Here is a 114,872-nt window from a genome sequence, read left to right on the forward strand (position 1 = left end):
TTCTTCCGGATGAGGGGCGGTATCGATGCGGCCATCGCACGGGGACTGGCGTACGCGCCGTACGCGGACTTGGTCTGGTGTGAGACCTCCGAACCGAACATCGAAGAAGCGCGCAAGTTCGCGGAGGCGATTCACGCGGAGTTCCCAGACAAGTTGCTGGCCTACAACTGCTCGCCGTCGTTCAACTGGCGCAAGAAACTGGATGAAAAGACGATTGCGGAGTTCCAGACGATGCTCGGACAAATGGGATACAAGTTCCAGTTCGTCACGCTGGCTGGATTCCACACGTTAAACCACAGCATGTTCCAATTGGCGTGGGACTACAACCGACGCGGTATGGCAGCCTACTCCGACTTGCAGCAGGCGGAATTCGCAAGCGAACAGTACGGCTACACCGCAACTCGCCATCAGCGGGAAGTCGGTACGGGCTACTTCGACGAAGTGGCACAGGTGATTGCTGGTGGATTGGCGTCCACGACCGCACTGACCGGCTCCACGGAAGAGGAGCAGTTTGTCGAGGCTTGAACGAATGTTGCGCGCCTGAAGTCATTGGACTTTCGACGTACTCCTGTAGCACGAGCGAAGGTACGCGATACATCACACGGGGCCGCGCCAAAAGCAGCAGGCATGCTTTTGGCACGGCCCTACTGTCCATAAGCAGGGGTTGCGTTGCTCATTGAAGGCGGAACCTTTACAATGATTGAAGTATCATTTCGAGCGGAGAGGTGGAGAATCATGGCGAATCTCACAAAGCAGCGACGAGCCGTTCTGGAAGTCGTGAAGGCATCGCATGACCATCCGACCGCCGCTGACATCATGGATAGACTTCGTGAAAAGCAGTACAAATTCGCATACGCGACAGTATACAATTCCCTGAAGTACTTGGTTGAGCAGGGATTGATCAAGGAGCTACATATCACGGGTGGTGTCTCCAGGTACGACGGACGGATGGAGGAGCATCACCACGCGGTCTGTGACAAGTGCGGCAAGATGGTGGAAGTTCTCACCGAATTGCCTGGAGATTTCCTGGAAGAGGTGGCTCGGGAAACAGGTTTTTTGATTCAACGCCACCACCTGATTTTCCACGGTTTGTGTAAGGAATGTCAGGATGCAGCACGTTAAGGGTGTGCTGCCCAGGCAGGAAGCCGGGCCTCATTGACACATGCGATGGGGCTGTCTGACCAAAGGTGACAACGCTTACCTCACTGGGCAGCCCCATTGCTGTTCGACTTCTGGGAATCTGACGTTGAATCTGTCATCCAAATCCGCTCCTGATATACTTTCAGGGCATCATATCCTGCGAGCTTTAAACGCCAGTTCTTGCACGCGACCTCCACCAATGATGCGATGTCTCGACCGGGACGTACCGGAATGTCAATTTGGGGAATCGAGACACCCAGGTATTCCACGTCTTCCGCTTCTGACCCGAGCACCAGCAACTCCGTATCTACATGGTCATCCCAATGGATGAGCTGAATTTCCAGATCTACATGCGTTTCGTCTTGGAACGCACCGGATCCAAACAGTCGGGTCACATCGATGAATCCAATCCCGCGAAGGTGCAATAGTTCGCGGTTGTTTACGTTGTGTGTGCCGATTAACGTTTCGGGCCCGATTTGCTTGACGATGACAATGTCGTCTGAGATGAGGCGATGCCCACGCTCGATGAGCGTCAGTGCCAACTCGCTCTTACCAATCCCGCTGACCCCTCGCAAGATGACGCCGACACCAAAAATATTCATGCAGACGCCGTGGATGGAGGCCTCTTCTGCAAGTTCACGCTCCAGAAAGTTGCTGAGCAAGCTAATAAACCGCGTAGATTTACTCGTTGTGCGAAGAAGCGGTATGTGACGCTGGTCACAGTGCTTCGAGAAAAAGTCGAGCCCCTGCTGACCACGGGTGATGATGAAGCAAGGGGGTTCTCGTGCCACAACCTGACCAATGCGCAAGTCTCGTTCGGCGAGGGGCAGAGAATGGAGGTATGTAATTTCGGTTCTCCCCAAGATCTGAATTCGTTCCTGTGGGAAATATTCGAGATACCCCGTGAACTCCAATCCAGGCCGATGGATATCGTCACTCTCAATGTGTCGACGTAATCCTGTTCCCCCTGCAACCACTTCTAGATCGAACTTGTCCACGATTTGCTGAACCGCGATGTGTTTCACTGAGATCCTCCGTATACCGTTCCGATTCTATATCCTTCGTCGGTTAGTATCGAGTATCACAGTGATATCTATACCGGTAGCTCAGGAACTTGCCTGTTGGTAGATAACCGACGTCTCAAGAGCACGTTGGACTTGCGAAACAACCTCCCTGTACCGAGGCCTATCCCACGAATTGTAGGAAGGGTGCGGGACACCATCGATGACGGTCCAATTCGCTGACGATACTTGGGCCAGGCGAAAGAATTTTTGTGCAAACCGGCCACACGGAATCATGAAGGCTGGGCGGTCCTGCAAAAGCTGTAACTTGTGCCGCAGTGAAGCGACCAACGTGCTTTGAACTGCGTTTAATAGGTCGTCGCGGAGGTCGTCTTTGTGGTTTGCGGTTCGAACTTGCTCCATGGCTCGCAACCATTGCAGGTATTGTTGTCTATCCGCGGGTGCGTAGGCGCTGGATTGCATTGGGATGTTGCAGACGTTCACTAGGCCGATGCGGCTCAGTCGAGGCCGGTTCAGGTGGTCATCCGCGTTCTTTTTCACGAGCCGCCCCAGAGGGAACTTCGCGAATTCCTCGCCAAACAAGTGACGGGTCATCGTCTGTCCGGAAGTACCAGAAACCGGGGCGCCGAACTTCAATTCCTGGACGTGCGGTGACTCGAGGAGAAAGATGCAGTTGGATGTCGGGAGCAGAATATCTTTTACTTCATACTTTGTGGAAAGTCGTTCTATCACGTGTCGAAATTGATCTTCATATGTCATAAGCAGCCCTCCTCGCGGACATTGTAACACTGAGTTGTCTTGATTGTTCTAGGAAAGCCGCTATTATATAGATGTAGCTTGAAATCGTGGAATTGCATATGGGGTTCTTCGTTAGGTGAGGCTTCTGCATAGATCACACGCCACTGCCCGGAAACGTCGAGAGACGCCAACTGGGTTAACAGGCATTACCGGATTAAGGTTTTGCCTAATGTGGCTGAGCCAACAGGCTCTAGCTATGTACGTGCTAAAACTTCGACGAGTGGGGAAGGCAATAGAGGATGGCGCCTTCACTTCGGTGAAGGCTTTTTTTATGATGGCGATTGGGCCGCAAGAAAGGGGATGTGCGGTATGATCAAAACCTACTTTTATGACGACGAACTCAAGCAGACGTTTCACGATGTGGATCTGACCAAGCGTGACGAACTGCTGGCCAACGAGCGAAATCTCTTATGGATTGATCTGTTTAACTGGTCGCCTCAGGAGGTCAAGTTTGTCGGTGAAACGTTTGGCTTCCATCCCCTTACTATCGAAGACTGTATGCACGACTCACCGCGTGCCAAAGTGGACTCGTATGATGGGTATTACTTTTTTGAACTGCACGCCTTGAAGTACGATGAGGAAAGTGAGCGAGAGATCACCAGCGAAGAACTCAACGTGTTCCTCGGGCAGAACTACATCGTGACGGTGCACAAGCACCCCATTCAGTCAGTCGGGCGAATTGCGAGCCGTTCCATTCGCGAACCGCAATACATGAACAAGGGCGCTGACTTTTTGTTGTACTCGATTGTGGACGGCATCGTCGACACGTACTTTCCGATTATGGATAGGCTTGGCGTTCGTATTGATGAGCTCGAGGATGAGATGTACGAGCATCCTGCCATGGAAATCACCGAAGAGTTCCTCGCGCTCAAGCGGACCATCGTTACGATTCGGCGGGTGATTCAACCCAAGCGTAGAATTTTTGCGTCGGTCGGATCTCCCTATTCGTTTGAAGTGAAGGAAGAAAACATTCCGTACTACATGGACTTAACGGACCACCTGGAGCGGATTGCCGACACGCTCGAAGTGTACCGCGACCTCGTGTCTGGTGCACTGGACACGTACTCTTCCTTGGGAACCGCGAAAACAAACGAAACCATGCGGGTCCTGACCGTCATCACCACGCTGACGGCTACACTGACGCTGATTACAGGGATATTCGGTATGAACGTACCTCTTCCGTTGCAGCACTACTGGATCTCCTCCATTCTCGTCATGGTTCTGATGGGCGTTGTCACGTGGTGGATGGTATGGTTTTTCAAACGGAAAAAGTGGCTGTAAGGACGCGTTTTCGACACACTCGGCATGCGCAGCACCACGACGGACGAATCTGGTGAAAGTTTACAAATCGCGCGATGGAGAGCCCGCCGACCGGCGGGCTTTGCTTGGATTGCGCGATTCCGTCGCGTATACTACCATTTCAATGTTGACAAATCGCTCGGTTCTACGATGGAGGAAAGGAGGGCTGTGAATGTTGCAACAATTCTACCCGCAGGTGCAACATGACTTTCGCTACGAATTGAACAAGGACATGCATTTGTCCACTGCACACTATATCCCCGATGAAGGGGCGGGTGTCTGCCAGCGCGTCCACGGCCACACCTACTTTATCAACGTGACCGTCGCTGGTGACGAACTGGATAGTTCCGGATTTCTTATCAACTTCAAACTGCTCAAAGAGCTTGTGCATGAGCGCTGGGATCACCGACTGCTGAATGACGATCCGCTCTTTTCCGCCACCGATGGCAACCACTTTCCGACCACGGAAGTGGTCGCGCGCAAGGTTTGGGAAATCGTGCAGGAGGTCTTGGACAGCAAGCCCAATAAGCCGGTTTGCGTTCAGGTGGTCGTCCGGGAAACGCCCACGAGCTACGTGGTCTTTCGCCCGAAAAAGGGAGTCGACTACTAATGGCCAAGTTGCCAGTGATGGAGATTTTCGGCCCGACCATCCAAGGGGAAGGTATGGCGATTGGCCGCAAGACGATGTTTGTTCGAACCGCAGGGTGTGATTACCACTGTCGCTGGTGTGATTCGAAGTTTACGTGGGACGGTTCCTCCAAGGCGAAGCCCATGACGCCGCAAGAGGTCTGGCAGGAACTGAACCGCCTCGCTCGCGGGAACTTCGATTATGTGACTATCTCGGGCGGAAATCCAGCGCTGCTGAAGGATGCGATGGCGGAGTTTCTGGAACTGTTGCAGAACAACGGAATTCGGACCGGGTTGGAGACCCAGGGAAGTATCTGGAGGGACTGGTTTTCTGCGATTGACGACTTGACAATTAGCCCCAAGCCACCGAGTTCTGGCATGGAGACAGACTGGCATGTGCTGGCGGACCTTCTTCGTAGGGTGGAGGCGGACCACATTCACGCGTCTTTAAAAGTGGTTGTGTTTGACGACGTGGATTACGAATACGCAAAGGAAGTCCATCGGCGGTGGCCGGCCGTCCCGTTCTACCTCTCGGTGGGTAACGACGATACCACGTCAGAAGGAGATGTATCGGGACGTTTGCTGCAGAAGTTGGCGTGGCTGACGGACAAAATCATTGCGGATCCAGAGATGAACGATGTTCGCGTATTGCCACAACTGCACGTATTGTTGTGGGGGAACAAGCGAGGCGTGTAAACTGGCACTGATGGAAACAGCCGCCGATGTGGTGTGACTCGCCACGGGCGGCTGTTTTCAATCCAGCGGATGACTTGCACTTTCAGTCGATGGTGTTGCGTTCCATGAGATACGCTTGCAATCCGTTGTTGCGGAGCACGCAAGCTGGGCACTTTCCACATCCGTCTCCGATAATCCCTTCGTAGCAGGTCAGGGTCTCCTCGCGGACGAGGTCAAAACACCCGAGTTCATCGGCAAGGGCCCACGTCTGCTTCTTGTCCAGCCACATGAGCGGTGTGTGAATGACAAATTCCGCATTCATGGCCAAGTTGAGCGTCACGTTGAGCGATTTGATGAACACATCCCGGCAATCTGGATAACCGCTGAAGTCGGTCTGGCAGACGCCCGTCACGATGTGCTTTGCCCCGACCTGGCTGGCGAGGATACCGGCAAATGCAAGGAATACCAGGTTTCTGCCGGGAACAAAGGTAGACGGTAAAGCTCCGTCCTTCCCGGCTTCAACGGGGATGTCCGCGCGCGTCAGTGCGCTGGGGGCCAGCTGGTTCAGCAAGGCCATGTCCAACACGTGATGGCGGACACCGAACTTGTTGGCAATGTTTTTCGCACATTCAATTTCTTTTTCGTGGCGCTGGTTGTAATGAAATGTGACCGCCTCAACTTCCCGAAATGTACGAAGCGCCCACGCAAGACAGGTCGTGCTGTCCTGTCCGCCGCTGAATACAACCACCGCTTTTTCTTGACTCAGCATGTTCACTCCCCCGGTTTCATTGGACTTCTTTGTTTCCATGTTACCGCAACGCCTAGACACGGGCGCCAAGCCAGCCGCACGCGAGGACCGATGACGGAATCGGCCGGCTACTCCTGTGCCAGATTCGCCACTTGCTGCAGCGATTCCGCCGGTCCTACCAGGACGAGGATGTCCTCCGGCTGAATCACGTCGTTTGCGGTCACGGGGAACACTGTGGTCTTTCCACGGATAATCATCACCACTTGTACGCCGAAACGTTTCGGTAAGTTCAGCTTCACCAGAGATTTGTTCAGCAACTCCCCGGACGCTGCCAATTCCATCATGAACACTTCTTCGTAGAGTTCAATCATTTCCAAGACGGACGAGCGGGTTAACAAGCGGGCCAGGCGGACGCCGGAGTCGTGTTCTGGATACACAATTCTGTCCGCCCCCAGACGGTCGAGGATCTTCCCGTGCGTTGCATGCATGGCTTTGGCAACGACGTACAGCCCAAAATCTTTGCAGTTGATGGTGGCGTGGTTTGACGCCGTCTCGTCGTCGCCGATGGCGATGATGACGGCATCAACATCCTTGATGCCAACTTCCGCCAGGAATTCGATGTCTTCCGCGTTGCCGATGGCGGTGTGACACATCGGAGCCAAGGGTTCGAGACAGGCTGGGTCTCGGTCAATCAAGAGGACGTGGTGCCCGTGCCGAATTAGCTCCCGCGCAGCCCCTGTGCCGAACCGCCCAGCGCCGATAATGCCAAACGTCATTTTCTTTCTCGCCATTCAGCGTCCTCCTACCCAGATAAAAATGTTGCTCTGCGTCACGTCCATCTAGCCAATCAGAATTTTTTCTTCTACGTAACGCACCTTCGACTGACGCTTTTGCACGATGCTCATTAAGAATGTAAAGATGCCAATTCGCCCGAGGTACATTGTAAAGATAATGACCCATTTCATCGGGACCCCGACAATGCCTGTAATCCCAGTGGTCAAGCCGACAGTGCCAAACGCGGAGACTTCCTCAAACAAAATACGCAGCAACGAGATCCCAGGCTCAAGGACGGCGCCAATCAGCGTGCCGGTCACGACCACCCCCATACCGAGCAGAAAAATGACCAGCGACTTGTGCGCGATGTGCCACGGAATGGTTCGGCGCGATGCGGTGATGTCGGCACTGCCGCGGATGGTTGCCATCGCCGTTTTGATGAGCATGAAGAACGTGGTCGTCTTGATCCCGCCACCGGTTGAACTCGGAGACGCGCCGATGAACATGAGAATAATCAGCACCATCCAGGTCACCTCGTGCATGTTGCCAATCGGCACCGAATCAAATCCGGCGGTGCGCGTTGTGACGGAGGTGAACCAGGCGTTGAGTACTTTGCTCGGCCAACTCAGGTGCGCCATGGACCCATGCGCTTCAAAGACCAGTGTAAGCAACGTCCCTACCACAAGCAGGAGGCCCGTCATTTTCAAGACAATTTTTGTGTGCAATGACAGTTGATGATTGCGTCGATAGTTGTACAACTCCACAAGGACGAGAAAGCCGATACCACCGAGGATAATCAGCAGGCTGGTCAGAAGTAGGACGAACGCGTCGTTTTGGAATCCTTCCAAGTTATTACCCCAGACATCGAACCCTGCGTTATTGAATGCGGACACCGAGTGAAACGCGCTGATGGCCAACGCTTTCAGCCAAGAGTAGTGGTAGACGAAGTGGAAATACAGTGCAAACAGCACTGTCGCTGTGCCTTCAATGGCGAAACTGAAGTAGAGAATGCTCTTCATCAGCCGGACGATGCCGCGCAATTGAAAATTTTTGTCCTCTGCGATGAACATTCTATCGCCCAGAGTAATTTTACGGCCCGTGACGAGGTAAATCGATGTGGTGACCAGTGTGATACCCGCCCCCCCAATTTGAATCAGGAGTGCGATGACAAAGTCGCCCACAGGTGTCCACGTCGTCTTTGTCACGACAGAGGACAGTCCCGTTACGTACAATGCACTCGCTGACGTGAAGCAGGCGTCGGTAAAGCTGACTTCCGTCTGTCTACAGATAGGCAGCATGAGAAATAGCGCGCCGAGCAGCGCCACGACCAAGTAACTGAGGGCAATGCGTTGCGAAGGGCTCATGCGCGTCCAGGTCAAACCAAACGTCTCCTCATGGATGAAATATACTTGGGATTATACACGAATTTGGTAGACGTAGCAGTGTGCGCCTATTTAAATGAGCGATTTGCAAAATTCCTCTTGAGCGGTTCAGCACACATAGATGATGTGTTTCATTACTGCCTGAAATACTTCGTATTGTGCTGAACCAGGTGTTCGTCGTTATTTTGCAAATCGCTGACACGGATGTCCGAGGTGGAAATGGCTATCCTAACCTCAGAGGTTGACGTAGTGTGTGAATTTCTCACACATTTTTTACGTATTCTTTACACAATGAATACGATGTGTTTACAAACTGAAAGTATGTTTAATATTGGACACGGTCAGTCCCGAACTGGGAGACAAGACTGAAGGGAGATGCTTTTGTGTCAAAGCGGAACCGACAACTGTTTAACCTGCTGGTTCAAATTGCGATCAATCTGGAGGAGGCTAGCTTGTTCTTCATGCAGGGTCTGAAAGAAGATATCTCGAACCCTGCACAATTCGCGGCGTCCATCAAACAATATGAAACACGTGGCGACGAATTGACGGGCGAATTGGTGACATTGCTCAATGCTACATATATTACACCGCTCGAACGCGAAGACTTTTTGGAACTTGCCATCAAAATGGACGATATCGTGGATGGACTTGAAGCTTGCTCTGTGCGGTTTGACTTGTTCGGCATTCACGAAGCGACACCTGTGATGGTGGAGTTTGCGCGCAATATCGCTGAGAGTTCTCGAGAAGTGCTCACGGCCATGAAAAAGCTCGAAGCTCGTAAACTGCTCGACCTGCGCCAGCACACACAGCGCCTAAACGAATTGGAAAAGGGCGGAGACAGTTTGTTGCGGACAGCGTTACGGAACCTGTTTTCACAGGAGACGGATGTTTTGCATGTCATCAAGTTCAAGGAGATTTACGAAATCCTCGAAAGCGTTACGGACAAATGCGAGGATGTCGCAGACGTGCTAGACTCCGTCATAGTGAAAAACGCGTAAAGAAGGTGCCGTATGACCGTCCTGATTGTACTCGTTGTAACCTTGGCCCTGGCGTTTGATTTCACGAACGGATTTCATGACACCGCGAATGCCATCGCCACGACCGTGTCGACACGGGCGCTGTCACCGCGCAAGGCTGTGCTGATGGCGGGGGTACTGAACTTTCTCGGAGCACTGACGTTTACGGGTGTCGCCAAGACGATTGGCGGAAAAATCGCGGATCCGTCTAAAATTCAGCATGGTACGGTGATTGTACTAGCAGCCCTCGTGGCAGCTATTACATGGAACCTCATCACCTGGTACTTTGGTATTCCTTCTTCTTCATCACACGCCCTGATTGGTTCACTGGCCGGAGCCGTGGTCGGAGCGGCAGGGATCCATGGTGTCAATTACGCAGGTTTCACAAGCATTGTACAAGGACTTATTATGTCCCCGATTGCGGCACTCATTGTGGGGTATTTGCTGATGACGGTCCTGAAGCTCTTGTTTGCTGGGACGTCTCCACATAAAGCCAATCGGGTGTTCAGATTTCTGCAAATCTTAACTGCCGCCTATCAGTCGTTTATGCACGGTACCAATGACGCACAGAAGACGATGGGTATCATCACGTTCGCGCTCATCGCGGGAAACTATCAGAGTACGATGGACATTCCGTTCTGGGTCAAACTCATCTGCGCTACAGCCATGGGATTAGGTACTGCCTCCGGGGGATGGCGCATTATTAAAACGGTCGGATCGAAAATCATTAAGTTGGAGCCGATTAACGGGTTTGCATCCGATTTGACGTCGGCCACTGTCATTTTGACGGCAACGCTTATGAAACTTCCTGTCAGTTCCACCCATGTTATCTCGTCGGCCATCATGGGCACCGGTGCAGCCAAGCGGTTCCATCAAGTGAACTGGGGGGTTGCCGGCCGAATCGTGGCGGCCTGGATTATCACCATTCCCGTCAGTGGCCTGTTAGCAGCGCTGGTTGTAAACATCTTTCTGAGAATGTAGTCATACACGTTGTATCGAACCCCACCGAAGCCATTGGTGGGGTTTCGCATGGTACATACCTGCTCTTGTCCTCTGTTCACATCCCATCACTTTGGCACACTCCACGAGCCTCCTGTTGCTCATATCCTGTGGGTATACAGAAATCAGAAAATTTTCGACGTCGGCCGTATCTACTGAACCGCGTATTACGTTGTTCTCAGCAGAGTGGCCATACAGCGCGTCGTGAGGAGGAGAAGTGGTGCTTCATACTGTGCAACCTACCGAGCACGGCAGTGAGCACGTCGTTGACCAGGCATTTTGCCATGAGATCCAGTTGCAGTTATCGGCACTGTCCCGGTTTTGCAAGTCGCTCGCTCACCGAAAACACCGGGTCACCACAATGCCACTGGAAGACTTCGACGCAGAGGCACCTCAAAACGCAGATCCGATGGAATTACGCGACGCGGTGCAGACCCTAGTACGTCACCTCTCGTTACGGCAGCAGTGGATCTTCCTGTTGCGCGAAGTTTTCCAGTACACTTCCGCTGATATTGCAGAGTGCACGGGATAAAAGCTGCCCTGTACCGCGCTCGGCAGAAGCTGCAGTCCATTCGGAACGATGCTCCAGGGGATACTCCGGTGGGGCAGCGGGACGTTCAGCACGAAGAGAACACCGTCGCTGCGTACCTGGCGGCCATTGCCAACGACAATCCACAGCTGTTCCTGCAGTTGCTTGCACGAGTCCAGATGCAATCCGATGTGCACGCAGGCGACATCTGCAGGAATCACATGGAAATTTGCCAACGGCGGGACACACAGGATACGCCTGCGATTTCCCTCCACACGACACGAAGCAGCCTGGCCCTCGCCGCATAATGAATCCTGCGAGGAGGTTCTCGAATGAACCTGACGCCGTACGTGATTGAACAGACCAGCAAAGGCGAGCGCTCGTACGACATCTACTCACGCTTGCTTAAGGACCGGATTCTCTTTCTCGGAACGGAAATCAACGATGAGGTAGCCAACTCCGCTGTTGCGCAGTTGCTCTTCTTGGCTGCAGATGATGCAGACAAAGACATTCAAATCTACATCAACAGCCCGGGGGGGTCTGTTACGGCAGGCCTCGCCATTTACGACACCATGCAGCACATCAAACCGGACGTGTCCACGATGTGCGTGGGGCTCGCCGCAAGCATGACCGCGGTTTTGCTCGCAGGCGGTGCGAAAGGCAAGCGCTACGCTCTTTCAAACAGCGAAGTGATGATTCACCAGCCATGGGGCGGTGCGCGTGGGCAAGCCTCCGACATCCAGATTCAGGCGGAGAAAATATTGAAGGACAAACGCCGATTGACGAAAATGCTTGCGGATGCTTGCTGCAAGTCGTACGAGAAGCTGGAGCGGGACATGGACCGAGACTTCTTTATGGACGCCGCTGCCGCGAAGGAATACGGTTTGATTGACGATGTGATTTGAAGCGTTGTGGCAGTCAGTCCGTTCCTCGTTCGAGGTTGTCGGACTGGCTGTCTGTGTATTTCGAGACCACGCCAATCTTACTGCAAGTGTACGAGCGTCCCGTAGTGGATGTATGTCCACGCCACTTTGGCGTTGTTCACAGGTAATTCGACGCAGCCGAGGCTTTGTGGATATCCGTAGTGCGCGCGGACAAACCCGTGAATCGCCTCGCCTTTGTAGAAGTAGCTGACGTAGGGTACGCCTGGATCGTCATAGTGATGACCCCAGGGATCTGTCCCAGACATGCGTTGTGAACTGAACTGCAGGTAGACAGCGTAGGTTCCGGCCACAGTGGGTGACTGCGGAATGCCTGTATTGACCAGCGTCTGCAATACCTGTTTGCCGTTCCACCAGACGGTCAGCGTTTGCGGTTGCTTCAGGGTGACTTGAACGTAGGTCAGTCCGTACGGATTTTGGCTCTTTCCTGCGTTGGCAAGGAGGGAGGTCCAGACTTGTGGGCCTGCCACGCCGTCCACAGGCAGGTGGTGCGCCTGTTGATAGGTCATCACGGCACCTTGCACGAGGACCGTGTAACTGCCGGGCTTCCACTGAGGCCGCACCCAGGAAGGCACGTTGGAATACCGCCACGTCCACGTGCCGTCCGGCGGCAACTGGAGTGTGGACAAAGCGTCCGACGAGACGCGGCCTGTGTTTTTCGAGTGCCACACCAACGGCAGGTATCCTTCCATGGCCAACAGTTGTTGTAGCCGCAGCACGTTTGCTCCGCTGTTTCCCACGTTGAGAACCGGATACTTGGGAGGTACTGGCTTTGGCGCCGACGGAGACACATTCGCTGGGGGTGAGCTGGTGTTCTTACTTGTCTGGGATGGAGACCCACTCGCGTGGCCCGGTGCTCCAGGTTGGGGCGTCGCAGTTGTCGGCTGCACCGAATTTGCGTGCTCGCCTGAACCGTGCGAAAGTCCGGGAGCGCATCCCCATGCAAACGTGGCCGAAAGGAGTAAAGTGAGGACGATTCTTCGCAAGCGCCACATGTCAGCTCAGCACCTTCTCTTGTCGGAGTACATTTGCTAGAAACGTTCCTACAGTATTATGAGGGGCCTGAAGATATGACTGGGCGCATTCCGTCTACGCGCCAAAAATCAGTGGGGACAGGAGAAAAACGGCGCTCGGGTCTGCCTGCACTCGAGCGCCGTGGTGCGTCCAAATGAGACGAGGTGAAGGGTATCTAGCTTGAGCGATTTGCATCTAGAGCGGTTCTTCGTGATTTTGCAAATCGCTGAGCTTTAGTGGAATAAAGTGCCGTTGACGTCATTGGATGAAAGATTGCATAATTATGCAGTCGAAAGGAGATGTATTCAGTGGAACAACAGCGCCTGAAGAAAGGCATCGGGTTGTTTATTGCAACGGCCCTTGTGACTGGAAATATGATGGGTTCTGGAATATTTATGCTACCTGCAACTTTGGCACAGAAATCAGGTCCAGGAGCCATACTTCTCGCTTGGATTATGACAGGGATTGGTTCCATTTTCTTGGCCCTATCCTTTGCGAAACTCGGGGCGAAGTACCCACGGACCGGTGGACCTTATGAATTTTCAAGACGCGCTTTTGGGAACTTCACGGGTTTCCTCAACGCGTGGCTGTATTGGAATGGTTCATGGATAGGAAATGTTGCGGTCATTATCGCCATTGCCAGTTATGCAGGTGCGCTATTTCCCATCTTGACGAATAATCATTTGGTCGCTTTTCTCTTTACGAGCTGCATTCTCTGGATTTTTACTGCCATTAACATTTTAGGTGTTCGGTTAGCTGGCAAAGTCCAAACAACCATCACTGTCTTCGAAATCCTGCTGTTTTTAGGATTTATTGCGATTTCGGCGATGCATTTTAATGCTGGAAACATTACGCCTCTGTTCCCCGCTGACAAGGGAATGAGTACGATGTCTCTCGCTGCATCCTCTACGCTTTGGGCGTTTATTGGATTGGAAACGGCTACGGTTGCTGGTGGGGAGATTCGCAATCCTGAAAAGAACATTCCGCGTAGCACGATTCTCGGTATCTCCATTGCGACCGTGATGTATATTGCCATTGACTTCTTCGCGATGGGTGCGATGAGCCCCAGTCATTTAGCGAACAGTACCGCACCGATTTCGGATATCCTGAGCAGTTTTCTCGGAAGTGGCATTGGGAAGTTGATTACGATGGGTGCCGTCATTAGTATTCTGGGGACAACCGTGGGGTGGTTGCTATCTACTGCCCGCATTGCATTTGCTGCTGGTGAGGATGGTGTGTTTCCAAAAGCCTTTGCGAAGGTACATCCGAAGTATCAAACACCCTATATGGCGTTGATTATTGGATCCGTTCTTGCCAACATTCTTCTCTTGATGAATTACACGAAGAGCTTTAACGCAGCGTTTAACTTTGTGACACAACTTGCAACGCTATCGTACTTGCCCGTGTACGCGATGACTGCCGCATCTGAGATTCTGTTGATGAAGAAGATGGACAAAAAAATCAATGTGTTGCAGTTCATCAAGATGTCGTTTGTTCCACTCCTTGGCTTTCTCTACGCATGTTGGACGATTTACGGTTCAGGTGCGCAAACGGTGATGTACGGTTTCTTACTCATGCTTGCAGGTGTTCCGTTTTATCTGTACATGAATCACAAACAAAGCGATGTGAGGGACCAAATTCGCCCGGAATACAAGGTACGGGAAGTCTCGCAATGATGTCCGCATGTTGTTAGGGTTGACGACCACGACATGTTCCTGAGAGCCATCTGTACACCGAAGGGGGGTGGCCCACGGGTACCTTACGTACCCTGTTGGGACACCCCCCTTACATACATCATCACGCTGTGATTCTAGATGATTCAACTCGGGATGGTTTATTCTTACTCTTTTTACGAGAGCACAAGCAATGTCGCAACCACGCGGCGACGATGGGATCAGACATTGACCCACTCGTCTGCCCACGCTTGCAGCGCGTCCATCACTGGACCCAGCGCCCGTCCTTTCGGTGTTAATTCATACTCAATGCGGACTGGCGTTTCTGGGTACACGTGGCGGACGACAATACCGGCTGCTTCCAGTTCCCGAAAGCGTTCCGCAAGCATGCGGTCGCTCATGTTTGGAATCAGCTCGGAGATGTCTTTAAACCGCATCGGACCATGCATCAGACAGCGAATAATCAATCCGGTCCAACGCTTGCCTAGAATTTGAAAAGCCGTTTCAAACTTTGGACAAAGGTGCAATTCGTCCATGTTCATCACCACTCTGATAGTAACATAGTTGCTTCATTTTTGTAAGTTAGCGATTTGCAAAATTCCACTGTAGTCGTTTATCGCTATTTTAGTACGAGCGATTTGCAAAATTCCTTCAGAGCGGTTCAGCACGACTAGATGCAGTGTTTCCGTAATGCCGGAAACACTACATATTGTGCTGAACCAGGTGTTCGTCGTTATTTTGCAAATCGCTGAGTACAACTCCTTGCAACGGTTGGACGGCGCTTTCACATCATGGGTTACTGTTCGACGGGCCATCCGGATTGCGTTCGGGCTGGCGCTTGGGCAGTGTAAACGAGAAGGTCGATCCGCGTCCAACCTCACTCGTGACCTTGATGGTGCCACGATGGGCTTCCAGAATATGCTTGACAATCGCCAACCCCAGCCCTGTGCCGCCAGTATTGCGGCTCCTGTCCTTGTCGACTCGATAAAAGCGTTCGAAAATACGTGGTATGTCCGCTTTCGGGATACCGATGCCTGTATCCGCCACCTCTACGGTCACTTCCTCATCTGCATCCAGTACTGAGACGTCAATGCGCCCTGGAGCAGGGGTGTATGCAATGGCGTTGCCAATCAGATTGATCAAGACCTGCGTGATGCGCTCAGGGGCAACGTCGGCGAACACAGGAGACTCCGGTGTATGGACAAACAGATCAATGCCGCTTTGCGTCGCCTGATTTTGTAGGCGCGCTGCGGCCGTGTCGACCAGTTCCGAGATATTTACACGAGTAAAGCGGAACACGGAGTGGCCAGACTCCATTTTTGACAATTCCAGCAAATCCAAAACAAGGTGGCTGAGTCGTTCGGACTCGTCGTAAATAATTTGGACAAATTGTCGGCACAAATCCGGATTTTCTAAGGCACCGTCCAACAACGTTTCCGCGAATCCTTTCACAGCTGTAATCGGAGTGCGCAGCTCGTGGGACACGTTGGCGACGAATTCCGTGCGCATCCGCTCTACGCGGCGGAACTGTGTGACGTCGTGCAGGACGGCGACGGCGCCTACGACTTCCTCATTGGCCCCGAAGATGGGTGTGACAAACAACTCCACGTTGATGTCATTGTTCACAACCACCTCTTTACGCAGTGGATGGCCCTTCAGCAATACGGTGTCAATCAGTTCAGAAATGCGCAGCGATGTTGTCGCCACCCAGTGTGTCTGGCCGACCAACTGCGTTTGGGACCCGCCTAGCATGGCAGTGGCCGTTTCATTGGCGACCAGGATGACACCAGAGCGGTCGACCACCAACACGCCAGAACCCATGTGCTTAATGATGCCTTCCACCTTGCTTTTCTCTTGCGATAAGTCGTCCATCTGTTCCAGTAGTCTACCCGTCAACGAATTGATGGCCGAGCTGATTCTGCCGTATTCATCCTGGCCCCAGTAAGGCACCCGCTTGCGTACGTCGCCGGCGGCAATCTGCTCGGTTGTCGCTGCAATGTGTTCAAGCGGAGAAGCGATTCGCCGCGCCCAAAGGTAGCCGATGAGGATGAATAGGACACCGACACCTGCAAATTCCACCGCAAGCCAGCGCCAGTCCGTTAATAAACGGGCGTATTCAGGTTCCAGCGGCGTGGCGATAACCACCGTGTGTACTGCAGGGTTGCCCGACACCGGGGCGGCCGCGAGGACCATGTCTTGTCCGTGCAGAGCGGCCTGGAAATCGTGAGCTTGTCCCACAGTGGGCGCCGGATGGTCAAATGGCCATGGAATGTCTCGTTCCACGTGTCCTGTAGGGGTGGCGGAAACCAGCACGCGACTGTCGCGGGAGAGAAGGAAGACCGCGCGCCCTAACGTGACTGCCGACTGACGCGCCATTTGAGGTTGCGCCTCGGAGGCAGTCGTCGTCAGCTCCGTAGCTATCAGTCGAGCTTCCCCGAGCAGGCTGTCGCGGAGGTGCTGCATTTGGTTGTTTTCCATGAATTGTAATGCCAGTAGGGCAGCACAGAACAGCGCGGCAGTGATGACTACCACCACCGTGAGGGTGATGCGATTACGAATCCGCGCCACGGTTTGCCTCCCCCTTGACCAACTTGTACCCGACCCCACGTACCGTTTTAATGTACTCAGGGGCTTTTGGGTTTTTTTCGATTTTTTCTCTCAGGTGCGAGATGTGGACATCCACAATGCGGGTGTCCCCCGCAAATTCGTAGCCCCAAACGTTTTCCAAGAGTTGGTCTCGGGTGAGCACCCGGTTGGCGTTTTGACAGAGGTACGCGAGCAGTTCAAACTCCCTCGTTGTCAAATCTACCGGCGTGCCGTTGATGGTCAATTCATACTTGGTGACGTCGATGCGCATATTTCCAATCTGATACACATCGCCCCCTGCGGATTCGGACCCAGAGGTCGTTCGTCGCAACACAGCCCGAATACGGGCAATCAATTCACGAGGGGAAAACGGCTTTGTGATATAGTCGTCAGCCCCCATCTCCAGTCCGAGAATCCGATCAATCTCATCGTCTCGTGCGGTGAGCATAATGACGGGCGTCGTGATGCCTTCCCGCCGCAGTTGTTGGCATACTTCCATCCCTGACATTCCGGGAAGCATGAGGTCGAGAACGAGTATATCCGGGTGCTTGTCCCGAACCAGATGCAATACTTGGTTGCCAGATTCGCCGGTCACCACGTCGAACCCGGCTTGGGTTAGGTTGTACTGAACCAATTGACGGATGGACGGTTCATCGTCCACAACCAAAACGCGGTGCATAACGAGCCTCCTCGGCTACAGTCTACAATAAAGGACTTTTGTTCGTTATTTACATGAGTGTATACCACTCTGCAATAGTGTACCACTACGCAATACGTTCAGTGCACGCGACTACAACACTGACGCGATGCACGATACATGGTTTCCACGGCATTGGTTTGTCGTGATTTTGCAAATCGCTGAAGTTGAGGTAAGTTCCTGGAAATGGAGAGGATTTGCAGCCGCGCTGTCGAACAGCGATATGCAGGGGAGTAAGGAGCCGGCAGGTTCACGGCTGATTTGAATAGGTCACTATAGATGGTGAGGGCACGCGTCATGACGGACAGGAGATACATCGTCGAACGCACGTTGAACAACAACGTATTGATTGTTCGCACCGATGACGGACGAGAGCAGATTCTCGTCGGCAGGGGGCTTGGCTTTGGTGTGCGGCCTGGCGCGAGCATTCACTCGGATGACGAGCGGATTGAAAAGCGCTTTACGCTCGTAGCAGAGGAGAATCAGGAAAAATTTCGCAAACTGTACTTGCAGGTGAGCCCGGAAGTCATCGGCGTATCCGAGGAGATCATTGCTGCAGCGGTAAAGGGACTTGGAACATCTCTTCACGAACACATTCACGTGGCACTCGCCGACCACATCGGGTTCGCGTTGACCCGCCTTCAAGGTGGTCTGGAAATCGAGAATCCGTTTCTGGAGGAAATTCGCACGCTGTATCCGAAAGCCTGGGCGTTAGCCGAAGCGGGAGCCCAGTTAATTGAGAAGCGTTTCCAGGTTGTCATGCCTGAGTCGGAGATTGGATTCTTAACGCTGCACCTTCAAGCCGCCGCGCACCGAGATGGGTTGTCCGAGGCAGCTCGCGTTACGGATGCAATTCGGGTTGCGGTCGATGTGCTGGAGCGGGAGACGGGCCGTCCGATATCCAAGGATTCACTGGATTATGCGAGGTTGGTTACGCACCTGCGCTTTGCCATCCAGCGCGTGTTGAAAGAGGAGTGCATCGTCAATCCGTTGGCATCCGCGATTCGAGAACGTCTTCCGAAGAGTTATGCCTACGCCGCGGCCGTGACAGATGCGTTGGAAGAGCGATTGAAGACGACGTTTCCAAGAGATGAAGTTGCCGACTTGGCGCTGCACGTAGCGCGCTTCATTGGTGAGCGGGATTTGCATGACGACGTTGAGCTGTGACAGGGGAAATGATATCATTTACGCGATAAGCGTGTTACTACCGTGTTGACCGTATTGGCACCGGCAGGCATGAGCTTAATAGGGCTCGTGTCTGCCTTTTTCTGGTTTTCACTGTGGTGGCGCAAGCGCTTGCAACCTCATCACAAACCGCGAGTTGTGGTTCGGGACATAGAAACCGCTATGTTCAGGGTATTGTAGGGTTGCAAGCAAACGAGTTGCGTTGAAATGACGGAGGTTGGAGTATTCATGGTAGAAAAAAGCATTACCATCCAGAACAAGAGTGGACTTCACGCACGACCGGCGGCGTTGCTGGTGCAGGAAGCGGGTAAGCATCCTTGCAACATTTGGGTGCGTAAAGGAGACAAGGAAGTAGACGCGAAGAGTATCCTCGGTATCATGTCGCTGGCTGTGGCGTGTGGAGACACCATTACCGTCAAGACCGATGGACAAGGCGAGGCGGAAGCACTGGCTGCCATCGTCCAGTTGATTGAGAGCGGCCTTGGCGAAGCGTGAGTCAGGGAGGTTCACTGGAAGCGCGTGTCTGAAGAGGGGATTGTACAGGCAGCGTGCCTGAACCTTCTTCGGACAACCTCTTGAAGTGCACGAAGTAGAAGCGAGGGATATAGAATGGGTCAACACAACAACGCAGCTCCGGAAACGTTCCAAGGTATTGGCGTTTCCCCGGGGATAGCGGCTGGTGTACCAAAGTGGCTGCGCAAGGAGGCCGCAGCGGTCATCGAACGACGTGAGATTGACAGCAGCGAGGTTGCTGCTGAAGTAAATCGGTTCCAGGCGGCTGTCGCTGAAACGAAGCGGCAAATTGAGCAGGTGCGCGCATCGGTTGAACGCGACATCGGCGAAGAAGAGGCCAAGGTGTTTGACGCGCACCTATCGTTCCTGGCGGATCCCGCGTACGTGGGTGAGATTGAGCGAAAGATTCAATCCGAGCGCCTCAACGCGGAAGCGGCTTGTCAGGACGTCACCGACCAGACCCGAGAGATGTTGGCCTCACTGCCCAACGAGTACTTGCAAGCGAGGGCGGACGACATTCGCGACGTCGGCCAACGTCTGGTGCAATGCCTGATGGGAGGAACAGGTCAGACGGATGTCTCTGGATGGGACACGCACACCATTCTCGTCGCCGACGAGTTGATGCCTTCCGATTTGTCTGCGTTGCCGAAGAATGTGGTCGGCCTGATCACCGCCAAGGGCAGCAAAACGGCACACACTGCCATTATGGCGCGCACCCTCGGATTGCCTGCGGTGTACGGGCTGGGGGATGCCATCCATGAGATTTCCGAAGACGAGGCTGTCATCTTGAACGGCGACGCTGGAACCGTGGTCGTTCATCCCATGGAAGAGGATGTTCAGGCGGCCATGGAGGCAGCGGCCCGCAGAGGAGAAGAACTGAGGCGTGCCCGTGAGGCAGCGCAGCAACCTGCGGAAACGACCGACGGTGTGCGGATTGACGTATTTGCGAACATCGGCGGCCTACAGGACCTTGACGCGGCCCTCGCCAATGGGGCAGACGGCGTTGGGTTATTCCGCACCGAATTTCTCTACTTGGAGAATGACCACTGGCCGACGGAAGAGGAACAGTACGAGGTCTATCGCAAGGCGCTGGAGGCGTTCGGGACTCGACCAGTGGTGATTCGGACGCTCGACATTGGCGGCGACAAGGCATTGCCCTACGCCGCGCTACCAAGTGAAGAAAATCCGTTCCTTGGTCTGCGCGCCATCCGCTACTGCCTGCAGCAAGTGGACGTCTTTCGCACGCAACTGCGCGCGTTACTTCGCGCCAGTGCACACGGTACCCTGTGGATTATGTTCCCCATGGTTGAGACGTTGGATGAACTGCGCGCGGCGCGGAAGCACTTGGAAGAGTGCCGTCAGCAATTGGCCAATGAAGGATATGCTATGGCTGAGCATATTCCAGTCGGCATCATGGTGGAAACCCCAGCAGCTGCAGTTACGGCGGACATTCTGGCGAAAGAGGCAGATTTCTTCAGCATCGGCACCAACGACCTGACGCAGTATACGCTGGCTGCCGACCGAGGGAACGCTGACGTGGCCAATCTTTATCAGCCGTCCCATCCCGCGGTACTCCGCCTCATTCACCAAACTTGCAAAGCTGCCCAGGCCGCAGGTATTCCGGTAGGGATGTGTGGGGAGTTCGCTGGAGATCCGGAGTTCACCGAATTGCTTGTGGGACTAGGGCTTCAGGAACTGTCCATGTCCGCGTCCTTCATCCCGTCCGTGAAGGGGAAAGTCAAGGCCACCGAACGAGCCGCAGCAGCTCGACTTGCAGACGAAGTGGTGAAGTTGAGCAGTCCAGAAGAAGTGCGTGCGTATCTGCAACAGCGTTGAAAGTAGCCCGATTGCGAAACGCGCAATTTGACATCGTTGTGAGTTTGGTGGAGAAGGTGTATACATGGCATTTTGGAACCGCAGATCCGCAAAGCAAACGGAAGAGCAAGCGTGGCTCACTGTCCTTGCGCCAGTCAGCGGCGACGTCGTGCGGCTGAACGACGTACCGGATCCTGTGTTTGCGCAGCGAATGGTGGGTGACGGTGCGGCAGTCAATCCAACGTCCGATACGTTGGTTGCGCCGGTGGATGGAACGTTGACCAATCTGTTCCCGACGGGCCACGCTGCTGGCATCACGACAGACCAAGGGATGGAAGTTCTGATTCACATCGGCATGGACACCGTCGAACTCAAGGGCCAAGGGTTTGAAAAACTGACAGAGCAGGGTCAGCGCGTAACCACTGGGACTGCGCTGATTCGCATGGACCTGGAAACCCTGAGAACGACGGCGAAATCCGTGGTGACACCGGTGGTCGTGACCAACATGGCGCAAATTGAGGAGTTGGTCATCACCGACCAGCCGCATGTGGAAGCTGGAAAAGACTGGCTGTTCAAGGTGAAGATCAAGCGCGGGTAGAAAGTGCGGTGGAAAGAAGATGGGCGAGTTTTACCTCGGAAACGTCAGGCTTGTCAATGCCGACGGAATCCGTGAAGCGGTCTGGATTCGAGTTGTGGGTGGCGTAATCCAGGAAATCGGGCTGGGCGAAGTGCCGCCAGCGGTGCAAACACAGTCCACCGCTGTGGAGTATATTGACGGCCTCGGGCAGTGGCTATTGCCAGGCTTCATTGATATCCATATTCACGGCGGCGACGGCGCTGAAGTGATGGATGGCACCGTGCGCGCGCTGCAAACCATTGCTCAATTTCACGCTGCACACGGTACGACGGGCTGGCTGCCGACCACGTTGACGGCGCCCATCGACCGCATTGCCAAAGCCGTTCGGGCGGTCGACGCCTTCCGCAAGGACGCTTCCACGGGGGCCAAAGCGTTGGGCGTTCACCTGGAAGGACCGTTTCTCTCCATCAAACGCATCGGTGCGCAGAACCCAGCGTTTGTGGCTGAACCGTCTATCGCGTCGTTTCAGCAAATGACGGGTGGAGTTGAAGACATCATTCGTAAGATGACCATCGCGCCAGAGGTGCCTGGCGCGCTTGAGGTCATCGAGTGGATGCAGCGTCGTGGCATCATCCCCTCGCTCGGTCACACGGACGCCACATTGGCCGAGGCGAATGCCGCGATTGCACTCGGGCACTGCCACGCGACGCACCTGTTCAACGGGATGCGCGGACTTCACCATCGGGAAGCCGGCGTGCTCGGCGCTGCCTTGCTGTCAGACGACGTCACTGTGGAGTTGATTGTCGACCTGATTCACCTGGAGCCTGAAATTGTGCAGCTGGTGCTAAAAATGAAAGGTGCCGAACGGGTCTGCTTGATTACAGATGCCATGGCCGCCGCAGGGCGCCCAGACGGACACTACACGCTCGGCGATCTCGATGTCACTGTTGAAAACGGAAAGGCTTTTCTCACCGAGGGCCACAACATTGCCGGCAGTACGCTGACCATGGATGTGGCGGTGCGCAACATGATTCAGAAAGTGGGCGTAACGCTTCCGGACGCGGTTCGCATGGCGAGTACAAACCCAGCGCGGGAACTCGGATTGGCTGACAAAAAAGGTTCCATTGCCGTAGGCATGGACGCCGATTTGGTGCTGTTGGACGAATCTTTTTCCGTAGTCCGCACCTGGGTGGAAGGACGCCCCGTCTATCAGCGCTAGAAAGATGATGGGCTGTCCCACAAGTGTTCCAACGGACAACGGGGCAGCCACATATCGTTTGGCTCACATCTTCACTGGTCGTTCCACGCGTTCTCCAGAATGGTTCGATATTCGGATTTCCCGATGGGACGGACGTTGCTTGGATTAGATCCGTTGGCGAACGCCAACTCCACGAGCTGGTCGAAATCCTCCCGGCGAACGTCTTTGAGCGCACGCAGCGTGGGAATGCCAAGTTTCCTCGTCCAAGTCGCAACGCCATTCACCAGTTTCAACACCGCTTCTTCATCAGAATCCTCCTCGGTGGCGAATTTCATGAGACGCGCCAAGTGGGCGTGTAACCGTGGTTCTCCTTCAGCGTTATACCGCAATACATATGGCAAGAAGACCGCATTTGCGACACCGTGGGGGGTATCGTACAACCCGCCGAGTGCTTCCGCCAGGCAGTGGACTGCGGCGACGTCGGCATTTCCAAAACACAAGCCTGCGAGCAGGCTGCCCAGCAACATGTCTTCACGTGCAGCAAGGTTGTTTCCATCTGACACGGCTGTGGGAAGTGCGGCGACAATCTTCGGCATGGCAGCCTGCCCGAACGCCTTCGAGATAGGGGTGGATACCGTACAGGTATACCCTTCAATGGCGTGTACCAGGGCGTCGACGCCAGTGGCAGCTGTCACGGACGGGGGAACCGTGAGGGTCAGTTGGGGATCGAGAATCGCGAGTCGTGGACGAAGACGGGCGTGTTTAAGGGTCATTTTCCGGTGGGTGCTGGATTCTGTGATGACGGCGGAGCGGGTCACTTCTGAACCTGTACCTGCGGTGGTGGGAATGCACACTACGGGGTGGACAGCGGCATATGAGAGATGACCATCGGCGTATTGTGCGGGAGTTCCACCGGATGCCGCCAGCAGGGCAATCGTCTTGGCGGTGTCCATGGCGCTTCCGCCACCAATGGCCAAAATCGCGGCAGCCCCGGTTTCTGCGAACTGGCGCGCTCCGAGCATGCAGTCTTCATCTCGTGGATTGGGTTGTACATGAGTGAACAGCGTGCAGGTATAGCCTTCAGTGGATAGGTTATCGAGGATGGGCTGAACCAGGCCCGCGTGGACCACGCCTGAATCGGTCACCACCAGCAACCTTGGTGGAATGTCGTGGTGTCTCAAAATGTCGGCCAGTTCACGGACCTTTCCAGTCCCAAATTCGATGTGCGTATCCATGTGGTAGGTAAACAAGAAATGTCACCCTTTCCAAACATGTGCGGACTTTTGTAAATTGCTTGTTGTATTCAATTCCCTGCGTGATGGTCCATTCCTCCGTGCTTATGGCGTATTCACCATCCGCGGATGGATACGGCGGTGATATACTGCAGGGAACCTTCGGTCGTTTGAGGTGAACCGAGTACACAATGGTGAGGGAGGGTGAGCCCATGACGACACGGGAAGAGTACGTTCTCAACTTTATTCAAGAAGATGAAGTGCTACGAGAGGTACGGCGCAAGATAGTGGAGCGCGACATGCCTTCCATTTCGGTAGCGCCAGAGCTTGGCAAGTTGCTCACATTGTTGGTGAAAACCCAAGGTGCTACATCCATACTGGAGATTGGAGCGCTTGGGGGGTACAGTGGCATCTGTTTAGCTCGGGGGTTACAACGTGGTGGAAAACTGGTGTCCCTGGAATTAAACGAAACGTTTGCCGAATTTGCCCGCAGTAATCTCGTGGCCGCCGGATTGGGAGATAAAGTGGAGTACCGTGTGGGGCCGGCTGCGGAGAGCCTGGAGCAACTCGAAAGAGAAGGAGCGAAGTTTGATCTGTTCTTCATTGACGCGGACAAGCCAAACTATCCGACGTATCTGGATTACGCCCTTCGCTTGGCGAACCCGGGGGCGCTGATTGTGGCGGATAACGTGTTACTGGGGGATAGGGTGTTAGATCCAGACAATCCCCATCCAAGTCCGTCTGCCATGCGGGAATTTAATCGCCGCTTGCAGACAGACCCTCGCCTCGAGGCGACCTTGCTGCCGGTACACGATGGGTTTGCGATTGCCAGGGTCACGGCATAGGCCGATTGTGCCGTGCATTTTCACGCAGTGTCAGCTTTCGCAGCGTATGTATCTTTGCGTTTCAACATGAAATCCCGGCGACATGACCGTTCGCCGGGGTTTCTTCAGGGTACAGTCCATTAGGACAAGTCTGCCGATGGAGTTTCAGCAGTCACCGGTTGTGTGAGCGCAGGGTTGAGCACTTCACAAAACACTCCTCCGCTCAAAACTTCCATAACCCTTGGGGCCCCTGTCTGCATACGTTTCGATATATACCAAGAAAATCCTGCTGAGTTTCCACAATTGAACAACAGAATTTTCTGATAGACTACACCCGGTGGTATACTCGTCACTAGACGAAGGTGGACTACCATTCTATCGCTCAACCAAAGAAGAGGAGATGCTTCGGGTGCCGCGCATGTACGACGACGTATACCTTCCTTTTCCGTCTCGCAGAATGACCGTCTACGCCCGAAACGGCATGGTGGCCACGTCACAGCCACTGGCTGCGCAGGCAGGACTGGATAATTTGAAGCAAGGTGGCAACGCAGTGGATGCCGCGATTGCCACGGCAGCTGCGCTGACGGTGGTGGAGCCGACGTCCAACGGTATCGGTGGTGATGCCTTTGCGCTGGTCTGGACCGACGGTCGATTGCACGGTCTCAACGCGAGTGGGCCGGCGCCACAGGCACTGTCCATTGACGTGTTGCGACAAGCAGGCATCACCGAAATGCCTCGCTTCGGCTGGGCTCCGGTCACCGTCCCTGGCGCGCCAGCGGCTTGGGCTGAGCTGTCCAGGAAGTTCGGCAAGCTGCCACTCACCACTGTCCTAGAACCAGCCATCCAGTACGCGGAAGACGGGTATCCACTGTCTCCTGTGCTTGCGAAGAATTGGGCGAACGCCGTACGTATCTTCACCGAGCACTTGCACGGTCCCATGTACGCTCACTGGTTTGACACGTTTGCCCCTGGGGGAAAGGCACCTCTGGCAGGACAAATGTGGAGATCCAAAGGACACGCGGACACGCTTCGCGCCATTGCTGAAAGCCGAGCGGAGGCGTTCTACCGTGGGGAATTGGCAGACAAGATGGATGCGTTTTCCCGGAAACACGGTGGATATCTGCGCAAGGCTGACTTGGCCGCATTCACGCCGGAATGGGTGCAACCCGTGAGTGTGAACTATCGAGGCTACGATGTCTGGGAAATCCCACCCAATGGGCAGGGGATTGTCGCCCTCATGGCACTGAACATAGTCCAAGGGTTTACGTTTGCCGAGTACGACAGCGTCGACCGCTACCACAAGCAGATTGAGGCCGTCAAGTTAGCGTTTGCGGATGGCAAACAGTACATTACGGATTCGCAACACATGTCTGTGTCGGTTCAGGAGCTGCTGTCCGACGACTACGCGACGCAGCGCCGACGCAGCATTGGAGATACGGCCATCACACCGGAATCAGGAAAACCTCAGCGAGGCGGCACCGTGTATCTGGCGACCGCAGACAGAGAGGGAAACATGGTGTCCTTCATACAAAGCAACTACATGGGGTTCGGCTCCGGTCTCGTGGTACCGGGGACAGGGATTGCATTGCAAAACCGGGGTCATACGTTTTCTCTCAATCCAACCGATGCGAACTCGCTGCAGCCTGGAAAGCGCACGTATCACACCATCATCCCAGGGTTCCTGACCAAGGATGGTGAGGCAGTCGGGCCGTTCGGCGTGATGGGCGGATTCATGCAGCCACAAGGGCACGTTCAGGTCATTATGAATGCGGTTGATTTTCACCTGAATCCGCAGGCATGCTTGGACGCGCCGCGCTGGCGGTGGACAGAAGGGAAGACCGTAGAAGTTGAACCATCCGTTCCGGAACACGTCGTTTCCGCACTGGTGAAGAGGGGCCATGACATTCGCGTAGCGGTGGACAGCGGTGGTTTCGGTCGTGGCCAGATCATTTGGCGGAACCAAGAGGGCGTCCTCGCCGGTGGGACGGAACCGCGAACGGACGGTTCTATCGCCGCTTGGTAGCGTAATCGGAAAACACAGGGGGCACCGTTGTGATGACCGGCGCCCCCTCTGTGATTCTCCCTTTAGTGTCCAATCCAGGCGCGGAACACATTGGTTGTCGGGCCTGGCGGGAACACGACGTACAACATAAGGAATACGGCCAACCCCGTAGCGGCCGTGACGAACCAAGTCGACGCCGTCCACGGACCGATTTTCCTGTGTTTTCTAAAATTCGCTTTGAAGGCAAAAACAAGGGTAATGACTCCGAGGACAGCAGCGACGGTCGCGAGGATGGAATGTGCTTGCAGGAAGATTTGGTACGGAAGCTTGTACTGGGCCGGCCCTCCGAATGCGGTGTCGCCGTAAACGAACGTCTTCAACACATAACTGATAAAGAACAGCGCGGCGAGCACAGAGCCCGTGAGCATGAAGCGTTTGTGCGCTTCCACTCTGCGTTGGCGGATCAGGTACCAGCCAATGGCCATGGAAATTGCACTCAGAATAATGAATGCCTCATTGATATATGGCAAGGTTTGTGCCAAATTGACCCCCCCTTTCCCGGCCGAGACCAACTACTATTCTCTCGCATTCTACCAGCAGCCCACTGGAAACCGCAAACCAATGCGAACAAGCCGCCCGTGAAAAGTCGGTCGGCTTGACAAGGGTTCATCAACTTGTCACAGACACGTGTTTCTGTGTGTCTCTACATAGGGGAAGTGATTTGCAAATCACTTGTTCGTCGTGATTTTGCAAATCACATCACTGGGGGGACTCTGACAGCAACCGTTGGTGTTCGCGCATAAAACATTTGTTGGAAACCACAGTCAACCCCGCGGCCCTGGCCGTTTGCACTGCTTCCGGGCTGTCGACACCAGGCTGTAGCCACAACGCCTTGGCGCCGGCACGAACGGCCGCTTGAGCGATGGCAGGAGCCGACCGGCCATGTACAAACACGTTGACGACATCAATCGGTTCTTCAATCTGGCTGACGGTATCCACCGCCTTGTGTCCAAGGACAGAGTCCTCGTTTGGGTTGACAGGAATGACTTTGTACCCCTGGGACTGTTGGTATTTGGCGACTTCGTAGCTCGGTCGACTTGGGTCGTTAACGAGCCCCACCGATGCAATCAGTCGAGTGTGGGACAGAAGATCCGCCATGGCTTCGTCAGACATCATCGCCACAGTGCATTACCCCTTTATCGCTGCTCCATGAAGAGCGTAGTCGAGGGTAGTATGTTCGAAACCGTAGGGAACTACACGTGGCAGCTGCTACGGAAGCAGGCGCAGCACACTCAACTTTCCGTTTAATTGGTGCATTTCCTGGATGGAGGTGCTTGTCATGCCATTGAGATCCGCGACACCTGCCGTCTCCTGATTTGCTTGTGCTACGGATTGTCGACTCTGCGACAACAGTTGTGCGTTTACGTTTTGCATACCGGACAGCTGTGCATTGATCTGGCTTGTACTGGCGTTCAGCGAATCCAGCCTGTCTATGATGGATGATTCAATGTTTCCAATTTGGCGCAAGTGGTTGTTCATGGACATCAGGTGAGACGTTGTGTCTTTTTGGTTCTGTTCAATCGCCAGCAGAGCCTGCGTTGTCTTTGTGAGTGGTTGCAGTGCTTTGGAAGTCTGTCCGACCAATTGGCTGGTGGTACCCACCGAAGTCCGGATGGCCTCCATTGTCTGATCCATCTGCGCCTGGATGGCAGTCAGCTGGAGCAGGCTGTAGACAAACGCCGCAAGGCCCGCGACCGACAACAAAGTGACCGCGATGGTACTGATCTTCCATGGAATACGTATCGAGTTCACGTTGTAGCCTCCTTCATCGAGGGGTTGCTCGGGAGGGTTAATGGGGCAGCAGGTTTGTGACGGAACCGAGCAAATTTCCTGCAGCTCCAGTTACTGGATTGGAACCGAGCAATTGGGAAGGGGCGCCCGACAGGGTGGCTCCAGAAGATTTGGCTCCGCTGCCAGATACGGGCGCTTTCCCGAACAGGGTGCCCAGCAGTTGCTGCAACACGTTGCTCGGTAGAGATAACAGTTTTTTCACATGACCGAAGAACTTGAATTCGTCTTCCGACACGGACATTTCGTTGAGAAGGCTTCCCATTTGGTTGTGCAGTTGGAGGGACTGGTTCAGACTTCCTTGCATTGCCCCTTGGAGCTCGCCCAACGTTTCAGCACTTTGCTGCACAGTACCTTGCAGCTGAGTCGAATTGGAAGCCAGCGTTCTCGTCAACGACTCCGTTTGAATTTGTCGTTGCAAGATCTGTTGCATCAGAGAGACACCGTGATTCGTCAGCTGCACTTGCGTGTTCAGCTGACTTGTCAAGTCGTCGCTGGTTTGCAATTGCTGTTGCAGGATGTTGGACTGTGTATTCAGCTCTGCCAACTGGTTGGCGACGCCATTGACTTGTTTGTGCAGGGCAGAAGTATTGTTGAGCACTTGGCTGGTGGTTGTGTTCAGGTTTCCAATGAGTGAAAACAGATTGCCCCTTGGTACCGTCCATCCGCTCGCGTTTTGTACAGCAGCGTATCCACCGCCCACCAGGACCACCGCGAACGCCGCCAAGATAGCGATTCGCTTCCGCGACTCGAGTCCCAGATGCATAGGGTTCCCTCCCTTGTTTTTATGGAACCAATGCCATTTTCTGATTCATCGCATGCAAATCTGCGTTGATAGCCTGCTGGTCTGATTCCATCTGATTCAAGTTCGCGAGTACGCCGGTATTTGTGCTCTGAATGGATTGCAGAGTCGACAGCAGCGCTTGCGCAGCGCGCGACGCCTGCGTCAGGGAGGTGCTGCTCGCGGAAGTGCTCCCTCCAAGCGATTGAATTGCATTCGCGATACCTTGCACCGTCTGCTGCAGGATGGCCAAACCATGATCCATATCTGCCGTCTGGGAAGACAGTTGTTGGAGCGTCGAAGCCATGTTTTCGCTCTGATGTTCGACCACTGGCAGGCCCGACAGGCTATCGGTCATTTTGCCACTCAGCGATTGCGCTTGCCGTACCTGTGAGGCCAGAACGGTTGTCTTGTCTCGCATATCCCGTTGCAGCGTGACTTGAACCAATCCGTTGATTCCGAGCCCGACGAGGCCGGCAACAAAGATCCACTTGCGCCATGGAATCGACTTCAGGATGTTCACTGTGTCACCCCCGGGACTTTCGAGTTCATTTGGTCTGTTTGCGCTTTCATATCGTGCAGCGTGGAGGCGTCGAGTTGAATCGTTTCCTTGAGTTGGCCGAGCTGGCCGCCCACCTGACCGATGGAACTGTTCAATTGACCGAGTTGACTGGCGATGGACGCGAGATTGACCTGACTCTGCTTACCCAGTCCCACGAGGGTTTGGTTGACGTCGAGCGTCGACTGGTTCAGCGCATCAATCGCGTGGATGTTCTTGTTGATGGCCATGGTCACTTGCAATGTCAAACGCAGTTGGTCACTCATGGATTGGGTCGTTGACGCCATGCTTTGCAGTGCCTGGTTTTTTTCGATAATGGATGACTCGATGCTGGCCAATTGCTTGGTGGATTGAAGGCTCGAGTGAAGTCCATAGTCGATTTTGGCCAAATAGGTCGTCGTCATCACCTGCTGTACCAGTACGCCAACAACTACCACGTTGGCAATGTACAGTACCCACTTTTTCCACATCTACAAACCCTCCCCCGTTACGGCATTTCATCCGCAATGACCCTGGCTTTACTGTCTGCGGTCTGTAGTTGACCCGAGATTTGACGGTTGACGTTGGTCAGTTGCGAGAGTGTTGATGAAATGCTCTGTGCAGACGTGTTCATGGTTTTGGTGCTTTGGTTTTGCTTCCCAGATGACTCGCCTATGGAAGCCAGGTCAGTGTGCAACTTCTGCGCCAGTCCGTAGAACTGCTGGCTGAGGTCGACTTCCTGTCGACTCAGCTCTTGTAACTGAGACAGCATGGCTTTATCCGTACCGACGCCAGCGGACAGTGTCTGCAAATCCCCTGACATTGTTTTTGTAGAACCTGCCAACTGGTCGATGTGCTGCAGGCTCGACACAATTTGATTGTTTTCGTTGCTGATCTTGCTGTTCGTATTGTGGATGCCTTTCACCATGCTCAGGATGTCTAAGTTTTTAGGTAGATGAGGGGAATTGAGAACCGTCATGCTCGCTAGCACCACGACCGCCACGCCTCCAACGAGGAAATACAGACCGCGGCGCCGCGTTCGTCTCGGTGGTGAAGTTGTGGGTCCTTCCCTGGAGGGTATGGACGGTGACGACGGTGTATCCTCGTGTGTGGTGCTGTCGTCGCCATCGTGACCGGTGCTGAGCAACGGAATAAAGTCGGCACCTTCATACATGGCTTCAATTTGGCGTGCGTACTTTGCCATGACAATCTTGTTTCGAACTTTGAGACTCGGCGTCAAATCCCCAGACTCGACGGACAGTTCTTCTGCAATCAGAATCGCCCGCTTCGGCTGCTCAAACGGTGCAAAGCTGCGGATCCTCCGTTCTACTTCGCGTGCGTACAAATTGCGAATTTCTGGGTGAGTAACCCAGGATTCTGGATGGTCCGGGAGATCCAATTTGGCGGCCACCGGGCGCAGTTCTTGGATGTTGGGTGACAATAGACAGGTTACGTACTTGCGGCCATCTCCAATGAGAATGGCGGACGAGACGTAAGAACTCGTCATGATGGCAGCTTCAATGGGAGCGGGGGCGACATTTTTGCCAGTCGCAAGGACCAGGATGTGCTTTTTCCGATCCACAATCTTCACGTACTCGTCCTCAATCTCCGCAATGTCACCGGTGTGCAGCCATCCATCTTCCAACGCTTCCTGGGTTGCCTCTTCATTTCGGTAGTAGCCGACCATGACATTCGGGCCTTGGACGAGGAGCTCTCCGTCTTCAGCAAGTCGCACAGTGACGCCTTCCACCGGTTTCCCCACGGTGCCGGGGCGGATGTCGTGCGGTGGATTCACGCAAATGACCGGAGCAGATTCCGTCATTCCGTAGCCTTCGACCACAGGGATGCCGGCGCGGAGAAAAAAATGGGCTACTTCTGCAGACAGCGCGGCGCCTCCAGAGACCACCAGGCGCATTCTGCCACCGAGTCCACGGCGGATTTTCTGGTAGACCAACCTGTCGACCAGTCGGTAGGTCAAGCCCGAGGATTTACCTTCACGAATTCCAGACTGCAGCAAGGAACGGATGGGGGATGGCAAATGAGCCACCGTGTCCATGACTTTTCCGTAGACTTTCTCCAACAGTCGAGGTACGGTAACGAGAATGGTTGGGCGAACTTCCAGGATGTTTTTCGGGATGGACTCGATGTTTTCTGCATACGCAATGCAACTGCCTGCCGACAGTGCGGCGAATTGACCGACGGTCCGTTCAAAGATGTGCGACAGCGGGAGGTAGGACAGCCCAACGTCGGTGGGGTACACAGGCGTCACGTCGAGGCACGCTTTGACGTTGGAAACGAGGTTTCGATGGGTCAGCATGACGCCTTTCGGCTGGCCGGACGTCCCGGAGGTGTGAACGATGGTGGCGAGTGCACCTGCATCGATATCTGCCGGGGACTTCTTCGACCATGGGACTTCGTGACCGAGTGTGATCAGTTCATCGAATCGATGCCAAGGCAAGCCGGAGGTCTCCACATCATGCATGTTTTCGTGCCGGATGACCACGGCCAGCTCGAGGTTTGGAGGACGTCGGGAGTGAATTTTCGCGTACTGCTGTTCATCCTCCACAATACAGACGGACACTTCCGCGTTTGTCAGAATGTACTCTACCTGATCTGCGGGCAGCGTCGGATACACAGGAACCACCACGGCGCCTATAGCCAGGACGGCGTAGTCGGACACGGCCCATTGCGGGCAATTGTTTGCCATAATGCCAACCTTGTCACCCGCCTTGACGCCAATCTGACGAAGACCGCCAACACACGCCAGGATGGACTTCCAGAATTCGTCGTACGTCATGGAGACGTAAACGTCCCCCTGTTTGTAGCGGAGACACTCCTTCCCTCCGTGCGCACGGACACTGTGTTCCAAAAGGTCTATCAGGTTCACACGGATACCCCCCTCGAGTGACGACAACATCATCTATAAGCTTCGTGGGAATGTTCAGTTTTTTGTCACTCTTTTTATACTTTTTGGAACCTACATAGAACGAAAAGCATGGGCATTTCAGCGGTTTTCGTCGTGCTGAGCCATCCGCTTCGGATTTTGCAAATCACTTGTTATGAACCGTCCGGAAATAACCAGCGCAAGACATATCGATGGAGGGCAAATTCTAAGGGAGCCATGCAGAGCGCCAACACGATGGCTCTTGTGAGCGTCACGGTGGATCCAGGCCACAGCAGAGGTGTCACGTAGAGAATCAGCACAAATCCCTGGGCCCCAATCAGAAGGGATAGCACATTTCCGAGCAGGGGGAGGATGACAAGATCCGCGATGACCCCCACGCCGGTAAGAACCAGGACTGTCGCAAACAGTGGGACGAGGGATGAGTACAAGCCGGGCACCAGAACATCGGCAATCAACAGAACACTCGCATATCCCGCGAGCTTGTACAGCGCGTTGGTGACGATGACCATCTTGCCCTGTGGCGTGTTCTGAACGTGCATGACTTCACCTCGTATTGTCACTCTCGCATCTGTGGCGTTTGGTTAGTGTACGCACCAAGTTGCTTCGTCATGTCAGTGTTGGTGAAGTTCCCGTGTAGAAATGGTCTGGAAACGCCTTGCATGGCAAAAATCACTTGAATGGACTGGGGCGAAAATGGTGACGCTGACAACCGTCTCGCATCAACCTTTCGAAGGAGGCGTTGTGGATGCCGCTCTTAACCCATGAAGCCTGTGAACTGAATGAACTGCTCATGAGTTGTGTCAACAGCATCAATTCCATGGGGTTATTTCTCAGCCAAGTGAAGGACCCTGAGTTGAAGGGGATCATTCAGAAGCACATGGCTGCGCACATTCAAGACTACAACATGAAAGTGGAATGGGCGACGAAAGGCACCAGTACGCAGCAGCTTCAAGTACCGTCAATGCCTTCGCAAACGGCGGGCGGGACAAACAAATTACCACAGGCGGTGACACCGAATCCGGACATGACTGCGCTCGATGACCGGTCCGTCGCTACGTCGTATCTACTGACGTTGAAGCGTGCAGGTCGCGATTACGCATGGGCCACATTCGAATGTTCCGATCCGCAGCTGCGAACATTTCTCGAGGATGCCTTTACGATGTGTTCGCGGCACGCGTTCGAAGTCGCCGAGTACATGGTGAAGCACGGATGGTATCCTTCGGAGCCGGCTTCGAGTACTTTGCTGCAGAAGATGCACCAAACGTACCAATCGGTTCCAGAACCCGTAGCTGTGCACTAGTCAGCGGACAAGTCGTTGCCATACGGCAGAGGCTTCCACGCCCCCGCACCATGCGGGGGTTTTTTGTATCTTGCGCTTGACAAAATGAGCAATATAATCGTTGAAAATCAAGTATATTTATCAGATGATACGCTAGATCCATGAGGAGGACTGTTTTCGATGATAGTGGTCACGACGGAATCCATTCCTGGATACAAAGTGGAAAAGGTGCTCGGCAGTGCGTTCGGTGTGGTGGTGCGCAGTCGCGGCATTGGTGGCAATATCACAGCTGCGCTTCGCAGTATCAAGGGCGGAGAAGTTGTGGAGTACACGGAAATGCTGGAAGACGCCCGGAAATCCGCGATTGACCGCTTGGTACAGAACGCGCACGCGATGGGGGCAAATGCTGTCATCATGATGCGGTTTGACTCCAGTGAAATCGGGCAGTCGATGTCCGAAATTGTCGCGTACGGTACAGCTGTCGTCGTTTGTGAGGATGAACGTGCCTAAGTTTATCGCCTCCTATGTTGCTTTTGAAGTCTTGATTGTGGTTCTTGCGGTTATCGCAACGCTATGGGTTCGTTATCACCGCCGAACGCGACAAAGTGGGAAGCCGCCGATTGGATTTGTCAGGACAGATGAAGTGTTTGTTGATCCCACAACCGGTGTCACACAGCGCGTCTGGTTCAACCCACAAACAGGAGAGCGGTTCTACGAAACTGTAGGCAAAAGATAGCCCCCAAGGTGAGAGGAATTCAATCCCATGCATTGACTTTCGCCATGTATGGGTGTACTTTGTTCGTGACCACATGGTCACAGGAGCGTGGTAAACCGTCAGTACACTGGCTGAGGAGGCGTCCATATGCCATCGGAGCAGTTTTGGAACTTGCCGCCTGAGAAGCGAAGCGAAATCATTCAAGCTTGTCTGGCGGAATTCGCTGAGTATGGGTATGACGCGGCGTCGACAAACCGCATGGTGGAACGGGCCGGCATATCGAAAGGTGTACTGTTCAAATACTTCAAAGACAAAGAAAACCTGTTCCACTACGTCTGTCATGAAACCATCCAGTTTTGGCTGGATGAGCTGCGTATACCCGATACCGAGTCCTATTCAGATTTATTTGCGTTACTCAAGAAGGTGGCCATCCGAAAGATTGAAATGAGCAAAAGGTATCCCGCGGCGTATCGGCTGCTTCTCCGAATAACGCAAAATCCAGAGCATCCGGTCTACGCAAAAATCGTGCACACGTTTGACGACATTACGCAGAAGTACATGGCTGATGTGACGAGGTTGCTGCCGCAAGACAAACTTCGGCCTGGCGTGGACTGGTCGCAAGCGATTACGCTGGTCCTCTGGATCTCCGAGGGGATTCAGGACAAGTACCTTGGGACAGCGCCTGAAACCACCGATGGCGAGTCGTTTGACGCCTTTTGTGCGCAGCTACTCGAAGAGATGGACCAATATTTCGCCATCCTCAAGCACGGCATTTACCGGGAGGAGCAGGAGCCATGATTCGGATTGAGGGATTGACAAAGGTTTTTCGCAATGGAAGAGGCATTTTTGACTTGTCGTTTACGGTGGGAGAAGGTGAGGTGTTTGGCTACCTCGGGCCAAACGGCGCCGGAAAATCCACCACCATCCGCCACTTGATGGGGTTCCTTCGGCCAGACAAGGGTGTAGCGGAAATCGCCGGGTTATCATCAAGGATGGGCGACTTATCGCGGTGGAGGACATGTCCACACTTCGCGCAAACCAACGCAAGGTGTTTTCCGTACAAGTCTCTGACGAGGACGATGTACAGCGCATACTCTCCTCGGGATGTACCGTCATCCGCCGAGAGGGGCTTCGTGTGGACGTCGAAGTGCACGGAGACTACAACCGATTTATTCGAGCGTTGTCCGAATGTCAGGTGACCAGTCTTGACACGCACGCGCTCAGTCTCGAAGAAATTTTTATGCATTACTACGACCGAACGGAGGTAGCCGAATGATGAATGCCGCATTGTTGCGATGCATGCTGAAGACCAATGCACAAACCATCTTCAGTTACGCCATCGGAATGGTGTTCTACTTGTGGATGTTGCTCTGGGTGTATCCGTCCATCGCGTCTTCTTCCGCATTGAACACTGTGCTGAAGGCAATGCCTCAAAGTATGCTGAGGTTGTTTGGAATGCAGGCGGGGATGCAGCAACTCGGTGACTACCTGGCGGGGGAATTTTACGGACTCATCTTCATCATCATTATGGCTGTATACACGCTGCCGACTGCAAGTAAATGATGGCGCGTTTGGTGGACCGCGGGCCGATGGCGTATTTGCTGGCGAGTCCTGTGTCTCGCGTGCGAATCGCCTGTACACAAGCCACCGTACTGTTCGTAGGGTTGTTCACCATCGGCGCATTCACGACCATTGGAGGTTTGATTGGCGCGGCTTGGATTGTAAAGAACGCGCACTTAGATACAGGTCGCTTTGTACAGCTAAATCTCATCGGATGTCTCCTGTTTGCGGTCATTGCGGGGTATTCCTTCCTCTGCTCGTGTGCGGTCAATGATGAGAAGAAGGCGCTCAGTTCGTCATGATTCTAGCCGTCGGCACAATCAAATCAACAAACAAGTGCACAAAACACGACATCAAATGCATCACAGGGTTCCGGAACACTGATAAAATTTGTCCCAACGGCTTCGAAGGATCAGAAAGTGCAATCATTTCAATTCACGGATCAGGACGGAAAACCGTTTGGATCTGCCGACCTGAAGGGGAAGGTCTGGATAGCGAATTTCATGTTTACCCATTGCAAACACGTCCGTCCACTGACCACCCCCAATATCATAAAGCTGGAACAGATGTTTAAGCAGCAGGGGTTGGATGTACAGTTCGTTTACTGTCAATCCCCAGCGTGACACACCGTCGGTATTAACAAAGTACGGCCAAAAATACCATGATGATTTTCGTGTTCACCATTATTTGACCGGCTATGATTTTAGTGAAATCCAGAATTTTGCCTCCAAAAACTTCAACCTTCATTTAATGCAGATGGGCAACAATGATATCATGCATGGACGCAGTTTCTACCTAATAAACCGCGAAGGACAGATTCAAAACGAATACGATTGCGTTACGCCGAACTTTGATCAAATCATCCGTGACGTCAAGGCTTTGCAATAACCTGTAGCCGCTCACACTGCGAGTGCAGCACTTTGTTCGCGTCGGTGGACAAATCTTCCGCCGGCGCGAATTTCCTTTGAAGAAGATGCTCAAGCAACGTGCAGCAATCGCCACCAACAAAAAACCACTTGCCTTCCGTACTTTACGTACGAGATGCAAGTGGTTTTTCGTGTCAACGTTGGTCGGAATGACAGGACTCGAACCTGCGGCCTCACGGTCCCGAACCGTGCGCTCTACCACCTGAGCTACATTCCGTCAGGCGAAGTCGACAGGAGGTAATATACCACGTCCCTAAACCCTTCGTCAACCGCTCTATACCTGGAAATGTTTGCTTGTCTCATTTTGTGAAGTTCACTCATTTTCGACTCAGGAAAGCGAACGTATGTACTATAATGAAGTGGACGTTTGAGAAAGGTGGAATGGACGTGTTTTCTGTAACGCCCGAGATGGAGCGCATAGTGTCTGGTCTGAACCCAGAACAGCGCACGGCGGTGGAGACAACGGAGGGCCCGTTGCTGATCATCGCTGGGGCAGGGAGCGGCAAGACCAGTGTGCTGACGCGGCGCATCGCCTGGTTGATGGCCACACGGCGTGTGCCGCCATGGAGTATCTTGGCCATCACGTTTACCAATAAGGCGGCGCGGGAGATGCGGGAGCGGATTGAGCAACTGGTCGGTCCGGCGGCCAACGACATTTGGGCGATGACGTTCCACTCGATGTGTGTACGGATTTTGCGCAGGGATATCGAGCAACTCGGTTATCAGCGCGGGTTTACCATCCTTGACGACGGAGATCAACTGGCGACCATCAAGCGGATTCTGTCCGACTTAAATATTGATTCCAAACGCTTTGAACCGCGGGCGATTCAGTCTGCCATCAGTTCGGCGAAAAACGAATTGAAGACGGCAGGGAAAGTTCGCGACATGGCCGGGAATCCATGGCAAGTGACGGTTGGCGACGTGTATTTGGAGTACGAGCGGCGCCTGAAGACCAACAACGCGCTGGACTTCGACGACCTGATTATGAAGACGGTGCAGTTGTTTGAAAAACATCCGGATGTGCTGCAGTTTTATCACAACAAGTTCCACTACATTCACGTGGACGAGTATCAGGATACCAACCACGCGCAGTACCGACTTGTGAAGCTGTTGGCAGAGAAACGGAAGAACGTGTGCGTAGTTGGGGATTCGGATCAGTCCATTTATAGTTGGCGCGGAGCGGACATCCGAAACTTTCTCGAGTTTGAGCGAGATTATCCGGATGCGAAAGTCATCCGCTTGGAACAGAATTACCGGTCCACCAAGACCATTCTCAACATTGCCAACCACGTCATCAAGAACAATGTACAGCGCAAAGAAAAGACGCTGTGGACGGAAAATCCAGAAGGGGACAAAGCGGTCCTGTTTCAGGCGATGGATGAGAAAGTGGAGGCGCGGTATATTGTCGAGCGGATTCAGGAGCATGTGAAAAACGGAGGCCGCTACGATGATTGCGCAGTGTTGTATCGCGTCAACGCGCAGTCTCGTGTGATTGAAGAAGTGTTTCTGCAGGCAGGTATCCCATATCGCATCTTTGGTGGACTGAAGTTCTATGACCGTAAGGAAATCAAAGATATCCTGGCGTACTTACGGCTCATGGTGAATCCGCACGACGACATCAGCCTGGAACGCATCATCAATGTGCCGAAGCGCGGGATTGGTGCTGGTACGGTTGAGAAGTTGCAGACTTTGGCTAACCAATATGGATTATCTTTGTACCAGGCGTTGGAGCGCGCGAGTCAAGCCGGCATCAGCGGTCGGGCGCTCGGCGCCCTCAGCGGCTTTCTTCAGATGATGGACAACCTGCTGAACATGAAGGAATTCCTCAGTGTCACGGAATTGACTGAGGAAATTTTGAAGCATACCGGGTATATTGAATCGTTGAGATTGGAGCGTTCGCTTGAAGCGGATGCCCGCATTGAAAACTTGCAGGAGTTCCTGTCGGTGACACGGGAGTACGATGCCCGTTGGCAAACCAGTGACGACGAGGATGAACTGACCGCGTTCCTCACGGAAGTGGCTTTGGTCGCAGATACGGATATGAACGGTGGGAAGCCGGAAGAAATTGCGCCATCCGGAGAGGAGAACCAGGTTGTCCTGATGACGTTGCACAGCGCCAAGGGTCTGGAGTTTCCAATCGTGTTTCTTCCCGGTTTTGAAGAAGGTTTGTTTCCACACAGCCGGTCACTGGATTCGGATTCGGAAATGGAAGAAGAGCGCAGGTTATGCTATGTCGGGATCACCCGTGCAAAGCAGAAATTGTATGTGACCACGTGCACCGCGAGGACCATCTTCGGGCAATTTCGGCATTCCATGCCGTCGCGTTTCTTGGCTGAAATGCCTCCGGAGTACTTGAAACGCGATGACGGGATGAGTCGCCCGCGGACAGCGTGGGCGCCTCGCATCGATTCTGCGGGACGCGCGCCCATTTCCAACATTCCGCCGTCTTTCGGCGCGGATCTCAGTGTGGAGTACGGCGTCGGTGACAAGGTGGAACACCGTAAATGGGGTATTGGCACGATTGTTGAAAAGAAGGGCGACGGCGAGGATATGGAACTCACCATCGCGTTTCCTGCGCCGATAGGTGTGAAGAAATTGCTGGCGAAATTTGCGCCGATAAAAAAAGTCAGTGCGTAAGTGGGGGCTGGATGGCCACTCACGGAGAGATGCTTGTCCGAAGGGATGTTGTGTATCCGGATGATGTCTTTGTCAGATGCCGCAAAACGCATAGAGGAATTGAAGGAGCAAATTGCGTACCACAACCGGCGCTATTACGTTCTCGATGACCCGGAAATCACAGATGCCGAGTACGATCTGTTGATGCGGGAGTTGATTCACCTCGAGCAGACGTATCCCGAACTGCTGACGCCAGACTCGCCGTCGCAGAGGGTGAACGGCGCGCCGGCGGAGGGATTTGCCAAGGTGGTCCACGAAATCCCAATGCTTTCTTTGTCCAACGCGTACGGTCCGGATGACATGCGCGAGTTCGACCGCCGCGTGCGAGACGTGATTCAGGGCCCGGTTCGGTATGTATGCGAACTGAAGATTGACGGTTTGGCCGTGAGCTTACGATACGAAAACGGCGTTCTTGTCCAAGGGGCCACACGTGGTGATGGAGAGACTGGGGAAGATATCACGTCTAACATCCGAACCATTCGCACGGTGCCCTTGCGGTTGAAGGAACCGTTGAGTATCGAAGTGCGCGGGGAAGCCTATATGCCCAAACCCGCGTTTGTGCGCTTGAACGAACAGCGGGAGGCGGCAGGTGAGCCCCTGTTCGCGAATCCACGGAATGCCGCAGCCGGTTCTCTTCGGCAATTGGATCCGAAGGTCGCGGCGAGCCGGGGCCTGTCCGTGTTTGTGTACTCGCTGGCTGACGCAGGCGGCGTCTCTTTGGATTCCCACTCGCAGTGCTTGGAATGGATGGATGCACTCGGTTTTCCGGTCAATCCGAATCGCGGCGTGTTTGACAATATTGAAGATGTGATAGCGTTCATCGAGTCGTGGGCGGACAAACGCCATGATTTGCCGTACGCAACGGACGGAATGGTGGTCAAGGTGGACAGCCTGGAGGCGCAACGAAAGTTGGGGTTCACAGCCAAGAGTCCGCGCTGGGCTATCGCGTACAAGTACGCGGCAGAACAGGCGGAGACCGTGCTGCGCCACATCATTCTCAGTGTGGGGCGGACAGGCGCGGTGACGCCGACGGCTGTCTTCGATCCAGTGCAGCTCGCAGGCACCACCGTCACCAGAGCGTCATTGCATAACGAGGACCTCATTCGTCAGAAGGACATTCGCGTGGGGGATACCATTGTGGTGCAAAAGGCTGGGGATATTATCCCGGAAGTGGTGAGGTCTCTCCCTGAGCACCGCACTGGTGCGGAAGTTCCTTTCACCATGCCGGAACATTGTCCACAGTGCGGTCAGCCCTTGGTACGCCTGCCGGAGGAAGTGGCATGGCGCTGTGTGAATCCCTCCTGCCCTGCACTCATTCGCGAGAGCCTCATTCACTTTGTTTCTCGCGACGCCATGAACATCGAGGGCTTGGGTGAACAGTGGATCACGCTGTTGTTGGAGAAGGGCTTTGTGCGCAACGTGGCAGACTTGTATCGACTGACCAAGGAAAAGCTCATGACGATGGAACGGATGGGTGACAAACTCGCCAGCAACATCCTCCAAGCCATTGAAGCGAGCAAACAAAATTCGCTGGAGCGCCTGTTGTTTGGCCTTGGAATCCGTCTGGTGGGAGAAAAGGCAGCGAAGACGCTGGCGAAGGAATTTGGTGACATCCATCGGCTCATGTCTTGTACGGTTGAAGATTTGACCGCTGTCCGCGAAATTGGACCGAAAATGGCGGAGAGCATTGTGACGTACTTCTCCAGTCCAGGCGCCCAACAACTCATCGCAGATCTGGAAGCCCTCGGTGTCAATACGAAGTATCTGGGTCCTCGGCCCGGCTCAGATAGTGCGGAGAACCAGCCGTTTGCCGGTTTGACGTTCGTGTTGACCGGTACGTTGGCAAACATGGATCGGAAAGTTGCATCTGAGTGGGTGGAACGATTGGGCGGTAAGGTGACGGGCAGCGTGAGCAAGCAGACGGACGTGGTGGTTGCCGGTGAAAAGGCAGGCTCAAAGCTCAACAAAGCGCAAGCGCTGATCTCGTCCGGTCAGAAACCGGATCTTCAAATTTGGGATGAAGCAGCATTTCTCGATGCGTTGAAACGACATGGCGTGGAATACTAAACGACAGGGTGAGAGCTTGGCGATGCGCCAAGCTCTCGCGAAGGCTATTGGCGGCCGCGAATGAATTCCTGAACCGTGTACTTTTCTTCTGATTTCGCGTGAAACCAAGCGACGCGTGTGGATAGCCTACCCAGTGCAAAGATGGCGGGAACCGCAACAATACAAGCGAGTATGATTTCGTTTTGCGTCAACGTCATCCCCTCCGTTTCTACGTGGTTGTGACGGATGTCGAGTACCTAGTTCATGGGTATGTGACAAGACTGACAAACATGCACTGTCCGTTTTGTGTGACCTTGTCGTTGTGCTGACCCTATCCCATGTTGGGGACTGTTGCTATAATGGTACAGTGTGCGACAGACAGAAATCGACACGGTCGCATCGAATCGTATGACTATGATGCTGACTCCGTATTGGTCAGGAAGGATGTCGGGTATGCATTCATCTTGGTATTACATCCTCAGCTTTGTCGTTGCGTTTGTCTTCGTGTATGGGTCCGTCCCGTATATTCGCAAGGTGGCGATGAGGCTGGGATTTGTCGATAGGCCGAATCCTCGCAAGATCCATAAGGAACCCATTCCGTTGCTCGGTGGATTGCCGTTGTACGCAGGCTTTGTACTCACTGCGGGAATTTTCGGGGACGGTGGTAAAACCTTCTGGGGCATTGCTGCTGGTGGCCTGCTCATTTTCAGTATTGGCGTGATTGACGACTACTACAAGACGCGCGGGAAGGACTTTAAAGCGTGGCCGAAGTTCATCATGCAGATATTGGCCGCCATCATCTTGGTTGCGTTTGGTGTCAGTATCGGCGGCATCAGTCTGCCGTTTCACCACACGTTCTACACATTCCCGCTCTGGCTGTCCGCGCTGACCACGATTTTGTGGGTTGTCGCCATTACCAACATGATGAACTTTCTGGACGGCGTGGATGGTCTTGCGTCGGGATTGGCCGCCATCTCCGCGACAACGCTGTTTTTTATTGCGCTGCTCAAAGGGCAACCTTCGATGGCCGTGTTTGCCGTGGTGCTCATCGGGTGTGCGCTCGGTTTTCTCCGTCACAATTTCCACCCAGCCCGCATCTTTATGGGCGATGCCGGCGCTACGTTTTTAGGCTACGTTCTGGCCGCCATTGCGGTTGGCGGTGCCTTTAAGAGTGCAACCTTGGTGTCTCTGGTCGTCCCCGTACTGGCGCTTGGTGTTCCCATCCTCGACACGACTTGGGTCATCATCCGCAGATTCCGCGAGAACCGTCCGATTTACGTCGCAGACAAAGGCCACACGTTTCACATGCTCATGAAATCCGGCCTTAGCCAGGTACAAACGGTTGCGTTTCTGTATTTGCTTGGCATCTGCTTTTCGTTGGCCTCCATCGTGGTGCTGCTGGTGGTGCGTTGAACCGATTTGACAGTGCCGAAAAGGCCCGATACTCCATCCGTGTCAGGAAACGGTGAGTACTTCCGCGACTGGGACTGTGTTGTACAGCCCCAGTTTTTTCGCGTATGCGGCTCACCGAAAGTCTGCGCATCGACGGATCAGCGCTCCACGAGCGCGGAATATGTGCGACCTCCCCTTTCCATATGCTATAATCCCCGAAGAGCGTTATTGAGTGTGCGTCAACAAAATTGACATGACATAGTCAGTGAGGAGGAAATGGTGTGAAGATTACCGAGGACACCATTCGTCACGTGGCGAAACTGGCTCGATTGGCGGTCAGCGACGAAGACGTCGCGAAGTTGGCCCCACAGTTGAGCGACATCATGGATTACAACGAACAACTGCAATCCGTCGCCCTGGACGACGTGCCGCCAACCAGTCATCCGTTTGAACTGTACAATGCGCTTCGAGAGGATGAACCCCGGCCGAGTTTGCCGCGAGAGAAAGCCCTCGCGAACGCCCCAGATACAGATGGAGAACAAGTCCGCGTACCCGCGGTGTTGGAAGGTTGAGTCGAATATGCCGATACATACTGTAAAGGAAATTGTCGAGTCCCTGAAACGGCGTGAAACAACCCCTGTCGATTGGACAAGCGCCAGCCTGAAGGAAATCAGCCAGCATGACTCCAAGGTTCAAGCGTTCTTGCACGTGGATGAAGAAGGCGCGATGAACCGCGCGAAGTCGTTGAGCGAGAACGGCAACGCCTCTTTGTTCGGCGTACCCTACGCGCTGAAGGACAACCTGTGCACGGAGGGCATTCGCACGACGGCTGCCAGCCGCATCTTGGAAAATTACATCCCACCGTACTCTGCAACGGTCGTCAAGAAACTCGAGGCGGCCGGCGGCGTATTGGTCGGGAAAACCAATATGGACGAATTCGCTATGGGCTCGTCCACGGAGAACTCCGCGTTCCAGAAGACCAAGAATCCGTATGATTTGAACTGTGTACCGGGCGGATCGAGCGGCGGGTCAGCGGCCGCTGTAGCAGCGGGAATGGTGCCGTTTGCCCTCGGATCTGACACCGGCGGATCCATTCGGCAGCCCGCAGCGTTCTGCGGCGTCGTAGGACTCAAACCGACATATGGCCGGGTCTCCCGTTTTGGATTGATTGCTTTTGCATCGTCACTGGATCAAATTGGACCGTTTACGCGTACGGTGGAAGATGCAGCGTACGTGATGCAAGCCATCAGTGGACACGATCCACTCGATTCCACGTCGGCACCGGTCGACGTCGATGACTTCATTTCCGGACTCAGTGCAGACGTGAAAGGCTTGAAGATTGGCGTCGTCACGGACATCGATTCGGAAGGACTGCACCCGGATGTTCGGGCCGCCGTCGACAAGGCCGTCGAGACATTGAGGAGTGCCGGCGCTGAGGTCGTCGAAGTGCAGCTGCCGCACAGTCAGTACGCGGTCGCCACGTACTACCTGATTGCTCCAGCCGAAGCCTCGTCGAACCTGGCGCGGTACGACGGTGTGCGGTACGGTAAGCGAGCCGTCGGAGAGACGTTGCTCGAGATGTACGAGCGCACGCGCAGTGAAGGTTTTGGCATGGAAGTGAAGCGACGCATCATGATTGGCACCTACGCGCTGTCTTCCGGCTACTACGACGCGTTCTACCTGCGTGCGCAAAAGATGCGGACGTTGATTCGCCAAGATTACGAGGCAGCGTTTGAACAGTGCGACGTGATTGTCACGCCGACAGCACCGACTCCGGCATTCCGATTTGGCGAGAAAGTAGATAATCCGCTGCAGATGTACTTGAACGACATGTACACCATTCCGGCTAACCTCGCGGGATTGCCTGGCATCAGCGTGCCCTGCGGCGTGTCTGCAGACGGTTTGCCGATTGGGCTGCAGATGGTCGGACGAGCGTTCGACGAACGCACGCTGCTCCGGGCTGCATACGCGTACGAACAACTGCGCGGCTTCGCTATGCCGGCGCCGAAGGTGGAGGGATAACATGGCGTTCGAAACGGTCATCGGGCTGGAAGTGCACGTTGAGCTGAAGACGAAGAGCAAGATTTTCTGCGGATGTCAGACGGACTTCGGCGCGCCGCCGAACACCAACGTCTGCCCCATCTGCCTTGGGCATCCTGGTACGCTCCCGGTGCTCAACAAGGAAGCCGTGGAGCTGGCGCTCCGCGCAGCGACAGCGCTCAATTGCAAAATCAACCAGGACTGCAAGTTTGATCGGAAAAACTACTTTTATCCGGATCTGCCGAAGGGCTACCAAATTTCACAATATGACCAACCCATCGGCGAACACGGCTACATCGAAATCGACGTTAATGGCGAACGCAAGCGCATTGGCATCGTGCGCGTTCACCTAGAAGAAGACGCCGGGAAGTCCATGCACGCTGCGGACGGCAGCCATACGCTCGTCGACTACAACCGGACTGGCGTGCCGCTCATTGAAATCGTGTCAGAACCGGACATTCGCTCTCCGGAAGAAGCGCGGCTGTATCTGGAAGGCATTAAGTCCATCATGCAGTATTGCGGTATTTCCGACTGCCGGATGGAGGAAGGCTCACTTCGCTGTGACGCCAACATCTCGCTTCGGCCGGTCGGGCAACAGGAGTTTGGGCAAAAGGCCGAGTTGAAAAACATGAACTCCTTCCGCAACGTGCAAAAAGGTCTGGAGTACGAAGTCCAGCGCCAGGCCGAAATCTTGAGTAGCGGAGGCACCGTCGTACAAGAAACGCGGCGCTTTGACGAAGCGACACAGACCACCGTCTCCATGCGCTCCAAGGAAGAAGCCCACGATTACCGTTACTTCCCAGAGCCAGACTTAGTGCGTCTGCGCGTGGACGACGAATGGCTGGACAGGGTGCGCGCTTCGTTGCCTGAGTTGCCGTTGGAGAAGCGGGATCGGTACATGAAAGAGCTGCAACTCCCGGTGTACGACGCGGGTGTGCTTACCAGCGATATCGACATCGCGAATTACTTTGAGGCGGTTGTTGAAGCCGGGGTGGATCCGAAATCCGCTTCCAACTGGGTGATGAGCGACGTCCTCGGCTACGTCAACGCCGAGGGGCTGACGATTCAACAGTTCCCGGTGAAGGCGGAGCAACTGGCTGGGCTGATTCAGGAGATTGCGTCCGGCAAGATTTCTATCAAACAGGGCCGCGAAGTGTTCAAGATCATGTGTGAGACGGGCAAAGACGCTACAGTCGTCATCCGTGAGAAAGGCTTTGAGCAGATCAGCGACGAAGGCGCACTTGTGGCCATTGTCGAAGAAGCGATTGCAAAGAACCCCAAGTCGGTGGAAGACTACCGGGCTGGCAAGGAAAAAGCGCTAGGCGCACTGGTCGGGCAAGTGATGAAAGCGACCAAGGGCAAAGCCAACCCGGCTGTCGTGAACAAGATGATTTTGGAACGGATTCGCGGTTAACACATAGTACGACCAGGCCAGCGGCGAACTGGCCTGGTGGCGCATTGGAGGTACGACATGCAATCCCAAGTTCCCGTTCAAGTCGGACAAACCTACGAAGTAGAGGCGACGCGTCTCAACGACGACGGGGAAGGGGTTGCTACTGTCGACGGCTTCACCGTGTTTGTACCGCAACTCTTGCCAGGGGAGCGGGCGAATATCGTCATCTCGGCCGTCGAAAAGCGGTTTGCACGCGGCAAAGTGACAGGGGAACTTCGCCGGACGGAGCATGTCCGGGAGGTTCCCCGTTGTCACGTCTTCGGTGCGTGTGGCGGTTGTCAGTTCCAGCACGTGACGTATTCGGAGCAGCTCCGACACAAGCGGGAGATGGTGGTTCAGGCGCTGGCGCGGTTTGCGAAACTGCCTGACGTGCCCGTTCTGCCGACTCTCGGCATGGAACATCCGTGGGCGTACCGCAACCAGGTTCAGGTTCCGCTGTCCTACGATGAATCATCCGGTCGCCTCGTGCAGGGGTTCTTCGGTCCGGCCAGTCACCGAGTCATCGCCACCGAATCATGCCACCTCGAACCGCCGGAGATGGAAGAGACCATTCGCCAAGTGGTTCGCTCGCTGGAATCAACCCTGGGTCACAGATCATCTGCCCTCCACCACGTCATTGTGCGCCAGTCGTTCACCAACGGCGAACAGATGGTCATCTTGTGCGTGCGAGACAACGCCGTAGTGACTTCCCCCGTCGTTGATGCCATTGCTGCGTTGCCGCGGGTGGTATGTGTTGCCGTGACGGTGCAACCGCGCCCACACGGGCCCGTGTGGGGCAAGAACGTCCGCGTCTTGCACGGGAAGCCGCACTTGGTGGAGCGGATGGGCGACCTCGAATTTCTCATTTCCCCTCGCTCGTTCTTTCAAGTCAACACGGTGCAGGCGGAAGTCCTGTACAACCAGGCACTGGCATTTGCCGACGTCGGGCCGAACGACCGCGTCCTTGACGCATACTGCGGAACAGGCACGATGTCTCTGTTATTCGCCAGGCAGGCAGAACGCGTGCTCGGCATTGAGGTCATTGACGCTGCCGTGCGGGATGCGCGAGCCAACGCGGATCATAACCACGTCCAGAACGTCGAGTTTACCGTAGGGGAAGTGGAGCGTGTGCTGCCACGCCGCATTGCCGCAGGGGAACGCTTCGACGTCGCCGTGGTGGATCCGCCCCGCAAAGGCTGCCACCCCGACGTCCTCAAGGCCTTGGCTGAGGCCCAGCCCCGGCGCATTGTCTACGTGTCCTGCAACCACATCACCCTCGCCCGGGACCTGCGGTATCTCGCGGACGCCGGCTATGCGGTGGAGAAGGTACAGCCTGTGGATATGTTCCCACAGACGAGCCATGTGGAGTGCGTAGCGTCGACACGTTTTACCAAATAACAGGAAACTGTCAACCCCACTCTGGCCCACTTGCTTCGGTGGGCCTATCCCTTTCCAATCGCATTACCTTAATTCTGAATTTTGCATCTATAATGGGTGGTATTAGCGAAGGTGCCACTACGAGTCGAACAGGATTCGGTCTCATGAAACCGTTCCGAAAGGATGTAGGCAGGACATGACACTGAAAACGAGAGGTGTCACCTACGATGTTGGAACACCGACTATCAACGGTGGATTGACCCGTGAGACCCTGCCGTTGCATCTGGTAGAACAGGAGATGCAGGCTATTGCGGGTGAGTTGCATTGTAATGCCGTCCGTGTTATCGGTCAGGACATGGGACGCCTGAAGATGGCAGCCCGAGTAGCGTCCAGTCAGGGATTGGACGTTTGGCTCTCACCGACACTGCACGATGCCGATGAGCGAGAGACGTTCGACCAAATCATGGAGGCGGCTTGCGCAGCGGAGGAAATACGTAAAATGGGTACACAGGTCGTGCTGGTCATTGGATGCGAACTTAGCGTATTCATGTCCGGCATCATTCCGGGGAACAGCGGACTTGAGCGCCTGGCCACGCTGTCAGATCCCTCGCGATGGACCGAGGACTTTTTCGCACACGGATTGCCATTGGAGCGTTTGAACACGTTTTTAGCGCGTACCGCGACGGAGGCGAGACGTCATTTCGCTGGTCCAATCACCTACGCATCAGGGCTATGGGAGGATATCGACTGGGACAATTTCGACTTCGTTGGCGTGGATGCCTACCGAGACGCGAGCAATGCGAGTCGGTGCCGCGATGTTGTCCGTAACTACCAAATCTATGGCAAACCGATAGTTGTGACTGAGTTTGGATGCTGCACTTACGTCGGCGCAGAGGATCAAGGCAGTATGGGCTGGATGGTCATCAATCGCAATTCCACAGCATGGTGCCTCAGCAAGCCACTGATACGGGACGAGGGCGTACAAGCACGGTACCTGACTGAGATGCTCACTCTATTCGAGGCAGAAGGCGTCGACGGCTGCTTCGTCTTCACATTTGTCAGCCCTAGCTATCCTTCCAGTCTCGATCCCCGTTATGACTTGGACACCGCCAGCTACAGTCTCGTACGTACCTGGCCCGAGGGACATGGTACAACTCGGTTACAGCTGCCGTGGGAACCGAAGGAAGCGTTTCACGCGGTGGCTCGCTTTTATGGAAAATACGTGAATACACAAAGGATAGAAGAACGACAGGGTTGACGACATTCCAGAGGATGGCGGGTTCACTCAAGCTTTAATTCTCCTATCGGAGCGTCGACGATTGAGTTTGTGGTTGGGATGCAGTAAGTGGAAGGTTTTATGAGATGTTTGACGAGTTGTAAAGACCTCATGCGAGGGGGAGTAGCGTGAACATTCGGAACGTCAAAGAACGAGACTACGCTCCGATTGTGAGTGTGATGGATGAGTGGTGGGGCTCTCGGAGCTCTCGGAGGTTTAGCTATTTTTGCAACTCCAAATGGCATCGGATATCCAAGTTCTTGCTCAGACACAATCGGCGTCCTGAAACTAAGCTGCGTGCTTGGGGGCTAGGGGAAACCTCGTCCCCCGTTTGTGCGAGGTCCAGAACCTGACGCACGTTGCTAGTCCGAGGCAGCCCCATGACGGAGGTACGAAATGTGGTAACCAACCCACGGATATCAGTGTGCCAACCGTCGACGAGCCTTGCCTTCGGTCCGGGCCTTTAACCTCATCACGACACGGGGCTTGACGGGGGCATATACCCCATAAGCCTAGCACTTACTGCAGTTTGCCTATGCAACAGTTTTGCATGAACATGCAGATTCACGGCTGACTCATATGGCGCTTATGGACAGGTATGTGACATAACGCCCCACCGTGAATCTACTACCGACATTTTTAATTAATCCTATTTTTTGTAGGTGTCTGAGATATGCCTTTGCGATGATTTCCATGTCTTTCTTAGAAATGCCGAATATATATATCCGTCACTTGATTGCCTATTGAGTTGTATAGACATCCAGCTCGTTTCCTCTCTGAGATGAATCGGGGATAAAGAGTCCAAGATTCTCACCGAGTTGTATCTTCTGACTGTTCGCAGGAAAATCTATGGTTGGACGCATGAAGAGAATATGATTCGCTGCAGTTATAACGGCGTTCAGACATTCATTAATATCGCGGCGCAGCTCCTCCGAATGAAGGTAGTCATACAGGGAGATATTAACAAACACCTAACGATTGACAGGACACTGATTAGTGTCCTAAAATAGGACACTGACCAGTGTCGTTTTGGAAATTGTGGTTTAGGGGCGGGTGATGTTGTCAGATAAAAGTCAAATGCGGGATGTTTATCACGCCATTGCCGATCCAACTCGGCGCAAATTGCTTCGTCTCTTGGCAGATGCAGAAGAATTGCCTCTGCATGCGTTAACGGTTCACTTTCATATGGGGCGTACAGCGGTTTCCAAGCATTTGGCGGTCCTTAAAGATGCCGGTCTCGTAACCGACCGAAGAGTCGGCAGGGAAACGCTGTATCGGCTGAATGCTGCTCCGTTAAGGCAAATTCAAGATTGGGTATCTTATTACGAGAAATTCTGGAAAGAAAGAATGATCGTTTTAAATCATTTACTACAGGAGGAACAAAAAATGAAATCCATTTCACTAGATTTTCACTTTAAGAGTCCAATCGAGAAGGTGTGGTTCGCTTTAACGGATTCGAATACTCTTTCGAAATGGATGTTTTTCAAAGAGAATGATTTTAAACCGGTCGTTGGACATAAATTTCAGTTTCGGACGGAGCCGACAGAATGGTGGGATGGAATTGTAAATTGTGAAGTACTCGAAGTGGACGAGCCTCATCGGTTATCGTACACATGGGTAAGCGGCGGAGAAAGCAATAAGGTTACTTGGACGTTGAAACAGAATGAGGATGGAACTACTCATGTGCATCTCGATCAAACCGATATCAGTTCGGAGCAAGCACTCCAAGGCGCTAAGTATGGCTGGACTAACATGTGCGGACAGCTTGAAAAGCTGTTGGAACAATGAGCGAATCTAATCAGTAGTATATCGTGGTCTCGGGCGCGAGGGAAAACAATCCGTCCGCACCTTTCTGCCGCGTATTCCGCAACCGGTGCAGACGCGATCGAAAATCTTAGCATGGCTGTTATTGTGGATCAGAAGAGGCTGGGCGGCGGTTCCCATTCCACGTTGGGCACGATTACCGATATCTCGCCTCTTCTCTCCGCCTTCTCTCTCCCGAGTGGGTCAGCCTTATGTCGGACCAGCAAACATGTTTTCTTTTAACGATCCACAAGGCATGTGTCCGGAGTGCAACGGGACCGGTCGCAGCATGTGCGTCGACATGAGTAAGGCACTGGACAAGTGAAAGTTGTTGAATGAAGGGGCAATCATGCTGCCGGGGTATACGGTGAACAGCATGGATTGGAACATGCTCGTGCAGTCGGGTCCCTTCGATCCCTACAAGAGGCTGAGTGATTATTCGGAGGAATAACTGGAACAGCTGCTTTCAGGAAGCAGCGACAGCAAGAAATGTGGATTCCTGTTGTTAGGAAATAAAGAGATAAAAGGAGCCGTGGAAATGTCCTATATCGTTGATTTTAAAAATGTGTCTACGGTTGGTTTAGAGTCTTCACCTGTAGCAGAAGCGCTTGCTGGTTTACGTGCTAATGAAGCCCGTTACTTTATGAACAAATACAAGCATGAATTTACGGTTGTACCAGCTGGCGAAAGCCGGGAGACACTTGATTATGTAAACCGAATTTTGAAAGAAGAACGTGATATTGAGTTTGCGGCTAAACCTTTAGAAACATCGCGTTTTCAAGTGGAAAATATCAAATGGGCCTACGTCTTTTATGAGGATGGTCTTGAGGTCAACGTCATGTATTCGGTTGATGACCCTAAGAAGCGGGCCGTTGGTTTTAAGCTTTCTGAGGGGATGGAGGTACCAAAGGAATTAGAAGGGAAGTTTAAGTTTGCTAGGCAGAAGTCTAAACTAGCTGGAACAATTCGTGGCTCATTTTTTGTAATTAAGGGAGAATATTAAAGTAAGCAAGAGCGCAAATTGGAGGAATCGAACCAAACAGGGCTTCCCCATCGTTATCTCGTCGGAACGGCATGTTCTGCCAGTTCCATTTTTCCATAGGCGTCATTGCTCGGTGGCTTTCAAATTAAGATCTATAGTACAAATGTTAGAAGGCATCATATTGGACAAACGGGGGCTTAAGCGCAACAAGAGGACCTCCAACAAACTGCATAAATACTGAAAATGCGGTATGTACAATACCGCATTTTTGTTCATTTAGTAGTTGCAAAAATCACGTCATGAACTACGTGAAACTCTCTGTATCGAAGGATACATATATACATTGATATAGCACGTATAATTCGTGAAATTAATACATCTTGGTAGTGATAAACGCGGGAGAATCACGGGCATCCAGTCATGGAGTGTCGTCATAAACATGTTTGCCCTACATGTGATGATGGTGAACGTGCTGATCTTCTTCTTTCCGTCTGGTGATCTCCAGGTGTCGTATAGTCCCGCGAATGCAAATACCTCCCGTTTATTCAAACGGATCCGGTAAGGCTTCTTGGTATGCCTATGCCACTATGTTATGTGGACATTATTTTAAGTGGGGATTGAAGAATAAGCAGATGACATGATATCCTAGAGATTATGCAGGAGGGTGACTCAATAGTTTATATAATAACTCAATTATATTTTATCTCGGATTAGCCTCGTTGTCAACACCATCTATAAGATTGACTAGTCGCTTAGTGACAAATTATTCTCGGGCAGAATGTGAGGCGAATTCGTCGGATGGTAAATGAAGAATGGGAAGCGGAACAGAAATACGTCCAACACGTCACGACACGCATCCATGAACGCGTTGAAACCTTAAAGCGTGAATTAGGTGGTATCAAAAAAGAAGTCGTGGAGATGCGACGCAACTTTTGGGATGATGTAACGGTTAACCTTGAAAACATCTACGAAATTTGGGAAACACATTTCGCCATTCGACAACAGGCGGAAATGCTCTCAGAAAGAGAACGTCGGTACTCGCACTCGACGGGTGTTCTAAAAACACTTGAACGATTGATGAGTTCGCCATTTTTCGGCCGGATCGACTTTGTAGAACAAGGGTCAAACGAAACAGAACGAATTTATATCGGAATTGGCTCGTTTCGCGACGAGGAAACGGACGAATTTCTCGTCTATGACTGGCGGGCACCGATTTCCAGCCTCTACTACGACCATATTCCGGGTCCTGTTTCTTTCGAAGCGTCTACCGGCAAAATTGTCGGGGAGATGACTAGAAAGCGACAATACGTGATTCGAGATGGGCAGATTGAAGTGATGTTTGATGCCGCTGTCACAATTCGAGACGAGTTGCTCATGCAGGTACTTGGACGTCATGCCGACACGCAGATGAAGAGTATTGTCGCCACAATTCAGAGGGAACAGAACGAAGTTATTCGCGACGACACATCGAGTATGCTCATCGTTCAAGGGGCAGCTGGGAGCGGCAAGACGTCTGCCGCGTTGCAGCGTGTTGCGTACCTTTTATATAAACATCGGGGGATGCTAGAAGCCAATCAAATGATCCTGTTTTCGCCCAACCCGATGTTCAACAGCTATGTCTCTACCGTGTTGCCGGAGCTTGGCGAGGAGAACATGCAGCAAACCACCTTTCAGGATTATTTACAGCATAGACTAGGCCGGACATTCGAGTTGGAGGACCCGTTTGACCATTTGGAATATCTATTGACACAACAAGGAACACCGGCTTACGAGGCCAGACTGGAAGGTATTCGCTTCAAGTCCACCCTGACCTTTTCGGACGCGCTGCGGCGCTACGCACAACTGCTGACGACAGACGGTATGTTGTTCAAGTCCGTGCGATTTCGGGATAAGGTCGTCGTATCTCGTCAGCAAATTCGCGATCAGTTCTATGCGTGTGATCCATCTTTGAGTATGCACTTGCGAATGGAATATCTTCGAGAGTGGCTTCTGGAACAAGTTGATATATTTGTGGATCGAGAGATTCACGAGCCTTGGGTCGAGGAAGAGATAGAATTGCTCGATCCCGAAGACTATGAACGAGCCTACGATCAGGTTTGCCGCATGAAGAGGGTCACTGACGCGTCGTTCAACGATTTCGACAAAGAGAAAGAGATACTGTCGAGAATGGTGGTAAATCGATATGTGGCAAAACTGCGACGCGGCATCAAACGGTTGGAGTTTGTCGACGTGCGCGGCATTTACCGTCAGTTTTTCGCAGACGAAACACTGTTTGACAAGGTTTTTCAAGGCGTTCAGATGCCATTTTTTTGGCGTGACATTTGTCAGCAAACCATCAAGCAATTGGACGAACGCAAGCTCGCCTTCGAGGACGCGACACCGTTTCTATATCTGAATGAACTGATTCAAGGAGTGACCATCAACACGGCGGTTAAACACGTTATCATTGATGAAGCACAGGATTACTCTTTACTGCAAATGGAGGTTCTACGCCGGTTATTTCCTCGTAGTCGTATGACCGCGCTGGGTGATCTAAATCAATCCGTGTTTGCACATGTTTCGGGACTCGGCAATACGAGTGGGCTTGAGACGCTCTATGGAGCAGAGAAAACGCGAGTGGTCAAGTTGCGGAGGAGTTATCGGTCCACCGAGGAAATCGTCCGCTTTACACGTGGGATGATAGATGGTGGAGAAGAGATTATTCCATTTGAGCGTCAGGGACCGAAACCGAGTGTCGTTGTGCTTGACGGGGACACGCCACACGCAGAGCAAGTGTTGAATGAAGTGAGGTCTCTAGAGGCGTGTGGCTATTCCTCGATTGCTATCATCTGCAAGACCGCGCGTGAAAGCAAACTTGCATTTGACGAGCTGGGTGACAGGCTGGCCGCATCTCTGGTGAGCAAGGAAACGGTCATGTTTAAGCAAGGGATAGTCATTATCCCGGCCTACTTAGCGAAAGGTGTGGAGTTTGACGCTGTTGTCATATATGACGGGGCGGATCACGTCTATAACAGCGAAATCGAACGACAATTATTCTATACTGCATGCACGCGCGCGATGCACGAGCTTAGAATTGTCGTGAGAGGTAAGCCTAATCGATTTATCACTTCACAAAATCCCGACACCTATACGGTCCAAATGATCAAAGAGTAGAAATACTATTTAACAAATATCATTTAGCTGAAGGACTAGCTATGGTCATCGTGGCCGGAAGAACTCGCCCGGGAGTTGAGAGCCAGCGGCGTACGAGTCGGTCATCTGGAAGTAGACTTAGCAGAGTTGGATGCGCCCGCTCGAATTTTGGACGAGGCAAGCTTAGTTCTTGGTTGACCATCGATTCTTGTCAACAACGCAACCTACTCGGAAGGATAGGGGCTGTCCACTCAACCTCATCTTGCGATAGGCTTTGAGACAGCCCCGCTGCTCTTTGGTATATATAGTGACGTGTATACATCCATCCCTCACTTGTCAAGACTTGTAGTGAATCGAAGTAGTAGTCTTGAGAGGGTGTTGAGGATGGGGATCTTCGGCCGTAAGTCAAAGGAAAAAAGCGGATCTAGAATCGTGTCTCAGCACGAAATTCAGTTAAGGACCGGTGAGAAACTTTATACAGGCAAGGTTCGGTTCAAAAACCGAATTCCCGATACGGAACCACGTTTGCCGTCAAGTCAGAAGAATCACTCATAGATTGTCAAATAGACTGACAGCCTGTACCATGATCTTGGTGGCTAGGAGGTCATGGGGGCTGTGAAACGACTTTTTGTTTGGCTACTCCGAGTGATGGTATTCATTGTGAGTGCATTCATCGTTCCTGGCATTGTGAACGCCTTGTCGGGCGGTTCACTCTCCAAAACCATCTCTGTGATTGCTTGGCCATTGTCCGAGTACCTTCATCTGATGCCTGGACCAAACGTATGGGACGGATGGAAATGGGCATACGCCGGTGTCACGGTCATCATTGAAATGTTGTTCCTCGCTGGAATGGTCGCACTGATTATCGAGCTGGTTCGTCTCGGACGTTCTCGGTTCTCAGAGCCTGTCATGCGTTCCATTGCATATATGCTCTCGCAAATCGAGATGGGGATCCGCAATGCCTGGGGGCTGGAACCACATGAGTGCAGGTTCTACTGGTTGGCGGGTCATGAGCGGGAGTACGATTATTTCACGGGTAGTCATCAGCATTTGAATGACTTGGACAAGAGGGTTATCGAGGCGGCATTTCTACGTCGAAAAGAATTGATTGCTGAAACGAATCTTCGTCAACACTATCCCACGCATTCTGCATATGAGTACGCGTTTATACGAAATGCAGGTGCTTTCAGCATGGGAATGATGGTTTTCATTAATAAACAAGGCATTCTTACAAACCCATCGAATGTGGACGCGTTTGTATCGTTGGTTGAGCCTATCATTTCTGTGGATGGATCCAAGGAAATCATGGTAGAATTGATTAAGAAGAGAGGAGTGATTGTTGTATGAAGAATACGTTAAAGACAATCGCTGAAGTTGTCCGTACGGCAGTCACGTTTTCCGATCTTCGCCCCACGAAAAAGGCTACCAAAAAAATGAACAAGTACTACGCAGGAACCGTTCGGTTAAACTTCGAGATTCCTGTAATTCGCAAGGACTGAGTGGACAAGCCCCTGGCACTGTGGGCTTTTTTTGTGTCACAAGGAGAGAGGACTCCGATGGAAGATGGAGTCCCCTCTCATTTTATTTCTTCACTGATACTTCTTCATGGAGATGGCCAGGGCTAGGGCCGTCTCCATCGGTTGCTTCGCTGCTTCTCCCGTGGAAACCGCAAACACTCGATTCCCTACCTGCCACGTCATCATGACCGTGGATATCCCAGCATTGGTCGTCACGGAAATTTCGCCCAATGTGTTCGGTACCGGAAGGAAATGCGTATGGAGGTATGCAACAGCCTCATTCGCTGTGGTCACCGGGGGCTTCGTCGTGCCGACAGCACTGACGTTGATTTTCCAACGACCTTCACGCCACAAAATGTGTGATTCGTTGTTTGCTGCATCGACCACAGCCGTTCCCGAAATCCCAGTGTTCAGGTTGATAACAGATTTCTGTCCGTTCACGCCAAACACATCTCCGAATCCACCAAGGGTTGCACTGTTCGCGTGCGCTGCGGTGTCAAACTGAGTGCCCTGGAATTGTGACACCATCTTTCCTCGCTTGTCGTTGAGCCAGACATTGTACACGACTTCCCGGCCGGGGAATGACATGGAAAACGATGTATCGACCATCGTGCGGTAAAACAGCGTATCCCCAGGCAAGACAGTGTGGGGAAACATGGTGGGTGCATACGCCCAGCTGCGCACGTCACTCGGGAGGCGGTTCATTGCCATTTGAATAATGGTCGGAAAGCTGGATGTGTGTGACGTCTTGGGAGGTCCATTCTGCTCCGCGGTCGTCGGATATTGATTGCCCATTCCCACAGTTGAGCCAGAATCGGTGTTCGTTGAACCACGGTCAGTGTTCCCTGTGTCATTTTCCGCGGAGGACACGCTGTTGGATTGTCCAGGGGGTGAACTCGGGCGATTCACCGTGTTATTTGGAGCGGTTGATGTTGTTCCTGTGGAGCAGCCAACGAGGGATAAAATCGATGCCAATGCCACAGTTGATAGGGCTATCCGTTTCATCGAGAAGCCTCCTGAAATGCAGCGCGACAACCGGTTAGTGGGGAACCCGAGGAGCAGCGCTGTCATGGTTCGTTCAGGGATCTTGACGTTGCAGCGCTGCTTTCGTGTCAAGGCTTACGACTCAATTTTTCGCTTTTCATGTGCTGGCTGAACCACTCGCGCAGTTCTCGACGCGCCACTTTTCCCGCGGCGTTGCGGGGCAATTTGTCGAGACTCCACACGCGACGGGGGCGCTTATACCCGGCCAAGTGCTGACTTAGGTATTGGCGCAATCCCAATTCCGCGTTGGCTGCGTCGATGCCTTGTTTCCATACGATGACACACACTGGCACCTCACCGAGCCTATCATCTGGAATGCCAAACGCGCATACTTCTCGGACGCCTTCATATTGAAGGACAACCTGTTCAATTTCCGCAGGATATACGTTTACGCCACCGCAAATGATGAGGTCCGCTGCTCGGCCCGTGACGTGGAGGTACCCTTGTTCGTCCAGATAGCCCAGATCCCCCGGTGCAAGGAAGCCGTCACGGCGTCGGATGTTCTGTTCAAGCAACTTTGCATCGCCGGCGTATCCTGCGAAGCCCATGCCGCTCTTGACCTGAATTTCATCGTTCACAATGCGAATGCGGGCGGGGAAGAACGGACGGCCTACGGACTCGTACACGCTGGGATTATCGGACGGTGGACAGACGGAAACAAACCCGACCTCCGAGGAACCAAAATACTCGTACATGCGGGCGTTCGGGTACACCGATTGCCATGTGCGGCGGGTCTGCACGGGCATCTTGTCCCCAGCTGTCACGCACGTGAGCGGCTTGTCCGTCGCCCACTGTGGATTCTCCTCACACACGTCCAGTACCGAGCGGTACATGGCGGGGACCATGAAGATGGCGTTCACGTCCGACTCGTTGAGCCGCTTTGCGGTGAGCGGAGGATTGAAACGGTGCTGAAGTTCTACTGTGCCTCCGATGAATAGCACGTGAAGCGCCGCGATGAGGGAGGCAGAGTAGCAGAGCGGTCCTGGGACGAGCAGGACGGTCGACTCGTTCATATGAAATTCCAGCGTCATACCGAAAAAGCTCTCTGTCCAGGAGCGGTGCGTGCGGAGCAACCCTTTCGGTGTACCCGTTGTGCCGGACGAGTAGCCGAGATAAAACACATCGTCGTCCGACAAACCCTCGTCGAGGGAGCGCGCTTCAGTACCTGTGTGGCAAAGACTGCGAATTTCCTCGAGCGAGATGCCGTCCGAGTCTGGCGAGAGACTGCTCGTTACCCACAGGCCGTCGTCGCGATGCACAATCACTCGCCAGGGACGCATCTGCTGCAGGATAGCGTCGTTCTCCTCCACAGTGAGTCGTGGGTTCATGGGTGCCACCACAAACCCCGCGTGAGCCAGGCCGAGGAACAATTCCAAGTAGGTGACGCTATTCTCCAGGTGAAGTGCGACGACGTCGCCGGGTCTGCCACCCAGCGCGCGGAATGCCTGGCCAACATTGTGAATGCCCGCAGCCAACTCGCCATACGTCAATGCCTCATCGGTGGTTCGGACGGCCACCTTGCCTGGATCATATCCTGCTTTCCACAAGACACCGTCTGCAATGCGCATGGCTACAGCTTCACCTGCTCCCACAGTGTTGCAATGCCGAGCCCGCCACCCACCCCCATGGTGGTGAGACCCAACAATCCGTTTCGACGCATCATGTCGTGAACGAGATGTGTGACCAAAACGGCACCGGAGGCTCCGTATGGATGGCCCAATGCGATGGCGCCTCCGTTTACGTTGAGTTTGTCCAACGGGATGCGAAGCTCGTCCACACAGGCCAGCACCTGTGCAGCAAACGCTTCGTTGAATTCCACCAGATCAACGTCATGGCGAGGCCGTTCCGTTCAAGCAATTTTTGCACCGCAGGCACCGGGCCGATGCCAAGGTAGTTGGGATCCACACCGACGACGACTGAATCCACGTAGCGCAGGCCCGTCGTAAACCCCATCTCGCGCGCTTTGGCGGCAGAGACCATCAGACAGACACAGGCGCCGTCGCTGATGCCACAGGCGTTTCCGGCCGTGACTGTGCCATCTTGTACAAACACGGGAGGTAGACTGCCCAGCTTCTCGAGACTTGTGTCAGGGCGTGGCCCTTCGTCTGCCGTCACCGTGGTTCCATCCGTTCGTTGCACCGGTGCAATCTCGGCAGCCAGCAGACCAGACTGTTGTGCCGCAACGGCTTTTTCGTGGCTGGCGAGGGCGAGTCTATCTTGCGCCTCCCGAGTGATACCGTACTTTCGCGCGACATTCTCGGCTGCCATGCCCATGTCTGGATCGCCAATGTGTTCCGGAGAAAAACGGGCGCGCTGGTAGACCCGAGGGCTGTCTCGGTAGAGGTTCATCGGCTTTTCCAGTTTCCACGGTGCGCGGCTGGAGCTTTCCACCCCACCCGCGAGATACACATGGCCGTGCCCGGACCGAATTTCTTGCGCGGCAAGGTGGATGGCTTGAAGTCCCGAGCCGCACTGCATGTCCACGGTGTAGCCAGGAACGTGGATGGGCAAACCAGCTTGCAGCAGAGACAGCCGCGCTACATTCCCTCCGGGACCGACGACATTGCCGAGGACCACGTTGTCCACGTGCGCTGGATTGAGAGCCGTCTCCTCGAGCAGGTTGCGTAACACGGTCGCCGCGAGATCCTCGACGGCGACGTCAGACAAGGCGCCGCCTACCTTGCCGATGGGCGTCCGCTTCGCCCATACCACGACAGCCTCGTGTTCAGCGAGACGCATTACAACCCCATCCGCCCAATTTTGTCTAACATCGTGCGCGCGGTCGTGATCATCTCGTCAAACAACTCAGCAACGGTCGGCACATTCCTGATGAGCCCCATCGATTGACCGGCCCAGGCAAACCCTTCGTCCATTCGCCCTTCAATGGCGGCGTGGCGATTTCGTTCACCGGAAATGAATGGCCTCAGTTTCTCCGCGGTGGTGCCTCTCCGTTCTTCTTCGAGAATTTTTTCCACCCATTCTGACGGTAACACGCGGCCTGGAGCGCCGATGGTCCGTTTAATCACGATCGTATCGGTCTCCTGTCCGCGCACCAATGCTTCCTTGTAAGCAGAATGCGCGATACATTCCTTTGTGGCGACAAACCGAGTTCCCATTTCAATGCCTTCGGCCCCGAGCGCCAACGCCGCCAGAAAACCGCGCCCATCGGCAATGCCGCCGCTCGCAATCACGGGAATCTGCACGGACTCCACGACGCGGGGAATGAGGACAATGGTTCCTGTATCAACTCGGCCGATGTGACCACCACCTTCTTGGCCCACTGCCATCACAGCGTCTGCGCCCAAAGATTCCGCCTTTTGCGCTTGACGAACAGTGCCAACGAGAACGAGTTTTTTCACGGGACTGTTCTCGAGCCTCCGAAGGATGGGTTCCGGATTGCCGCCTGTCAACGAGATGGCCGATACGCCTTCTTCCAGCACCACATCGATAAAGTCGTCCACCGATTTGTGCTGGCTAATGGCGATATTCACGCCGAATGGACGGTCGGTTAGAGATTTCGTCTTGCGAATTTCCTCCCGCAAGTGTTCAGGAGAGGGGAGTGAGGTTGCCGTGATTTGGCCCAAACCTCCAGCGTTCGAGACCGCCGATGCGAGTTCAGAATACGCCAGATTGGCGAGGCCACCTTGGATGATTGGATATGTAATGCCCAACAATTCGGTCACACGCGTTTTCATGTTGTTTCCCATCCTTCTACGTCCGCTATGAAAAACGGACTTGTAATTGTGAACTTACAGTCAATACAGAGTTAACATACGTTGCGCCTCAGCGCAACCCATGGCAGTTGAACATCCGTGCCTATTTGATGGTCTGAGAGGGAAAATACAAGTAGATTGGGGTCATCATCGCGCGCGAAGCCGGTGGACGCGGATGCTTGCGAATGGACAGGGTAATCCTTGTGGAGAAAGCGCTGTGCCGCGAGTTCCGGAGACGCTAGAGTGGTCTCCGGATCCACTTCGCGACGTGCGATTGCACATTCGATTCCTTGTTCTTAGAAGAAATATCCATTAGACTGGGCCGTCCGCTGCCACTGCGGCCGGCCCACATTCAACTCGCGAACAATCACTGGTTCATCTTGGCCGGCGCAGGCAACGCATGAATGGCCGTCTGCCTTTCCTTGCTCGCGGCCTTCTTAGCCCTTCTTAGGAACAGGGACATGATAAACGACACACAGGCGATGCCGGTGGCCACCAGAAAGGCGTCGTCGATTCCCTGTACCGTCGCCCGCTGCATGGCCATCCCGTATAGCATCTGCTGTGCTATCGCCATACCGGTTTGTAATGGCTGCCCGAGCTGCGCCGCCAGGCCTTGCGCCATGCTGTGCATCGTATAGTACATCTGGGGGTTCGTCGACGAGACGTTGTTCACGTACTGCGCGTAATGCAGAGTGGTACGGTTTGACATGACAGTGATGAGCAGCGACGTCCCGAGCGACGCGGCGACCATGCGCACAGTGTTCGCCGCCGCCGTGCCGTGGCTGTTCAGATGCCGCGGCAGGTGGTTCAATCCTGCCGTCATGATGGTCATCATCAAGAACGACATGCCGAACATCCGGAACGTGTATACAATCATAACGTGCATGTATGTCGTATCCATGGTCAGATGGCCCAGTTCCCACGTCGTAGCGATGGTGATGAGCAGGCCGAAAATCGCCAACGGCCGTACCCCGATTTTGTCCAGCAAGGCGCCGGAAATCGGGGACATGATGCCCATCACAATGGCGCCCGGCAACAACAGTAAACCGGAATCCAGCGGCGAATAGCCGCGGACGTTCTGGATGTAGATGGGCGTGAGAAGCGCCCCGCCGAACATGGCCATGTTGAGGACCGAGCTGACGCCGGCGGAGAGCGAGTACATGCCGTATTTGAATACGCGTAGGTTGAGCAACGGGTTTTCCGACGTCAGCTCCCGCCACACGAAAGCGGCGACGAAAATCACGCCGACGATAAGGCTCACTCGTACCTCCGAACTGCCCCAGCCATTGTTCCCGGCTTCGCTGAATCCGTACAGCAGTGAACCCAAGCCGATGGTCGAGAAGAGAAAACTCCAAATTTCGAACTTCGGCTTCGTCACGTCCGTGACATTCCTCAGAAAGATGGCAGAGACGATGAGCGCGATGACGGCAATCGGGATCACGATGTAGAACAGCAACCGCCAGGAGTAATTTTGGATGATCCAGCCGGACAGGGTCGGTCCCACGGCGGGAGCGAAGAACATCGCGATACCGATAGTTCCCATCGCTTTGCCGCGCGTCTCCGGTGGGAACAAATTCAGGATGACCGTCATCATGAGCGGCATCATGGTGCCAGCCCCGGCGGCCTGTACAATGCGTCCGATGAGCATGACACTGAATCCGGGCGACACTGCGCAGATGATGGATCCGACGGTAAAACACGACAGGGCGCCGAGAAACATTTGGCGCGTTGTGAACGTCGCCATCAGCCAGGCGGTAATCGGGATGATGATGCCGTTCGTCAGCATGTAGGCCGTCGTCAACCATTGAATCGTGTTCGCCGAGACGTTGAAGTCATTCATTAATTGCGGAATGGCTACGTTCAGCAAAGTCTGGTTCAGAATCGCCACAAACGCACCTAGAACCAACGAGGCGATAATCGGAACCTTGCGGATTTCCTCCAAATTTGGGGCGTCTGCGGCCTGATCCCGACGGATGACTACTGGTTTCATGAATAACGCCCCCTCCTTACTTGTGAATCCGCACTTCCGCGCTCATGCCAGGTTCCAGTCGGCCTCCGCTGTACCCTTGCAATTGGATCTTCACAGGGATGACCTGCGTCACCTTCGTATAGTTCGCATTGGTGTTCTGTGTCGGCAGCAGGGAGAACGACGAGGCGGTGGCCTGACCGATTTGATTCACCACGCCGCTCAAGGTCGTACCCGGGTATGCATCGACATATACGTCGACGTTCTGGCCGACCTTGACTTGACTGATTTCCGTCTCCTTCATGTTCGCGGTGACCCACAGATCATTCAGATTGTAGGCGTAGGCGAGCGGCGTACCCGGTGCCACGTATTCATTCTTCGTCACCATGGACTGCACGATGGTACCATCCACAGGCTCCGGTATCGTGATGTTCTGGGTTCCATTGGCCGTCGTCACCTGCAGGGTGCCGACCGCATCGCCTGCGGCGAATTGCGTGCCGACCGTGCCATTCCAGGATGTGATTTTACCAGCGGCCGGAGCCGCAATGACGATTTGTTGGCCTGTCACTTGGGCGTCATCCGTAGACAGGTACAGCGTGGACTGATTATAAAAGTAGTACCCGACAAATCCCGCAATGATGACAACGAGGATAATCACCACGTTCACGATAAGCATGCGTCTTGCGTTCACTATCTTCCATTCCTCCCGAGGCTACGTTATTCAGTGTTTTTGATGAATATCCAACAGTCGCCGGATGTCTTCCGGCTAGCCATTTCACAAGCGGCGCAACATCCTGCATTCGCCTGGAGTCACGGGCGCGCTAGCGCATCCATGACTTATGTTTATTCCTCCTCGCGAAAATTTTAGACTGTATACTTTTAGATCATTATAATATTTATCGATAAAACATATCAATGACTTCGCCGGAATTTGGATCAAAACGGAAACCAGGTGACCATGTTACACGTCCTCTAACAGGGAGGTGTTTGCAGGGTGGAAAGATGCAAGACATCTTTTGACCTTGTCCAATTTATCCGTTGGCGTCTCACAGGAAAAGTCTTTCGTTTGACCCCTTGACGCAATGTGTAACCAATGGTTATATTGTGACCAACGGTTACTAACCGGTGGTTATCGACCGCGTTTTGTGCCGCACATCATGTGGAAGGGAGGTATTGTCAACCATGCCGAACAGACAAGAAATCCGATCCGAAGAAACAAAGCGCGCGATTCTGACTGCCGCCGGAACACTGTTTGCTGACCGAGGGTATGATGCGGTGACCATGCGGGAGATTGCAAAAGCGGCGGGATGTTCGCATACAACCATCTATATCTACTTCAAGGACAAGGAAGCGTTGCTTCATCAGCTTTCCATGGAGCCACTCCAGTCCTTGAAAACACAAATGGAGTCTGTGCTCGGGAACGAAACCCTATCTACTGATGACCGTCTGAAATCTATCACGAAACAGTTTATCGAATTCTGCCTGGCCAACCGCAACATGTACACCGTCTTTTTCATGACGAAAGCAGCTCGGGTAGACGAGGAAGCTCCCGCTTCGGAGCTGAACAAATTGCGAAACCAGCTGTTTGGAATGTTGCGCAAAGCCATTCAAGAGGCGTTGAACCTAAGACAAGACTTCAGCGATTTGGGGTTGGCCTACGCACGGATTTACTTCTTCACGTTGCAAGGGATTCTGGCTACATATCACCAGTCAGAAGAGTCTGTCGACGCTCTGGTGGATAGGCTATCATCCACGTTCAATCTCGCAATAGACGTCCTGTTGGCCGGCTTTAAGGAAACCGCGAAAGGGGCTAGTTCGAAGTGAAAATGGAACGGGTGTCGGAGCACATCTGGAGCCTCAGGACGTGGGTGGGATTTCCGGTTCACGCGTGGTTGGTCATGGACGGTGATGGAGTCACTTTGGTGGATACTGGATTCTCTTTCATGGCGAACGGCATCTTAAAGCACTTACATCGTTTGAATGCAGGTTCGCTGCAAAGGATTTTGCTCACCCATGGGCACTCGGATCATGTCGGATCTGTGGACCGCATTGTCAAAGACACTCCCGTACCCGTTTACGCGCACCGGATTGAATTGCCGTACATGAACGGAGAGCTCATTTACCCACGCCGCAAAAAACCCGAGTTCAACATCACGAAGGGGCTGGCCCTGGCGCTTGCCGAAGACGCCAACGGGAACCTCGAGAGGGTCGCGGGGTTGAAGCCGTATCTCACACCCGGACATTCTCCTGGACACGTTGTGTATTATCACGAGGCGGATAAGGTACTGGTCGCGGGCGATTTGTTTACGTCCAAGCGCGGGAAGCTGCACAGACCGATGCCCATGTTCACGGCCGATATGGCAGAAGCCGTGAAGAGCAGTGCCATTGTGAAGACGTTGAAACCGAGACGGGTGGAAGTGTGTCATGGTGGGCCTGTCTTCAATGCTGCGGATCAACTGGAGGAATACGTCAAGACCACCGCTGCTCGGTTTTCCATTCCCAGCTATGAACTGGAGTAGACCATTACGCGAAACGGTGCGGTCCTGGAATATTGCGTGCCATCAAACGAGCAAGAGCCTGAGGAATGAATCACTCAGGCTCCGAAATTAACAACAGGTTGTTTTTAGATCACTTCGATGATTGTAGCTGGTTATCCTGTGTCGAATGGTGGGCTGAAGGGACCTGGACCGTGTATTGATTGATCCATTGCTCGTTCGTGAAATCTCTTCCCTTGACTACAACTTTATCGTTGTACACCTGAACGTAAAGTCCTTCACTGTCCCCGACCAAGCTATTCGTGACCGGATTCCACGGATTGCGAACACAAGAATCATTAAATGCTGTGAACTAACCTTGCCACATTGTTCCTGGTTGGTTTTTTAAAGTCCAGTGGCTGTGGCCGGAGAAGAAGATAACTTGAGGATACTTGTTGAGAAGACTTGTTAATTTATCAGCGTTCACAATATCATTTCCGCTTCCGGCTACTGTATTCGGAATGGGTTGATGCAAAAACACAAAAGCCGGCTTATTTCGGGGGGTATGTTTCAATTCGTTATCTAACCATTGCAACTGTGTGTCTGACAAAACGGCATTATTTAAATTACTCACTTCGTAATGCGGGATTGTTCTTTCATCTTACTATTTGGTAAATTTCGACTCACATCAATGCCGATTGCAAAACAAAGAAACCGAGGTGTCGGTCCTCGGTTTCTTCGCAAATGGGTCGCCAACGTTTTCTCAAGCTACCTCTTCATCGTCTTCCATCTTCGTTTGGCGGCGACGATGGGTGCTGATGGAGTAAAAGTAGAAAGCGAACGTCAGCTCAATCAAAAACATCAACCAGTCAATCGAAATTCCTTCTTGAAACGCGTTCGCTGAGTCTACAAACAGCGTATCGCCACCCAGGATGGCGTAGTTTAAGCTCATGAACGCAGCGATGAGCGCTGCGAGGGCACCGAGTTTGCCTACTGTTCTGTTCAACTTTCCTCGGAATCCGTAGATAGCGAGGATCAGGAACATGAGCCCTACAAATGCCTCGCCGACGAGTACCAGCGACCCGAATAACCGATAATGGGGCACGCCGATATGCTTGAGCAGACCTGCATAGAAGTGAAGTTGAACGCCTGATATGGACTGCGACAATTGGTCGCGCAGGTTTTGGTAGTAATTCTTGATGACCAATTTATTGAAGAAAGAGATCAGCCACTCGTATGCAAGGATCAGCAATAGCACAGGCACTACAGGTCTCTGCATTGTGTTACTCTTCATCGCTCATTCCTCCCTTGGCAAGTTTGTTTTCGACTCTACCAATGAAACATCAAACAGAATTCAAAATGACTGTCCATGAGAATCGCTACAGCCTGTACTTTTAGAAAGAATGGTATTTTTCAAAGGATTTACGGGTTATCGCATGGTGGTTATTCCTTGTTCATGCGTTTGGTGATCACGATGAACGGACGCATCATATCGTTGTCTTCATGCTCAAGGATGTGACAGTGCCAGGGGAATTCCCCCGCATAAGGTTCAAAGCGGGCAATAATTCGCGTAACTTGCCTTGGATTGGCACGCACCGTATCCTTCCAACCCCGCTCATTTTCATCCGGTTGCATTGGGGGACCAGTCAACACAATGTCTCCTGTTGACAAGTACTTTTCCACGTTGAATGGTTGACGGTTGACAATCTGGAAGTGGACGAGATGAATATGGATTGGATGTGTATCATCGGTTACATTCACAAAACACCACATTTCGGTGCTCCCTGCACGAATGACTTCTGTAACCGGGTCACTCCAGCGTTTTCCGTCCAACAGCAACAGCGGCCGCCCGTATTCATCCTTCGATTCAACGAGCGATAAATATCTGGTACGTCTAGCCGACTCTGCGGTGAGTGGTTCAATTCTCCCTAGATTCCTAGGTATCGAGCCCATATCTCCATCACGAGGCGGAACGGTCACCCGAAACTGCATCACTTGACCCGTCGTATCCGGATCCGCTGGCTCACCACCCGGAAACGGTGTGGGGGCACGATTCTTCAGCAAGATGTTTCTGCCCTCCATGCCCTGAAAATCCACAATGACGTCTGCTCGTTCCGCAGGGGCAAGCAGAATTTGATGAACTTTAACGGGGTGCTCGAACAGACCACCTTCGACCCCAATCTGGTAAAAAGGTTGGCCTGAGTCCAGGCTTAGTGCGTAGAACCGTGCATTCGAAGCGTTTAGAATTCGAAAACGGTATTTCCTCGGTTGGACCTCGAGATATGGCCAAACCTTTCCGTTGACCAGGATGGTATCGCCAAAAAACTCCGCAACCGCAGACGGATCTGGCGTGACACCAGGGATTACGTCCCTCGGTTGCCGTGGATACGACAAAGATCCATCGGGATTCAATGATTTGTCTTGAATGGCGAGTGGAATTTCGTATGAACCACGCGGTAAGTTCAAGGCATCTTCATGAGCATCCCGAATGATGTAAAAACCGGCTAATCCGGCATATATGTTCAAGCGGGTAATTCCGACTGCATGGTCGTGGTACCACAGCGTCGTTGCCCTTTGATGATTTGGATATTTGTAAATTATCTGTCTCCACTGGGGGCCCCGTCGCAGATATCCCTGCGTGAACCACGCCTCAGGATGTCCATCATACTTCGATTTATTCTTTCCACCATGAACATGAACAACGGTGCGTACTTGTGGTTTGTCCGCTTCGGCTCCATGTATTGTGGTATCCACCGGTAAAAGGTGTTTGTCTGGAAGATTGTTGATCCATTTGATCTTTACCAGTTCGTCCCTGCGCACTTCTATGGTTGGCCCTGGTACGGACCCCTCGTAGCCCCAAAGGGTGGTATCCGGAAGTTCAGCATGGAGTGATTGGGAGAACTGTACCATTTTCACTTCATAGTAGGTCTCGTGTACATCCCGATAAAGGGGCTGTAGAATGCCGGGAACAGGCAGTGGATCGACAAACTTGGTTAGCCGCACAAGAGTTCCCTCCCGTAATTCATGGTCATCATTAAGTAATGCAGGAGAGAAGCTCAGGATGTATCTGACTTTTCGGCGGGGTGGCGGTACTTCATCTTTCATTTCTTGCCCAGCTTCAACGTGAATCGGGAGGGCCGGAATCGCCTCATCACAAGCACGATGAACAAGATGGTAGGAACCAGGTAGATGGCCACCGCCCAGAGGCGAGAATTATCCGTTCCTGTAAGCAGTCCGTGCAGTGTCACCAAAATGAACATAGGGAACGACGCGTAATGTATGGTTCGCCATACCTTGGCAGACATCTTCTCTCTGAGGTATGACGTGATAACGAGCAGAAGCCAACCGTACAGTGTCAGGACTCCAAATCCCGTGTAAATGGGGCGATACTTCGCTGCGAAGGCAATCAGCAGACTAAATACACCAAACGGGACGGAGGTGTCCTGGTAAAGACCCCAGAGATGGAAAAAGAGAAACGGAAGGACGAGCAGCGCAGCGTATTGATGCATCTGCGTCATCAATTTGCGCAGTTTCCATTTGTCCCATATGGCACTGGTCGTCGAAACGCCGAGCAAGACCGCCAGAGACAGCAAACAGTACGACGTAAATCCTGCAGACCTGGCCATGTACCAGTAGAACTTGTTCGCGGTGGCCTGGCCTGGATTCACCACGTGGATGGCCGCATATGAACCGACAATGATGAAGAAGGTTAGCGCACAGGCAAAACCAAACGGAAACCGTTGACGTTCATTTAAAAGTTCCACGAATGGATCACCTCACCTGTATTCAACACGAGGACCCAGCCGGCCACGGTTTGATCATTAAGCCAGGTCGAGCCGCGCTCACGACCCAAGACCAGACCGACTTTCGCCATGACTTCAGCTTGAACGAGGTCCTGGTGGACCACCGTACACGAGACCACATCAGACTCAACCGGGATGCCGAGGAACGGGTCAATGATATGGTGTACGGTCTGTCCGTTGAACGTCCACTTTCGACGATACGTGCCACTCGTAGCCACTGTCATATCGGACACATCGAGTTTGAGCACATGCGCTCCGCCCGGATTGAACGGGTCAGCAATCGCCACGCACCACGGTCGTTCACCGTGTGTACCTGCACATATCATGTCTCCGCCAGCATTGAACAGAAACTGTGAAATGCCTTGTCGCTTCAGAATGTCCGCCGCCTGTTGAACAATCCACCCTTTTGCAATGCCTCCTAAGTCGATTTTGTACCCGGGTTGTAAGAACACCTCGCTCTTTGTTGTATCTACTTCAAACGGGCAAACCAACGGTGCTAAGAATGGAAGAGCATCGGTGACGTTGACGATTGGGTGGTCGCCAAGCCGATAGAAAGAGACATCATATCCGATGCTTTCTAGAACGTGTCCCAAACACGGATTGAACAGACCTTTCGTTTCCTCGAAGGACTGTTTGGCTTGTCTGAGAACTTCCACTGTATCGGGATGCACAGGCACCCACTGTCCAGGAGCAGCGTTGATCCGGCTGACGTCACTGTCTGGCCGAAACCGCGACAGCAGAGCTTCCAGCTCTTCGACTTTGTCTCGGGCGCGTTGCACTGCAATACCGACATTTGTCGATGTGGACAGGCTCTTAGGAACGACAATGTCCACTTGGGTGCCCATGGCTTGGAATGTCACATGGCTCATGGTCTCATCACGATCCGGATGAAGTGGCGTCGGGCATTGATTGTTGGCTCAATCCCGCACGTCCAGAACTGGATTGCGTCGGCGCGACGGCGGCGCTTGATGACTGCGATGTCAAGCTGGCGGTCCTCGCTTGTTTCACAGCGTTTTGCAGCGCAGTCCATGTATTTTGGTCCATCGCTCCGGTTTGCGGCAGCTGGTGTTCGGCCTGAAATGTTCTTACAGACTCCGCAGTCGCGGTGCCGTAATACTGCGTAATGGGGTGATGGAAATAACCCAATAGCGACAATTGTTGCTGGATCATGCTCACCTGCGGGCCCCGGGACCCAATTTCATACAGTCTCTTCTCAGAACTCGTACGCCCATTCTCAGATGTACTTGTTTGCAAGGCGGATGGCTTCAATGCAGGTGACTTGATTGGAGCTGAATGAGTGGCTGGGGCCGTCTCGGCAATTTGGTACCAAATCGTGAGCAGCGACCCAAAGGCAATCACGGGCGTACTCCAAGAGAGCGTGGTCAGCCACAAGCGCAATTTGCGTTCCCTGCGTTGCCGGGCGATTTGCTTTTCTTGGTCTGTACCCATGTAAATCAGCCTCCTCGTGGAACATGCTACATCTTGTACATCAAACGAAATTCAAATTGAAAGTGTTGAGCGAAGGAACGCGGTACTGTCTCTCACGACAGTACCGCGTTCCTCTATGGCTTCACATATGGTGAGAGGAATTCATCGTCTCTCAAGATGATTGAACACCCAATCCGTGCATGTAGACGAGTGTACCTCCCAAATGTCCTGCGGCAGTCACCATGACAACAGCCATAATGGAGCAAATGACGGCCAACACGGACGGCTGAACACGCTGCGGGTTCTTCCAGAAGCGCCAACCTTGTAACACCAGCGCGGCCAGCACAAAAACGCCGGTCACTTCTCCGTACTCCTTGTGTGTATGTAACACGTGTACCGCAGTACCAGGAACATGACTGAGGTAGGAGCCGCTTATCGCACCTGCAACACCAGCCGCCCCCACAGATATGAAGCTAAAAATCAGCAAAATGAGGAACGACTTGGCGGGAAAATCACTCTTGCGATAACAGAGACTGATAACCCCAGCCAGGCCAGCCAGGTAAACGAGGGCAATTGTGAAGTGTACAACCATGGGGTGAATGGTCGGTGGAAACAAATGATACAGGCTTGTCATGTACCTTTTACCTCCCGCGGTACAGGATACGGGTTGTACTTCAAAAGTATCTCAAACCCTCGTGGGTCGGTAAAAGCATTGGAATTTAAAGCTTTATCTTTTGTGGGACAACAACGGTCGTGATAACCCATGGTCCATCCATCCGTACGTCGATGCGACCTTGCATTTCTTCGACAATTCGGTTGGCAATTTTCATGCCGAACCCGCGTGTCATATCACGGGGAGGATGTACCGCAGTAGGCATGGTTTGCGCGCGGTTCTTCAAACGAAACTGAATCATATGTGACTCGGCCGTGAGGGACCATGTTGCCTCTGTATCTTCCTCGGCGTGGTCGACTACGTTTTTGCACAGCGTGCTGATCAACCGAGTCCACATTTCCGGCGTTGACATCAGAAAGAGTCCTGGTTGAGAGAAACCGGAGAGGTGAATGTTGCGTTGCTGGAGAAGTGGACGAAAGCGCTCAATCACCTCGTCCGTCAAGTCTGAGACGGCGACTGGCTGAAGATGAACTTGGAATGACTTGGCATTGAGGCGGGAGAGGTACAAAATGTCCTTGACCAGCGTGGAAGCCTCCAGGATCTCTCGTGACAAATCTTCTTGAATCTCCTTCTCGGCTACATGCGTGCTCACAATGGCATTCATGGTAGCCAGCGGTGTTTGTAGCTCGTGGGATAGCTCTACCAGCATTTCCTGATGCGCCTGCCAGGTCTTTTGAGCGGGGATAAGCGCCTTTCTCGCAATCCATAGGTGGAACAAAATGGCGCCCACTACGCCGACAGTGCCGACGAGGAACAGAAGATTTCGAACGTGTTTCAGCGTTACGTAGACTTGCTGTGTGGATTCGAATGTAACAATCTGCACGGGTACACCTGATTTCACGAACGTGTCAGAGAAAATCCGATAATGCTGATTGTTATACAGCATGTTTGTGAAATGCCCATTGCTGGTGTGGGTTAGCAGCGTAGATGGAGCAACCGGGGTGTGTTCCGACACATAATTTCCGTGCGGTGTATGGATCAGTGTATATAGACTCAGTCCCTTATCGTCGGATGTGTCCAGCAGACGAAAAATATCCTCGGAGATACGAGGAGCTGTGACTACACGTTCATGAACTTCTACGAATTCAGAACGCAAACTCATGTCGCCTTCCATGCGCAGTTGGTGATTGAGCTCCAGGTAGACAAAGCCTCCAAAACAGACCAACAGTACCACGGTGCCCAGGATCATCAAGGATGATATTTGTAAGTAAAAACGTTTCAACATGCTTTCTCACCTATACATTGGGGTGGATCATATATCCCTGGCCCCGCACCGTTTTGATGATATTTTTAATGCCCAACTGAGCACACTTTTTGCGCAGAAAGTACACGTAGGTGTCGAGCGCGTTGTCTGCGAGGTCTGCATCGGGTCCCCACACGTGATGAATCAGTTGATCGCGTTCCAACACTTGGTTCGGGTGGCGCATGAGACACTCTAGGAGTAAGTACTCCTTGCTGGATAACTCGAGGATGTTCCCGTGGTACTCCAACGTCCGAGAATTTCTGTGTAGAGTGACTTGTCCATACGTGACGTTGTCGATGGCCGTGTACCCGCCAGCGCGCCGAATCAGCGCCTCAATGCGGGCAATCAACTCACTGGAGTGAAACGGCTTGCCCAGGTAATCATCTGCGCCCGCATTTAAACCGTTCACTCGGTCCACGGGTTCGTTTCGTGCTGTGAGCATGAGAACAGGTGTATGGATCTGCAGCTTTCGTAATTTTGCCACTAGATCCATGCCGTCTCCGTCTGGAAGCATGACATCCACCACAATGCAATCGTAGGCGTTGGTCAATGCAAGGTCTATTGCGCTGAATGCAGTGTTTGTGTGATCCACGTCAAAGTCGTGTTTTTGTAAGAGCTCCTTGACCGCACGAGCGAGATGAACATCATCTTCAATCACGAGTACTCTCAACACCAAGCCCCCTCGTTCACATCGCGCAGCAACGCAGCCTGTCGAAGTGCATTCTTCGCTCACTCTAGATACCAATTCTACTTCAAAACAGATTCAATGCCTCATGCCGTCGAAATTTGCGCTTTATGTCCGATAGTATGGACGATTTTCAAAATTCCACTTGAGCGGTTCTACATGTTCGAGTATCGAGATAAAGATGATTGCCCGCTTCGGCGGTTTTTTTATTTGATACTGGCGTGTGACACCTGGTAATGGCCCAATCTTACCAAGTCAAGCATGCGTATCCTAACAGCATCTGAAAGGAAAGGGGTGTAGGTCCATGTACGATGGTGGATGTTTCGGTGGTTTTACTCGATGGGCAGTCGTGTTTCTGATTATCTTCGTACTGTTCTTCCTTTTGGTACCAGGACACGGCGTGGGATACTAATCAGACGGTTCTGAAGTATTCATTTATGTCACTACCCGCTTCGGCGGGTTTTTCATTTGCTAGGGGGAATCATATATGATAACCATTCCTACATTACCCATCACACGTCAACGGGTTCTTCCTTCCGTGAACGTAAACTTGCCGTATTTCTCATCATCCTCTTCGTCGATGTCGTCCCAGTCGACGAAGCCAGATGGCTCTCGCTTGTCGGTTGATTCCGGCACGATTTTTTCTCTCCTTCCTTTGGTGGATTGAATGCTTAGCGATTTGCGCAATTGTGACGTACAATTCTGGTGGCATGTTGCAAACAGAGCATTCTTAGAAACAGGATACGGTGGACCATATCCAATGGTTCGAGCATTCTGCGGATAAGCGAGATTGACATCGGACTCATTATATATCCGACTCAACGAAATTTATATCATACTGGTGATCCTCTCTGGCGTCTATGGTGCAAACTGACCGGATAGAGGATGCACACGCTACTGTATGCAATCGTACACGAGGTGGTCTTTTGAAGTGGTTCGCGGCGTGGCCGAAGGGGGTCCCCCTGTTACTGGTCAATTCGTTTCTCATGTCCGTCGGGTTTTATGCGCTCATTCCCAACCTTTCCGTATACCTCACCCATGTTTTACAATGGTCTCCCTTGTTGGCAGGAATCCTGTTGATGGTACGGCAGTTTGGTCAGCAGGGGCCGATGATGTTGACAGGGATGATTGCGGATAGAGTGGGATACCGGGCCACCCTCTCCATTGGATTTCTGATTCGCGGAATTGGGTTTGCCATGTTTGCCTTCAATACGAGCGTGGTCTGGATCTTTCTTTCCGCGATGGTCGCAGGCATTGGAGGGAGTTTGTTTGAGCCGACTGGCGACGCGGCACTTGCAACCCTGACGGACGAATCGTCCAGGTCACGGACGTACGCTGTGAAAAAGGTCAGCGATAATCTCGGGATGGTGTTCTCTGCGCTGATTGGTACCTTGCTCGTATCCGTGAGTTTCCGCTTACTATCTTTGGTTTGCGGAGCCGTTTTTGTGTTGGCGGGTCTGTTGACCTATTTTCGCCTGCCATCCATTCAGGTCCAAGTCAAACCGATGCCGTGGCGTCACATGTGGGGGACGGTTTCGCGGGACAAACCTTTCATCCATTTTGTAGCGGTGATGGTAGGGTATTTCTTCATGTACATGCAGTTGTACCTCACCATTCCGGATCGGGTTGTTGAAATGACGAACAAGGCCTCCTCTGTGTCTATCGTGTTTCTGACGCTGTCCGTGATGATGATTTTGTTCCAGGTGCCCATCAACACCATGGTGTCCAAATACAATGCGATTCTCACTGTTCAATGGGGATTGCTGAGTATGGGGGGAGGACTCTTCCTCTTCGGGTTGTCCAATTCAATATGGGTACTGCTCGTGGGAATCATCTTGTTTTCCGTTGGGGTAATGACTGTGCAGCCGGCAAGCTTTGACGTAACCTCCCAACTCTCTGACCCCAAATTGACAGCCACGTACTTTGGTTTTTACTACTTGGCGATGGCCATCGGAGGTGCTCTGAGCCAAGGCACGGGCGGACTGTTGTTGCAAGTGGGGGCAGCCATTGGTGTGCCAAGCCTGGTTTGGTGGGTGGCGGGGGCCGTTGCGGTTCTCTCGGCTGCAGGTGCCGGTCCACTACGAGAAGCGCTCCTGAGACATCGTGAGTCTCAGGTACAGTCGTAGACTGGGTGCCCGGTACATATTCTTCAAGGGCCCGAATGGGGAGCACCTGGACTTGTTTCAACCGGGTCGCTAAGCAAGGCCGGTTCAATCCTCTGGCGCCACGTGTCGGGGGCTCCGCTCATTCGCAACCGCCCCGTTTGTGGAGGCGGTTGTGTTATGTCAGCGATGTGCAAAATCACGACTCTAGAGCAATTTTGCAAATCGCTCATGTGGCTATAGAAATATCGAGTGAATGCCGAGTAGTGACATCATGCCTGCAAAGATGCAGAGAACAAGCACCGTTCCTGATACCGCCCACGCCAGGTCATTCCAGGGAAAACGTTTCATGGTGTGACCCTCCGCATCAAGGCCGCGCCAGGCCAAACTGTTGATCGATGTATTCCGCAGACAGCCAATAGGCATATTCGGCACACGGAAAGCTGTGGACGGCGGAAAACTTCCTGCTCAAGCAATATCTGTCCAAATCTACCACGACACCCGTATCCATGCAGATTTCCATCCACTCCAACGTCTGTAGCAAGAAGGTCAATTGCAAGCGTGTCGGTTCGAGAACGATGGTGTCGCTGTTCGAAATGAACACCTGGAAGTTCAGTTCGGTGCGCAGCTCATGCAGAACATGCTTGGCGAGTCGGATCTGTGGCACGACCTTGTCATACATGTATTGAAGCAACGGATCTTCGGAAGTAGGCATTTTCGTGTCCGTAGACAGCGCGTCCTCGCAATAGCATTCTTGTTCTTCAATGACGTTCGCTAATAACATCGCCTCTTCAGTCGTCAAAGGAAAGCTTGCGCCGCACCATCCGTGTACAATATTTGGATATTCCCGGAACGCGGACACGGCTTGTGCCCGTAAATCCTGACTGCGATGATTCATTCGGCAACCATCTCCCCATGGTAGTCTATGACATTAGCATTCCTCTCTTTCCGAAGATTTAAACTGCATTTTGCAAAAAACAGTGAACCGATGGTTCACCAATTGTACAGGTTTTGGCCCTGCGTCATGCGCGCATGGTAGATGGTGGGCTAGCGCAGAGATTCAACCTGCTGAACCCAACGCTGAATCAATGTGCCCGCCGATTGCGTGGTCGCTAAACGGACCCCTTGTCCGGCCCACATAGACATGAATTCCGGTCGTTGTTGCTGGCCTGCGGCTTGTCGGATGTCGCGTGTCAATGCATTTTGAGCGGGGTAGTCGGGAATGTCCTTGTCGTAGGGAGCCATCTCACGCATGAAGCGGTTCACAATACCGCGCGCAGGTTTGCCGGAAAACGCGCGAGTCAACCGCGTATCCTCTTCCGTCGCTTGCAAAATCGCCAGTTTGTGTAGCTCATGGGCGCCACTCTCAGAGCAAGTCAGGAACGCTGTGCCCATTTGAACGCCGGCCGCTCCCAGGAACAGACTGGCAATAATTCCTCTACCGTCCATGATGCCGCCGGATGCAATCACGGGAATAGAGACGTGATCTACCACCTGCGGAACCAGCGCCATCGTTCCAATCTGAGATGCGTCAAAAGATCCGGCAAATGTGCCGCGATGCCCGCCAGCTTCGCTGCCTTGGGCGACCACAGCATCCACGCCTGCTTGTTCGAGAAGCACCGCCTCCCGTACGGTTGTGGCCGTACCTATCACCCGAATCCCGGTGCTTTTGAGCTCGTTCATCTGAGTGGCTTCTGGGATGCCAAATGTGAAGCTAAATACATGGACACGCTCTTCCAGCACGACAGCCAGTTGATCCAGAAAGGTCTCGGTCTGAAGCTCAAGTGTGATGCCCGTGGGGATACCCAGCTCCCGGCGGTACCGGTCCAACCTCCGGTTCACCGCTTGGACTTGTTCATCGGATGCCTTGGTAGCTCCGGGGATAAACAAGTTCACCGCAAACGGTCGAGAGGTAAGCTCGCGAATCCTTCGTATGGCTTCTCGAATTGCCTTTGGAGACATGTACCCTGCGCCCAGTGTCCCCAGTCCCCCTGCGTTGGAGACCGCGGCAACCAACTCTGGGGTTGTCGATCCGCCAGCCATCCCCGCCTGGATGATAGGCAGGTCAATCCCAAGTAGTGACGTCAGCTTCGTCTTTGGCCAAGATATGCCCAAGATGGACTCCTCCTTACGGATGTCACGGAAAAATTTCTGTCTACGAATACAGCGTACTACGTCTATGTGAAACTTGGGAGATGATTGTCATCATTTCCTGGGGAATCCTGTCGTTGTTTCCGGTTCCACGGGGGGACGCGTCGGATGTTGCGAACGGTGCGGACAGTAGTCGGTATGTTGAGATATCGTTTTACGCTCCATCCGAACGCCGTCAATGGGGGCATTACAGCTGACGATAATCCGGGTATAATGTCAAATTGGGCACTTGCGAACGGCGGTGACACGAAAACTCGAGCTATACAGGAGGTAGAAAGCGATGACATCTCTGTATCCATTGAAGTTCCGGCCTATTCCTCAGGAGCGGATCTGGGGTGGGCACCGGCTCAAGTCGTGGTTTGGTGTGACCGGCGAGGCAGCCCCGATTGGCGAGTACTGGGTGCTGTCAGCACATCCGAATGCAACCAGTGTCGTTGTGAATGGAGACTTTGCAGGACGAACGCTGACTGACATCGTACAAGCCTATCCAGAAGCGTACCTTGGTCGTTCGCCGCAGCCCAGGTTTCCTCTTTTAATCAAATTTCTCGAAGCGAGAGAAGATCTGTCCGTTCAGGTTCATCCGGACGATGCGTACGCGCAACAACATGAAGGTGATTTCGGTAAGACAGAAGCCTGGTATGTGCTCGAAACCGCGGATGACGGAAAAGTGGTGTTTGGACATCGCTTTGCGGACAAAGACAGCTATCGCAAGGCCGTAGCGGAAGGGCGGGTCAAGGAATACTTGCGGTACGAGCCTGTTCAGCCGGGTCAGGTGGTATTCGTACCCGCGCGGACAATGCACGCGCTGCTGGCCGGTACCGTGGTGATTGAAGTGCAGCAGACGTCCGATGTGACCTACCGCGTGTACGACTGGGATAGGAAAGGGCCAGACGGGAAAGGCCGTGAACTTCACATCGACAAGGCGGCGGACGTATTGGCGTACGGAGCAGAACAAACACAGTCTGCCATCGTACAGCCGACCGTGCTGGACGACGGAGAAGGTGTACGCCGCGAACGCCTCGTTACGTGTCCGTATTTTACCATGGAAAAACTGATGCTCAACGCCGGTAAACAGTCGCTGACATCGGTGAAACCTGACGCGCCGGACATTCTCATCATGGTAAAAGGTGCCGGGGTACTGCGTTGGGAAGGCGGCGAACTCAGCGTGGAACGCGGAGATACCGTGTTAATTCCGACATCCATCCGAACCTACCATGTGGATGTGCCTGAACAGGCAGAAGTGCTGCGAGTGACCTATTGATACGATGCCATTCAATTCACGTCATCCGCTCCGTTGTGGATGACGATTTTTTTTAGGGGTGATAGGCCGAATCAACCGCATGCACGTGGAGTTCGGACCTCTCGCGTTCATGATGTATCAACGCGCGTTGTGACGTGGGGCGTGCACGGGGATGGCGTGTGTGAAAGAGGCGGATGAAGGGGGGCATGTATCGCTTCGATGGGGTGCGGGAACGTATATGGTATAGCATCTCGGCAAGTACTTCGGGTGGTGGCCCCTCCTCCTCTTGCCACCACCCGAATTGTATGTCCAAGCGGCACGGTGTCTATCTCAAAATATGCGTGCGAATGTGAGCGATGTCTGGTATGCTTTTAAAATATACGTTGACGGTATGACTTTACCCCCGAGCTTTACTGCTTTAGAGTAATAACGCGAGAAGGGTGATGTGTTTTGGGAGGTAACACCGTGCAGGACATTTCCGGACGCACTGACAGGGAGCTCGGGGCAGTACTTTGCGGCACGATGGAGATAAACGAGCGCGGTCATTTGCAAATTGGCGGATGTGACACGGTAGACTTGGCCACCCAGTATGGAACCCCATTGTTCGTCTACGACGAAGCGTTCATACGCGAACAGATTCGCGCGTTGCATCGGACGTTTCGAGAGCTGGGCGTCAACTATGAAATTTCGTATGCGACGAAGGCGTTCTGCACCATGGCCATGTGTCAACTCGCCCATCAGGAAGGCTTGACACTCGACGTGGTTTCCGGAGGCGAGCTGTACACTGCGCTCAAAGCCGGCGTACCAGCCGCCAACATTCGCTTTCACGGCAACAACAAGACGTTAGCAGAGTTAGAATTTGGCGTGGCGTCCAACGTGGGCATCTTTGTCGTCGACAACTTCGTGGAATTGGCGGCACTGAATGACATCGGCCAGCGGCATGGAAAGACGGTACAGGTGCTGCTACGCATTGCGCCCGGCATTGAAGCGCACACGCACCACTACATTTCCACGGGACAGCAGGACAGCAAGTTCGGCTTTGACTTGGAGAGTGGGCAGGCAGAACGAGCGATGGCGGCGGCGCTTGATGCGGAGTCTGTGCGGTGCATCGGGTTGCATTGCCACATCGGATCGCAAATTTTTGATCCCTCCGGCCACGTCGCTGCGGCCGAGCTCATGTGCGAACTGTACGCGGCTGGCGTTCGGATGGGGTTGCCGTTCTCTGTGCTCAACCTGGGTGGTGGATTCGGAATCCGGTATACCCAAGACGACCATCCGACCCCTGTCGCGGACTACTTGGGGGCCATGGTTGCCGCGGTTCGGAAAGAAATCGACCGTTACGGTGTGGGCATGCCGAGCATTTGGATTGAACCGGGGCGGAGCATTGTCGGGGCTGCTGGAACGACGTTGTACACGGTCGGAAGCCAAAAGGTGATTCCGGATGTGCGCAACTTCCTCGCGGTGGACGGCGGCATGACCGACAATCCACGTTTGGCGTTGTACGACGCCGAGTACGTAGCGGTGATGGCCAACAAAATGGCAGAACGGGCCGAGGAGACCTGGACCATTGCGGGAAAGTGCTGCGAGAGCGGCGACATCGTCGTCCGCAGCGCGCCTTTGCCAGAGCCGCAAATGGGGGACATCCTGGCTGTGCTTGCAACGGGTGCCTATAACTACTCCATGGTCAGTCACTACAACCGGATTCCGCACCCCGCTGTCGTGTTTGTCCGGGATGGGAAATCCCGCCTGGTTGTGGAACGGGAGACCTGGGAAGACGTCGTTCGGTTGGATAGACCGTTGGAGGCGGAATGAGCAAGGGGCTGCTTGCACAGCCCCTCAGCAACTGGGCGGGCCGTTGTGAATGAAAAAATCCGGCCCGTCTTCCGTCGAGATGAGATCAATGGTGATGTCATCGACAAGGTGGGCGATGTTCTTCGCGTGAACGAGCGGAATTCCGTCGATGTTGATGGAGGTATCCGACGAGAAACGGATGTCCGTCAGCGAGATGGACAACCCGGCCCCGCCGCATGCAGGCGTGAAGACAATGCGTATCAACGAGTCTGGTGACTCACGCAACATTTCCGACAGTTGTTCTCGCGCGGCTGGCGTAATGGAAATCACCTGCGGACACCTCCTCTTCTTCCTCTCGATTTTATCACATGGATAGACCTCTACATTCCCATCACGGAAGCCGGTTCCTCTCATCCCTTGTCCCACGCGGATGATTCGATGGAACGCTCCATCCGTCACTGACCATTGGCATGGAATCCATCGTCTCCCAATGGCTTCAGACCTGTACAGCGGGTGATATAATAAGTAATGGCTTTATCAGAGGGGAAACATGAGATACAGCGGTTTCAAAGTGGAGAGGAGATGGCCAGAGTGACCCCGATTCAAGAGAGTTTGTTACAACTCATCACCGAGACGTCCACCAACCTTCCGCCGGATGTGCGGCGTGCCATTAAGCGTGCTCAGTTGCAGGAAGAATTCGGGTCGCGCGCAGCGTTGGCGCTCAACACTATCATTGACAACATCGTCTCCGCAGAGGAAGACGTGCAACCCATTTGCCAAGACACCGGTATGCCGACGTTCATTGTGAAGTGCCCGGTGGGCTACAACCAGCTTGAGTTGGAAAAGGATATTCGCGCCGCGGTGGTTGAAGCCACACGCCTCGGCAAGTTGCGGCCAAACTCGGTGGATCCACTCACTGGCAAAAACTCGGGCGACAACCTCGGCCCCGGCACGCCGGTGATTCACTTCCACCAGTGGGAAAAGGACGAGCTGGACATCCGCCTGATTCTGAAGGGCGGCGGTTGCGAGAACAAGAACATCCAGTATGCGCTGCCGACTGACCTTCCGGGACTCGGTCGAGCGGGCCGCGATTTGGACGGAATTCGCAAATGCATCCTGCACGCCATCTACCAAGCGCAGGGACAAGGTTGCAGCGCTGGCTTTATCGGCGTCGGCATTGGCGGCGACCGGACCACCGGGTATGAACTTGCCAAAGCACAGTTGTTCCGCCCCGTGGACGACGTCAATCCGAACGAAACGCTGGCCGAGCTGGAGCAATACATTATGGACAAGGCCAACCAGCTCGAGATTGGTACCATGGGCTTTGGCGGTAAGGTCACTTTGCTCGGGTGCAAGATTGGTGTCATGAACCGCATTCCGGCGAGCTTTTACGTCTCGGTCGCGTACAACTGCTGGGCGTTCCGGCGACTCGGCATTGTGGTGGATCCACAGACCGGCGAGATCAAGCGCTGGCTGTACAGAGATCAGGAAGAACGCCTGGAGAAGCCGACCGGCGGATTTAACCTCGACAACGCGGTGGTGCTGCAGGCGCCGATTTCGGAGGAACAGATCCGTTCGCTGAAAGTAGGCGACGTCGTGTTGATCCGCGGGGAAATCCACACTGGCCGCGACGAATTGCACAAGTACCTGATGCACCACGACGCACCCGTGGATTTGCAGGGTGGAATCCTTTATCACTGCGGCCCAGTGATGTTGAAAGACGGAGCAGGGAACTGGCAAGTGAAAGCTGCGGGACCGACCACGAGTTCGCGCGAAGAACCTTACCAAGCGGACATCATTGAGAAATTTGGCATTCGGGCAGTCATCGGCAAGGGGGGCATGGGCCCCAAGACGCTGGCTGGCTTGCAGAAGTCCGGCGCCGTGTACCTCAACGCCATCGGTGGCGCAGCCCAGTATTATGCACGTTGCGTGAAGAAAGTGAACGGTGTAGACTTCCTCGACCAGTTTGGCGTACCGGAAGCCATGTGGCACCTCGAGGTCGACGGGTTTGCTGCCATTGTCACCATGGACGCACACGGAAACAGCTTGCACAAGGATGTGGCTGAAGCTTCTATGGTGAAACTCGAAGACTTGAAGGAACCGGTTTTTGCATAACGTAGTGTAATCCCTTCTCACAGGGGGCTTTCCCAAAACAGCGACGGATGCTGGTGGGAGAGCCCCTTCGCGCATGTGAGCGGAAGAATCACCACTTCGCGTACTGTCCAATCAACGCCACGGCAACCACCGCGACGGCGAGCGCTACAAAGATGAATATGTACGTTCCGTTGGGTGTCGGATCCTGTTTGTGCCTCATGTGTGCCTCCTCCAATCTGAGATGATCTGTGAAGCTAGTGTCTGCTGTTGGACCGGATCCATGCGGATGGCGGACGTGTTGGTGGGGAAAGACGAAGTGGACTCTGAAACAATACGGGCCGTCCCACAGGTTCCAGCCAATGACCTGTTGGGGCGGCCGCGTGTTTTCACAGATGAATGGTTTCTTCTGGATTGGTTTCAGTCTCGGTGCGAGATACTGCGGTTATTTTGAAGGCTTCACCTTCGCCAGGACGCTTTGCAGCACTTCGCGATACGGGCGGAAGTCTTCTCGTTGGATTTTCCATAAAGTCCATCCCGGTTGCCCTGTGTCTTTGCTAAACCACCAGACGTACGTCAGAAATGCAACCAGAGAGGACAGCGTGGTGGCCACTGCGACGGTGTTCAGCGGATTCAAAAACTTCGACAGGATGGCGATAAACACTGCGTTTACTGCGATGTACAACAGGTTTCTCCACACAGCCTGAATCGGTTTGCCGACGGAGTTCGTAAAGTACTGCATGACAATGCCTTCAGCAGCTTGTAGCACGTAACCGGGTAAGAGCAAGCAAAACGGTAAAATGGCGCCATAGTATTTAGAACCGAAGGCTAGCACGAGCAACCATGGAAACGTCACGTACATACCAGCGGCTACGATGCATGAAGACAAGAGGGTCTGCCGCGTGGACGTCTGAGTTAGTGTGATAGCGTCATCGCGGGAACTTCCCGTCATGCGGGCAAACACTAGTTGGGTGATGGAGCCGGATAACGTATTCAACACCTCGGCTGCCACCATCGCGATTCCGTAAATACTCATGATGTCTTTGTCAGATTGGAGAAACCAATATCCCATGCGCAGTGCAAGATAGCTTGTGCCTTGGGCAACAGACGACCATCCTCCAAAGTTCAGCGTTCCCTTTAATTCCCGTGGAGACAGTCGCCATTTCAGGACGCCTTCTCGCCTCAGCAGCCGGTATGTGACAACCATGGTCACGCCAACCGCAATGAGAAAACTGAGGATCCACAAATTGTAGGTCCACATCAAACGATCCGGTTCAGACAGCCCTTTGTCCAGCCACAGCGGAACAAAGATAATCAGAAACAGCAGCGGTTGCGCCAAGTTCATGCGATTTAACCAGGCTTGCTCATCAAGGGCGTTAAGCAAACGAGTGCCATACCCGTTGATGAAGGTAAAGCCCATCGCAATCAGCGCAAAAAACCAGACTCGTGACAGGTGGATAGGGTGGATGGGCATGTAGTACAAGGCAACGGTGATCAACCACAGCAAGATAGCTGCTGTGTACACAAGAAAATTGCCGGCCTGGATAATTTCCTTGGTGTCGTTAGGCCGTTTTCGTACAGCAAATGCGTAGTAGTTCATAAAACCGCCAAAAATGGTCATGCCGGTTTGTTGATAGGTGCCTGCAAGCTGAAATTCACCACGGTCAGCGCGGCTCAGATAGCGAGCGACTACCGCACTGCTGATAAATGCGATGAACGAGTACAATCCTTTATAAATGAACGTGAAAAATAGGGTCTTTCGTCGGGAAGAAGCCATGTGTTCAACTCCAATGGGTTTTCAACGGTTTTGATCCCGCCGACAACGGGCACATGTGTAACTATGGCGAATCCTCACTTGCCGCGTCAAGTGACAAATCATCGATGCACTCGTCGACGGCTTGCCAGCTGTGTATGATAAGATCCAGATGAGTGTATCTTTGTCAGGGTAAGTTCCTAGGCGGTGCGCTGAGGAGGAATACATATGCGAGTGGTGGAGCTCATTGAGAAAAAGCGAGATGGACAGGAGCTCAGCGAATCGGAAATCCGGGCGCTCATCCAGGGCTACACATCTGGACAGGTCCCGGATTACCAGATGAGTGCGTTTGCGATGGCGGTCTGCTGGCGGGGGATGAGCGACGCCGAAACAGTCGCTTTGACCCTGGCGATGGCCGAATCTGGCAGCACGTTGGACCTTTCAGCCATCCCCGGTATCAAGGTGGATAAACATAGCACAGGCGGCGTCGGGGACAAAACCACGCTGGTGTTGGGCCCGCTTGTCGCGTCTGTCGGTGTTGCGGTCGCCAAAATGTCTGGCAGAGGGCTTGGGCACACAGGAGGCACCATTGACAAGTTGGAATCCATTCCCGGGTTTCGCGCAGACTTGTCAATGGACGCGTTTGTGGAACAAGTAAAGAAGATTGGTATTGCTGTGGCAGGGCAAACGCACGAACTCGCACCTGCGGATAAGTCTCTGTACGCGTTGCGGGATGTGACCGGAACGGTTCGTTCCATTCCGCTCATTGCCAGCTCCATCATGAGCAAGAAATTAGCGAGTGGTGCAGACGCCATTGTCCTCGATGTGAAGGTCGGAGACGGCGCTTTCATGAAGGATGTCGAGCAAGCCAAGATGCTGGCGGAAGCGATGGTGCGCATTGGTCATCAAGCGGGACGGCGCACAGTGGCTGTGTTGACACAAATGGAGCAACCGCTGGGATATGCTGTGGGGAATGCTCTCGAGGTTCGTGAAGCGGTGCAAACTTTGCGTGGCCAAGGGCCTGAGGACTTGACGGAGTTGTGCCTGACCCTGGGTGCGCAGATGGTCGTGCTTGCAGGCAAAGCGGCGGATCCAGAGGAAGCGCGCGCAAAACTGCAGAAGGCGTTGCACAGCGGGGCTGCGCTCCAAAAGTTTCAAGAGCTGGTCTCGTCACAGGGGGGAGATTCGCGCGTCGTTGACGATCTCGCTGTACTGCCCAAGGCACCAGTGGTGCGCATGATGCATGCCAGCGCGACGGGGGTCGTTCGGGCCATCCACGCCGAAGGGGTGGGCCTCGTCGCGATGCGTCTGGGCGCTGGTCGGGCGACTCGAGATGACCAGATTCACCCGGGGGTTGGCGTCGTTTTGCAACGAAAGGTTGGCCAGTCTGTGGTAGCGGGAGATCCATTGGTGGAGATTCACGCTCAGACGGACGCGGACGCAGAGGCCGCCGTTGAGGCGCTGGCACATTGCATTGAGATTGCAGATGGATCTGCGTTTACCCCGCCTCTGATTCTGGACATTGTCGGGGAAGCGACTGCCTCAGAAACCGGGCCTTCCGAGCTGGTGCGCGCGGCTCGTCAGGCGCGTGAAGGTGCGTATGTGCCGTACTCCAAGTTTGCCGTAGGGGCTGCGATCCGCCTAGGAAGTGGCGAGATTGTCACGGGTGCAAACGTCGAAAATGCGTCCTACGGATTGACAAATTGTGCGGAACGCACGGCCATCTTCCGTTTTGTCACGTCCGAAGCCTATCGACGTGGTGAGCGGATTGCATCGATTGCCGTCATTGCGGACAGCGATGGACCTGTGGCGCCTTGCGGAGCATGTCGACAAGTATTGGCTGAGTTTTGCACTGCGGACACCCCGGTTGAATTGGCTGACATGAAAGGGAACGTCAAGCGGACGACGGTCGGTGAACTTCTCCCATACGCGTTTGGCGCTGCGCAGATGCAAGGCTCGGATGAAGACAGATCAAAGTAATGTGGATGTCACATTGGGATGATTTGAACAGGTGGACAGGAGGCGGATTTTGTGAACAACGAAAAAGTATGGTCACAACCCAAGTGGAGCGAGTCTGCAAATGGAACGGCGTCTCTGCCGTCGCGGGGTGAGATTCCGGACGAGTTCAAGTGGCGGCTGGAGGATATGTATGCGTCACACGAGCAATGGGATAAAGACGTCGAAGAAGTCTCTCGTCTGTCGGAACAACTGTCGTCTCTCCAGGGTACGGTCGGTTCTTCGGCGCAAGCCTTGTACCAGGCGCTGACGCTGCAAGACAAGCTCAGTGAGCGCATGTCCAAAGTCTACGCGTATGCCCGGATGCGCCGCGATGAAGACAACACGAATACCACATATCAGGCGATGACAGACAAAGCGATGGCACTGTGGGTCAAGGTAGATAGTGCGAAAGCGTTCCTGATTCCGGAAATTCTAGCCATCCCGGATACCACCATTCGCCAGTACCTCGCAGAATACCCTGATCTGAAGCTATTCGAGTTTGCATTGGAAGACCTACTGCGGCAAAAGTCGCACGTGTTGTCTGCGGAACAGGAGGAATTGCTGGCGGCTGCCGGCGAAGTGGCGAGCGCCCCGCAACAGATCTTTACCATGTTCAACAACGCGGACATCAAGTTCCCCACCATCAAAGACGACGAGGGGAACGAAGTGGAATTGACACACGGTCGCTACGTGCACTTCCTCGAGAGTCGCAACCGTGATGTCCGAAAGAGCGCGTTTGACGCGCTGTACCAGACGTATTCCAAACACAAGAACACGTTGGCTGCCATTTACTCCGCGAGTGTGAAAAAAGACGTGTTTTACGCTCGCGTCCGCAAGTACGACTCTGCGTTGCAAGCAGCGCTCGAAGAGGACAATGTGCCGATTTCCGTCTATGACAACCTGCTCGCTGCCGTAGATGAGTCCTTGCCCACTTTGCACAAGTATTTGAAGTTACGGAAGTCCGTATTGGGGCTGGATGAGCTGCACATGTACGACCTCTACACGCCGATTGTGGCAGATGTCGATGTGAAAATGGATTACGGCGACGCGGTGGATGTGGTCAGCAAGGCGATTGCGCCCCTCGGCGATGAATACCAGCGCATTGCCAACGAAGGCATGAAATCCGGCTGGGTGGACGTGTACGAGACCAAAGGCAAGACGAGCGGCGCCTACTCGTGGGGAGCCTACGGAGTGCACCCATATATCCTGCTGAACTACCAAGGACGGTTTGACGACGTCTTTACGTTGGCGCATGAACTGGGTCACGCCATGCACACGTATTACTCCAACACGCATCAACCGCACGTGTACTCAGGATACACCATCTTTGTTGCGGAAGTCGCGTCGACGTGCAACGAAGCGTTGTTGATGCACCACCTATTGCAAACGACGGACGATCCAAAGATGCGCGCATACCTGTTGAACCACCACTTGGAGACCATCCGCGGCACACTGTTCCGACAAACCATGTTTGCGGAGTTCGAAAAGCGCACCCACGCTTACGTGGAAGAAGGCGGATCGCTCACGCCAGAATGGCTGTGCGACACGTACTACCAATTGAATCAGAAGTACTTTGGAGCGGTGTGCGCGGTGGACAAAGACATCGCCATGGAGTGGTCGCGCATTCCTCACTTCTACACGCCGTTCTACGTGTACAAGTACGCGACGGGAATTTCCGCAGCGACTGCGTTGTCCCAGAAGATTCTGCAGGAAGGCGAGAGTGCCGTGCAGAAGTACATTGAGTTTTTGAAGAGCGGCGGTTCTGACTACCCGATTGAGTTGCTTCGCCGCGCCGGTGTCGACATGGAGTCGCCAGAACCCGTTCGCGCCACGCTGGGTCTCTTTGCCGAGATGGTTGACGAGTTGTCCAGTTTGTTGCCGTAAGTTGGGAGAGGATACGTACGCTCTGCACAAGCTGCCGTCTGTGCAGAGCGTTCTGTAAAGGGGAGTGCGGGTTGTCAAACGGAGCGGTTGTGCGGAAGGCAGTCATTTGGGTTTCCGTCGTGATTGCCTTGGCCAGCTTCGGATATACGGGGCTTTTGCGCGCGAGTCATGAGCCCATACCGTTGTGGAACAAGGCGCTCATGACGTATGGCGGTGTGTTCTGCATCTTTCTGTTCCTTGACGAAGTCGGCCGGAGCTTTGCCAAGCACAGGAAGGAGCGCTCGGTGGAGCTTTACCGTCCTCGTCCAACGCCAGCTCGACGGCCCGGACAACGTGTTGCAGTGACGCGTTCGGAAGGCACGCAGAGCGAGATTCGTCTCGAACGCGCGTCGCCGGACACGCGGGAGCCGTTCCGGAAGATGGTGACGGCATTCTACACGGAGACACTGGCCTTGGAAGGGCAGAGACCCGAGTTGGATGCAGCCGGCAACCTGCTTGGCGTGCCCGTGTCCCAGTGGTTGACAGCGGGTGCGTATCATCCGTTGTTGGTGATGCACGATGACAAGCCCGTCGGTTGCTGCGTACTGAAAACAGAAGTATCGGTCCATGCCCTGCTACTCTTCTATATTGAGCCTTCTCTGCGCCGTCGCCACGTCGGGACAGCCGCGTTGGAAAAGGTGGAAGCCTTTTTGCGCTTGCTTGGTGCGAACGACGCCATCGTGGCGAACGTATCGCGTTCGAACATGCGGGGGCAAAGTTTCTTACAGGCGTGTGGCTATCGGCCAGCCCCCAATGAGGAGGACGGGCCCGAAACCGTTCTGTTTCGGAAATTGCTGAATGAGGGATAAGCCCATGATCTTGCTGCGGTTCACTACCGTTTGAGTGGATTCGGCCCGGTGTCGCCTTGTCAGCGCAAGATGGCCGAATCCACCCGCAAACACCCTCATGTTCCATTCATCGTCGAAACAAGTTGCCGACCGGGTTTTGGTGTGCGTGCCGTGCGGTGGTTTGATGTAAATCATCAAACATTTGCGGCGCCGTTTGCCGCAGACTTTGCAAGCCGATTTCCGTGACGCCACCGGGGACGCTGACTTTGGTGATGATGTCCTTCAACGTCATACCGCTCTGCAGCAACTGAGCGACGCCAATCAACGTGGCTGACAGCAGATGTTCGACTTGAACGTAGTTCAGTTTCTCCGTGCGAACCGCAGCGTCCGCCCACATGTCCAGCAAACACGCGATAAACGCCGGCCCGCAACTGGCTAAGTCGCTGGCCACACGGATTTGTTGTTCTTCTACCACAAACGGCGTAGCAATTTCCTTGAACAGCCCTTCCAAGGTGTGTCGCTGTGCCGTAGTCAGTGACGGCCCGTGGGAAACGAGCAGGATGCCACTTCGTGCGGATTGCGCGATGCTAGGAATGACCTTCGCAACGCCAGCTTCGGTATACGACTCCAGTTTTTCGAACGGCACGGTACTAATGGTCGCAACCAGGAACTGGCTCTGCGATAATAAGGGACCGACCTCCTCCAACACCGCGTTGCCGTCGCACGGCTTGGTGCAGACAAATACCACGTCAGACCCTTCCGCCACAGCTCGGGGACTCGGTGAGACAAACACCTGCTGGGATGTTTCTGCAAGGGCATGAGCCTTGCTGACTGTGCGGTTGTAGACATATACTTGCGTGTCGGGGCATGCAGCAAATGCTTTGGCCAACATGCCTCCGATGTTTCCTGTGCCGATGACACCAATGCGCATGGTCTTCCCTCCAAAATTGTCCGTTGTAGATCAAACTTCTGCTTCGGCTGTCGGACCTCCGCCCCCCTTACTCCGGCATCACAGGCGCATGCTTACTGTATGTGTATTCGAATACGGGGGGTTTGCGCACACCTCGTGGTCAGCCAGTCACCCTGGACGACCGGGTGAAAACCGACAAGTTTGGTTCCATTCCGGCATAACAATGAGAGAAGTCGTATGCAGGAAATGTGCCAACGTCGTCGAAGTAGATCTCACCAATCCTGAATATCATGTGAACAAAGAGGGAGTGCCGCCATGCAGCTTGGGTTTGCTCTGCAACAGGAACAGTCGCAAAAACTGCTCATGACGACGCAAATGAAACAAGCGATAGAACTCCTTCAGTGCGCCAGTGTTGATCTCATTGGCTACCTCGAGGCGTTTGTCACCGACAACCCGTGCGTGGATCTCGAGCTTCCTGCGGATCTCCAGCATTTGTTGATGCAGTCGAAGAATGGCGTGAGCCGTGAGCTCTCTCCAGTGGAACGAAAACAAGGTTTGCCCATCGAGAACTTGGTGTCTTCTGAACCCTCCCTGTACGAAGAAATTACCTCGCAACTCCGTTTGATGACTGTCCCATCCCGACTCTTGCACGTCGCGTTCTACATTGCTGGTTGCCTCGATGAAAGCGGTTTCTTACGAGAGCGTGAACAGGACATCGCAGATGCGCTAGGCGTGTGTGTCGAAACCGTGAACGAGGCGTTGCAATGGGTTCACATGTGCCACCCGAAAGGAATTGGCGCGCGAAGTTTGCAGGAGTGCCTTCTCCTGCAACTAGACGACGTGTCGGAGGACCTGCGCGGCTTGGTGGAAACCATTGTGCGCAACCATTTGGCAGATGTGGCGGCTGGAAAGATCACTCACATCGCCAAGGTGCTCAAACGCACACCGGCTGAGGTTCAATCCGCGGTGGACGCCCTCAAGCAACTCAATCCTCGGCCCGGACTGCAGTACGGGCATGAGCAGCCCGCACACGTCATCCCTGATGTCATCGTTGAGCGTGTGGGGAGCGATTACGTTGTACGTACCAACGACGGAGCGGAACCCAAGTTGAACATTCACCGTGGATACGCCAAATGGCATCAAATGGATAGCGACGCTCGACAGTATGTGCTCAAGAAAATGCAGGCGGCACAGTGGTTGGTTCGCTGTCTTGAACAGAGGCGCTTGACGCTGTACAAAGTGGCCGAAGTGATTGTGGATGTACAGCGAGGATTCTTGGATCACGGTGCGGCGCATTTAAAGCCCTTGACGCTACGACAAGTTGCAGAGATTGCAGGCGTGCACGAGTCCACAGTCAGTCGAGCCACTCGTGGCAAGTACATGGCGACACCGCGAGGCGTATTTGAGATGAAACATTTCTTCACGTCCGAACTGCACGGCGCTGCAGGAAGTACGTCTGCAGCAGCGGTAAAATTCGAAATCCAACGGCTGGTGGAGCGGGAGGATGAGACCCGCCCTTTGTCGGACGATGCGATTGCCCGCACTTTGCAGAGGCAGGGTATCCAAATCTCCCGCCGGACTGTCGCCAAATACCGCGAAGAACTGAACATTGCTCCGTCCTGGCGGCGGCGGAGGTTTGCAAACTGACGGCTCCGGATGGAGCCGTTGCGTCTGTTTCGCACTTCACGTACAATATCACTGAAGGCAAATTTTTATGGTGCGAGCGGGACATCTTTGAATCCGTCGGGACAAAAAATGTCCCTATGCAGAATCTGCGGACGCCAATGCGTCCGAACGGTGGCAGGCCGTGGTCAGGAGGTGCGTTGTGGACGCAATAGACCTTTCTGTTGCACGCAGAATCGTCCCTGAGTTAATCGAGACGCTGCAGGAGCGGGCATGGATGCTGCACCGGATTCGTCTGTTGCAGCCAATTGGTCGACGCGCCTTGGCCGTTGAACTGGCAACGACCGAACGGGTTCTGCGCGCCGAAGTCGAGTTTCTCCGCCAACAAGGGCTGATTGTCAGTGCGCCGGCGGGCATGTCGTTGACCGAAGAGGGGAACGCTCTGCTTGACGAACTCGACAAAGTGTTGGCTACTATCGAAGGTCGCGCAGAACTCTCCGCGCGGTTGTCCCGGGTACTCGGCATTCAAACGGTGTACATCGTGTCGGGGAACAGTGACCAAGAAGCCTGGGTGAAGGATACGTTGGGTTACCAGGCTGGGGTGCAGTTGCGGGAATTGCTGCGTGAGGATGACGTGTTGGCCGTTACCGGTGGGACGACAATGGCTGCTGTGGCCCGAATGATGCCGAAAAAGGGCAGCGAGTTGCCGCTCAAGGTAGTTCCCGCACGCGGGGGACTGGGCGAATCGGTGTATGCGCAGGCGAACACCATCGCCGAAGAACTGGCGGACAAACTAGGCGGTACTTCGGTCATGTTGCACGTTCCGGACCGGTTGAGCACGGAAACGTTGGAAATCCTCATGCAGGAACCTCAGGTGCAGCAGCGCCTGCAGGAAGTGCGCAACGCCACCGTCGTTGTGCACGGCATCGGCGACGCTGTACAAATGGCGAAGCGGAGGCAATTGTCCGCCGAAGAAATCCAACTGTTGCGTGAGAACGACGCTGTAGCGGAAGCATTCGGCTACTACTTCAATCGGGCGGGACAAATTGTCTACGCTATGACCACAGTTGGGTTACGCCTGGATGATCTCGCCGATATGCGCCTTGTGATTGGGGTTGCAGGCGGCTCGTCCAAGGCAGCCGCCATCGCGGCAGCAGCCAAGGCGTACAAAATCGACGTTCTCGTGACAGACGAGGGCGCAGCGAGGGAAATATTAAACCTTCATGGAGGGATACACAGTGAAGACGAGAATCGGCATTAACGGATTTGGCCGTATTGGTCGCAATGTGTTTCGGGCGGCGCTGAAACGAAATGACATTGAAGTGGTCGCCGTCAACGATTTGACAGATGCCACCACTTTGGCCATGTTGCTGGAATACGATTCCGTGCACGGTCACTTGGACGCCGACATTCGAGCAGAACAAGGAGCTATCATTGTTAACGGTCACCGGGTGCAGGTGCTGGCTGAACGCGATCCCGCCAACTTGCCCTGGGCGAAGCTCGGCGTCGACATTGTGGTGGAATCCACGGGCCGCTTCACGGACAAGGAAAAAGCGGTAGCGCACATTACCAGCGGCGGCGCGAAGAAAGTCATTATCTCGGCACCGGCCAAGAACGAGGACATCACCATTGTCATGGGCGTGAACGAATCCGCGTACAACCCGGATCAGCACCACGTCATTTCCAACGCGTCCTGTACCACCAACTGCTTGGCGCCCGTGGCCAAAGTGCTGGACGAGAAATTCGGCATTGTGCGCGGGCTCATGACGACGGTCCACTCGTACACCAACGACCAGCAAATTCTCGATTTGCCCCACAAGGACATGCGCCGGGCTCGTGCGGCTGGATTGTCCATTATTCCAACGAGCACAGGTGCCGCACGTGCTGTCGGACTGGTCCTGCCGCATTTGCAAGGTAAATTGAACGGGATGGCCATGCGCGTGCCGACGCCGAACGTGTCTGTTGTCGATCTGACGGCAGAGTTGAAGAACACCGTCACTGTGGAACAGGTCAACGAGACGTTGGCTCAGGCGGCTTCTTCCAGTCTCAAAGGAATCTTGGACTACACGGAAAAACCGCTTGTCTCCAAGGACTTCAATGGCAACCCCCACTCGTCCATCGTAGACGGTCTGTCGACCATGGTGATGGAAGGCAACATGGTCAAAGTGATTGCCTGGTACGACAACGAATGGGGCTATTCTAACCGTGTGGTGGACTTGGTAGCTTACGTGGCGAGCAAGCTTCCGGTCAGCGCCCGATAAACGGTAGGTACGAGCGCAACACCGTACGAGTGGTCACTGCGGAGGGACGCGTTGTGTCCCGCGTGTGTTACAATACGTGTTGAAAGGGGAGAATGAAACGCAACATTCTCCCCTTTTCTAAGCGAGATCATCCGAGTTGCCAAGGAGGAGGCTCATGAACAAGAAAACCATTCGCGATATGGAATGGAACGGCCAGCGCGCGCTCGTCCGAGTGGATTTCAACGTCCCAATGAAAGACGGCGCCATCACGGACGACACACGTATGCGTGCGGCGCTTCCAACCATTACATATTTGATAGAGCAGGGAGCCACGGTGATTTTGATGAGCCACCTTGGGCGCCCCAAAGGGGAACGGAATCTAAGCTACACGCTCGAACCCGTAGCGGCACATTTGCGCGACCTCTTAGCGGGGACGAAGGTTCACTTTGCTGACGACTGCATCGGCGAATCTGCCCGGCGCGTGGTGTCGGACGCACAGCCCGGCGAAGTGGTCGTTTTGGAAAACCTTCGATTCCATGCGGAAGAGGAGAAGAATGACCCAGACTTTGCGAAGCAGCTGAGTAAGCTCGGTGACGTGTATGTCAATGACGCGTTCGGTACAGCGCATCGGGCACATGCGTCCACCGCGGGGGTCGCTAAGTACTTGCCAGCGGTCGCTGGTTTCTTAATGGAAAAGGAAATCGATGTGATGGGAAGGGCGCTCCAGGAACCGGATCGACCGTTCGTAGCCATTATCGGCGGAGCCAAAATATCTGACAAAATCAAAGTCATTGAGAATCTGCTGCCCAAGGTGGATGCGCTCTTGATTGGTGGGGGTATGGCCAACACCTTCCTCGCCGTCCAAGGACATGAGATGGGTACGTCGCTCGTGGAAGTGGAGGCGAAGGATGTTGCAAAGCAGTTGTTGGAACGCCCGGGTGCGGAGAAACTGCACCTTCCAACCGACGTCGTGGCGGCGGACAAGTTTGCCGCAGACGCGGATGCAGCGGTGTATGCAGTGACGTCGCTGCCGAACGACCGAATGGCGCTCGATATCGGGCCGGATACGGCGAAACGCTATCAAGAGATCATTCGCAGTGCGAAGACGGTCATTTGGAATGGGCCGATGGGCGTGTTTGAACTGACCCCGTTTGCCAAGGGTACGCTTGCGATTGCGGAAGCGATGGCGGACGTACAGGGAACGACCATCGTCGGGGGCGGTGATTCGGTCGCTGCCGTGGAACAGTCTGGGCTCGCGGGTCGGATGACGCACGTTTCCACCGGGGGCGGCGCGTCACTGGAGTTCCTCGAAGGCAAGCAACTGCCCGGTGTGGTTGCGTTGCAGGACAAGTGATGGAAGGGCGCTCGAAACTTGTTGGAACGAATCCATCGGCAACGGGAGGAATGCGCATGACGCGGCGGAAAATGCTCATCGGCAACTGGAAGATGTACAAGACGGTGGCCGAAGCGCGGGCGTTTGCAGAGCAACTGGGACGCAGCGCACACCTGTTGGCGGACAGTCTGGACTATGCGATTTGCCCGCCTGTAACAGCGCTGCAAACGTTGCGCGTCGTGTTGCCTACAAAGGTAGCACTAGGCGCTCAAAACATTTACTTTGAACAACAAGGCGCGTTCACCGGGGAAGTGTCGGCGGAGATGGTGCGGGAATTGGGGGCTCGCTACGTGATTGTCGGGCACTCAGAGCGACGCAATCTCTTCGGTGAGTCGGACGAGTGGGTGCGACAGAAAGTTCACACCGCTGTCGCTTCCGGTTTGACGCCCATCCTGTGCGTCGGAGAAGACCTTCGCCAGCGAGAACAAAATGAAACCATGTCGGTCGTTGAACGGCAGACGATGTCTGGGTTGTCGGATTTGACCGGCGAGCAAGTCGCGACAGCGGTCATCGCGTATGAACCGGTGTGGGCGATTGGCAGTGGTATGACGCCTTCCCCTGAACAGGCAGAGGAGGTCATTGCTCACATCCGGCGCGTGGTGTCCGATACGAAAGGGCAAGAAACAGCCAAGCAGATCCGGATTCTCTATGGCGGAAGTGTCAAGCCCAACAATATTGCTGGGTTTGTGGCGCAACCCAACATTGATGGTGCGCTTGTCGGTGGCGCCAGTCTTGAAGTAGAGTCGTTTGTTGCGATGGCACAGGCCATGGCAGGAGGTGAGCAATCATGAGCACACAGGGTACAAAAACATCGGCATTTCAACGAAAACCGATTCCATCCGGCTCCGGACCGGTCGCCCTCATCATTCTCGATGGGTTTGGGTTGCGAGAGGAGACGTACGGCAATGCGGTGGCACAGGCTCGGAAACCGAACTTCGATAAAATTTGGGCCGAGTACCCGCATTCCACACTGAAAGCCAGTGAAGAAGCCGTTGGGCTGCCAAAAGGTCAATTCGGGAACTCCGAAGTGGGACACTCCAATATCGGTGCGGGTCGCATTCTCTACCAGGACTTGACTCGCATCAATTTGGACATTGAGTCTGGGAAGTTCTACGAGAACCCCGTGTTGAAAGAAGCGATGCAGCATGCTTTGTCCAGCGGAACCCAGCTGCACCTCGCGGGTCTTGTGTCGGACGGCGGCGTGCACAGTCATATCAACCATCTGTTGGCCCTGCTGGACATGGCGAAGCGTATGGGACTGCAGAAGGTGTTTGTCCACGCGTTTGCCGACGGCCGCGATGTGGCACCGACGAGTGGAGTGAAAGACATTCAGCGCGTGCTGGACCGCATGAAGGAACTTGGCATTGGGCAAATCGCAACCGTGCAAGGCCGTTACTACGCGATGGACAGGGATAACCGTTGGGAGCGCACGGAGAAGTCGTACCGAGCGATGGTTTACGGGGAAGGCCCTCACGCGACAGATCCGGTCCAGGCATTGAAGGATAGTTACGCAAAGAGCGTCACGGACGAATTCGTAATTCCCACGGTCATGGTAGACGAGTCCGGTCAGCCGGTGGGACTGGTTCAGGACGGAGACTCAGTCATCTTCTTCAACTTCCGACCGGACCGCGCCATTCAGCTGTCACGCGTTTTTACGAACGAAGATTTCCGCGAATTTGACCGTGGTCCGAAGTTTCCGCGCGTACATTACGTGTGCATGACGAAGTTCAGTGACACGGTCGGAGGCTACGTGGCGTATGCGCCGACCAACCTCGACAATACATTGGGAGAAGTGCTGTCGCAGCACGGATTGACTCAGTTGCGCATCGCAGAAACGGAGAAATATCCGCATGTGACGTTTTTCATGTCCGGCGGACGGGAGGAACCATTCCCCGGCGAACAGCGCGTGCTGATTCCGTCGCCGAAAGTCGCCACGTACGATCTCAAGCCCGAAATGAGCGCGTATCAAGTGGCCGACGCGGCGGTCGAGCGGATCTTGTCCGGAGAAATTGACGCGGTCATCTTGAACTTCGCGAACCCTGACATGGTGGGTCACACGGGAAGCTTGGAGGCTGCCATCAAGGCCATTGAGGCGGTCGACGAATGCCTCGGCAAGGTGCTGGACGCAATTCACCAGATGAACGGCGTCGCACTCGTGACGGCAGATCATGGAAATGCAGATATTATGATTGATCCGGAAACAGGTGAACCTTGCACCACCCATACACTGAGCCGTGTACCTTTCGTTGTCACTCGCACTGGGTACAAAGTGAAAGACGGCATTCTCGCCGACCTCGCGCCGACCATGTTGGCTTTACTCGGCGTGCCGAAGCCTGCAGAAATGACAGGACAGTCTTTGATTGAAGCGTAATGGAGGGTGATCTGAATGTCTGAGATTTTTGACGTGCATGCCAGAGAAGTACTGGATTCTCGCGGAAACCCCACAGTGGAAGTGGAAGTGGAGCTGGACTCCGGCGCCGTCGGCCGGGCCATCGTACCGTCTGGCGCTTCCACCGGGGCGCACGAAGCCGTGGAACTGCGTGACGGCGATAAGAAAAGGTATCTGGGCAAGGGCGTTCGCAAGGCTGTCCAGAACGTCATCGAAGTCATTGGGCCTGAGCTGATTGGGGAAGACGCGAACGACTTGGTCGAAATTGACCAGAAGCTGATTGAGCTGGATGGTACGCCGAACAAGGGCAAGCTCGGCGCCAACGCCATTCTCGGCGTGTCAATGGCGGTTGCCAAAGCCGCTGCTGCAGAGTTAGGGATTCCTCTGTACCGTCATCTCGGTGGGTTCAACGCACGCATGCTTCCCGTGCCGATGATGAACATCCTCAACGGCGGTAAACACGCGGACAACACGGTGGACATCCAGGAGTTCATGGTGGTGCCGCACGGCGCTCCCACGTTTAAAGAAGCGTTGCGCATGGGTGCCGAGGTGTTTCACAGCCTGAAATCGGTTTTGAAAAAGCGCGACTTAGCAACCACGGTCGGTGATGAAGGTGGCTTTGCCCCGAACTTGAAGACCAACGAAGACGCGATAGCCATCATTGTGCAGGCGATTGAGGAAGCTGGATACACACCAGGCCAACAGGTATCCATTGCCCTCGACGTGGCTTCCACCGAGTTGTTCCACGGTGGAAAGTACGTGTTTGAAGGGGAGGGCGTCACCCGCACAGTGGATGAATTGATTCGCTACTACGAGTCGCTGGCGGAGAAGTACCCCATTGTGTCGATTGAAGATGGATTGGCCGAAGATGACTGGGAAGGCTGGGAAGCCCTCACCCAGGCACTGGGTCATCGCCTGCAGTTGGTCGGCGACGATTTGTTCGTGACAAACACACAACGTCTCGCACAGGGCATCCAACGCGGTGTGGGTAACGCGATTCTCGTCAAGGTGAACCAAATCGGCACGTTGACCGAAACGTTCGCCGGCGTGGAAATGGCGAAAACGGCGCGGTACAATTCCATCATCTCGCACAGATCTGGGGAGACGGAAGACGTCACCATCGCCGACATCGCGGTCGCGACCAACGCTGGACAGATCAAGACCGGTGCGCCAAGCCGTACGGACCGAGTGGCGAAGTACAATCAGTTGCTTCGGATTGAAGAGTCGCTGGGTAGTGCCGCTGTGTACGCCGGTAACGTGTTGTTTGGACATTCCAAATAAAGGTCAAGTCTCGTTGAGCCGGGCCGGAGTGTAGCTCCGGCCCTTCTTTCATGAGAGGCGAGTATCCTGCGACTGTACAAAATTGTTGTTTGTCGATCCATGGATTTCATGCTAGACTTTGTTCGACAGAGTTCTTGTATCCCAGCGATGTGCAAACCGCAACCGATTCAATTCGGGTCGCGCGAAACCACGCTCGTGGAATTTGCAAATCGCTCCTATCCCTTCAGACATATTGCGTCACAGACGTACATATGGCAATGTAGGTACGGTTTGGCGGACAAGCGCGAGTGGAGGTGAAGCGAATGCTCGCTGCTGCAAAAGTGATTTTGGCGATTTTATCCGTGCTCTTAATTTTGGTCGTCTTACTGCAGTCCGGGCGTAGTGCCGGTCTGTCCGGCGTCATTGCAGGGGGGTCCGACCAAATGGTCAACCGCCGCGCGCGTGGACTGGACTCGTTGCTGGCGAAAGTCACGGTGGTTATCGCCACGTTGTTTTTTCTTGTGACCTTGTTGATTGCATACTTGAGTGTGCATCATCTGTGATGCGCAATGGTTGTGCCGTCTGCAGACGGCACTTTTTGTTTTAACGCTGGAAAAGTGTGCAGGTGTGTAGTTTCAGCAGCCTCGGATCCGAAGGCGTGCAGGGAGGAGGACGCGCGTGGACAAAGAACATTGCGTACTTGTACACGGATTCACCGGTTCACCCGAAGAATTGGAACCTTTGGCGGACGCTTTGCGGGACGCCGGATACGAGGTGTCCGTTCCCGTCCTGTACGGCCATGGGCCTACGAGCGAAGATTTGCGAGGGGCGACAGCTTCTTCGTGGATTCAAAGCGTACAGCCGATTGTCGAAACGGCCATCGCCAACGGGCCGGTTCACCTCGTCGGCTTTTCCATGGGCGCCATGGTATGCGCGGTGTTGGCGGCGAAGTTTCCTGTGGCCTCCATCACCATGCTGTCTCCTGCTGTCTTTTACGTTGGCCCGCGGCAGATGTTTCGGCAAATTGCAGGGGTCATCAAGGAATCGTGGGCTGGTCGAGAGTTCAATGCCACCGCGTTGCGTAAACGGATTGACAAGGTATCCAACACACCGCTTTCAAGTGTAAAACAGTTTCGGCGGATGGTGCAGCTCGGAAAGGCTGCGCTACCAGATATTCGTGCGCCACTCTGTGTCATCCAGGGCGAAAAAGATGAGATTGTCGAACCTCGCAGTGCTTCCTACGTGTGCACGAAGGCGGCGTCTGAGTTGAAGGAGTTACACTTTCTGTCGCAGTCTACTCACCTCATTTGCCACGGCGCGGAATGTGAGACCGTCAATCAGCTGGTGCTGAAGTTCTTGTCTGGTCTCCATCAATCCGGTGACTACAGTTCGGTGCAACACCACGCCTAAACGTCAGCGACCAGAGGCCAGTGCCATACGATTACGTCAGTGTGCGCCGGATCATACTAGGGAGGAAGCTACCCCATCGGAGAAGGGCGAGGTGAATGCGATGGTGGATAGACAAGAGATTTTAGAATACATGCAACACGACGCGTACCGACCGCTGACTGTACACGAGTTGCTTGAGGTATTTCATCTTACGTCCGCCGATGACTTTCGAGCGTTTCTGAAATTGCTCAACGACATGGAGGAGAAAGGCGAGATTGTTCGCACGCGGACCGACAGGTACGGTGTGCCGGAACGGATGAATCTCGTCGTGGGGCGCCTGCAAATGAAGGCCCGCGGATATGGATTTGTCATTCCGGATGTTCCTGGTATGCCAGATCTGTATGTACCGGCCGGCGATTTGAATGGTGCGATGAGCGGCGACAAAGTACTCGCTCGCGCTGAGAAATCCACGTCTGGCCCGCGCCGGGAAGGGAAAATTGTCCGCATCCTCGAACGCGGCGCACAGCGAATTGTGGGCAAATTGAGCAACTACCGCGACCACGCGTTTGTCACACCGTTGGACAAGCGTTTTACCCAGGATGTATTTGTACCTAAAGACGACACAATGAATGCGCATGACGGCTATGTCGTGGTGGCGGAAATCACTTCGTTCCCCACCGCCACACGGGGACCTGAAGGCAAAGTGGTTGAAGTGTTGGGCCACCCGGATACGCCAGGGATAGACATCCTGGCAGTGGTCCGCAAGTATGGTTTACCCGAAGCCTTTCCGGAGCAGGTTTTCGCGGAGGCGGAAGCCATTTCGGCGGAACTGACCTCAGAAGACTTGCGCGGGCGCAGGGATCTCCGCGCTGAGGTGATTGTTACCATCGACGGCGAGGACGCGAAGGACCTGGACGACGCGGTACATGTCAAACGACTGGACAATGGCAATTATCTCCTCGGGGTACATATTGCCGACGTCGGCTACTACGTCCGGGAAGGCAGCGCCCTTGACAAGGAGGCGTACAAGCGCGGTACCAGCGTCTATCTTGTGGATAGAGTCATTCCGATGCTGCCGCAACGACTGTCGAACAACATTTGTTCTCTCAATCCCAAAGTGGACCGGTTGACGATGTCTTGCGAAATGGAATTTACACCGGACGGAGAACTCCTCCGGCACGACATATACCCGAGCGTCATTCGTACAACGGAACGGATGACCTATAACAATGTCAAAAGGATTCTGGTGGATCACGATCCGGATGTGATAGCGCGCTACCAATCGCTCGTCCCGATGTTTCGACTGATGGAGGAGCTCGCACTCATCTTGCGGCGCAACCGCATGGACCGAGGTGCGGTGGACTTTGACTTCGACGAAGTCAAAGTCGTGGTGGACGAGGTGGGACATCCCGTGGATATCGTACAGCGACAGCGTACCATCGCTGAACGAATCATTGAAGAGTTCATGTTGGCTGCCAATGAAACGGTTGCTGAACACTTCTTTTGGCTGGAAGTACCATTTGTCTACCGGATTCACGAAGAACCAGATATCACGCGGATGATGGAGTTCAACGCGTTTATCCATAACTTTGGTTATCACGTGAAAGGTGCCAACAACAAGGTTCATCCGCGTTCGCTGCAGCAAATACTAGAAGAGGTCAAAGGCAAGCGAGAGGAACGCGTCATCTCGACGTTGATGCTCCGTTCCATGCGACAGGCCAGGTACTCGCCGGAATGCGTCGGTCACTTCGGCCTCGCGGCAAAGTATTACACACATTTTACTTCGCCGATTCGCCGATATCCGGACCTCATGATTCATCGAATTATTCGCGAGGTGCTGCAAGGCTCCATCACAGAAGACAGGCTGTCCCAACTCCGAGAGTTTGTCGCTGAGGGGGCAGCGCATGCCAGCGAGCGTGAACGGATTGCGCAAGACGCGGAACGAGAGTGCGACCAGTTGAAAATGGTCGAGTACATGCTGGAACACCTGGGTGAAGAGTTTGACGGTATCATCAGTGGTGTCACACAGTTCGGGCTGTTTGTTCAACTGACCAACGGTGTGGAGGGACTCATCCACATCAGCTATCTGACAGACGATTACTACGTACTCAACGAGAAGCAGATGGCGCTGGTTGGCGAGCGCACGCGACGCGTATTCCGCTTGGGAGATCCGGTTCGCATTGCCGTGAGCGGTGCGAATAAAGAAGACCTGACCATTGACTTCGAGCTGATTGCACATCAACGGGAAGGTACCATGGTGTCCGAATCTGGCGTAGACACGGTCGTCTACGACGAGGATTTGTCGCCCGCGGATCGGCGTCGGCAAATTGCGCAACGCCAAGCCTTGGCACGCGAGAGAAAGACGAAGGGGACACGGTATCGCGGTGACCTCGGAGATGGGACCCGTTCCAGTTTCGGAAGTGCGGGTTCAGTACCATCCGGACGTAAGGGTGGGCGGTCGCGTCGCAAAATGGGGACTCGAGGTGACGCAGTTGCGGTGCCGGCAAGGGATGGATATTCCGGTGATAGTCGCAGTGGGAAACGCCGTCGAGGAAAATTCGCCAAAGGCGGAGTGCAAGCCGCCAAAAAGGCGAAATCCAAAGGCCGCCGGGGAGCGGAAAAGTCTTGGTAGGAAGTCAATCTACTCCCAATCAAGACCATGCTGAGGCTATCGTTGAAACTATACTTTGGAAGAGTTCGGGACGTCGTGTGGACACGGACCGAACTCTTCCTGTTTCCGAAATCATGTTCCGGTCGAGTGACTCTGATTTCACATATCGAAACTTTACAGAAAAGGGCGTGTATCTTGACTTTTCAAAGTAAAATGGAGACAATCTCGGTATAGTAAAAAGGGGGGGAGAGCCGACAGCGGTAGCACACCTACGAGACCTTGCTTGAGGCATGATAGAAAGACGAGAGAAAGAGAATAGGCATGCGCGAGTCTCTTCAGCGGGGCTTCGTCGAAAGGAGCACGGATGTAACGCGGTCATCGCGCAATGCGAAGTGGAGTAGGCCACCCGATTTCACCTGGGACGTGGCCTTTCAATCTAGATATATGGTGACAGGATAGTGTTTATCGGGCTTTGGTACGCGTCAGGATACACTCTCGCAAAGATAGAGATACTATTCAGATTCATCGTATAAATCTTTCTCGGTTTGGCCAGTGAGGTTGACTGCACACGTCTGTGACGCGTATATGGATTGGTTTACGTCGACAGGCGTGGATGGGTGTGCCCACTGAACGCTTGCGAGTCAGCAGATAAGGTCTATGTACACAGAGAACGAAGTTGTTGTGGATTTTGTGGGGGGACAAGGTATCCACCCACAATCCTTCGGTTCAGGGAGGTTGAAACATGACAGAGTATCTCATTCGCCGTGCGGTACAGTCGGTTCTGGTACTCTTCCTCGTCAGTGTCATTTCCTTCGCGCTGATGCATGCGGCTCCAGGCGGACCGCTGATGGTTATGCTGCCCAAGGGCGGTTCACAACAAGCGATTTTAGCGCAAGAGAAAAATGCGGGACTGCTTGACCCCATGCCAATTCAATATCTGCACTGGCTTGGTCAATTATTGCACGGCAACCTCGGGTATACGTACAAGAACCACGTGCCGGTGGGACAGATTCTCTGGCCGACCGTCGGCAACACACTGATTTTGATGGGGGTTGCGTGGGTTCTGTCGCTCTTGATTGCGATTCCCTGGGGGATTTATAACAGCACTCGTACGTATGGCATTTCCGATAACATTTCGACTGTACTCGCCTACCTTGGGTTTGCGATGCCAGCCTTTTGGTTCGGTATCTTGCTTCAGGAGTTCCTCTCTCTGGATTTGAACTGGTTCCCGCTGTCGGATATGTACTCTATGAACAAACAAGGAAACATCGGCGACCTAATCTGGCACTTGATACTGCCAGTATGTGTGTTGGTCCTGGTGTTCCTCGCCTCTTATCTGAAATACTCGCGAGCCAGTATGTTGGAAGTCCTGCACATGGACTATGTGCGTACCGCTCGAGCGAAAGGTGCGCCGGAAAAGCACGTCATATATCGGCACGCCTTGCGAAATGCACTGATTCCGATTATCACGGTGCTCGGTCTCGACCTCCCAAACCTCGTGAGTGGCGCCGCCCTCACGGAGAACGTATTTAATTGGCCAGGCATGGGGCGATTGTTCGTAGAAATGGCGTTTGCCCGGGAATACGCGGTGTTGATGGCCATTACCATGCTCGGTGCGGTATTTGTTGTCATCGGTAACCTATTGGCGGACATTCTGTACGCCATCGTGGATCCACGCGTGCAATTGGGTAAGAAGGGAGGCACTGCGGCGTGAGTCAAACACCTGTTTCAACAGACGTCGTGGAAACGGCACAGCTTGATCCGACGAAAATGGATTTTTCCGCGGAAGGTTCCGCTGCACCGCCGACCAGTCTCACCAAAATTGCCGTACGCAAGTTTGTGAGCAATCCGTTTGCAATTTTCGGCGCCATCATTCTTGCTATCTTCGTTGTGATGTGCGCATTTGCGCCGCTGTTCACCCATTTTAAACCGGCGGCCATCGATATGATGAACGCCAGCGTGCCTCCGGGAACCGACGGACACTTGCTTGGTACGGACGAAATTGGGCGCGATGTATTTGCCCGGTTGCTCTACGGCGGTCGTGTATCGCTCATCGTGGGCTTCTGCGTCGCGTTCTGCGCCGTCGTCCTCGGGACCTTGATTGGCGCTGTCGCTGGCTATTTCGGCGGCTGGGTGGACATGGTGCTCATGCGCTTGGTCGACGTGATGAATTCGATTCCTGCTCTCTTCCTGAACATCCTTGTATTGTCGTTGTTTGGATCTGGCTTCTGGTTGATGATTACCATCTTGTCACTCACGAGTTGGATGGGCGTCGCGCGTCTCGTACGCGGGACATTCCTGCAACTGCGTGAGATGCAGTACGTGCAGGCAGCGAGAGCCATTGGTGTGAGCAACTGGAGTATCATCACAAAGCATCTGATTCGGAACGCAACCGCTCCGATTATTGTCAATGCCACTTTGCAAATCGGTAACGCCATCTTGACGGAGTCCGCGTTGTCTTATTTGGGACTTGGCGTACAGCCGCCGCAGACAAGCTGGGGCTTGATGTTGAACAACGCGCAGGAATTCATGTTGACCAATCCGATGGAAGCGGTCTATCCAGGTCTGTGCATCCTGCTGGTGGTGCTGTCCATCAACTTTATCGGTGACAGTCTGCGCGATGCCATTGACCCGCGCACGAAAGTCAAGATTTCCCGGAGGAGGCTGAAAAAATGGCGGAACCGATTCTCGAAATCCGGAATCTGAAGACGGGGTTTGTCACAGAAAGTGGCATTGTCAAAGCGTTGGACGGTGTGTCCATCACCATCGAGAAGGGCCAAGTCGTGTGCCTCGTCGGGGAATCTGGCAGCGGCAAAAGTGTGACGTCTTTGAACGTCATGCGGCTGAGCGATTACGACGGCGGGATTGTCCTGGAAGGCGAGATACTGTTTCACGGCGAAGACCTGGTCAAGAAGAGCCAGGAGGACATGCGCAAGATCCGCGGCAGCAAAATTGCGATGATCTTTCAGGAACCGATGAACGCCCTGAATCCGGTGTTTACCGTTGGTGACCAGATTGCGGAAACCCTCCGTTTGCACAAAGGCATGTCGAAGGAAGAAGCACAACGCAAAGCCGTTGAGATGCTGCGGAAGGTTGGGATTCCTGAGCCAGAAATTCGCGCGAAGCAGTATCCGCACGAAATGTCCGGTGGGATGTGTCAACGCGTGGTCATTGCGATGGCGCTCGTGTGCCGGCCGGAACTGGTCATTGCCGACGAGCCCACGACGGCGCTCGACGTCACGGTTCAGGCGCAGATTTTGGACTTGCTCCGCGAACTGCAGTCGGAACTGCATACGTCTATTCTGCTCATCACTCACGACATGGGCGTTGCCGCAGAGATGGCGGACAGAATCGCGGTCATGTACGCAGGCACGATTGTCGAAGAAGGTACCGTGGAAGAGATCTTCTCTCAACCGCACCACCCTTACACGATTGGGTTACTGAACTCCATCCCGGGCTTTGAAGGACAGCGCGGTACGGAGTTGTACACCATCAAAGGCTCCATTCCGAGCTTAGCCAACCTGCCCACAGGTTGCCGGTTCCACCCGCGTTGCCCGTTTGCGACGGACAAGTGCCGTGCTGAAGAACCCTCGCTGCTCGAGATAGGCAGTGGTCGCCGCGCTGCGTGCTGGTATGCAGAGGAAGTGGCGCTAAAGGCGAAGGAACAGGGCGCGGTGATTGTATCCGGAAAGGGGGAGTGACGCCGTGAGTCAGCGAGCACAGGAAGTGCTCACCAAACAACGGGGGGACAGTGGTGAGTATCTCATTGAAGCAAAGCACGTGAAGAAGTACTTCCCGATTAAGAAAGGGTTGCTGAGTCGCACGGTAGGGAACGTGCACGCGGTGGACGACGTGTCGTTCGGCATTCGCCCCGGTGAGTGTTTCGGCCTGGTTGGGGAGTCTGGATGTGGCAAATCGACGTTGGCGCGGGTCATGCTCCAACTGCAATCCGCGACAGCTGGGCAGATTCTGTTTGAAGGCCAGGATATCCTGAAGATGTCTGGCGGTCAACTGCGGAATCTGCGCAAGAAAATGCAGATTGTCTTCCAAGATCCGTACGGATCTTTGAACCCGCGCTTCACCGTGCGGGATATCATCGGAGAGCCGCTGAAAGTGCACACACAGATGAACAACAAGCAAATCGACGAACGCGTGGTAGAATTGCTGCGCACGGTGGGACTGGACCCCTCTCGGCGCGGTCGGTATCCGCATGAATTCTCCGGTGGGCAGCGCCAGCGTATCGGCATAGCGCGGGCCATTGCGCTCAATCCGAAGTTTGTCGTGTTGGACGAGGCCGTCTCAGCACTCGACGTATCTGTCCAATCCCAGGTGCTGAACCTGCTCATGCGACTGCAGCGGGAACTGGGGCTCACGTACTTGTTCATCGCGCACGGACTGAACGTCGTGCGTCACATTTCGGATCGGGTCGGCGTGATGTACTTAGGGAAGATGGTGGAGGTGGCGGAGACGGATGAACTGTTTCGGCATCCACTGCACCCGTACACAGCTGCGCTGATGTCCGCGATTCCACGCCCGGAACTGGGACGAAAGCGTGAGCGCATTGTGCTGCAGGGCGACGTGCCGTCACCGGCGAACCCGCCATCGGGCTGTCGCTTTCATACGCGGTGTCCGTTTGCGCAGGAGCGGTGCAGGCTGGAACAGCCGGAACTGCGCGCCGTCGACGATGGCCGCCTCGTCGCGTGCCACTTTCCGCTCGAGTAGTTCTTGAGTTTTGCGAGATTGTTAGGAGAAGCCACCATCCGCAATCGGATGGTGGCTTTTTTGGGTACAGTGCGTCTACGAGTTTTGATTCTACGACATAACATATCAAATGACGAATAAATATAAATATACATAAACGATAGAATCGAATGGATACACGTTGGTGGAGGCGACAAAGGCGTCGTACATTACAGGGGGGCATGTTAGGTGAAAGGAACTCATAAGGTCATTTATCCTATTGCAGTGATGACTCTAGCGGGTACCCTGCTTGTTGGGTATGGCAATGGGAGACCGGCGCACAACGCGGCCGCGAATGAAACGAACAGCGCATTGGCGGGACAACCTGTAGACGGTGGAACGTTCACGTTCTCCGTCTCGTCGGACATCGTCACTTTAAATCCACTGTTCACCAACGACGTACCGTCAGGGGATTGTGAACAGTTCATCTACTCTCCCATTTATAGCATCGACAGGAAGGGAAATCTTGTAAACGATGCGTATTCTTTGGCAGACCAGCCCCTCAACGTGAGCGATGATGGGTTGAGATACACAATCCATCTAAGAAAGAATGCGAAGTGGAGCGATGGGCAACCGGTCACCGCTGACGACGTCGTCTTTACCATCAACGCGCTGAAAAATCCTGATGTTGGCTCTCCTGGCATCACCAACTACGACCCGGTCAAGGAAGTCAAAAAGCTGGACGACAATACGGTTGAAATCGACATGAAGCACGTATACGCGCCATTCGCGCTCAACGCACTTTGGGCACCTGTGTTGCCTGCGCATATTCTCAAAGACGTGCCGGCAAAGCAGTTACAAAAGAATGCGTATGGGACAGACCCGTCTAAAACGGTGTCGGATGGACCATGGAAATGGACAGAGTGGAAGCAGAAGCAGTACTTGAAGTTCGAGGCAGACCCGAACTACTTTGGACCCAAACCGCACATTCAAGACATTGTGTGTAAGGTCTACGCCGACCAAAACACCGAATTGCAGGGGCTGTTGAAGGGTGATGTGGATGAAGACGATGAAGTGCCCGTCACGGCGCTGGATGCCGTCAAGGCCAAGCACAAAATTCATCTCCTGACGGGGGCCGGCCCGAGTTATGAGTACATCGGTTTTAACTTCAATGCCAGCAACTTTCCCAACAACTTTGATCCCTTCACAGGCGACAAAACGCGGCAGGCCATCGCCTACGCCTTGAACCGGCAGGCAATGGTTGACAAGATTTTGAAAGGCACAGGAAAACTCCAAAACGGGCCGTTTCTTCCAGGATCATGGTCAGACCCCGGAGACGCAGCGACGAATTACAACTACGACCCAAACAAGGCAAAGGCGTTGCTCCAAGATGACGGATGGAAATCTGGTCCAGACGGAATCTTGCAAAAGGACGGCCATCGGTTTTCGTTTGAATTGATTTACAACGCAAACAACAGTCGTCGACAACAGGTTGCAGCCGTCGTGCAGCAGGAATTGAAGAATGTCGGCATCGAGTGCAAACCAAAGGGAATCGACTTCTCCGCGGAGATAGATCAGAATCTGAACCATGGCAAATTTCAAGCGGTACTGATTGGGTGGCAATGGAACCTGGACCCGGATTCCGAGTCCATCTTTAGTTCGAAGTACTTCCCACCCAACGGTCAAAACGCCGGGTGGTATCAAAATTCTGAAATTGACAAACTGTGGGTCGAAGGCGATTCAACCATTGACCAAGCGAAACGGAAAGAGGTCTACAAGGAGATTGCTCAAAAGATCACACAGGACCTGCCCTACGTGTTTATGTACCAGGTCGGAGATCCAACTGGCTTCTCCTCGAAAGTGCACTGGGCCCCGGACGATGCGCCCAATTTAGCACTGCCATACGGATACTTGTTCCACATCCAAAACTGGTGGGTGGGTACCCACTAACTCAGCAGTCTATTCGGTTGAAGGACGGAGACAATAAACTCCGTCCTTTTTGGTTCGTAAGCGTATCTAACGTATATGTATTTCGTTGATAGCGAAACAGATGAATTATTTGAATATTACTTGACGTTTTGATATAAACAGATAAAATTCAAAGAGTAGGAAATAGGGGGAATTTAGAGCCAAAAAGGCAACCCGTCTTTTCTTTTGAAAGACATATCACTCTATCAAAAAAAGGGGTAATGCAGAGTGAGGAAGGCGAGAAAGTGGTTATTGCCTATCGCCACCCTGTCCATCGCAGGTTTGCTTGTGGCAGGTTGCGGAAACAGCGGCGGTTCCAACCCATCAGGTAACAATGCGAACAATGCGACTTCAGAGCAGCCGAAGGACGGTGGAACACTGACCGTTGGCACCTGGTCGGACATCGTAAACTGTAATCCCCTCTTTATCGAGGACAACTCGTCCGGTGAAGTTGATAACTTTATATTTGCGAACATCTACGACATTGACCGTACTGGAAACGTGAAGGCTGAGCCGTGGTCTTTGGCGGAAGGTCCGCTTCAGGTCAGCAACGGCGGCTTGACGTACACCTTCAAATTAAAACCAAACGCCAAGTGGAGCGACGGACAGCCGGTTACGGCAGATGACGTGGTATGGACCATTAAGACGGCTGCGAATCCGGATTCCGGCTCTGCCATTGTGAGCAACTTTGACCATGTCAAAGATGTCAAGGCACTGGATGAACATACGGTGCAAATCACGATGAAATCGGTGTACGCGCCGCTTCAGTATAATCTCGTTTTTCCAGCGCTCCCGGCGCACATTCTGAAGAACATTCCGCTCAAAGACCTGCAAAAGAGTGGATTTGGTACAGATCCATCCAAAACCGTCACAGACGGCCCTTGGAAGTGGACGAAGTGGGAGCAAAAGCAATACTTACAATTTGATCAGAATGAAAACTACTGGGGTCCGAAGCCGCATATTTCAACGGTGATCTACAAGATTTACGCAGATCAGAACACCCTCACGCAAGCGTACATAAAGGGTGACGTTGACCTTGACGAAGGGATTCCGGTGACGCAACTGAGTGTAACGCAGCAACACAAGGGGCTCAACGTCATCAACGCGCCAGGACCGCAATTTGAATACTTTGGGTTCAACTTTAAGCCATCTAATTTCCCAGGTGGATTTGATCCTTTCACAGGCGAAAAGACCCGTCAAGCCATTGCATATGCATTGGATACTCAAAGCATGGTGAAGGACATCCTGAAGGGGGCAGGTCAGCCTCTGAGTTCGCCATTCCTGAAGCCACCGATTGGCTGGACAGGTGCTGACGACGCGGCTACAAAGTACAACTACGACCCGCAAAAAGCCAAGGAGCTCTTGACCGAGGATGGTTGGAAGCCAGGTCCGGATGGCATCCTCCAAAAAGATGGTCACAGGTTCTCCTTTACCTTCCTGTACAACACGGGTAACAGCCGTCGTGAGCAGGTCGCAGCGGTGATTCAGCAGGAGTTGAAGGCTGTAGGTATTGAGGCGACGCCGAAAGCCCTGGACTTCTCGTCACTTATCGCGAACTATTTGAACCCGGGTAAATATGAGGCCGTCCTCTTGGGTGAAGTCATGTCGGTGGACCCTGACGTTTCCATCCTGTACGGCTCGAAGTACTTCCCGCCGAACGGTCAAAATATGTACTGGTACAAGGATGACAAAGTGGATCAATTGCTCGAAGAGGGCGTAACCACCACGGACAGAGCACAACGAGCAAAGATTTACCAACAACTCGCGCAGGAACTGTCTCAAAACCTGCCAGCGGTCTTCCTGTATCAATATGGTATACCGTTTGGGTATTCTTCAAGAGTCCATTGGGCCGACGCGGACAAACCAGAGCCATCGCTCCAATACGGGTACTTCTACCATATGCAAAATTGGTGGGTTGACAACAACCAGTAATTTGTCCGGTAGGACAACAAGGGGACGGATGTTCACTCCGTCCCTCTTTTTTTGTGCGCCCAGACGTGCGCCACTGCTTTCTAAGATATAGTTTGCTTGTGGCAGGTTGCGGGTCGGCCGCTAACGCTGGCGGAAACACAGACGGTGGATGGAAGAACGCGTCCAGCGAAAAGCCGGTCGACGGTGGCACACTGATTGTTCCTCATTCACCGACATTGTGACGACCAACCCGCTCTTTATTGAAGACACGGCCTCCGGCGATCAAGGGCGACACGGACGTCAACGAGGGCGTTCCTATTCCGGATTTGAATGCGGTGAAGACGACGCCCAACATTCACGTCATCTTAAAGCCCGGTCCGCAGTATGAATAAGGAAACTTAGACGTGTTCACAAGTGGATGCAGTGGACAAGCTATTGCAAGAACGCGTGTCCACACTGGACAAGCAAAAGCGTTCGCGAATTTACCAACAAGCGGCACAAGTCATGTCTCAAGATCTTCCGCAAGTGTTCCTGTACCAATACGGTCTCCCGATTGCGTACTCGAACCAGGTGCACTGGAATCCCGAGTGGGCGCCGGTCGTCTTTGCCGTACGGTTACTTCTACGGTATCCAAAACTGGTGGGTTACCCGTCAGTAATACAACAAATACTTTGTACGAGGGACGGAGTTAAGCCCATCCCTCCTGCTGTTTACTTTTCATGGCCCCGCATGTGGTGGGACAGGGTTGTCGGGAAATGACAATCGTGATACGATAACTCGTACGCGCCATCTCGCTGCACAACGCGTGAGACAGGCTGCGAGGGATAGTCTGGCTGAGGTGGAACCATGGCAAAGCACGACGGTAAGTTGTTGGCCCAAAACCGAAAAGCCTACCACGACTACTTTATCGAAGACACGCTGGAGGCTGGGATTGTGTTGGTCGGCACCGAAATTAAGTCGATTCGGCGCGGATCGGCCAACCTTCGCGATGCTTACGCGCAAGTGGAGAACGGCGAGGTCTGGCTACACAACATGCACGTGAGCCCATATGAACAGGGGAACCGCTTTAACCATGATCCCACTCGAAGTCGCAAGCTGCTTCTGCACAAGGAGGAAATCGCAAAGCTGGTTGGAGCATCCCGGGAAAAAGGATACACCATTGTTCCCACCAAGCTATATCTGCGTAACGGGTTCTGCAAAGTGGAACTCGGGCTCGCGAAAGGTAAAAAGCTGCACGACAAGCGTGAGGCCATGAAGAAGCGCGACGCGCAGCGGGAAATCGACAGGGCGTTGCGGGCGCGACAAAAGTACTGACGCCGGCATGACATCGACATGGTCATGACTTCCTGGTTTCTGTTACATTCCTCTGCCAGTGATGGCAGCAAGCATACATTGCGCAAACGCTGCACATGCTGTAGCATAAAGGCGTAAGAGTTTGCTTTGTACGTTGACATTGTGAATGGGTTGCTGTTTACGAAATCCGGAAGTGCTCGATGCACGTTCCGACTCCAAACACCCTCATGGGGGCGTTTTGGATTCGACGGGGACTGTTCGAGCATGAACGGCGGGTCGTGGGGCTGCGAGGCCACGTAAAAAACGCGGACCTAAATTAACTGGCAAAGCTAAGAGCTTTAACAGCAACCTCGCCCTGGCTGCCTAATTAGGCTCCAGGCCGTTACCTTGTGATGGGCCCGTGATCACCTGGTAACGTCACTTTAGCGGGCTAGTCGACGGTCTTGCTCGGGGACCGCCGATGAATTGAACGAGCTCACCTGCACGCAAGCGTGTGCATCCGCGTGCCGCAGGGACATGACAATAGATGTACTACACCCGTAGAAGTTCATGTAGCGAGGTCTTCGGACGCGGGTTCGACTCCCGTCGCCTCCACCACAAATAAAAATGACCCCGAGAGAGAGCACTGCAAAAGGGGTTATTTAAAGAGCAACGTAGTTGCTAATCCCACACAGATCCCTTTATTGGATGAAAGATCAGTAAAAATGCAGCTTTCCTCGCTCAAGAGGAAGGCTGCATTTTATTTATCAGCTGTACCATTCGTTTTGCCCGTGACTTCAATTGCCGTGATGATTTCTTCTTCAGTCATCGCGAGATGTTCCTTGTACCCAAAGAATGACTTGGTGTTA

102 protein-coding genes, 1 tRNA gene, 1 other RNA gene, 7 pseudogenes and 1 riboswitch are annotated in these 114,872 nt (G+C 53.7%); of the genes and pseudogenes, 71 read left to right on the plus strand and 40 right to left on the minus strand.

The annotated features are described in order from the left end of the window. Both YWK_RS0112270 and YWK_RS0112275 read left to right on the plus strand, forming a co-directional pair. A pseudogene (locus YWK_RS0112270) lies at window positions 1-525 on the plus strand (isocitrate lyase); the annotation flags it as partial. Window positions 526-735: 210 nt separating this feature from the next. Then, window positions 736-1,122 carry a Fur family transcriptional regulator gene (locus tag YWK_RS0112275; RefSeq protein WP_035466942.1) on the plus strand — a complete coding sequence of 129 codons (387 nt, stop codon included), beginning with the start codon at window positions 736-738 and terminating at the stop codon, window positions 1,120-1,122. Between the two features lie 80 nt (window positions 1,123-1,202). Here the strand turns inward: YWK_RS0112275 and hprK are convergent, their stop codons facing one another. Together hprK and YWK_RS19780 are read right to left on the minus strand one after the other, a co-directional pair. Continuing rightward, entirely contained in the window at window positions 1,203-2,165 is a 963-nt protein-coding gene (hprK, locus tag YWK_RS19775; protein ID WP_051375548.1) for an HPr(Ser) kinase/phosphatase, read from the minus strand. A gap of 81 nt (window positions 2,166-2,246) precedes the next feature. Then, complete coding sequence (locus YWK_RS19780; RefSeq protein ID WP_051375549.1) at window positions 2,247-2,921, minus strand: hypothetical protein; 675 nt, start codon at window positions 2,919-2,921, stop codon at window positions 2,247-2,249. Window positions 2,922-3,021: 100 nt separating this feature from the next. Further along, window positions 3,022-3,192, plus strand: a riboswitch (M-box (ykoK) riboswitch). A gap of 77 nt (window positions 3,193-3,269) precedes the next feature. On the opposite strand from YWK_RS19780, the gene corA reads away from it, so the two are divergent. The 3 genes from corA (at window position 3,270) to queE (ending at window position 5,582) form a co-directional block, all read left to right on the plus strand. Continuing rightward, a complete protein-coding gene (corA, locus tag YWK_RS0112295; RefSeq protein ID WP_026965032.1) occupies window positions 3,270-4,241 on the plus strand; it encodes a magnesium/cobalt transporter CorA in 972 nt (323 codons plus the stop codon). 190 nt (window positions 4,242-4,431) lie between these two features. Then, on the plus strand, window positions 4,432-4,869 hold the full coding sequence (locus tag YWK_RS0112300; protein WP_026965033.1) for a 6-pyruvoyl trahydropterin synthase family protein: 438 nt from the start codon (window positions 4,432-4,434) through the stop codon (window positions 4,867-4,869). Next, window positions 4,869-5,582, plus strand: a complete 714-nt coding sequence (queE, locus tag YWK_RS0112305; protein WP_026965034.1) for a 7-carboxy-7-deazaguanine synthase QueE — start codon at window positions 4,869-4,871, stop codon at window positions 5,580-5,582. Before YWK_RS0112300 ends, queE begins: the two co-directional genes overlap by 1 nt. A gap of 82 nt (window positions 5,583-5,664) precedes the next feature. Here the strand turns inward: queE and queC are convergent, their stop codons facing one another. From queC to YWK_RS0112320, 3 genes are all read right to left on the minus strand, one after another. Next, window positions 5,665-6,327, minus strand: coding sequence for a 7-cyano-7-deazaguanine synthase QueC (gene queC / locus YWK_RS0112310; RefSeq protein ID WP_026965035.1), 663 nt, complete (start codon window positions 6,325-6,327; stop codon window positions 5,665-5,667). 110 nt (window positions 6,328-6,437) lie between these two features. Further along, window positions 6,438-7,100 (minus strand): potassium channel family protein, encoded by a 663-nt coding sequence (locus YWK_RS0112315; RefSeq protein WP_026965036.1) that lies wholly within the window; start codon window positions 7,098-7,100, stop codon window positions 6,438-6,440. A gap of 48 nt (window positions 7,101-7,148) precedes the next feature. Further along, window positions 7,149-8,462 (minus strand): TrkH family potassium uptake protein, encoded by a 1,314-nt coding sequence (locus YWK_RS0112320; RefSeq protein ID WP_026965037.1) that lies wholly within the window; start codon window positions 8,460-8,462, stop codon window positions 7,149-7,151. 386 nt (window positions 8,463-8,848) lie between these two features. Here YWK_RS0112320 and YWK_RS0112325 point away from each other — a divergent pair, with 386 nt between their 5' ends. From YWK_RS0112325 to clpP, 5 genes are all read left to right on the plus strand, one after another. Then, window positions 8,849-9,463: a DUF47 domain-containing protein gene (locus YWK_RS0112325; RefSeq protein WP_026965038.1), complete on the plus strand. Its 615-nt coding sequence runs from the start codon at window positions 8,849-8,851 to the stop codon at window positions 9,461-9,463. Window positions 9,464-9,475: 12 nt separating this feature from the next. Continuing rightward, entirely contained in the window at window positions 9,476-10,462 is a 987-nt protein-coding gene (locus YWK_RS0112330; protein WP_026965039.1) for an inorganic phosphate transporter, read from the plus strand. A 238-nt stretch (window positions 10,463-10,700) separates the two neighbouring features. Then, a complete protein-coding gene (locus tag YWK_RS0112335; protein WP_026965040.1) occupies window positions 10,701-11,012 on the plus strand; it encodes a sigma factor-like helix-turn-helix DNA-binding protein in 312 nt (103 codons plus the stop codon). Window positions 11,013-11,080: 68 nt separating this feature from the next. Continuing rightward, on the plus strand, window positions 11,081-11,317 hold the full coding sequence (locus tag YWK_RS0112340) for a hypothetical protein (protein ID WP_026965041.1): 237 nt from the start codon (window positions 11,081-11,083) through the stop codon (window positions 11,315-11,317). Between the two features lie 24 nt (window positions 11,318-11,341). After that, window positions 11,342-11,914 carry an ATP-dependent Clp endopeptidase proteolytic subunit ClpP gene (gene clpP, locus YWK_RS0112345; protein ID WP_026965042.1) on the plus strand — a complete coding sequence of 191 codons (573 nt, stop codon included), beginning with the start codon at window positions 11,342-11,344 and terminating at the stop codon, window positions 11,912-11,914. 77 nt (window positions 11,915-11,991) lie between these two features. On the opposite strand, the gene YWK_RS19785 is transcribed toward clpP, so the two are convergent. Further along, window positions 11,992-12,669: a L,D-transpeptidase family protein gene (locus YWK_RS19785; protein WP_051375550.1), complete on the minus strand. Its 678-nt coding sequence runs from the start codon at window positions 12,667-12,669 to the stop codon at window positions 11,992-11,994. Between the two features lie 53 nt (window positions 12,670-12,722). Between YWK_RS19785 and YWK_RS22140 the strand changes: the two genes are divergently transcribed. Continuing rightward, the gene (locus YWK_RS22140) at window positions 12,723-12,920 is read left to right on the plus strand and encodes a hypothetical protein (RefSeq protein ID WP_026965043.1); all 198 of its coding nucleotides are present in this window, start codon (window positions 12,723-12,725) and stop codon (window positions 12,918-12,920) included. Between the two features lie 352 nt (window positions 12,921-13,272). Then, entirely contained in the window at window positions 13,273-14,640 is a 1,368-nt protein-coding gene (locus tag YWK_RS0112360) for an APC family permease (RefSeq protein WP_026965044.1), read from the plus strand. Window positions 14,641-14,858: 218 nt separating this feature from the next. Here the strand turns inward: YWK_RS0112360 and YWK_RS0112365 are convergent, their stop codons facing one another. From YWK_RS0112365 to YWK_RS0112375, 3 genes are all read right to left on the minus strand, one after another. Further along, the gene (locus YWK_RS0112365; RefSeq protein WP_084453687.1) at window positions 14,859-15,173 is read right to left on the minus strand and encodes a winged helix-turn-helix transcriptional regulator; all 315 of its coding nucleotides are present in this window, start codon (window positions 15,171-15,173) and stop codon (window positions 14,859-14,861) included. A gap of 253 nt (window positions 15,174-15,426) precedes the next feature. After that, window positions 15,427-17,205: a two-component system histidine kinase PnpS gene (pnpS, locus tag YWK_RS19790; RefSeq protein WP_051375551.1), complete on the minus strand. Its 1,779-nt coding sequence runs from the start codon at window positions 17,203-17,205 to the stop codon at window positions 15,427-15,429. Continuing rightward, window positions 17,189-17,902 (minus strand): response regulator transcription factor, encoded by a 714-nt coding sequence (locus YWK_RS0112375; protein WP_026965046.1) that lies wholly within the window; start codon window positions 17,900-17,902, stop codon window positions 17,189-17,191. The genes pnpS and YWK_RS0112375 overlap by 17 nt, the downstream gene beginning before the upstream one ends. Window positions 17,903-18,217: 315 nt before the next feature. Between YWK_RS0112375 and YWK_RS0112380 the strand changes: the two genes are divergently transcribed. The 5 genes from YWK_RS0112380 (at window position 18,218) to nagA (ending at window position 23,229) form a co-directional block, all read left to right on the plus strand. Then, entirely contained in the window at window positions 18,218-19,087 is an 870-nt protein-coding gene (locus YWK_RS0112380) for a PRD domain-containing protein (RefSeq protein ID WP_051375552.1), read from the plus strand. 246 nt (window positions 19,088-19,333) lie between these two features. Further along, window positions 19,334-19,600 (plus strand): HPr family phosphocarrier protein, encoded by a 267-nt coding sequence (locus YWK_RS0112385; RefSeq protein ID WP_026965048.1) that lies wholly within the window; start codon window positions 19,334-19,336, stop codon window positions 19,598-19,600. A gap of 114 nt (window positions 19,601-19,714) precedes the next feature. After that, entirely contained in the window at window positions 19,715-21,454 is a 1,740-nt protein-coding gene (ptsP, locus tag YWK_RS0112390; RefSeq protein ID WP_051375553.1) for a phosphoenolpyruvate--protein phosphotransferase, read from the plus strand. Window positions 21,455-21,518: 64 nt separating this feature from the next. Then, window positions 21,519-22,031 carry a PTS sugar transporter subunit IIA gene (locus tag YWK_RS0112395; protein ID WP_026965050.1) on the plus strand — a complete coding sequence of 171 codons (513 nt, stop codon included), beginning with the start codon at window positions 21,519-21,521 and terminating at the stop codon, window positions 22,029-22,031. A 19-nt stretch (window positions 22,032-22,050) separates the two neighbouring features. After that, a complete protein-coding gene (gene nagA / locus YWK_RS0112400) occupies window positions 22,051-23,229 on the plus strand; it encodes an N-acetylglucosamine-6-phosphate deacetylase (RefSeq protein WP_026965051.1) in 1,179 nt (392 codons plus the stop codon). A gap of 71 nt (window positions 23,230-23,300) precedes the next feature. Here the strand turns inward: nagA and YWK_RS0112405 are convergent, their stop codons facing one another. After that, complete coding sequence (locus YWK_RS0112405; protein WP_035466969.1) at window positions 23,301-24,443, minus strand: iron-containing alcohol dehydrogenase; 1,143 nt, start codon at window positions 24,441-24,443, stop codon at window positions 23,301-23,303. Between the two features lie 209 nt (window positions 24,444-24,652). Between YWK_RS0112405 and YWK_RS0112410 the strand changes: the two genes are divergently transcribed. Further along, window positions 24,653-25,285, plus strand: coding sequence for an O-methyltransferase (locus tag YWK_RS0112410; RefSeq protein ID WP_026965053.1), 633 nt, complete (start codon window positions 24,653-24,655; stop codon window positions 25,283-25,285). A 397-nt stretch (window positions 25,286-25,682) separates the two neighbouring features. Continuing rightward, window positions 25,683-27,287 (plus strand): gamma-glutamyltransferase family protein, encoded by a 1,605-nt coding sequence (locus YWK_RS0112415; protein WP_026965054.1) that lies wholly within the window; start codon window positions 25,683-25,685, stop codon window positions 27,285-27,287. A gap of 62 nt (window positions 27,288-27,349) precedes the next feature. Here YWK_RS0112415 and YWK_RS0112420 read toward each other — a convergent pair whose 3' ends face one another. The 8 genes from YWK_RS0112420 to YWK_RS0112455 all read right to left on the minus strand — a co-directional run bounded on the left by YWK_RS0112420 (window position 27,350) and on the right by YWK_RS0112455 (window position 33,877). Beyond that, window positions 27,350-27,808, minus strand: coding sequence for a DUF420 domain-containing protein (locus tag YWK_RS0112420; protein ID WP_035466946.1), 459 nt, complete (start codon window positions 27,806-27,808; stop codon window positions 27,350-27,352). A 217-nt stretch (window positions 27,809-28,025) separates the two neighbouring features. After that, a complete protein-coding gene (locus tag YWK_RS0112425) occupies window positions 28,026-28,442 on the minus strand; it encodes a CoA-binding protein (protein ID WP_026965056.1) in 417 nt (138 codons plus the stop codon). A gap of 93 nt (window positions 28,443-28,535) precedes the next feature. Then, the gene (locus YWK_RS0112430) at window positions 28,536-29,078 is read right to left on the minus strand and encodes a hypothetical protein (RefSeq protein WP_026965057.1); all 543 of its coding nucleotides are present in this window, start codon (window positions 29,076-29,078) and stop codon (window positions 28,536-28,538) included. A gap of 37 nt (window positions 29,079-29,115) precedes the next feature. Next, complete coding sequence (locus tag YWK_RS0112435) at window positions 29,116-29,880, minus strand: hypothetical protein (RefSeq protein ID WP_026965058.1); 765 nt, start codon at window positions 29,878-29,880, stop codon at window positions 29,116-29,118. Between the two features lie 19 nt (window positions 29,881-29,899). Next, a complete protein-coding gene (locus tag YWK_RS0112440; protein ID WP_026965059.1) occupies window positions 29,900-30,418 on the minus strand; it encodes a hypothetical protein in 519 nt (172 codons plus the stop codon). Beyond that, window positions 30,415-30,924: a hypothetical protein gene (locus YWK_RS0112445; RefSeq protein ID WP_026965060.1), complete on the minus strand. Its 510-nt coding sequence runs from the start codon at window positions 30,922-30,924 to the stop codon at window positions 30,415-30,417. Before YWK_RS0112445 ends, YWK_RS0112440 begins: the two co-directional genes overlap by 4 nt. Before the next feature lie 17 nt (window positions 30,925-30,941). After that, window positions 30,942-33,320: an AMP-binding protein gene (locus YWK_RS19795; protein ID WP_051375555.1), complete on the minus strand. Its 2,379-nt coding sequence runs from the start codon at window positions 33,318-33,320 to the stop codon at window positions 30,942-30,944. Window positions 33,321-33,490: 170 nt separating this feature from the next. Beyond that, window positions 33,491-33,877 carry a DUF2512 family protein gene (locus YWK_RS0112455; RefSeq protein ID WP_026965061.1) on the minus strand — a complete coding sequence of 129 codons (387 nt, stop codon included), beginning with the start codon at window positions 33,875-33,877 and terminating at the stop codon, window positions 33,491-33,493. 206 nt (window positions 33,878-34,083) lie between these two features. On the opposite strand from YWK_RS0112455, the gene YWK_RS0112460 reads away from it, so the two are divergent. From YWK_RS0112460 to YWK_RS22885, 9 genes and pseudogenes are all read left to right on the plus strand, one after another. Then, entirely contained in the window at window positions 34,084-34,638 is a 555-nt protein-coding gene (locus tag YWK_RS0112460) for a spore coat protein (protein WP_026965062.1), read from the plus strand. Between the two features lie 159 nt (window positions 34,639-34,797). Then, complete coding sequence (locus YWK_RS0112465; RefSeq protein ID WP_026965063.1) at window positions 34,798-35,127, plus strand: heavy metal-binding domain-containing protein; 330 nt, start codon at window positions 34,798-34,800, stop codon at window positions 35,125-35,127. Further along, window positions 35,120-35,353 carry a hypothetical protein gene (locus tag YWK_RS0112470; protein WP_026965064.1) on the plus strand — a complete coding sequence of 78 codons (234 nt, stop codon included), beginning with the start codon at window positions 35,120-35,122 and terminating at the stop codon, window positions 35,351-35,353. The genes YWK_RS0112465 and YWK_RS0112470 overlap by 8 nt, the downstream gene beginning before the upstream one ends. Before the next feature lie 126 nt (window positions 35,354-35,479). Then, the gene (locus tag YWK_RS0112475) at window positions 35,480-36,130 is read left to right on the plus strand and encodes a TetR/AcrR family transcriptional regulator (RefSeq protein WP_026965065.1); all 651 of its coding nucleotides are present in this window, start codon (window positions 35,480-35,482) and stop codon (window positions 36,128-36,130) included. Further along, window positions 36,127-36,342: pseudogene (locus YWK_RS22670) on the plus strand (ATP-binding cassette domain-containing protein); the annotation flags it as partial. The gene YWK_RS0112475 and the pseudogene YWK_RS22670, both read left to right, overlap by 4 nt. Before the next feature lie 8 nt (window positions 36,343-36,350). After that, a complete protein-coding gene (locus YWK_RS22675) occupies window positions 36,351-36,608 on the plus strand; it encodes a hypothetical protein (RefSeq protein WP_281172248.1) in 258 nt (85 codons plus the stop codon). Beyond that, complete coding sequence (locus tag YWK_RS21090) at window positions 36,605-36,895, plus strand: hypothetical protein (RefSeq protein WP_051375556.1); 291 nt, start codon at window positions 36,605-36,607, stop codon at window positions 36,893-36,895. Before YWK_RS22675 ends, YWK_RS21090 begins: the two co-directional genes overlap by 4 nt. A 26-nt stretch (window positions 36,896-36,921) precedes the next feature. After that, window positions 36,922-37,194: a hypothetical protein gene (locus YWK_RS21095; protein ID WP_051375557.1), complete on the plus strand. Its 273-nt coding sequence runs from the start codon at window positions 36,922-36,924 to the stop codon at window positions 37,192-37,194. A 117-nt stretch (window positions 37,195-37,311) separates the two neighbouring features. After that, window positions 37,312-37,780 (plus strand): annotated as a pseudogene (locus YWK_RS22885) (SCO family protein). Window positions 37,781-37,959: 179 nt separating this feature from the next. Here YWK_RS22885 and YWK_RS0112495 read toward each other — a convergent pair. Beyond that, a tRNA-Pro gene (locus YWK_RS0112495) sits at window positions 37,960-38,035 on the minus strand. Between the two features lie 191 nt (window positions 38,036-38,226). On the opposite strand from YWK_RS0112495, the gene pcrA reads away from it, so the two are divergent. Next, window positions 38,227-40,455 (plus strand): DNA helicase PcrA, encoded by a 2,229-nt coding sequence (gene pcrA, locus YWK_RS0112500; RefSeq protein WP_156909143.1) that lies wholly within the window; start codon window positions 38,227-38,229, stop codon window positions 40,453-40,455. A gap of 54 nt (window positions 40,456-40,509) precedes the next feature. Further along, the gene (gene ligA, locus YWK_RS0112505) at window positions 40,510-42,561 is read left to right on the plus strand and encodes an NAD-dependent DNA ligase LigA (RefSeq protein ID WP_211231407.1); all 2,052 of its coding nucleotides are present in this window, start codon (window positions 40,510-40,512) and stop codon (window positions 42,559-42,561) included. 44 nt (window positions 42,562-42,605) lie between these two features. On the opposite strand, the gene YWK_RS22145 is transcribed toward ligA, so the two are convergent. Beyond that, on the minus strand, window positions 42,606-42,752 hold the full coding sequence (locus tag YWK_RS22145; protein WP_169727177.1) for a hypothetical protein: 147 nt from the start codon (window positions 42,750-42,752) through the stop codon (window positions 42,606-42,608). A 241-nt stretch (window positions 42,753-42,993) separates the two neighbouring features. Between YWK_RS22145 and YWK_RS0112515 the strand changes: the two genes are divergently transcribed. The 10 genes and pseudogenes from YWK_RS0112515 (at window position 42,994) to YWK_RS0112560 (ending at window position 52,863) form a co-directional block, all read left to right on the plus strand. After that, complete coding sequence (locus tag YWK_RS0112515) at window positions 42,994-43,953, plus strand: MraY family glycosyltransferase (protein WP_035466950.1); 960 nt, start codon at window positions 42,994-42,996, stop codon at window positions 43,951-43,953. 260 nt (window positions 43,954-44,213) lie between these two features. After that, window positions 44,214-44,504: an Asp-tRNA(Asn)/Glu-tRNA(Gln) amidotransferase subunit GatC gene (gene gatC, locus YWK_RS0112520; protein WP_026965071.1), complete on the plus strand. Its 291-nt coding sequence runs from the start codon at window positions 44,214-44,216 to the stop codon at window positions 44,502-44,504. A gap of 7 nt (window positions 44,505-44,511) precedes the next feature. Then, entirely contained in the window at window positions 44,512-45,954 is a 1,443-nt protein-coding gene (gatA, locus tag YWK_RS0112525; RefSeq protein WP_026965072.1) for an Asp-tRNA(Asn)/Glu-tRNA(Gln) amidotransferase subunit GatA, read from the plus strand. A gap of 1 nt (window position 45,955) precedes the next feature. After that, window positions 45,956-47,386 carry an Asp-tRNA(Asn)/Glu-tRNA(Gln) amidotransferase subunit GatB gene (gene gatB, locus YWK_RS0112530; RefSeq protein ID WP_026965073.1) on the plus strand — a complete coding sequence of 477 codons (1,431 nt, stop codon included), beginning with the start codon at window positions 45,956-45,958 and terminating at the stop codon, window positions 47,384-47,386. Between the two features lie 57 nt (window positions 47,387-47,443). After that, window positions 47,444-48,802: a 23S rRNA (uracil(1939)-C(5))-methyltransferase RlmD gene (rlmD, locus tag YWK_RS0112535; RefSeq protein ID WP_026965074.1), complete on the plus strand. Its 1,359-nt coding sequence runs from the start codon at window positions 47,444-47,446 to the stop codon at window positions 48,800-48,802. A 175-nt stretch (window positions 48,803-48,977) separates the two neighbouring features. Further along, on the plus strand, window positions 48,978-50,039 hold the full coding sequence (locus tag YWK_RS19810) for a glycoside hydrolase family 113 protein (protein ID WP_051375558.1): 1,062 nt from the start codon (window positions 48,978-48,980) through the stop codon (window positions 50,037-50,039). Between the two features lie 1,095 nt (window positions 50,040-51,134). Further along, a pseudogene (locus tag YWK_RS22510) lies at window positions 51,135-51,350 on the plus strand (ArsR/SmtB family transcription factor); the annotation flags it as partial. 93 nt (window positions 51,351-51,443) lie between these two features. Then, window positions 51,444-51,845 (plus strand): SRPBCC family protein, encoded by a 402-nt coding sequence (locus YWK_RS22515; RefSeq protein WP_026965116.1) that lies wholly within the window; start codon window positions 51,444-51,446, stop codon window positions 51,843-51,845. Between the two features lie 64 nt (window positions 51,846-51,909). Continuing rightward, window positions 51,910-52,308 (plus strand): annotated as a pseudogene (locus YWK_RS22520) (excinuclease ABC subunit UvrA); the annotation flags it as partial. A 90-nt stretch (window positions 52,309-52,398) separates the two neighbouring features. Continuing rightward, the gene (locus YWK_RS0112560) at window positions 52,399-52,863 is read left to right on the plus strand and encodes a hypothetical protein (protein ID WP_026965076.1); all 465 of its coding nucleotides are present in this window, start codon (window positions 52,399-52,401) and stop codon (window positions 52,861-52,863) included. Window positions 52,864-53,139: 276 nt separating this feature from the next. Here YWK_RS0112560 and YWK_RS22890 read toward each other — a convergent pair. Continuing rightward, window positions 53,140-53,415: pseudogene (locus YWK_RS22890) on the minus strand (SOS response-associated peptidase family protein); the annotation flags it as partial. A 225-nt stretch (window positions 53,416-53,640) separates the two neighbouring features. On the opposite strand from YWK_RS22890, the gene helD reads away from it, so the two are divergent. The 3 genes from helD to YWK_RS21920 all read left to right on the plus strand — a co-directional run bounded on the left by helD (window position 53,641) and on the right by YWK_RS21920 (window position 57,473). After that, window positions 53,641-55,995 carry an RNA polymerase recycling motor HelD gene (gene helD, locus YWK_RS0112565; RefSeq protein WP_035466952.1) on the plus strand — a complete coding sequence of 785 codons (2,355 nt, stop codon included), beginning with the start codon at window positions 53,641-53,643 and terminating at the stop codon, window positions 55,993-55,995. A 594-nt stretch (window positions 55,996-56,589) separates the two neighbouring features. Next, window positions 56,590-57,321 (plus strand): hypothetical protein, encoded by a 732-nt coding sequence (locus YWK_RS0112570; protein ID WP_026965078.1) that lies wholly within the window; start codon window positions 56,590-56,592, stop codon window positions 57,319-57,321. Then, the gene (locus tag YWK_RS21920; RefSeq protein WP_156909142.1) at window positions 57,318-57,473 is read left to right on the plus strand and encodes a hypothetical protein; all 156 of its coding nucleotides are present in this window, start codon (window positions 57,318-57,320) and stop codon (window positions 57,471-57,473) included. The genes YWK_RS0112570 and YWK_RS21920 overlap by 4 nt, the downstream gene beginning before the upstream one ends. 90 nt (window positions 57,474-57,563) lie before the next feature. Here YWK_RS21920 and YWK_RS0112580 read toward each other — a convergent pair whose 3' ends face one another. From YWK_RS0112580 to YWK_RS0112605, 6 genes and pseudogenes are all read right to left on the minus strand, one after another. Then, the gene (locus tag YWK_RS0112580) at window positions 57,564-58,496 is read right to left on the minus strand and encodes a hypothetical protein (protein WP_026965079.1); all 933 of its coding nucleotides are present in this window, start codon (window positions 58,494-58,496) and stop codon (window positions 57,564-57,566) included. Window positions 58,497-58,603: 107 nt separating this feature from the next. Next, window positions 58,604-60,103, minus strand: a complete 1,500-nt coding sequence (locus YWK_RS0112585) for a class I adenylate-forming enzyme family protein (RefSeq protein WP_026965080.1) — start codon at window positions 60,101-60,103, stop codon at window positions 58,604-58,606. 2 nt (window positions 60,104-60,105) lie between these two features. Next, a pseudogene (locus YWK_RS19820) lies at window positions 60,106-61,274 on the minus strand (thiolase family protein). Further along, window positions 61,274-62,230 (minus strand): NAD(P)H-dependent flavin oxidoreductase, encoded by a 957-nt coding sequence (locus YWK_RS0112595; RefSeq protein WP_026965081.1) that lies wholly within the window; start codon window positions 62,228-62,230, stop codon window positions 61,274-61,276. The pseudogene YWK_RS19820 and the gene YWK_RS0112595 overlap by 1 nt, the downstream one beginning before the upstream one ends. A gap of 385 nt (window positions 62,231-62,615) precedes the next feature. Then, window positions 62,616-64,238 (minus strand): DHA2 family efflux MFS transporter permease subunit, encoded by a 1,623-nt coding sequence (locus YWK_RS19825; protein ID WP_051375559.1) that lies wholly within the window; start codon window positions 64,236-64,238, stop codon window positions 62,616-62,618. Window positions 64,239-64,254: 16 nt separating this feature from the next. After that, window positions 64,255-64,905 carry a beta-barrel domain-containing protein gene (locus YWK_RS0112605; RefSeq protein ID WP_026965082.1) on the minus strand — a complete coding sequence of 217 codons (651 nt, stop codon included), beginning with the start codon at window positions 64,903-64,905 and terminating at the stop codon, window positions 64,255-64,257. A gap of 491 nt (window positions 64,906-65,396) precedes the next feature. On the opposite strand from YWK_RS0112605, the gene YWK_RS0112610 reads away from it, so the two are divergent. Together YWK_RS0112610 and YWK_RS0112615 are read left to right on the plus strand one after the other, a co-directional pair. Continuing rightward, window positions 65,397-66,038 (plus strand): TetR/AcrR family transcriptional regulator, encoded by a 642-nt coding sequence (locus YWK_RS0112610; protein ID WP_026965083.1) that lies wholly within the window; start codon window positions 65,397-65,399, stop codon window positions 66,036-66,038. Further along, window positions 66,035-66,733, plus strand: coding sequence for an MBL fold metallo-hydrolase (locus YWK_RS0112615; RefSeq protein ID WP_026965084.1), 699 nt, complete (start codon window positions 66,035-66,037; stop codon window positions 66,731-66,733). The genes YWK_RS0112610 and YWK_RS0112615 overlap by 4 nt, the downstream gene beginning before the upstream one ends. A 718-nt stretch (window positions 66,734-67,451) precedes the next feature. Here YWK_RS0112615 and YWK_RS0112620 read toward each other — a convergent pair. From YWK_RS0112620 to YWK_RS0112655, 8 genes are all read right to left on the minus strand, one after another. Then, complete coding sequence (locus YWK_RS0112620; RefSeq protein ID WP_026965085.1) at window positions 67,452-67,982, minus strand: hypothetical protein; 531 nt, start codon at window positions 67,980-67,982, stop codon at window positions 67,452-67,454. Between the two features lie 149 nt (window positions 67,983-68,131). Then, the gene (locus YWK_RS0112625; RefSeq protein WP_026965086.1) at window positions 68,132-69,691 is read right to left on the minus strand and encodes a multicopper oxidase family protein; all 1,560 of its coding nucleotides are present in this window, start codon (window positions 69,689-69,691) and stop codon (window positions 68,132-68,134) included. A gap of 98 nt (window positions 69,692-69,789) precedes the next feature. Then, entirely contained in the window at window positions 69,790-70,452 is a 663-nt protein-coding gene (locus tag YWK_RS0112630) for a ferric reductase-like transmembrane domain-containing protein (protein ID WP_026965087.1), read from the minus strand. Beyond that, on the minus strand, window positions 70,440-71,360 hold the full coding sequence (locus YWK_RS0112635; protein ID WP_026965088.1) for an FAD:protein FMN transferase: 921 nt from the start codon (window positions 71,358-71,360) through the stop codon (window positions 70,440-70,442). Before YWK_RS0112635 ends, YWK_RS0112630 begins: the two co-directional genes overlap by 13 nt. A 7-nt stretch (window positions 71,361-71,367) precedes the next feature. After that, a complete protein-coding gene (locus YWK_RS19830; protein ID WP_051375561.1) occupies window positions 71,368-71,940 on the minus strand; it encodes a peptidoglycan-binding domain-containing protein in 573 nt (190 codons plus the stop codon). A gap of 151 nt (window positions 71,941-72,091) precedes the next feature. Continuing rightward, a complete protein-coding gene (locus YWK_RS0112645) occupies window positions 72,092-72,553 on the minus strand; it encodes a DUF2231 domain-containing protein (RefSeq protein WP_026965089.1) in 462 nt (153 codons plus the stop codon). Window positions 72,554-72,638: 85 nt separating this feature from the next. Further along, the gene (locus tag YWK_RS0112650) at window positions 72,639-73,817 is read right to left on the minus strand and encodes a sensor histidine kinase (RefSeq protein WP_026965090.1); all 1,179 of its coding nucleotides are present in this window, start codon (window positions 73,815-73,817) and stop codon (window positions 72,639-72,641) included. 10 nt (window positions 73,818-73,827) lie between these two features. After that, window positions 73,828-74,505: a response regulator transcription factor gene (locus tag YWK_RS0112655; RefSeq protein ID WP_026965091.1), complete on the minus strand. Its 678-nt coding sequence runs from the start codon at window positions 74,503-74,505 to the stop codon at window positions 73,828-73,830. 941 nt (window positions 74,506-75,446) lie between these two features. Between YWK_RS0112655 and YWK_RS19835 the strand changes: the two genes are divergently transcribed. Then, a complete protein-coding gene (locus YWK_RS19835) occupies window positions 75,447-76,646 on the plus strand; it encodes an MFS transporter (RefSeq protein ID WP_051375562.1) in 1,200 nt (399 codons plus the stop codon). Between the two features lie 343 nt (window positions 76,647-76,989). Here YWK_RS19835 and YWK_RS0112675 read toward each other — a convergent pair whose 3' ends face one another. Next, entirely contained in the window at window positions 76,990-77,520 is a 531-nt protein-coding gene (locus tag YWK_RS0112675) for a hypothetical protein (RefSeq protein ID WP_026965092.1), read from the minus strand. 149 nt (window positions 77,521-77,669) lie between these two features. Beyond that, window positions 77,670-78,737 carry an NAD(P)H-dependent flavin oxidoreductase gene (locus YWK_RS0112680; RefSeq protein ID WP_281172247.1) on the minus strand — a complete coding sequence of 356 codons (1,068 nt, stop codon included), beginning with the start codon at window positions 78,735-78,737 and terminating at the stop codon, window positions 77,670-77,672. Window positions 78,738-79,053: 316 nt separating this feature from the next. On the opposite strand from YWK_RS0112680, the gene YWK_RS0112685 reads away from it, so the two are divergent. Both YWK_RS0112685 and lysA read left to right on the plus strand, forming a co-directional pair. Further along, window positions 79,054-80,034, plus strand: coding sequence for a type I phosphomannose isomerase catalytic subunit (locus tag YWK_RS0112685; protein WP_051375563.1), 981 nt, complete (start codon window positions 79,054-79,056; stop codon window positions 80,032-80,034). 501 nt (window positions 80,035-80,535) lie between these two features. After that, complete coding sequence (lysA, locus tag YWK_RS0112690) at window positions 80,536-81,825, plus strand: diaminopimelate decarboxylase (protein ID WP_026965095.1); 1,290 nt, start codon at window positions 80,536-80,538, stop codon at window positions 81,823-81,825. Window positions 81,826-81,849: 24 nt separating this feature from the next. Here lysA and YWK_RS19840 read toward each other — a convergent pair whose 3' ends face one another. After that, window positions 81,850-82,134 (minus strand): hypothetical protein, encoded by a 285-nt coding sequence (locus YWK_RS19840; protein ID WP_035466956.1) that lies wholly within the window; start codon window positions 82,132-82,134, stop codon window positions 81,850-81,852. A 252-nt stretch (window positions 82,135-82,386) separates the two neighbouring features. On the opposite strand from YWK_RS19840, the gene YWK_RS0112700 reads away from it, so the two are divergent. After that, window positions 82,387-83,919, plus strand: coding sequence for a fumarate hydratase (locus YWK_RS0112700; protein WP_026965096.1), 1,533 nt, complete (start codon window positions 82,387-82,389; stop codon window positions 83,917-83,919). 421 nt (window positions 83,920-84,340) lie between these two features. On the opposite strand, the gene YWK_RS0112710 is transcribed toward YWK_RS0112700, so the two are convergent. Beyond that, window positions 84,341-85,672 carry an MATE family efflux transporter gene (locus YWK_RS0112710; RefSeq protein ID WP_051375564.1) on the minus strand — a complete coding sequence of 444 codons (1,332 nt, stop codon included), beginning with the start codon at window positions 85,670-85,672 and terminating at the stop codon, window positions 84,341-84,343. 204 nt (window positions 85,673-85,876) lie between these two features. On the opposite strand from YWK_RS0112710, the gene YWK_RS0112715 reads away from it, so the two are divergent. From YWK_RS0112715 to YWK_RS0112725, 3 genes are all read left to right on the plus strand, one after another. Further along, on the plus strand, window positions 85,877-87,628 hold the full coding sequence (locus tag YWK_RS0112715) for a pyrimidine-nucleoside phosphorylase (RefSeq protein ID WP_026965098.1): 1,752 nt from the start codon (window positions 85,877-85,879) through the stop codon (window positions 87,626-87,628). A gap of 51 nt (window positions 87,629-87,679) precedes the next feature. Continuing rightward, on the plus strand, window positions 87,680-89,530 hold the full coding sequence (pepF, locus tag YWK_RS0112720) for an oligoendopeptidase F (RefSeq protein ID WP_051375565.1): 1,851 nt from the start codon (window positions 87,680-87,682) through the stop codon (window positions 89,528-89,530). A gap of 71 nt (window positions 89,531-89,601) precedes the next feature. Further along, window positions 89,602-90,378, plus strand: coding sequence for a GNAT family N-acetyltransferase (locus YWK_RS0112725; RefSeq protein ID WP_026965100.1), 777 nt, complete (start codon window positions 89,602-89,604; stop codon window positions 90,376-90,378). Between the two features lie 106 nt (window positions 90,379-90,484). On the opposite strand, the gene YWK_RS19845 is transcribed toward YWK_RS0112725, so the two are convergent. After that, window positions 90,485-91,288 carry a pyrroline-5-carboxylate reductase dimerization domain-containing protein gene (locus YWK_RS19845; RefSeq protein ID WP_051375566.1) on the minus strand — a complete coding sequence of 268 codons (804 nt, stop codon included), beginning with the start codon at window positions 91,286-91,288 and terminating at the stop codon, window positions 90,485-90,487. A gap of 294 nt (window positions 91,289-91,582) precedes the next feature. Between YWK_RS19845 and rpoN the strand changes: the two genes are divergently transcribed. The 19 genes from rpoN (at window position 91,583) to ssrA (ending at window position 114,621) form a co-directional block, all read left to right on the plus strand. Beyond that, window positions 91,583-92,914 carry an RNA polymerase factor sigma-54 gene (rpoN, locus tag YWK_RS0112735; protein ID WP_026965101.1) on the plus strand — a complete coding sequence of 444 codons (1,332 nt, stop codon included), beginning with the start codon at window positions 91,583-91,585 and terminating at the stop codon, window positions 92,912-92,914. A gap of 178 nt (window positions 92,915-93,092) precedes the next feature. Beyond that, entirely contained in the window at window positions 93,093-94,151 is a 1,059-nt protein-coding gene (locus tag YWK_RS19850) for a sugar-binding transcriptional regulator (protein WP_051375567.1), read from the plus strand. Further along, on the plus strand, window positions 94,129-95,151 hold the full coding sequence (gene gap / locus YWK_RS0112745; protein WP_026965102.1) for a type I glyceraldehyde-3-phosphate dehydrogenase: 1,023 nt from the start codon (window positions 94,129-94,131) through the stop codon (window positions 95,149-95,151). Before YWK_RS19850 ends, gap begins: the two co-directional genes overlap by 23 nt. A 154-nt stretch (window positions 95,152-95,305) precedes the next feature. Continuing rightward, entirely contained in the window at window positions 95,306-96,484 is a 1,179-nt protein-coding gene (locus tag YWK_RS0112750) for a phosphoglycerate kinase (protein WP_026965103.1), read from the plus strand. A gap of 56 nt (window positions 96,485-96,540) precedes the next feature. Next, complete coding sequence (tpiA, locus tag YWK_RS0112755) at window positions 96,541-97,314, plus strand: triose-phosphate isomerase (protein WP_026965104.1); 774 nt, start codon at window positions 96,541-96,543, stop codon at window positions 97,312-97,314. Continuing rightward, window positions 97,311-98,894, plus strand: coding sequence for a 2,3-bisphosphoglycerate-independent phosphoglycerate mutase (gene gpmI / locus YWK_RS0112760; protein WP_084453694.1), 1,584 nt, complete (start codon window positions 97,311-97,313; stop codon window positions 98,892-98,894). Before tpiA ends, gpmI begins: the two co-directional genes overlap by 4 nt. Window positions 98,895-98,909: 15 nt before the next feature. Further along, window positions 98,910-100,193 carry a phosphopyruvate hydratase gene (eno, locus tag YWK_RS0112765; protein WP_026965106.1) on the plus strand — a complete coding sequence of 428 codons (1,284 nt, stop codon included), beginning with the start codon at window positions 98,910-98,912 and terminating at the stop codon, window positions 100,191-100,193. 302 nt (window positions 100,194-100,495) lie between these two features. Next, entirely contained in the window at window positions 100,496-100,735 is a 240-nt protein-coding gene (gene secG / locus YWK_RS0112770; RefSeq protein ID WP_026965107.1) for a preprotein translocase subunit SecG, read from the plus strand. A 115-nt stretch (window positions 100,736-100,850) separates the two neighbouring features. Beyond that, the gene (locus YWK_RS19855) at window positions 100,851-101,582 is read left to right on the plus strand and encodes an alpha/beta hydrolase (protein ID WP_051375568.1); all 732 of its coding nucleotides are present in this window, start codon (window positions 100,851-100,853) and stop codon (window positions 101,580-101,582) included. Window positions 101,583-101,682: 100 nt separating this feature from the next. Next, a complete protein-coding gene (rnr, locus tag YWK_RS0112780) occupies window positions 101,683-104,193 on the plus strand; it encodes a ribonuclease R (RefSeq protein ID WP_026965108.1) in 2,511 nt (836 codons plus the stop codon). Between the two features lie 721 nt (window positions 104,194-104,914). Beyond that, window positions 104,915-105,886, plus strand: coding sequence for an ABC transporter permease (locus YWK_RS0112785; RefSeq protein WP_026965109.1), 972 nt, complete (start codon window positions 104,915-104,917; stop codon window positions 105,884-105,886). Further along, window positions 105,883-106,878 carry an ABC transporter permease gene (locus YWK_RS0112790; protein WP_415782816.1) on the plus strand — a complete coding sequence of 332 codons (996 nt, stop codon included), beginning with the start codon at window positions 105,883-105,885 and terminating at the stop codon, window positions 106,876-106,878. Before YWK_RS0112785 ends, YWK_RS0112790 begins: the two co-directional genes overlap by 4 nt. Further along, window positions 106,845-107,873, plus strand: coding sequence for an ABC transporter ATP-binding protein (locus tag YWK_RS19860; protein WP_035466961.1), 1,029 nt, complete (start codon window positions 106,845-106,847; stop codon window positions 107,871-107,873). The genes YWK_RS0112790 and YWK_RS19860 overlap by 34 nt, the downstream gene beginning before the upstream one ends. 4 nt (window positions 107,874-107,877) lie before the next feature. Then, on the plus strand, window positions 107,878-108,894 hold the full coding sequence (locus YWK_RS0112800) for an ABC transporter ATP-binding protein (RefSeq protein WP_245578608.1): 1,017 nt from the start codon (window positions 107,878-107,880) through the stop codon (window positions 108,892-108,894). A 207-nt stretch (window positions 108,895-109,101) separates the two neighbouring features. Further along, window positions 109,102-110,802, plus strand: coding sequence for an ABC transporter substrate-binding protein (locus tag YWK_RS0112805; RefSeq protein ID WP_026965112.1), 1,701 nt, complete (start codon window positions 109,102-109,104; stop codon window positions 110,800-110,802). A 246-nt stretch (window positions 110,803-111,048) separates the two neighbouring features. Continuing rightward, window positions 111,049-112,752, plus strand: a complete 1,704-nt coding sequence (locus tag YWK_RS0112810) for an ABC transporter substrate-binding protein (protein WP_026965113.1) — start codon at window positions 111,049-111,051, stop codon at window positions 112,750-112,752. Between the two features lie 393 nt (window positions 112,753-113,145). Continuing rightward, window positions 113,146-113,490 (plus strand): hypothetical protein, encoded by a 345-nt coding sequence (locus tag YWK_RS0112815; RefSeq protein ID WP_035466962.1) that lies wholly within the window; start codon window positions 113,146-113,148, stop codon window positions 113,488-113,490. Between the two features lie 87 nt (window positions 113,491-113,577). After that, window positions 113,578-114,045, plus strand: a complete 468-nt coding sequence (gene smpB, locus YWK_RS0112820; RefSeq protein ID WP_026965115.1) for an SsrA-binding protein SmpB — start codon at window positions 113,578-113,580, stop codon at window positions 114,043-114,045. 208 nt (window positions 114,046-114,253) lie between these two features. Further along, window positions 114,254-114,621: a transfer-messenger RNA gene (ssrA, locus tag YWK_RS21540) on the plus strand. Window positions 114,622-114,872 lie beyond the last annotated feature (251 nt).

The sequence above is a fragment of the Alicyclobacillus pomorum DSM 14955 genome (assembly GCF_000472905.1).
Taxonomy (GTDB): domain Bacteria; phylum Bacillota; class Bacilli; order Alicyclobacillales; family Alicyclobacillaceae; genus Alicyclobacillus_A; species Alicyclobacillus_A pomorum.

Bases quoted from the DNA above. Each gene is read 5' to 3' on its own strand.
- gatB (WP_026965073.1), top strand. From the start codon at position 45,956: ATGGCGTTCGAAACGGTCATCGGGCTGGAAGTGCACGTTGAGCTGAAG.
- YWK_RS0112515 (WP_035466950.1), top strand. From the start codon at position 42,994: ATGCATTCATCTTGGTATTACATCCTCAGCTTTGTCGTTGCGTTTGTC.
- YWK_RS0112455 (WP_026965061.1), bottom strand. From the start codon at position 33,877: ATGCACGTTCAGAACACGCCACAGGGCAAGATGGTCATCGTCACCAAC.
- YWK_RS0112595 (WP_026965081.1), bottom strand. From the start codon at position 62,230: ATGAAAACGCGTGTGACCGAATTGTTGGGCATTACATATCCAATCATC.
- YWK_RS19810 (WP_051375558.1), top strand. From the start codon at position 48,978: ATGACACTGAAAACGAGAGGTGTCACCTACGATGTTGGAACACCGACT.
- eno (WP_026965106.1), top strand. From the start codon at position 98,910: ATGTCTGAGATTTTTGACGTGCATGCCAGAGAAGTACTGGATTCTCGC.
- YWK_RS0112445 (WP_026965060.1), bottom strand. From the start codon at position 30,924: ATGTGGAAAAAGTGGGTACTGTACATTGCCAACGTGGTAGTTGTTGGC.
- YWK_RS0112635 (WP_026965088.1), bottom strand. From the start codon at position 71,360: ATGAGCCATGTGACATTCCAAGCCATGGGCACCCAAGTGGACATTGTC.
- YWK_RS0112315 (WP_026965036.1), bottom strand. From the start codon at position 7,100: ATGGCGAGAAAGAAAATGACGTTTGGCATTATCGGCGCTGGGCGGTTC.
- YWK_RS0112685 (WP_051375563.1), top strand. From the start codon at position 79,054: ATGACATCTCTGTATCCATTGAAGTTCCGGCCTATTCCTCAGGAGCGG.
- YWK_RS19860 (WP_035466961.1), top strand. From the start codon at position 106,845: ATGGCGGAACCGATTCTCGAAATCCGGAATCTGAAGACGGGGTTTGTC.
- YWK_RS0112275 (WP_035466942.1), top strand. From the start codon at position 736: ATGGCGAATCTCACAAAGCAGCGACGAGCCGTTCTGGAAGTCGTGAAG.
- YWK_RS0112620 (WP_026965085.1), bottom strand. From the start codon at position 67,982: ATGAAGAGTAACACAATGCAGAGACCTGTAGTGCCTGTGCTATTGCTG.
- tpiA (WP_026965104.1), top strand. From the start codon at position 96,541: ATGACGCGGCGGAAAATGCTCATCGGCAACTGGAAGATGTACAAGACG.
- YWK_RS0112410 (WP_026965053.1), top strand. From the start codon at position 24,653: ATGACGACACGGGAAGAGTACGTTCTCAACTTTATTCAAGAAGATGAA.
- YWK_RS19845 (WP_051375566.1), bottom strand. From the start codon at position 91,288: ATGCGCATTGGTGTCATCGGCACAGGAAACATCGGAGGCATGTTGGCC.
- YWK_RS0112395 (WP_026965050.1), top strand. From the start codon at position 21,519: ATGGCATTTTGGAACCGCAGATCCGCAAAGCAAACGGAAGAGCAAGCG.
- YWK_RS21095 (WP_051375557.1), top strand. From the start codon at position 36,922: ATGGCGTATTTGCTGGCGAGTCCTGTGTCTCGCGTGCGAATCGCCTGT.
- pcrA (WP_156909143.1), top strand. From the start codon at position 38,227: ATGGAGCGCATAGTGTCTGGTCTGAACCCAGAACAGCGCACGGCGGTG.
- YWK_RS0112465 (WP_026965063.1), top strand. From the start codon at position 34,798: ATGATAGTGGTCACGACGGAATCCATTCCTGGATACAAAGTGGAAAAG.
- YWK_RS0112700 (WP_026965096.1), top strand. From the start codon at position 82,387: ATGGCCAGAGTGACCCCGATTCAAGAGAGTTTGTTACAACTCATCACC.
- YWK_RS0112435 (WP_026965058.1), bottom strand. From the start codon at position 29,880: ATGCATCTGGGACTCGAGTCGCGGAAGCGAATCGCTATCTTGGCGGCG.
- corA (WP_026965032.1), top strand. From the start codon at position 3,270: ATGATCAAAACCTACTTTTATGACGACGAACTCAAGCAGACGTTTCAC.
- YWK_RS0112715 (WP_026965098.1), top strand. From the start codon at position 85,877: ATGCGAGTGGTGGAGCTCATTGAGAAAAAGCGAGATGGACAGGAGCTC.
- rlmD (WP_026965074.1), top strand. From the start codon at position 47,444: ATGCAATCCCAAGTTCCCGTTCAAGTCGGACAAACCTACGAAGTAGAG.
- YWK_RS0112405 (WP_035466969.1), bottom strand. From the start codon at position 24,443: ATGGATACGCACATCGAATTTGGGACTGGAAAGGTCCGTGAACTGGCC.
- YWK_RS22675 (WP_281172248.1), top strand. From the start codon at position 36,351: ATGTCCACACTTCGCGCAAACCAACGCAAGGTGTTTTCCGTACAAGTC.
- YWK_RS19825 (WP_051375559.1), bottom strand. From the start codon at position 64,238: ATGAAACCAGTAGTCATCCGTCGGGATCAGGCCGCAGACGCCCCAAAT.
- YWK_RS19830 (WP_051375561.1), bottom strand. From the start codon at position 71,940: ATGGGTACAGACCAAGAAAAGCAAATCGCCCGGCAACGCAGGGAACGC.
- YWK_RS0112380 (WP_051375552.1), top strand. From the start codon at position 18,218: ATGACGGACAGGAGATACATCGTCGAACGCACGTTGAACAACAACGTA.
- YWK_RS0112460 (WP_026965062.1), top strand. From the start codon at position 34,084: ATGCCGCTCTTAACCCATGAAGCCTGTGAACTGAATGAACTGCTCATG.
- lysA (WP_026965095.1), top strand. From the start codon at position 80,536: ATGGAGATAAACGAGCGCGGTCATTTGCAAATTGGCGGATGTGACACG.
- ptsP (WP_051375553.1), top strand. From the start codon at position 19,715: ATGGGTCAACACAACAACGCAGCTCCGGAAACGTTCCAAGGTATTGGC.
- YWK_RS0112710 (WP_051375564.1), bottom strand. From the start codon at position 85,672: ATGGCTTCTTCCCGACGAAAGACCCTATTTTTCACGTTCATTTATAAA.
- clpP (WP_026965042.1), top strand. From the start codon at position 11,342: ATGAACCTGACGCCGTACGTGATTGAACAGACCAGCAAAGGCGAGCGC.
- gpmI (WP_084453694.1), top strand. From the start codon at position 97,311: ATGAGCACACAGGGTACAAAAACATCGGCATTTCAACGAAAACCGATT.
- YWK_RS19780 (WP_051375549.1), bottom strand. From the start codon at position 2,921: ATGACATATGAAGATCAATTTCGACACGTGATAGAACGACTTTCCACA.
- YWK_RS0112425 (WP_026965056.1), bottom strand. From the start codon at position 28,442: ATGATGTCTGACGAAGCCATGGCGGATCTTCTGTCCCACACTCGACTG.
- YWK_RS0112415 (WP_026965054.1), top strand. From the start codon at position 25,683: ATGTACGACGACGTATACCTTCCTTTTCCGTCTCGCAGAATGACCGTC.
- YWK_RS0112330 (WP_026965039.1), top strand. From the start codon at position 9,476: ATGACCGTCCTGATTGTACTCGTTGTAACCTTGGCCCTGGCGTTTGAT.
- queE (WP_026965034.1), top strand. From the start codon at position 4,869: ATGGCCAAGTTGCCAGTGATGGAGATTTTCGGCCCGACCATCCAAGGG.
- YWK_RS0112560 (WP_026965076.1), top strand. From the start codon at position 52,399: ATGTCCTATATCGTTGATTTTAAAAATGTGTCTACGGTTGGTTTAGAG.
- YWK_RS0112675 (WP_026965092.1), bottom strand. From the start codon at position 77,520: ATGAATCATCGCAGTCAGGATTTACGGGCACAAGCCGTGTCCGCGTTC.
- YWK_RS21090 (WP_051375556.1), top strand. From the start codon at position 36,605: ATGATGAATGCCGCATTGTTGCGATGCATGCTGAAGACCAATGCACAA.
- YWK_RS0112750 (WP_026965103.1), top strand. From the start codon at position 95,306: ATGAACAAGAAAACCATTCGCGATATGGAATGGAACGGCCAGCGCGCG.
- rnr (WP_026965108.1), top strand. From the start codon at position 101,683: ATGGTGGATAGACAAGAGATTTTAGAATACATGCAACACGACGCGTAC.
- YWK_RS0112785 (WP_026965109.1), top strand. From the start codon at position 104,915: ATGACAGAGTATCTCATTCGCCGTGCGGTACAGTCGGTTCTGGTACTC.
- gatA (WP_026965072.1), top strand. From the start codon at position 44,512: ATGCCGATACATACTGTAAAGGAAATTGTCGAGTCCCTGAAACGGCGT.
- YWK_RS0112365 (WP_084453687.1), bottom strand. From the start codon at position 15,173: ATGGACGAATTGCACCTTTGTCCAAAGTTTGAAACGGCTTTTCAAATT.
- YWK_RS0112645 (WP_026965089.1), bottom strand. From the start codon at position 72,553: ATGACAAGCCTGTATCATTTGTTTCCACCGACCATTCACCCCATGGTT.
- rpoN (WP_026965101.1), top strand. From the start codon at position 91,583: ATGCAGCTTGGGTTTGCTCTGCAACAGGAACAGTCGCAAAAACTGCTC.
- smpB (WP_026965115.1), top strand. From the start codon at position 113,578: ATGGCAAAGCACGACGGTAAGTTGTTGGCCCAAAACCGAAAAGCCTAC.
- YWK_RS22515 (WP_026965116.1), top strand. From the start codon at position 51,444: ATGAAATCCATTTCACTAGATTTTCACTTTAAGAGTCCAATCGAGAAG.
- YWK_RS0112300 (WP_026965033.1), top strand. From the start codon at position 4,432: ATGTTGCAACAATTCTACCCGCAGGTGCAACATGACTTTCGCTACGAA.
- YWK_RS0112385 (WP_026965048.1), top strand. From the start codon at position 19,334: ATGGTAGAAAAAAGCATTACCATCCAGAACAAGAGTGGACTTCACGCA.
- YWK_RS0112375 (WP_026965046.1), bottom strand. From the start codon at position 17,902: ATGCACCGCGTTTTGGTTGTGGACGATGAACCGTCCATCCGTCAATTG.
- YWK_RS0112580 (WP_026965079.1), bottom strand. From the start codon at position 58,496: ATGAAACGGATAGCCCTATCAACTGTGGCATTGGCATCGATTTTATCC.
- YWK_RS0112585 (WP_026965080.1), bottom strand. From the start codon at position 60,103: ATGCGCATTGCAGACGGTGTCTTGTGGAAAGCAGGATATGATCCAGGC.
- YWK_RS0112610 (WP_026965083.1), top strand. From the start codon at position 65,397: ATGCCGAACAGACAAGAAATCCGATCCGAAGAAACAAAGCGCGCGATT.
- helD (WP_035466952.1), top strand. From the start codon at position 53,641: ATGGTAAATGAAGAATGGGAAGCGGAACAGAAATACGTCCAACACGTC.
- secG (WP_026965107.1), top strand. From the start codon at position 100,496: ATGCTCGCTGCTGCAAAAGTGATTTTGGCGATTTTATCCGTGCTCTTA.
- YWK_RS0112650 (WP_026965090.1), bottom strand. From the start codon at position 73,817: ATGTTGAAACGTTTTTACTTACAAATATCATCCTTGATGATCCTGGGC.
- YWK_RS21920 (WP_156909142.1), top strand. From the start codon at position 57,318: ATGAAGAATACGTTAAAGACAATCGCTGAAGTTGTCCGTACGGCAGTC.
- nagA (WP_026965051.1), top strand. From the start codon at position 22,051: ATGGGCGAGTTTTACCTCGGAAACGTCAGGCTTGTCAATGCCGACGGA.
- YWK_RS0112475 (WP_026965065.1), top strand. From the start codon at position 35,480: ATGCCATCGGAGCAGTTTTGGAACTTGCCGCCTGAGAAGCGAAGCGAA.